Source organism: Psychrobacter sp. H27 (assembly GCF_059072655.1).
On the sequence record NZ_JCACRX010000001.1, the window covers coordinates 1326441 to 1441783 of the forward strand.

At 43.6% G+C, this 115343-nt stretch carries 97 protein-coding genes, 1 tRNA gene and 1 pseudogene (1 of these 99 only partly in view); 41 read left to right on the top strand and 58 right to left on the bottom strand.

Annotated elements, in window-relative coordinates:
* The 6 genes from AC5JPY_RS05275 to AC5JPY_RS05300 form a co-directional block, all read left to right on the top strand.
* Window positions 1-2029, top strand: partial view of a RelA/SpoT family protein gene (locus tag AC5JPY_RS05275; protein WP_443525776.1) — the 3' portion only. Its footprint begins 170 nt before the window's first position; the window shows 2029 of its 2199 coding nt (coding positions 171-2199); its start codon lies off the left edge, out of view; it ends in the stop codon at window positions 2027-2029.
* A gap of 151 nt (window positions 2030-2180) precedes the next feature.
* Entirely contained in the window at window positions 2181-2561 is a 381-nt protein-coding gene (locus tag AC5JPY_RS05280) for a RidA family protein (RefSeq protein WP_319051434.1), read from the top strand.
* Window positions 2562-2720: 159 nt separating this feature from the next.
* Window positions 2721-5009 (top strand): primosomal protein N', encoded by a 2289-nt coding sequence (locus AC5JPY_RS05285; RefSeq protein ID WP_443525774.1) that lies wholly within the window; start codon window positions 2721-2723, stop codon window positions 5007-5009.
* 233 nt (window positions 5010-5242) lie between these two features.
* Window positions 5243-6412, top strand: a complete 1170-nt coding sequence (locus tag AC5JPY_RS05290) for a cation diffusion facilitator family transporter (RefSeq protein ID WP_443525772.1) — start codon at window positions 5243-5245, stop codon at window positions 6410-6412.
* A 667-nt stretch (window positions 6413-7079) separates the two neighbouring features.
* A complete protein-coding gene (locus AC5JPY_RS05295; RefSeq protein WP_443525770.1) occupies window positions 7080-7784 on the top strand; it encodes a hypothetical protein in 705 nt (234 codons plus the stop codon).
* Between the two features lie 83 nt (window positions 7785-7867).
* Window positions 7868-9751 carry a monovalent cation:proton antiporter-2 (CPA2) family protein gene (locus tag AC5JPY_RS05300; RefSeq protein ID WP_443525768.1) on the top strand — a complete coding sequence of 628 codons (1884 nt, stop codon included), beginning with the start codon at window positions 7868-7870 and terminating at the stop codon, window positions 9749-9751.
* Window positions 9752-9767: 16 nt separating this feature from the next.
* Here AC5JPY_RS05300 and AC5JPY_RS05305 read toward each other — a convergent pair whose 3' ends face one another.
* Window positions 9768-10697: a DUF2628 domain-containing protein gene (locus tag AC5JPY_RS05305; RefSeq protein ID WP_443525766.1), complete on the bottom strand. Its 930-nt coding sequence runs from the start codon at window positions 10695-10697 to the stop codon at window positions 9768-9770.
* 195 nt (window positions 10698-10892) lie between these two features.
* Here AC5JPY_RS05305 and trmB point away from each other — a divergent pair, with 195 nt between their 5' ends.
* From trmB to AC5JPY_RS05320, 3 genes are all read left to right on the top strand, one after another.
* A complete protein-coding gene (gene trmB, locus AC5JPY_RS05310; RefSeq protein ID WP_443525764.1) occupies window positions 10893-11732 on the top strand; it encodes a tRNA (guanosine(46)-N7)-methyltransferase TrmB in 840 nt (279 codons plus the stop codon).
* Window positions 11733-12774: 1042 nt separating this feature from the next.
* The gene (gene recA / locus AC5JPY_RS05315; protein ID WP_443525762.1) at window positions 12775-13818 is read left to right on the top strand and encodes a recombinase RecA; all 1044 of its coding nucleotides are present in this window, start codon (window positions 12775-12777) and stop codon (window positions 13816-13818) included.
* Window positions 13819-13864: 46 nt separating this feature from the next.
* On the top strand, window positions 13865-14968 hold the full coding sequence (locus AC5JPY_RS05320) for a regulatory protein RecX (RefSeq protein ID WP_443525761.1): 1104 nt from the start codon (window positions 13865-13867) through the stop codon (window positions 14966-14968).
* A 154-nt stretch (window positions 14969-15122) separates the two neighbouring features.
* On the opposite strand, the gene AC5JPY_RS05325 is transcribed toward AC5JPY_RS05320, so the two are convergent.
* The 6 genes from AC5JPY_RS05325 to AC5JPY_RS05350 all read right to left on the bottom strand — a co-directional run bounded on the left by AC5JPY_RS05325 (window position 15123) and on the right by AC5JPY_RS05350 (window position 20975).
* The gene (locus AC5JPY_RS05325; RefSeq protein ID WP_443525759.1) at window positions 15123-15836 is read right to left on the bottom strand and encodes a YidB family protein; all 714 of its coding nucleotides are present in this window, start codon (window positions 15834-15836) and stop codon (window positions 15123-15125) included.
* Between the two features lie 246 nt (window positions 15837-16082).
* On the bottom strand, window positions 16083-16532 hold the full coding sequence (locus AC5JPY_RS05330) for a hypothetical protein (protein WP_443525757.1): 450 nt from the start codon (window positions 16530-16532) through the stop codon (window positions 16083-16085).
* Between the two features lie 52 nt (window positions 16533-16584).
* Entirely contained in the window at window positions 16585-16866 is a 282-nt protein-coding gene (locus AC5JPY_RS05335; protein WP_443525756.1) for an FAD assembly factor SdhE, read from the bottom strand.
* A 133-nt stretch (window positions 16867-16999) separates the two neighbouring features.
* A complete protein-coding gene (gene folP / locus AC5JPY_RS05340) occupies window positions 17000-17893 on the bottom strand; it encodes a dihydropteroate synthase (RefSeq protein ID WP_443525754.1) in 894 nt (297 codons plus the stop codon).
* A 155-nt stretch (window positions 17894-18048) separates the two neighbouring features.
* Window positions 18049-19944: an ATP-dependent zinc metalloprotease FtsH gene (gene ftsH / locus AC5JPY_RS05345; protein WP_443525752.1), complete on the bottom strand. Its 1896-nt coding sequence runs from the start codon at window positions 19942-19944 to the stop codon at window positions 18049-18051.
* A gap of 398 nt (window positions 19945-20342) precedes the next feature.
* Window positions 20343-20975 (bottom strand): RlmE family RNA methyltransferase, encoded by a 633-nt coding sequence (locus tag AC5JPY_RS05350; protein ID WP_319051419.1) that lies wholly within the window; start codon window positions 20973-20975, stop codon window positions 20343-20345.
* A 340-nt stretch (window positions 20976-21315) separates the two neighbouring features.
* Between AC5JPY_RS05350 and AC5JPY_RS05355 the strand changes: the two genes are divergently transcribed.
* Window positions 21316-21627, top strand: coding sequence for a YhbY family RNA-binding protein (locus AC5JPY_RS05355; protein ID WP_319051418.1), 312 nt, complete (start codon window positions 21316-21318; stop codon window positions 21625-21627).
* A 209-nt stretch (window positions 21628-21836) separates the two neighbouring features.
* Window positions 21837-22568, top strand: coding sequence for a DOMON domain-containing protein (locus AC5JPY_RS05360; protein WP_443525750.1), 732 nt, complete (start codon window positions 21837-21839; stop codon window positions 22566-22568).
* 133 nt (window positions 22569-22701) lie between these two features.
* On the opposite strand, the gene AC5JPY_RS05365 is transcribed toward AC5JPY_RS05360, so the two are convergent.
* On the bottom strand, window positions 22702-23430 hold the full coding sequence (locus AC5JPY_RS05365) for a CHAP domain-containing protein (protein ID WP_319051416.1): 729 nt from the start codon (window positions 23428-23430) through the stop codon (window positions 22702-22704).
* A gap of 241 nt (window positions 23431-23671) precedes the next feature.
* On the opposite strand from AC5JPY_RS05365, the gene AC5JPY_RS05370 reads away from it, so the two are divergent.
* Entirely contained in the window at window positions 23672-24187 is a 516-nt protein-coding gene (locus AC5JPY_RS05370; protein WP_443525749.1) for a hypothetical protein, read from the top strand.
* A gap of 298 nt (window positions 24188-24485) precedes the next feature.
* Here the strand turns inward: AC5JPY_RS05370 and lpxC are convergent, their stop codons facing one another.
* The 12 genes from lpxC to AC5JPY_RS05430 all read right to left on the bottom strand — a co-directional run bounded on the left by lpxC (window position 24486) and on the right by AC5JPY_RS05430 (window position 39836).
* Window positions 24486-25403, bottom strand: a complete 918-nt coding sequence (lpxC, locus tag AC5JPY_RS05375) for a UDP-3-O-acyl-N-acetylglucosamine deacetylase (RefSeq protein ID WP_443525747.1) — start codon at window positions 25401-25403, stop codon at window positions 24486-24488.
* A 323-nt stretch (window positions 25404-25726) separates the two neighbouring features.
* Window positions 25727-26926 carry a cell division protein FtsZ gene (ftsZ, locus tag AC5JPY_RS05380; RefSeq protein WP_443525746.1) on the bottom strand — a complete coding sequence of 400 codons (1200 nt, stop codon included), beginning with the start codon at window positions 26924-26926 and terminating at the stop codon, window positions 25727-25729.
* A 283-nt stretch (window positions 26927-27209) separates the two neighbouring features.
* Window positions 27210-28535, bottom strand: coding sequence for a cell division protein FtsA (gene ftsA, locus AC5JPY_RS05385; protein WP_443525745.1), 1326 nt, complete (start codon window positions 28533-28535; stop codon window positions 27210-27212).
* A 136-nt stretch (window positions 28536-28671) separates the two neighbouring features.
* The gene (locus AC5JPY_RS05390) at window positions 28672-29475 is read right to left on the bottom strand and encodes a cell division protein FtsQ/DivIB (protein ID WP_443525744.1); all 804 of its coding nucleotides are present in this window, start codon (window positions 29473-29475) and stop codon (window positions 28672-28674) included.
* A 432-nt stretch (window positions 29476-29907) separates the two neighbouring features.
* Window positions 29908-30981, bottom strand: coding sequence for a D-alanine--D-alanine ligase (locus AC5JPY_RS05395; RefSeq protein ID WP_443525742.1), 1074 nt, complete (start codon window positions 30979-30981; stop codon window positions 29908-29910).
* Window positions 30982-31004: 23 nt separating this feature from the next.
* A complete protein-coding gene (murC, locus tag AC5JPY_RS05400; RefSeq protein ID WP_443525741.1) occupies window positions 31005-32444 on the bottom strand; it encodes a UDP-N-acetylmuramate--L-alanine ligase in 1440 nt (479 codons plus the stop codon).
* Window positions 32445-32529: 85 nt separating this feature from the next.
* Window positions 32530-33615: an undecaprenyldiphospho-muramoylpentapeptide beta-N-acetylglucosaminyltransferase gene (gene murG, locus AC5JPY_RS05405; RefSeq protein ID WP_443525740.1), complete on the bottom strand. Its 1086-nt coding sequence runs from the start codon at window positions 33613-33615 to the stop codon at window positions 32530-32532.
* A gap of 277 nt (window positions 33616-33892) precedes the next feature.
* Window positions 33893-34864, bottom strand: coding sequence for a glutathione synthase (gene gshB / locus AC5JPY_RS05410; RefSeq protein WP_443525738.1), 972 nt, complete (start codon window positions 34862-34864; stop codon window positions 33893-33895).
* A 64-nt stretch (window positions 34865-34928) separates the two neighbouring features.
* Complete coding sequence (gene pyrE, locus AC5JPY_RS05415) at window positions 34929-35633, bottom strand: orotate phosphoribosyltransferase (protein ID WP_443525737.1); 705 nt, start codon at window positions 35631-35633, stop codon at window positions 34929-34931.
* 61 nt (window positions 35634-35694) lie between these two features.
* Complete coding sequence (locus AC5JPY_RS05420; protein WP_443525736.1) at window positions 35695-36705, bottom strand: hypothetical protein; 1011 nt, start codon at window positions 36703-36705, stop codon at window positions 35695-35697.
* A gap of 94 nt (window positions 36706-36799) precedes the next feature.
* Window positions 36800-37639, bottom strand: coding sequence for an SDR family oxidoreductase (locus AC5JPY_RS05425; RefSeq protein ID WP_443525735.1), 840 nt, complete (start codon window positions 37637-37639; stop codon window positions 36800-36802).
* Between the two features lie 94 nt (window positions 37640-37733).
* Window positions 37734-39836 carry an Lnb N-terminal periplasmic domain-containing protein gene (locus AC5JPY_RS05430; RefSeq protein ID WP_443525733.1) on the bottom strand — a complete coding sequence of 701 codons (2103 nt, stop codon included), beginning with the start codon at window positions 39834-39836 and terminating at the stop codon, window positions 37734-37736.
* Window positions 39837-40064: 228 nt separating this feature from the next.
* Here AC5JPY_RS05430 and ampD point away from each other — a divergent pair, with 228 nt between their 5' ends.
* From ampD to AC5JPY_RS05445, 3 genes are all read left to right on the top strand, one after another.
* A complete protein-coding gene (ampD, locus tag AC5JPY_RS05435) occupies window positions 40065-40670 on the top strand; it encodes a 1,6-anhydro-N-acetylmuramyl-L-alanine amidase AmpD (protein WP_443525732.1) in 606 nt (201 codons plus the stop codon).
* Between the two features lie 149 nt (window positions 40671-40819).
* Window positions 40820-42370, top strand: coding sequence for a murein biosynthesis integral membrane protein MurJ (gene murJ / locus AC5JPY_RS05440; protein ID WP_443525730.1), 1551 nt, complete (start codon window positions 40820-40822; stop codon window positions 42368-42370).
* 145 nt (window positions 42371-42515) lie between these two features.
* A complete protein-coding gene (locus tag AC5JPY_RS05445; protein ID WP_443525728.1) occupies window positions 42516-43097 on the top strand; it encodes a hypothetical protein in 582 nt (193 codons plus the stop codon).
* A 15-nt stretch (window positions 43098-43112) separates the two neighbouring features.
* Here AC5JPY_RS05445 and AC5JPY_RS05450 read toward each other — a convergent pair whose 3' ends face one another.
* Window positions 43113-43718, bottom strand: a complete 606-nt coding sequence (locus AC5JPY_RS05450; protein ID WP_443525726.1) for a GNAT family N-acetyltransferase — start codon at window positions 43716-43718, stop codon at window positions 43113-43115.
* Between the two features lie 246 nt (window positions 43719-43964).
* Here AC5JPY_RS05450 and ribF point away from each other — a divergent pair, with 246 nt between their 5' ends.
* Window positions 43965-45047 (top strand): riboflavin biosynthesis protein RibF, encoded by a 1083-nt coding sequence (gene ribF / locus AC5JPY_RS05455; RefSeq protein ID WP_443525724.1) that lies wholly within the window; start codon window positions 43965-43967, stop codon window positions 45045-45047.
* Window positions 45048-45128: 81 nt separating this feature from the next.
* On the opposite strand, the gene AC5JPY_RS05460 is transcribed toward ribF, so the two are convergent.
* From AC5JPY_RS05460 to AC5JPY_RS05475, 4 genes are all read right to left on the bottom strand, one after another.
* A complete protein-coding gene (locus AC5JPY_RS05460) occupies window positions 45129-45368 on the bottom strand; it encodes a DUF2789 family protein (RefSeq protein ID WP_443525723.1) in 240 nt (79 codons plus the stop codon).
* Window positions 45369-45661: 293 nt separating this feature from the next.
* The gene (locus tag AC5JPY_RS05465) at window positions 45662-46651 is read right to left on the bottom strand and encodes a malate dehydrogenase (RefSeq protein WP_443525722.1); all 990 of its coding nucleotides are present in this window, start codon (window positions 46649-46651) and stop codon (window positions 45662-45664) included.
* A gap of 364 nt (window positions 46652-47015) precedes the next feature.
* On the bottom strand, window positions 47016-47657 hold the full coding sequence (locus AC5JPY_RS05470) for a T2 family ribonuclease (RefSeq protein WP_319051396.1): 642 nt from the start codon (window positions 47655-47657) through the stop codon (window positions 47016-47018).
* A gap of 522 nt (window positions 47658-48179) precedes the next feature.
* Window positions 48180-50312, bottom strand: a complete 2133-nt coding sequence (locus tag AC5JPY_RS05475; RefSeq protein WP_443525720.1) for a lytic transglycosylase domain-containing protein — start codon at window positions 50310-50312, stop codon at window positions 48180-48182.
* Window positions 50313-50659: 347 nt separating this feature from the next.
* Between AC5JPY_RS05475 and miaB the strand changes: the two genes are divergently transcribed.
* Window positions 50660-52153, top strand: a complete 1494-nt coding sequence (gene miaB / locus AC5JPY_RS05480) for a tRNA (N6-isopentenyl adenosine(37)-C2)-methylthiotransferase MiaB (protein ID WP_443525719.1) — start codon at window positions 50660-50662, stop codon at window positions 52151-52153.
* Between the two features lie 103 nt (window positions 52154-52256).
* Here miaB and AC5JPY_RS05485 read toward each other — a convergent pair whose 3' ends face one another.
* From AC5JPY_RS05485 to AC5JPY_RS05505, 5 genes are all read right to left on the bottom strand, one after another.
* On the bottom strand, window positions 52257-52493 hold the full coding sequence (locus AC5JPY_RS05485; RefSeq protein WP_443525717.1) for a hypothetical protein: 237 nt from the start codon (window positions 52491-52493) through the stop codon (window positions 52257-52259).
* A 149-nt stretch (window positions 52494-52642) separates the two neighbouring features.
* The gene (locus AC5JPY_RS05490; RefSeq protein WP_443525716.1) at window positions 52643-53857 is read right to left on the bottom strand and encodes an RtcB family protein; all 1215 of its coding nucleotides are present in this window, start codon (window positions 53855-53857) and stop codon (window positions 52643-52645) included.
* 789 nt (window positions 53858-54646) lie between these two features.
* The gene (locus AC5JPY_RS05495; RefSeq protein WP_443525714.1) at window positions 54647-55384 is read right to left on the bottom strand and encodes a LysE family translocator; all 738 of its coding nucleotides are present in this window, start codon (window positions 55382-55384) and stop codon (window positions 54647-54649) included.
* 134 nt (window positions 55385-55518) lie between these two features.
* Window positions 55519-56769: an acetylornithine deacetylase gene (gene argE / locus AC5JPY_RS05500; RefSeq protein WP_443525713.1), complete on the bottom strand. Its 1251-nt coding sequence runs from the start codon at window positions 56767-56769 to the stop codon at window positions 55519-55521.
* Window positions 56770-56860: 91 nt separating this feature from the next.
* Window positions 56861-57514, bottom strand: a complete 654-nt coding sequence (locus tag AC5JPY_RS05505) for a UPF0149 family protein (RefSeq protein ID WP_443525711.1) — start codon at window positions 57512-57514, stop codon at window positions 56861-56863.
* A 212-nt stretch (window positions 57515-57726) separates the two neighbouring features.
* On the opposite strand from AC5JPY_RS05505, the gene AC5JPY_RS05510 reads away from it, so the two are divergent.
* Both AC5JPY_RS05510 and AC5JPY_RS05515 read left to right on the top strand, forming a co-directional pair.
* A complete protein-coding gene (locus AC5JPY_RS05510; protein WP_319051389.1) occupies window positions 57727-58167 on the top strand; it encodes a hypothetical protein in 441 nt (146 codons plus the stop codon).
* A gap of 106 nt (window positions 58168-58273) precedes the next feature.
* Window positions 58274-58735 carry a cell division protein ZapA gene (locus tag AC5JPY_RS05515; protein ID WP_443525709.1) on the top strand — a complete coding sequence of 154 codons (462 nt, stop codon included), beginning with the start codon at window positions 58274-58276 and terminating at the stop codon, window positions 58733-58735.
* Window positions 58736-58821: 86 nt separating this feature from the next.
* Here the strand turns inward: AC5JPY_RS05515 and AC5JPY_RS05520 are convergent, their stop codons facing one another.
* From AC5JPY_RS05520 to AC5JPY_RS05535, 4 genes are all read right to left on the bottom strand, one after another.
* Window positions 58822-59130 (bottom strand): hypothetical protein, encoded by a 309-nt coding sequence (locus AC5JPY_RS05520; protein ID WP_443525707.1) that lies wholly within the window; start codon window positions 59128-59130, stop codon window positions 58822-58824.
* Between the two features lie 276 nt (window positions 59131-59406).
* Complete coding sequence (glyS, locus tag AC5JPY_RS05525) at window positions 59407-61500, bottom strand: glycine--tRNA ligase subunit beta (protein WP_443525705.1); 2094 nt, start codon at window positions 61498-61500, stop codon at window positions 59407-59409.
* Window positions 61501-61509: 9 nt separating this feature from the next.
* On the bottom strand, window positions 61510-62472 hold the full coding sequence (gene glyQ / locus AC5JPY_RS05530) for a glycine--tRNA ligase subunit alpha (RefSeq protein ID WP_443526048.1): 963 nt from the start codon (window positions 62470-62472) through the stop codon (window positions 61510-61512).
* 481 nt (window positions 62473-62953) lie between these two features.
* Window positions 62954-63166, bottom strand: a complete 213-nt coding sequence (locus tag AC5JPY_RS05535; protein WP_443525704.1) for a PspC domain-containing protein — start codon at window positions 63164-63166, stop codon at window positions 62954-62956.
* A 609-nt stretch (window positions 63167-63775) separates the two neighbouring features.
* Between AC5JPY_RS05535 and nadR the strand changes: the two genes are divergently transcribed.
* From nadR to AC5JPY_RS05550, 3 genes are all read left to right on the top strand, one after another.
* Complete coding sequence (gene nadR / locus AC5JPY_RS05540; protein WP_443525703.1) at window positions 63776-64840, top strand: multifunctional transcriptional regulator/nicotinamide-nucleotide adenylyltransferase/ribosylnicotinamide kinase NadR; 1065 nt, start codon at window positions 63776-63778, stop codon at window positions 64838-64840.
* A 109-nt stretch (window positions 64841-64949) separates the two neighbouring features.
* Window positions 64950-65681, top strand: coding sequence for a nicotinamide riboside transporter PnuC (gene pnuC, locus AC5JPY_RS05545; RefSeq protein ID WP_443525701.1), 732 nt, complete (start codon window positions 64950-64952; stop codon window positions 65679-65681).
* A 243-nt stretch (window positions 65682-65924) separates the two neighbouring features.
* Window positions 65925-66362, top strand: coding sequence for an Mpo1 family 2-hydroxy fatty acid dioxygenase (locus AC5JPY_RS05550; RefSeq protein WP_443525699.1), 438 nt, complete (start codon window positions 65925-65927; stop codon window positions 66360-66362).
* A 177-nt stretch (window positions 66363-66539) separates the two neighbouring features.
* On the opposite strand, the gene AC5JPY_RS05555 is transcribed toward AC5JPY_RS05550, so the two are convergent.
* The 3 genes from AC5JPY_RS05555 to AC5JPY_RS05565 form a co-directional block, all read right to left on the bottom strand.
* Entirely contained in the window at window positions 66540-67151 is a 612-nt protein-coding gene (locus AC5JPY_RS05555) for a nitroreductase family protein (RefSeq protein ID WP_443525698.1), read from the bottom strand.
* A gap of 148 nt (window positions 67152-67299) precedes the next feature.
* A complete protein-coding gene (locus AC5JPY_RS05560) occupies window positions 67300-68250 on the bottom strand; it encodes a pirin family protein (protein WP_443525697.1) in 951 nt (316 codons plus the stop codon).
* Between the two features lie 89 nt (window positions 68251-68339).
* Window positions 68340-69053, bottom strand: a complete 714-nt coding sequence (locus AC5JPY_RS05565) for a pirin family protein (RefSeq protein WP_443525695.1) — start codon at window positions 69051-69053, stop codon at window positions 68340-68342.
* A gap of 159 nt (window positions 69054-69212) precedes the next feature.
* On the opposite strand from AC5JPY_RS05565, the gene AC5JPY_RS05570 reads away from it, so the two are divergent.
* A complete protein-coding gene (locus tag AC5JPY_RS05570; RefSeq protein ID WP_443525693.1) occupies window positions 69213-70118 on the top strand; it encodes a LysR family transcriptional regulator in 906 nt (301 codons plus the stop codon).
* A 27-nt stretch (window positions 70119-70145) separates the two neighbouring features.
* Here AC5JPY_RS05570 and AC5JPY_RS05575 read toward each other — a convergent pair whose 3' ends face one another.
* Both AC5JPY_RS05575 and AC5JPY_RS05580 read right to left on the bottom strand, forming a co-directional pair.
* Window positions 70146-71549: a Na+/H+ antiporter NhaC family protein gene (locus tag AC5JPY_RS05575; RefSeq protein WP_443525692.1), complete on the bottom strand. Its 1404-nt coding sequence runs from the start codon at window positions 71547-71549 to the stop codon at window positions 70146-70148.
* A 223-nt stretch (window positions 71550-71772) separates the two neighbouring features.
* Window positions 71773-71847 (bottom strand) — tRNA-Gly (locus AC5JPY_RS05580).
* Window positions 71848-72410: 563 nt separating this feature from the next.
* Between AC5JPY_RS05580 and AC5JPY_RS05585 the strand changes: the two genes are divergently transcribed.
* From AC5JPY_RS05585 to AC5JPY_RS05600, 4 genes are all read left to right on the top strand, one after another.
* Window positions 72411-73223 (top strand): M48 family metallopeptidase, encoded by an 813-nt coding sequence (locus AC5JPY_RS05585; RefSeq protein ID WP_443525690.1) that lies wholly within the window; start codon window positions 72411-72413, stop codon window positions 73221-73223.
* A gap of 266 nt (window positions 73224-73489) precedes the next feature.
* Window positions 73490-73810 carry a BolA family protein gene (locus tag AC5JPY_RS05590; protein ID WP_443525689.1) on the top strand — a complete coding sequence of 107 codons (321 nt, stop codon included), beginning with the start codon at window positions 73490-73492 and terminating at the stop codon, window positions 73808-73810.
* Between the two features lie 74 nt (window positions 73811-73884).
* Window positions 73885-74244 carry a SirB2 family protein gene (locus tag AC5JPY_RS05595; protein WP_443525688.1) on the top strand — a complete coding sequence of 120 codons (360 nt, stop codon included), beginning with the start codon at window positions 73885-73887 and terminating at the stop codon, window positions 74242-74244.
* A 109-nt stretch (window positions 74245-74353) separates the two neighbouring features.
* Window positions 74354-74755 (top strand): hypothetical protein, encoded by a 402-nt coding sequence (locus tag AC5JPY_RS05600; RefSeq protein WP_443525687.1) that lies wholly within the window; start codon window positions 74354-74356, stop codon window positions 74753-74755.
* Between the two features lie 140 nt (window positions 74756-74895).
* On the opposite strand, the gene trxA is transcribed toward AC5JPY_RS05600, so the two are convergent.
* The 3 genes from trxA to AC5JPY_RS05615 form a co-directional block, all read right to left on the bottom strand.
* A complete protein-coding gene (gene trxA, locus AC5JPY_RS05605) occupies window positions 74896-75333 on the bottom strand; it encodes a thioredoxin (protein ID WP_443525686.1) in 438 nt (145 codons plus the stop codon).
* Between the two features lie 130 nt (window positions 75334-75463).
* Window positions 75464-76084 carry a class I SAM-dependent methyltransferase gene (locus tag AC5JPY_RS05610; RefSeq protein WP_443525685.1) on the bottom strand — a complete coding sequence of 207 codons (621 nt, stop codon included), beginning with the start codon at window positions 76082-76084 and terminating at the stop codon, window positions 75464-75466.
* A 117-nt stretch (window positions 76085-76201) separates the two neighbouring features.
* Window positions 76202-77074, bottom strand: coding sequence for an MBL fold metallo-hydrolase (locus tag AC5JPY_RS05615; protein WP_443525684.1), 873 nt, complete (start codon window positions 77072-77074; stop codon window positions 76202-76204).
* A gap of 186 nt (window positions 77075-77260) precedes the next feature.
* On the opposite strand from AC5JPY_RS05615, the gene AC5JPY_RS05620 reads away from it, so the two are divergent.
* From AC5JPY_RS05620 to AC5JPY_RS05645, 6 genes are all read left to right on the top strand, one after another.
* Complete coding sequence (locus tag AC5JPY_RS05620) at window positions 77261-77734, top strand: ArsR/SmtB family transcription factor (RefSeq protein ID WP_493852310.1); 474 nt, start codon at window positions 77261-77263, stop codon at window positions 77732-77734.
* A 54-nt stretch (window positions 77735-77788) separates the two neighbouring features.
* Complete coding sequence (locus AC5JPY_RS05625) at window positions 77789-79498, top strand: SulP family inorganic anion transporter (RefSeq protein ID WP_443525682.1); 1710 nt, start codon at window positions 77789-77791, stop codon at window positions 79496-79498.
* Between the two features lie 258 nt (window positions 79499-79756).
* Window positions 79757-80083 (top strand): protein tyrosine phosphatase family protein, encoded by a 327-nt coding sequence (locus AC5JPY_RS05630; RefSeq protein WP_319050883.1) that lies wholly within the window; start codon window positions 79757-79759, stop codon window positions 80081-80083.
* Window positions 80084-80150: 67 nt separating this feature from the next.
* Window positions 80151-80483, top strand: coding sequence for a protein tyrosine phosphatase family protein (locus tag AC5JPY_RS05635; protein ID WP_443525681.1), 333 nt, complete (start codon window positions 80151-80153; stop codon window positions 80481-80483).
* Between the two features lie 398 nt (window positions 80484-80881).
* Window positions 80882-81739, top strand: coding sequence for a bile acid:sodium symporter family protein (locus AC5JPY_RS05640; protein WP_443525679.1), 858 nt, complete (start codon window positions 80882-80884; stop codon window positions 81737-81739).
* A gap of 175 nt (window positions 81740-81914) precedes the next feature.
* Window positions 81915-82679: a glutathione S-transferase family protein gene (locus AC5JPY_RS05645; protein ID WP_493852311.1), complete on the top strand. Its 765-nt coding sequence runs from the start codon at window positions 81915-81917 to the stop codon at window positions 82677-82679.
* Window positions 82680-82786: 107 nt separating this feature from the next.
* On the opposite strand, the gene AC5JPY_RS05650 is transcribed toward AC5JPY_RS05645, so the two are convergent.
* Together AC5JPY_RS05650 and ahpF are read right to left on the bottom strand one after the other, a co-directional pair.
* Window positions 82787-84235: an alanine/glycine:cation symporter family protein gene (locus AC5JPY_RS05650; RefSeq protein WP_443525676.1), complete on the bottom strand. Its 1449-nt coding sequence runs from the start codon at window positions 84233-84235 to the stop codon at window positions 82787-82789.
* Between the two features lie 293 nt (window positions 84236-84528).
* A complete protein-coding gene (gene ahpF, locus AC5JPY_RS05655) occupies window positions 84529-86103 on the bottom strand; it encodes an alkyl hydroperoxide reductase subunit F (protein ID WP_443525674.1) in 1575 nt (524 codons plus the stop codon).
* Between the two features lie 360 nt (window positions 86104-86463).
* Here ahpF and AC5JPY_RS05660 point away from each other — a divergent pair, with 360 nt between their 5' ends.
* A complete protein-coding gene (locus AC5JPY_RS05660) occupies window positions 86464-86712 on the top strand; it encodes an HP1242/YdcH family protein (RefSeq protein ID WP_443525672.1) in 249 nt (82 codons plus the stop codon).
* A gap of 187 nt (window positions 86713-86899) precedes the next feature.
* Here AC5JPY_RS05660 and ahpC read toward each other — a convergent pair whose 3' ends face one another.
* Window positions 86900-87466 carry an alkyl hydroperoxide reductase subunit C gene (ahpC, locus tag AC5JPY_RS05665; protein ID WP_319050890.1) on the bottom strand — a complete coding sequence of 189 codons (567 nt, stop codon included), beginning with the start codon at window positions 87464-87466 and terminating at the stop codon, window positions 86900-86902.
* 267 nt (window positions 87467-87733) lie between these two features.
* Between ahpC and AC5JPY_RS05670 the strand changes: the two genes are divergently transcribed.
* Together AC5JPY_RS05670 and AC5JPY_RS05675 are read left to right on the top strand one after the other, a co-directional pair.
* Entirely contained in the window at window positions 87734-88648 is a 915-nt protein-coding gene (locus AC5JPY_RS05670; protein WP_443525670.1) for a hydrogen peroxide-inducible genes activator, read from the top strand.
* A 39-nt stretch (window positions 88649-88687) separates the two neighbouring features.
* Complete coding sequence (locus AC5JPY_RS05675) at window positions 88688-89359, top strand: HD domain-containing protein (protein WP_443525669.1); 672 nt, start codon at window positions 88688-88690, stop codon at window positions 89357-89359.
* Here the strand turns inward: AC5JPY_RS05675 and AC5JPY_RS05680 are convergent.
* The 7 genes from AC5JPY_RS05680 to AC5JPY_RS05710 form a co-directional block, all read right to left on the bottom strand.
* A complete protein-coding gene (locus AC5JPY_RS05680) occupies window positions 89337-89939 on the bottom strand; it encodes a methyltransferase domain-containing protein (protein ID WP_443525668.1) in 603 nt (200 codons plus the stop codon). The genes AC5JPY_RS05675 and AC5JPY_RS05680 overlap by 23 nt on opposite strands.
* 206 nt (window positions 89940-90145) lie before the next feature.
* Window positions 90146-90772 (bottom strand): M48 family metallopeptidase, encoded by a 627-nt coding sequence (locus AC5JPY_RS05685; RefSeq protein WP_443525666.1) that lies wholly within the window; start codon window positions 90770-90772, stop codon window positions 90146-90148.
* A gap of 173 nt (window positions 90773-90945) precedes the next feature.
* Window positions 90946-92502 (bottom strand): DUF1513 domain-containing protein, encoded by a 1557-nt coding sequence (locus AC5JPY_RS05690; RefSeq protein ID WP_443525664.1) that lies wholly within the window; start codon window positions 92500-92502, stop codon window positions 90946-90948.
* 3 nt (window positions 92503-92505) lie between these two features.
* Window positions 92506-93657 (bottom strand): imelysin family protein, encoded by a 1152-nt coding sequence (locus tag AC5JPY_RS05695; protein ID WP_443525663.1) that lies wholly within the window; start codon window positions 93655-93657, stop codon window positions 92506-92508.
* 93 nt (window positions 93658-93750) lie between these two features.
* A complete protein-coding gene (locus AC5JPY_RS05700; protein WP_443525662.1) occupies window positions 93751-95376 on the bottom strand; it encodes a di-heme oxidoreductase family protein in 1626 nt (541 codons plus the stop codon).
* Window positions 95377-95734: 358 nt separating this feature from the next.
* Window positions 95735-97192, bottom strand: a complete 1458-nt coding sequence (locus AC5JPY_RS05705) for an imelysin family protein (protein WP_443525660.1) — start codon at window positions 97190-97192, stop codon at window positions 95735-95737.
* Between the two features lie 401 nt (window positions 97193-97593).
* Complete coding sequence (locus AC5JPY_RS05710) at window positions 97594-98250, bottom strand: YiaD family glycine zipper/OmpA-like lipoprotein (RefSeq protein WP_319050898.1); 657 nt, start codon at window positions 98248-98250, stop codon at window positions 97594-97596.
* 523 nt (window positions 98251-98773) lie between these two features.
* Here AC5JPY_RS05710 and yihG point away from each other — a divergent pair.
* The 5 genes from yihG to minE all read left to right on the top strand — a co-directional run bounded on the left by yihG (window position 98774) and on the right by minE (window position 103625).
* Window positions 98774-99739: a 1-acylglycerol-3-phosphate O-acyltransferase, YihG family gene (yihG, locus tag AC5JPY_RS05715; protein WP_443525657.1), complete on the top strand. Its 966-nt coding sequence runs from the start codon at window positions 98774-98776 to the stop codon at window positions 99737-99739.
* Window positions 99740-100113: 374 nt separating this feature from the next.
* Window positions 100114-101199 carry a hypothetical protein gene (locus tag AC5JPY_RS05720; RefSeq protein ID WP_443525655.1) on the top strand — a complete coding sequence of 362 codons (1086 nt, stop codon included), beginning with the start codon at window positions 100114-100116 and terminating at the stop codon, window positions 101197-101199.
* 80 nt (window positions 101200-101279) lie between these two features.
* Window positions 101280-102113 carry a septum site-determining protein MinC gene (minC, locus tag AC5JPY_RS05725; protein ID WP_443525654.1) on the top strand — a complete coding sequence of 278 codons (834 nt, stop codon included), beginning with the start codon at window positions 101280-101282 and terminating at the stop codon, window positions 102111-102113.
* Between the two features lie 406 nt (window positions 102114-102519).
* On the top strand, window positions 102520-103332 hold the full coding sequence (gene minD / locus AC5JPY_RS05730) for a septum site-determining protein MinD (protein WP_319050904.1): 813 nt from the start codon (window positions 102520-102522) through the stop codon (window positions 103330-103332).
* Window positions 103333-103334: 2 nt separating this feature from the next.
* Window positions 103335-103625, top strand: coding sequence for a cell division topological specificity factor MinE (gene minE / locus AC5JPY_RS05735; RefSeq protein WP_319050905.1), 291 nt, complete (start codon window positions 103335-103337; stop codon window positions 103623-103625).
* A gap of 190 nt (window positions 103626-103815) precedes the next feature.
* Here the strand turns inward: minE and AC5JPY_RS05740 are convergent, their stop codons facing one another.
* From AC5JPY_RS05740 to AC5JPY_RS05765, 6 genes and pseudogenes are all read right to left on the bottom strand, one after another.
* Window positions 103816-104337 carry a cytochrome b gene (locus AC5JPY_RS05740; RefSeq protein WP_443525653.1) on the bottom strand — a complete coding sequence of 174 codons (522 nt, stop codon included), beginning with the start codon at window positions 104335-104337 and terminating at the stop codon, window positions 103816-103818.
* 145 nt (window positions 104338-104482) lie between these two features.
* Entirely contained in the window at window positions 104483-104980 is a 498-nt protein-coding gene (locus AC5JPY_RS05745; protein WP_443525652.1) for a hypothetical protein, read from the bottom strand.
* A 13-nt stretch (window positions 104981-104993) separates the two neighbouring features.
* Complete coding sequence (locus AC5JPY_RS05750) at window positions 104994-105998, bottom strand: chemotaxis protein CheB (RefSeq protein ID WP_443525651.1); 1005 nt, start codon at window positions 105996-105998, stop codon at window positions 104994-104996.
* Entirely contained in the window at window positions 105988-112935 is a 6948-nt protein-coding gene (locus AC5JPY_RS05755) for an Hpt domain-containing protein (protein ID WP_493852312.1), read from the bottom strand. Before AC5JPY_RS05755 ends, AC5JPY_RS05750 begins: the two co-directional genes overlap by 11 nt.
* A gap of 30 nt (window positions 112936-112965) precedes the next feature.
* Window positions 112966-113904 (bottom strand): CheR family methyltransferase, encoded by a 939-nt coding sequence (locus AC5JPY_RS05760; RefSeq protein WP_443525649.1) that lies wholly within the window; start codon window positions 113902-113904, stop codon window positions 112966-112968.
* Window positions 113905-114020: 116 nt separating this feature from the next.
* A pseudogene (locus AC5JPY_RS05765) lies at window positions 114021-115082 on the bottom strand (methyl-accepting chemotaxis protein); the annotation flags it as partial.
* Window positions 115083-115343: the final 261 nt, after the last annotated feature.

Sequence of the window (115343 nt, forward strand, 5' to 3'; positions counted from 1 at the left end):
TATCACTCACCCCATCGCAGTGGCTGAGATATTGGCAGGCTTTCGCTTAGATAGAGACACCATCATCGCCGCGATCTTGCATGACACGGTCGAAGATACTGACGTGAGTGACGAACAAATCGAGCAGCGCTACGGCAAGATAGTAGCGAGACTGGTCGATGGCGTGACCAAGCTCAAATCGTCCTCTCACAACAAGCAACAAAATAAAGCGGCCACTTTTCACAAAATCTTGACCGCGACGCTTGCTGACCCACGTGTACTGATTATCAAGCTTGCTGATCGCTTACATAATATGTCTACACTTGATGCGGTACGCCCTGAAAAGCAGCGCACAACCGCACAAGAAACCTTGGACTTTTATGTCCCATTTGCACGATTGATGGGTCTTAATGATATTGCCGACTATATCGAGGTGCTGTGCTACCGTAACCTTGATTCTGGTATGTATAACAAACTGTCTGATAAGCTCTTACAGCATGGACTTGGACGCAATTTTCAAAGAGAAGCCATTCACCGCTATTTAAGTATCGTCCTCAACAACTTAGACCTTAACGGGCTGGTCAAAGTTTTGGACAATCGTGTGGTGATATATCGTCAGTTTTTCCGCAACCGCGGTGAGATCAATACCCTACTGCGTCACTATGCGTTTGAGATTGTCCTCGACAATATCGAAGCCTGTGACAAGCTGGCTTATTATTTGATTAAAAAGTATCAAATCGATGATACGCACATTGCTGATAATATTCGTAGGCCGCTACCGGGTGGTAATCAATCGCTTACGCTTATCTATGAGCGCGATAACGATGTCGTCAAAGTCACTATCTTGACCAAGCAAATGCAAAGCGCAGCAAGGCTTGGTGTTATTGGTGCAGAGCACGCCTCCGACGTCAGCCAGTCAGTTATCCAAGCTTCTTTACGTAATATGAAAGACTTGGTCGATGAAGACAGCTTGAACGAAAACAGTCCCAATTTCTCAGCAGCAGTCTCCACTATCAATGACTTAATGGACTATCTACATTCTAGTAAGATCATTTGTTATAGTCCAAAAGGCCGAGCTTACGAGCTATCACAAGGTGCAACCGCACTTGATTTTGCTTATGCCGTCGGGCCTATGATCGGTAACGTCGCTGTTGGTGCAAACATCGACGGTAAACCTGCAAAACTCGGTACGGTGGTAAAAAACGGACAAGCGGTTGAAATCGAAGTCAACAGCCATTCTGAACCAAAAGCAGAGTGGCTAGGGTTTGTGGTCACCAATAAAGCACGCGAAGAGATTTTACGTTGGTTCAAGGACTTGTCTGCCGCTGACAAACAGCACCACGGTCGTCAAGCGTTAGATCGTGCCCTCAAGACCTATCAAAAAACACTCGATGATTTGACAGACAATGACTGGAAAGATTTGACGGAATGGCGCGGACTAGCCGAAAAGAACGCTCTATTTGAACAAATCAGCTCTGGCACACTACTGCCGCAACTGGTCGTTACTCGTCTGTTTAGCGACGAAGTGAGCAGCCTGCAAGCTCAAGCGCACAACGATGATATGACTCAGCCACAGCAGTTGATTGCCAATGCATCTGGGGTTGAACTTGATTTTGCTAACTGCTGCCATCCGATTTATGGTGACCCGATCGTTGGGCATTTATCACGCCACGGTTTGGTGGTTCATAGACACAAGTGCTTTTCACTTGATGACATTCGTAAAGACAACCCCTATCAGGTTATCCAGCTACGGTGGCGCAATGACACCACTATAACGCAGGGTGATACGGATGATAACGATATACAAAATAGCGGCAAAATCCGTTTTCCTGCTTACCTAAAACTCTCTATCGCGCTTAGTGATGAGCAAATCAGTGAAGTCATTTATCATTTACGTCAATTGAATATGGGTGTTGAAACCGTTGACGTACGTAATAGCGATACCATTGTCCATATCATTGTACGCAGTCGCAACCACTTGGCTCAAGGCATTCGCGAGTTGCGCTCATTGCTCGGCTTCCCTAACATCATGCGCCTATATCAATTATAATAGTCATGTCTATCTATCGATACCATTTATTAGATACTCTTTAGATAGATGTAAAAACCTAACATTGAGACTTTAGCATTTTCTAAAATAATCATACGTAATGCTACTGAGCTTTTAGCAGCGAACCCATAAAATATTCAAAGGACATCATATGACTCGTCAAACCATCCAAACAGACAACGCACCTGCAGCGGTAGGTACTTATTCACAAGCGGTCAAAGTCGGTAACACCGTTTATATCTCAGGTCAGCTTGGTTTTGACCCTGAAACTATGGAATTGAGAGAAGGCTTTAAGGCACAGGCGGAGCAAGTATTTGAGAACATCAAAGCGATCTGTGAAGCGGCTGGCGGTAGTTTAAATGACGTGGTTAAATTCAACGTCTCTTTGACTGACTTAAGTGATTTTGCGGTTTTGAATGACGTATTTGTTGCCAACTTAAGCGAGCCTTACCCTGCCCGCGCTGCTGTACAGGTCGCTGCCCTACCAAAAGGTGGTGTGGTCGAAATCGAGTCTATCCTATATATTGACTAATACTGGATATCAAACAGTACTCAATATTAAACAGTGCTGATATAGACTCTATTTAATTAGCACGCTATAAATCGCTCCATAATAAGCTTAGCATCATGCTAAGCTTATTAGTCTCTGCCTTTTATCCCCCATTAACCTGACGATATTGCGAAGCCATTTATGTTGGTCCAAGTTGCTCTACCCGTACCCCTTTATCGGGTGTTTGACTACAGCCTACCAGCAGATATGCTTGCGTCACCAGACGGTTTGATACCGCAAATCGGTAGCCGCGTTGAAGTATCATTTGGTCGTCAGACCTTGATTGGCATCGTCATTGCCCATGTCTCTGAGGACAAAAGCAGTGTACCGGTTAGCAAAATCAAGGCTATCAATAAGTGTTTGGATACGGAGTCTATTTTAGATCCTAGTATGCTCAAGCTGGCCTATTGGCTTGCACGCTACTATCACTATCCGCTTGGTGACGTCTTAGCCGTCATTTTGCCAAGTCTCGTGCGTCAAGGTAAGCCGCTAGATTTGCTGATTACCCATTGGCGAATTTTGCCGCATATCACTAATGATGATTTCCATGCCAATGCAAAAAAACAAAAACAGCAGTTTGATATGCTCAAGCTACATGGTCAGCATGGGGCAAGTGAAGACGTATTGCTATTGGAAGGTATGCAGCGGGCATTTTTAAAGACGCTAGAAGACAAGGGACTTATCGAGCGCTATATTCAACCAAAAAAGCCCCCCTCTCCTGTCAAGTTAGCCAAGATGCCACTTGATCTCAATGACGAGCAAAAACTTGCCGTCGATGCCATTACTGTGGCCCATAAGTCTGAGACTTATACTGGGTTTTTGTTGAACGGTATTACCGGTAGCGGCAAAACTGAAGTCTACCTACAAGCGATGCAAGCGGTATTAGAAGCAGGGAAGCAAGTACTTATTTTGGTGCCTGAGATTGGACTCACACCGCAGACACGTGCACGGTTTGCCAGTCGCTTTGCCGCTCATATTGTTTTATTACATTCAGGTATGACCAATACGCATCGTCTCCAAGGTTGGCAAGATTGCCGCACAGGTCATGCACAAATCATTATCGGTACGCGATCAGCGGTGCTATATCCATTTGCAGCGCTGGGGCTTATTGTTGTTGATGAAGCACATGATGGCTCGTACAAGCAGCAAGACACTTTACGCTATCATGCTGCTGATGTTGCCCTCTATCGCGGCCTACAAAACAGAATTCCAGTCATACTCGGTACAGCGACGCCCTCTCTTGAGCATCTGAAATTAGTTGATGATGGTAAGCTGACAGAGTATCAATTACTCACTCGTCCTGGTAGTGCCAAGCCTGCAACCATGCAACTGATCGATGCACGCCTACAAAGCACGCATCAGCAAGCCCAAGATGATGGTGCGCGCTATGATACAGGACTGACAGACGCCATGATTGGTGCTATCAAGCAAACGCTAGAAGCGGGCGATCAGGTACTGATATTTTTGAATCGCCGCGGCTATGCTCCTGTGTTGTTATGTGAGGCTTGTGGTTGGCAGGCAGACTGCCCTCGCTGCGATGCGCACCTAACCGTCCATTATAATAGTCAGTCTCAGCACAGTAGCTATGCAGCTAGCTCTTATCTAAAGTGCCACCACTGTGATTGGCAAGCTTATATTCCAACGACATGCCCTGATTGCGGCAGTCAAAACCTAGATGCTAAAGGTATGGGTACGACAAGGCTGAGCGAAAACCTACATGCCATCTTTGCCAATCCTCAAACCAGTAAAGAGCTCTATCCGATTATCCAAATCGACCGTGATACCACAAGGCGCAAAGACAGCTGGGAGAATATCTACGAGCAAATAAACCAAGGTAACCCTGCTATATTGGTAGGGACACAAATGGTCGCCAAAGGTCATCATTTTCCCAATGTCACCCTAGTTTGCTTACCGAATGCTGATCGCGGATTTCTATCAGCAGACTTTCGCTCGCCTGAGCATACCGCACAGCTCATGATACAAGTGGCAGGGCGTGCTGGTCGTGGTGACAAAGCTGGTCGCGTCTTGATTCAGACCTTGCAACCTGACAATGAGCTTTTGTTAAAGCTGGTAAAAGATGGTTATCTATCATTCGCTCGTGAGCTATTGCAAGAGCGCAGAATGATGGGGCTACCTCCTCACAGTCATGCCGCACTGATACGCTGTGAAGGCAAAACTCTGGCAGCTACTACTCAAGCCCTCAAAGATGCCATTGCGCATCTGCCCAGTGCACATAATCTTGTTGTTCTTGGTCCCATTGATGCGCCAATGAGTAAAAAAAACAGTCGCTATCATGCACAGCTATTGCTCTTGGCCAAGGACCGACAGCAGCTGCATCACGTATTGAACCAGTGGTGGCAGCCTGTACTGACGCTACCGAGTGTGAAATACCTTAAATTAACGTTGGATATCGATCCTGTCGGCTGGTAATCCCAAGTATTAGGATGTTGTCGGTCTATCAGGCAGCATCGTGGAGCCTCCCTCTATCTACATTGTTTTTCTGCCTTTTCCACTGTGTTTACGTCGTCGTAACAGATTCCAATACATAGCTATGTTAAATTTATGATAGTTATTAGACGGTCTGCGATAGAAACCCCACACCTGCTTGATCTACAGTTGATACTGTTCATTTAACCTAAATACTAGTTAATTTGAGTGTTGCTATGAGTCAGAATAGTCCTGAAGTGCATAATCACAATGACGATGAAAATCACGACAATAATGACAACCATCAACACCGTCACGACCATGATGCCCGCTTAGAGCAAAAACCAACACCGCGAGATACCAAGGGCTATCAACGCACCTTACTGTTTAGCTTTGTTATCATTACTGGCTATATGTTCATCGAAGCTATTGGTGGCTGGCTCACTGGGAGCTTGGCGCTACTATCTGATGCAGGTCATATGCTGAGTGACGCGATAGCACTTGGCGCGACTCTTATAGCATTCAAAATCGGTGAAAAAGCAGCCACCCATCAAAAAACTTTTGGCTATAAACGTTTTGAGATATTGGTCGCTACCTTTAATGGCGCCACCCTAGTTGTTATTGCCTTGATGATTTTTTACGAGGCAATCAAACGCTTTAACTCACCGCCAGAAATTGCAACCCAAGGCATGCTGATCATAGCTACCATAGGGATGTTGATTAATATTTTAGTTGCATGGCTGATGCATCGCGGTAGCCATGGTGAAGCGTCACATGGGCACAGCCACAAGAGCAATGATGCCAATATTACAGATGCCACAGATACCAAAATTACAGATACCAAGGCAAAACCAGCTGATCATAAAAAACCAGTCAATCTCAATATGCAAAGTGCGTATCTGCATGTATTGAGCGATTTATTAGGTTCTGTCGCTGCCATTATTGCAGCGCTACTAATGATGGGTTTTGGATGGGTGTGGGCAGATGCCGCAGCATCCATAATCGTCGCTCTCCTTATATTAGTTAGTGGTTACCGCGTCGTACGTGACTCTGTACATATATTGATGGAGGGCACTCCTGCCAATATCTCACTAGTCGATGTCGAACAAAAACTACTCGCACATCCTCAAGTACAAAAAGTACATGATCTACACGTCTGGAGCATTACTAGTGGCTTAAATGCTTTATCTTGCCATGTCGTGGTCGATGGAGAAATGAGCATTCACGAGTCGAGCATCTTGATTGCTAGTCTTGAGACAAGCTTGTCGACACTTGGTATTCATCATGCGACCATTCAAGTAGAGAGCTCGTCACATCCACAAAACAGCTCACATAGTGAAGCACTCGTCTGCGATATATCGGGACGATCACCTACTGGTAACAGTCATATTGGTCATAATCACTAACAGCATAACTTATTCACTTTCATTCAGATCTAATTCACTAAGTTAGGTCTGGTCTCTAATCTACTAGTCTCTATGCTACTGGTTTCGTCTGATCCAGCGACAACAAAAGCGTTGCAGGTGTAAAGTCAACCAAGTCCCTGATACTGCCACTGTCACTAGCCAAAGACTGATACCCACTATTAGCAACGTCATCCTAATCCAAATATCTAGACAACCATTACAGATATTGGGTAGATAACCTGACCCCATATTTGACATCATCAGCAACCAAAACCTAACTGAAAGTATTAATCCCATGCAAAAGATGCTGATGGATATTTTGCTAATAGTATGTAATGGATTACGCCGCTTAGGAGACATATCCGAGCCTGCTAGGTACTTACGCATAAACATCAGTCGCGATAATTTGCTTGATTAGGTAGTAATATTTATCGTTTTGTAAGATATTAAAAATAAAAACATATGAAGCAATAAAAATTATATCTCACTTAAATTTCCAACCAGCCTACGCTTCTATTAAGCTGGTGTTTCTATAAAATTTGACTCTATGATTGTAATGGCATGTTAAAAGCGATGAAAAACTCTGTCTTGCAACCATATTTTTGATATAAATTCTGTATACTTAAGACTGAAAACCTTATTCACGATCAATTGATGATACAACACTATGTCTAGACGCTCAGCACCCTTTGTCGCCCCAGACTATATCGATGATCCCACGTCAAAAGACGGCAAAAAACACGCCAAAGTTTTGTTATCGACGCTGCAAGAAGACATTGCCAACTTTCGTCATGAGCAGTTTCCGCCTGATATTTTGCGGCAGATTCGTGACATGCCTATCTATGAAGGTAATTTAGCCGAGGTACAGGCTTATCAGCAGCGCTGGCAAAACCTACTTGAACGCGCCCAGGATTTTTATCCCGCAGCCAATATGCCACCTGATTATCTACCGCTACCAGCCAGCCTTGAGATACCGCAGTTTATTTATCATGTTCAGCGCCTTCATTTAACCAAAACGCGTGCCAAAGAGTCCAAAAGCTTTGGCTCAGTCGGTGCACTTACAGATAAGTGTGGATCCTATACTGATGATGAAGTTGCCCGCATGACAGCGGTGCTAGATAACGACGATGAAGCACGTTTAGTCGCTCATCGTGAATTTATCGATCTGCGTGCTTATGTTTTTTGCCGCGACAGTAAAGGTGAGATGTTAGAGCCTGAACGCGTACGTTTTTATCGTACTGGTCTTATCGTCCATGCTCTGCCTGATTTTAAGATTGTCGATAGTAGGCAAACACCGCGTAAACGTCGCAATGATGCTTATAACAACCCGCTTGCAGACAATGGTGTGTGGAAAATTTACCGTAAAAAATAATAGTGTCGATAGTGTTTCTCGACTTATTGCCAACTACGCCCGTTTTAAATTGCTTATTTTGTCCTAATTTCTGAGGATTCCAGATGTTCGCTGCCGCCGCCGGCTCACCAAACTTAATGTTACAAGCCACTATCTTCCTAGGAGCAGCGCTGCTCTTTGTCCCCCTTGGTAAACGCTTTGGTATAGCAACGGTCTTAGGTTACCTCATCACAGGACTCATATTGGGTCCCAGTGGATTGGATGTAGCGGGTGATGCTGAGAGCTTGTTGCATTTTTCAGAGTTTGGCGTGGTCATGCTGTTGTTCATTATCGGACTCGAGCTGCAACCTTCACGGCTTTGGGCACTACGCCGCTCTATATTTGTCCTTGGTGGTCTACAGGTTGGACTGACTGGTACGTTGTTGATGGGACTGTTGCATCACTTTTTCTCATTACAGCTAGATACTGCCTTTATCGTTGGTTTTGGTTTGGCGCTCTCTTCTACTGCATTTGTACTGCAAATATTGACCGAAAAACAGCAGCTATCAAGCACGCATGGTCGAGAAGCCTTTACTATTCTATTGTTCCAAGATATCGCCGTTATCCCATTATTGGCAGTGATTCCATTTTTATCAGGGGTGCGTGAGCAGAGCTACGATTTACTTTATTTTGGCAAAGTATTTGCGGTGTTTGCGGGTCTTATTTTTGCCAGTCGCTATGTCGTTCGACCTTTCTTTAAATTTGTAGCGTCAAGTGGTGCAACAGAATTACTCACCGCGGTCGCATTATTTATTGTCATGGGTGTGTCTATCTTGATGGGGCAGATTGGTCTATCAATGGCATTAGGTGCATTTTTGACAGGTGTATTGCTGGCTGACTCTGAATATCGTCACGAGTTAGAAGCCAGTATCGAGCCTTTCAAAGGTCTACTATTGGGTCTATTTTTCATGTCGGTCGGTATGTTGACTGACGTCAAACTTATTTTGGCCAAGCCCATATTTATCATTGGCTGTGCGCTTGCCTTGATGTTTATCAAATTTGCCGTAATTGCAGCTATCGCAAAAATATCAGGCAACCGCTGGCCCACCAGTATCAGACTGGGTGTGACTCTCGCCCAAGGCGGTGAATTTGCTTTTGTGCTATTCAGCGTTGCCACGGCCCAAAATGTCTTGCGTCCTGAGCTGGCCAATACCTTAAATCTTGTAGTAACCATCTCGATGGCACTCACTCCATTGGCGTTTTTATTATTAGAAAAAATAGGTGAGCCATTATTTGCTAAAAGTAAACCTAGCCGCGAATACGACACCATCCCTGATCATGAGCATCAGGTGATTATTGCAGGCTTTGGCCGAGTCGGTCAGATCATTGGTCGCGTACTTCGTATGCACAATATTGAGTTTACCGCCATTGAACGCTCTGCAAACCGAGTCGATTTTGTACGAAAATTCGGTAACCAGGTCTATTATGGTGATCCAAAAAACCCTGAGATTTTACGAGCCGCAGGTATTCAAAAAGCGCGTGTGTTTATTTTGGCGATTGATGATCTGGAGCGCTCTATCACCACCGCTCAATATTTACGCAAGAACTACCCTGAGTTGATTATATTGGCAAGAGCGCGCGATCGTCAGCACTACTACCGCTTACGCGAAGTGGGTGTGCGTCACATTTGGCGTGAGACTTATCTGTCATCTCTTGACATGTCACGTGAATCACTGCAGCTGCTCGGCATCTCTCCCGAAAAAGCACGAGAAACTGTAAGAACGTTCCGTGATTATGATGATGACTTGATTGAGCGTCAGCAAGCGATCTATGATGACGAAGCCAGTATGATTGAGTCAGCACAATCGGCGATGGCAGAACTTGAGAGCTTGTTTGATGAAGATATTGGCAAGGCGCGTAAAATGGATCTGACAGATTTTTATGAGGCATTAAAGAGTCAAGCGACACCAGTTGATAAATCAGACGATATCGCAACTGATTCTAAATAGTAAGGATGTTCAATTCCTAGTCAGACATACAGCTTTTGGGGGCTTGTTTCTTGTTCAGTGAACTGGTGCAGCCCCAATTATCGCTGTCTGGGATATGATAAAAGACCAATGTCTGTTCGTTCAGGTAACGTATGGGAAACCTAACGTTTTGAATCGTCGCCGTCACTGCACAGTCGGTATCCAGCACACCAGCAGCCCGATTATCGACACTCATGCGCACTTGTTGATCTTCAGTACTTAGCGGCAAACCTATTGGACATTGCCCTGTCTGCTGATAAATCAGTGCCACGCGGTTTTGAGCAGTTTTGGCAATATCATAAGCATCAAATAGCACCTCGTTCTCTTTTGGTTTGGCAATGATAGGCAAAAACTGTACTTTTATCACCAGCAATGCAAAGGCGAAAAAACCGAACCCCAATGCTAAGCCAAATAAACTAACCCCGCCCTCTTTTTTTAGATGCGCTTTTTGTGCATCGTCGTCTCGCGGATGGTCATTAATCGCATCAGCGATCTCACGCCGTGCCATTCGGTAATAATATGCATCTGTCCAGCGCGCCACCATTGCAGACCAGAACAGCCAGATAACGGCTGCAATGCCAATTCGGGTAACCATTTGATAAGCATCTGGTACATAAGACATCGCTACAAATTCGAATGCGACGAGCACAATAGCCACATTGAGCTGAATGAACGACCACCCTGCCACGCTATAGACAATGGCATCCATATAGCGCTTACGGTATAACAACCAAGGAAAAGTGATAAAGAACGCAGCCCAATGCCATTTTGGTGATAGGTATCCTTGCTGATCGAACTGCTCAAAACGTTTGAGATAATAACGCTGAGTGCGACTACCGATGTACCATTTATCTAGCTGCTTACGTTTAGCAGGTGTCAGTGAATCTTGGTAAAACGGTGGCGGTGAATCCGTCTCAATAAATAGCATAATGATACGCTCTACTTATTCTAAAAAATTATTTATCAACGATAGCTCTATAATAACGCCAAAACCCACGTACAAGATAGAAAAACTGGATAACCAAACAGTGAACGCGCTAAAGTCGCATTGCACATTCACAGTTGTATAGATTTAACTTATAATAAGCAGACACTACCCACCTAATTAAGCCCTAGTAACCCTATGAGTCAACATTCTGATATCAACGACACCATCAATAGTACCGATACTACTGATGAGCACACTCTAAATAGCACCAGCGATTCTATCAATACTGATACAAGTGCTCACCAAGAGGCAGAGCCTACTTCTGACAAACATATCCGTATCGTCAATACATTTATGAAGCGTCGCACGCACATGAATAAAAATGCCGAGCTGGCTCTGACTGCACCAGAATTTTCTAAATATCTGGTCAATAACAGTTTTGGTGATGGCGACCTTACCGGTATTGATGACTTGCGAGCGCTGTTCGCTGATAGCCCAAACGGTACTGACGCACCGCTTACTTTAGAAATTGGTTTTGGCTTGGGTGATTCATTTATTGAAATGGCGGCAGCAGAACCTACTCGCAATTTTGTCGGTATCGAAGTGCATGAGCCTGGTATTGGTAAATGTGCCTACATGGCAGGCACACAAAACTTGAGCAATGTCAAAATCATCAATGGCGATGCTATTCAACTGCTCAAACAACTGCCAGAAAACCATATTGATCGTATTCAGCTTTACTTCCCAGATCCATGGCAAAAGAAACGCCATTACAAACGCCGTTTTGTCAGTCCTGAGCGCATGACTATTCTGACACGCAGTCTAAAGCAAGGCGGTTGGTTCCATACGGCAACTGATTGGGAGCATTATGCCTTTTGGATGGTTGAGGTGCTAGATGGTTTTTCAGGGTTAACCAATAAAGCAGGCGTTGGTAATTTCACCGACCGTCCTGACTTTCGCCCAATGACCAAATTCGAGCGACGTGGTCTCGAGCGCGGTCATGGTGTTTGGGATTTGATCTATATCAAAGACTAATACAAATCGTCTGATCTAGTGATGTCCAAAAAAGCGGCTACGTTATTTAGCCGCTTTTTTATGTCTGTTTATAAGCTTGCCATCATACCTATAAGTATACTTAATAGTTTATTAATCGGCTTTACCGAGTCACACCGCTGACTTTAAAGACCTATAGTATGATAGTACGTGAAAAAAGATAAATTATTATTATGTGAAACATATCACTTAAGACATAGGTTACTACTGAAAAACAGTCTTTGTTGATTCTTAATAGACACGATTGAGCGCTTTTAAAATATTGTCTATTCACGCAAGCATAGATACTATAAGGGCTTGGAGAGTTCTCCCCATAAGCTGTGGATAACCCTGTGTATAAGTCACCACTTGACAAGTTTATAGCCAGATAACTTAAAGGATAAGATAAAATCGTTCACTTTTTGTACAATTTTAAAATTGTTTAAAATCAAAAACTTAAATTAAATATAAAGACATAAAAAATTATTTTGAATATTTTTAAAAAAATTTTAGTTATTTATAATGTTTCACAATTAATAAAAATAAGCGCATTATTTGTTGTGGACAACTCGTTGTTCTATTGACAAGTATGGCTTTTATCAGGTTCAAAATCATTTTACATCAGGAACTGTTTTTATAAACCTGTATCTCTACTCACACGACATATAGTGTCGTATAGCATCGCTCACGCCTCAATATACTGCTTAAATTTTGTTATAATTACTCTATCAAATCAGCAGCACTACAGCGTCCTCTACAATGGCTAATAGCTAAGATACAGCTTAAAAATTACTGTAGCGCTCGTAATTACAAACTTATTTTTACTTCTCTCGTTATTTAATTTTACTGTATAGTAGAGCGATATCTTCGATATTACTACTCATACCATGCGTGTGACAACCTATTTATTTTGCTAGATACCAAAACACTGATGACTGTGTATGCCCATCATTAGTGACATAGAATGCACACTGATTATAGTGCTCAGCTCTATAAGTGTTTTATCTATAGCGTCAAATCAATTATCGAAAACAAGGAATCCAATATGGACGACAATAAAGCCAAAGCCCTCAAAGCGGCATTAGGTCAAATTGAAAAGCAATTTGGTAAAAACACCATCATGCATCTGGGTGATGAATCAGCCATTCTTGATGCTGATGTGGTATCGACAGGTTCTCTTGGTTTAGATATCGCGCTTGGTATAGGTGGATTACCAAAAGGTCGTATCGTTGAAATTTATGGTCCTGAAAGCTCAGGTAAGACCACGATGACCCTACAGGCTATTGCAGAGTGTCAAAAACAAGGTGGCACTTGTGCTTTTATCGATGCTGAGCATGCGCTTGACCCTGTCTATGCACGTAAGCTTGGGGTAAATACTGATGACCTACTATTATCGCAACCTGATAATGGTGAGCAAGCGCTTGAAATCACTGATATGCTGGTACGTTCAGGGGCGATCGATATGATCGTTATTGACTCAGTAGCTGCTTTGACTCCGCGCGCAGAGATTGAAGGCGAGATGGGCGACTCACATATGGGTCTACAAGCGCGTCTGATGAGCCAAGCACTGCGCAAAATTACGGGTAATGCTAAACGCTCTAATTGCATGGTAGTATTTATTAACCAGATTCGTATGAAAATTGGTGTTATGTTTGGTAGTCCAGAAACCACGACTGGTGGTAATGCCCTTAAGTTCTACGCTTCTGTCCGTATGGACATTCGCCGTATTGGTGCGGTCAAAAACGGTGACGAAATTATCGGTAACCAAACCCGTGTCAAAGTTATCAAAAACAAAATGGCACCGCCGTTCCGCCAAGCAGAATTTGAGATTACTTATGGCGAAGGTACTAATCATTTGGCTGAAGTCATTGATTTGGGTGTCGAGATTGGTGCTGTTGGCAAAGCAGGCTCATGGTATAGCTACGGCGATGAAAAAATCGGTCAAGGTAAAGCCAATTCTGTACTGTTCTTGAAAGAAAACCCTGCTATCGCCGAAGAAATCGAAGATAAGATTCGTGATGAAAAACTCGGTAAGAAAAAAGGCAGTGAAGCAAAGGATGCAGAGCCAGCTCCTGAACCGGTACAATAATACTCTAACCATTATCAGTAGCCGCTATAAATAGTTATGATTGATTATGAAAATTAAAACATTGGCTGATATTCTAGCTGAGTCGGACTCCGACTCAGTTGGCTCTACCGAGAGCAAGCGAAAAAAACCAATTAAGTATACTGCCAAAAACTTACCTAAAAAGCCAAGCAAATCTAGCAAGCGCTCTACCTATTCCAAGCGCTCTACCTATTCCAAGATAGACAGCTCATCTCTCGATGACTCTACCATCGACAGCACTTTTTTCGAAGCGCCCTCCTCTAGTACAACCAAAGTCTCTAAATCTAAAAAACGTAAAAAGCGTTTCCATCCAGCAGCTAATTTTACTGCTGAGCCAAGTGATGCCTCCACTTATCAACCGCCTGAAGCGCAAACGATTAAGGAGATGCTAGCAGAAGTTAAACATAGCGTTCATAGTGATGAAACCTGCAACCATTCTGCTATGGATAGTAATGTTGAGCTATCCTCAAACGTTTTAGAGGATAAGAACGAACTATACCCTTCCCACAACAGCGAAACGGACAGTCAAAACGATAATATACCAGCTGCGCTTAAGGCCTATTTACGTACACCTGAACAAAAACAAGCCGAAATCGATGCGATCAAAGCCGAAAGCCGATTGCGTTGGCTAGCATTTTATTATTTGTCGCGCCGTGAATATGGCAAAGCTGAACTCAAGCAAAAACTAATCGATAAGGAGCAAGATCCAGAAAAGGTCGATGTACTCATCGATGAGTTTGAAGAAAAAGGCTATCAGAGTGATTATCGCACCACCCTTATGCTCATACGTGAAAATATCCGCAAAGGTCGAGGGCGCGGACGCATCAAGCAAGAATTCTACCGCAAGAAAATCGCTATGCCAGGTAATATCGATGAGCTGATCGATATGGCAAATGCAGAATCGGATGAGTTTAGCGAGTTTGTAGAGGACAGTGAAGACAATATAGTCGATGGCGTAGATTGGCTCAAACTGGCTGTCATCGCACGTACCAAAAAATACGGTAACAACGTCCCTACTGAGCAAAAGGAAAAAGCAAAACAACTGCGATTTTTGCAATATAGAGGGTTCAATACCGATGTCTGTTTCGCAGCGCTCAACTACACAACGGATACTTTGGCTAACCGCTTTTGATTCGTTCTTTATAATATATCGTCAATTATCATATTAATGATATGCTTTAAACGAGACAAAAAAAGAGCACATCGTGAGATGTGCCCCATAGTCATGATTTAAGAGTGCCACCGCTTTAGAAATTCATAGCGTAGACAACTTTAACTCAAATTGATTATTTTAACGTACCAAGACGGTTAGACAGTTGACCAATGATTTGATCGATTTCTTCATTTGCTTCCGCTTCATTGTCCAGGTTGCCATTAGGGGTTAGCTGGTTCATGACTTCAGGTAATAATTCGGCAAGTCCTTGACGTACTTCTGTTTCATTGGCACCTGTATGAGCGGCCACTTTCTGGATTTCGCTTTCGTCAAACAAGCGATTGATTTCATTTGGGTCTAGATTGTCATTGGCCTCGTTCGTACTCATCCAAGAGCGTGCTTGAGCGCCGTGTCCCATACCAGTGATTTTTGATAGTGCACCGCCGATGCCGCCATTACGCTTGATCCAGCTTAGTACCATCGGCATAAGAACAGCGATAAGCATTCCTTTACCACCAAAACCGCTGCTACTACGTTGACCACCTAATACACTACCCAAGATGTCGCCTAACCCACCAGCGCCTGAGCTCACACTACCACGTTGATTGCCACCTGCCAAACCACCTATAATGTCATCTAAACCAAAACCATTATCTGGCTTGCGGTCATATTGCTGCGGATTATAACCACCAGCCTGGCTACTACCGCCAAGCACACTGCCTAATATATCACCTAAGCCACCTGTACGACGTGGTTCGACACGCTGGTTTACCGGATTACGCTGAGCGTCATCTGGGTTCATCGCGCTACGGGCAACTTGACTCACTAAATTCCCTAATAAACTCATTTTCTATTCCTCTTTATCATATTAATTATAATAAAAAACCACCACCTAAGCCGACAGATACGTGCTTTTCACATGTATAAAATCTGCGACATCGAATGGTTGGTTTATATGCTTTATGCTTGTTTATTAATATAGCAAATCTCTTGGAACAGCAAGATAGGTGTTTTGTTATGACATGTAGGTGTTCGTAAGTTCATGGATATGAGGGTCAAGTTGACATAAAAATTTGATAAAGCCCTATGAAGTTTACTCCATAACGGTATTGGCTAGAACATTGAGCGCCCTCCAGTCCTCACTATTTACTTGGTCACGTAAGACTGTTATCGATAAAGGCTTTTGATAAGGCTCTGTTATTTTAAAATTAATAATAATTACCCATGGGTAACGATGTACAGTGAGTAATTGAGCATGCCACAACTCATCACCTCGACCCGTGCGAACCAACAGCTGCCACTGTTTATCAAGACGTTGCCTTAGCGGCGGCTGGCTGATGCGTAACGGTGTCGGACGGAACATAATGAGATAACTAGCAACGGCTACTGAGACTACCAAAATAAGTACATACTGCCACAATACCAAAGATGCCAGCCATGCCAATACCATCATTAAGACGATTAGGCTGGCATAAAGTAACCACCGTAAACGGCTGGCAGTTTGAATAGCGGTATCAATGCGTAGTGAGGTTACCAGCGTCATATGAGTATGCTATGTAAAACGTCAAATATTGGAGTCATCAGTTGCGCTACTTCTACACCAAATCTTTGGTATGGCGCCAAGTTTTTATTTTATTCACTAACGCCCAGATATCATCCTCTTCTGGTCGATTCTGATTGGTAAAATAATCGAGCAAGTCAGGATCTTCATGCGTGAGCATCTGAGCGAAGGTCTCTTGCTCAGTAGCGTCTGCTGTTAGGTACAGCTCTTTAACATAAGGATCAATATAAAAATCTAATTCTTTTAAACCGCGGCGAGCCTGGTAGATAATACGGCGCTGCTCATTGGTTGGTTCTGGTTGGATAATATTGGTCATACAGATACTCTCATTTTTTAAGTGGTTTTTAATAATCGGTTCAATAGTCAGTAAGAGATAGATTTTAGATATAGCATATAAATATTTCTCACAGTAGCACACCTTATCCATCGTCTCGGCTTATCAAGTGACGCTAGTGAGGATATTCTGATAGTTGACTCCACAATGCCACTGCTTGCTGCATCATTCCTACATTATGCGTACGGATGATACTTGCTCCCTGTTGTAACGCAAATATCCCAGCAGCCGTACCGATTGCATCTCGCTCTATGGCTTGTGTACTTTGCATTGCTTGAGCGCTACTGTTAGTCAACACTTCTGCTAAGAAGCGTTTACGTGAAATGCCAAACATCATGGGTAACTGTAACGCCTGTAGTTTGCTTAATTGACTCAATAATGCACAGTGGTGCTCGTAATTTTTAGCAAAACCAAAGCCTGGGTCTATAATAATTTTATCTTTGTTGACACCAGAGCTTATCACTTCGTGAATGCGAGCAGTCAATTCTGTACTCACCTCACCTATCACATCGTCATACTGTGCCAGATTATTCATCGTGGTTGGCTCACCGCGCATATGCATTAGCATAACAGGTATATCAAGAGTCGCTGCCAACTCTGCTGCACCAGTACGTTTTAGTGCTCTGACGTCATTCCAAATATCAGCACCAGCATCAAAGGCTGCCTGCATGACCTTTGGATTACTGGTATCTATAGATAGCCAGATACTATCACCGCAGTGCTGCCGAATTGCGTGAACCACTGGCACGACTCGCTGTAGCTCCTCAGTAGTCGCGACAGTGTCTGCATGGGGACGAGTAGACTCACCGCCGATATCAATAATAGTCGCGCCCTCTTCTATCATCTGCTGACAATGCGCAACAGCCTTATCTACACCGTTAAATTGCCCACCATCTGAAAATGAGTCTGGTGTGACGTTGAGGATACCCATGATATGAGGCTGCGACAAATTCAGTGTTTTGTCGCGACTGGTGATTTTATAGCTGGGCAAAGGCTGGAATAATGACATGACCGATCTCTAATTAATAATCTTTTTTAGCTGCTTTCGTCTATGCTTATGATACCAGTAAATCTTATGCTGTCCTAAAACCTGTATAAAATGATGACAATAAAAAAGCCCTTTATCATAAAGGGCTTTTTTGTCAAATACAGAGTAGCTTACATTTACATCGCTGGTAGTGGTGGCGGCGTAGTCCCAGTAGTTTTGATATCGTTCTTCGACAAGTTCACTTCGTTATGCTGATACACTCTAGGTGGACGTGGATCTTCACCTGCTAAAATGTCCTGCAGTTGATCACGATCAATAGTTTCCCAGTTCATCAATGCATCAACCATCGCATGCATTTTATCTTGGTTACCTTCAATCAATTCACGAGCAATGTCATATTGCTCTTCTAGCATACGGCGTACTTCGTCATCAACCTTTTGCTGCGTGGCTTCTGAGATCGTACGGCCACCGCCACCAAAGTATCCTTGTGAATTGTCATCATCTTCATAAACCATGATACCAAGTGCGTCAGACATACCGTACTTCGTTACCATTGCACGCGCCATTTTGGTTGCACGTTCAAAGTCATTTGAAGCGCCCGTTGACATCTGGTTGATAAAGACTTCCTCGGCGATACGACCACCAAATAAAATAGCAATGTCACTTAGCATTTTTGATTTATACATGCTGGTTTGGTCATGTTCAGGCAGCTGCCAAGTCACACCAAGGGCAAAACCACGCGGCATAATAGTAACTTTATGCACAGGATCTGTACCTGGCAATAGCTCCGCAACCAAAGCATGACCCGCTTCATGATAAGCCGTGGCACGGCGCTCTTCTTCGCGTATCACCATAGATTTGCGTTCAGGGCCCATGTATAGCTTATCTTTTGCATCTTCAAAGTCATTCATGTCGACGCTGGTCTTGTTACGACGTGCGGCAAACAAGGCCGCCTCGTTTACAAGGTTGGCAAGCTGTGCACCACTGAATCCCGGTGTACCACGAGCAAGAGAACTGGCGTCTACACTGATAGTGTTCGGTAGTTTCTTCAAATGTACTTTTAGGATTTGCTCACGACCTTTGATGTCTGGCAAGCCTACTTGTACCTGACGGTCAAAACGACCTGGACGCAATAACGCTTTATCAAGTACGTCAGCACGGTTAGTTGCAGCAATAACGATAACGCCTTCATTACCTTCAAAACCATCCATCTCAACCAATAGCTGGTTCAATGTCTGCTCACGCTCGTCGTTACCACCGCCCATGCCAGAGCCACGATGACGACCAACTGCATCAATCTCATCGATAAAGATGATACAAGGTGCGCTTTTCTTTGCTTGTTCGAACATGTCACGTACACGTGATGCACCAACACCTACGAACATCTCTACAAAGTCAGACCCTGAGATTGAAAAGAACGGTACTTTAGCTTCACCAGCAATGGCGCGAGCTAGCAATGTCTTACCAGTACCCGGCGGACCTACCATCAAGATACCACGGGGAATCGTCGCACCAAGTTTAGTAAATTTATCTGGATCGCGTAAGAAATCGACCACTTCAACGACTTCTTCTTTGGCCTCTTCACAACCAGCCACGTCTTCGAAGTTCACGTTGATTTGATCTTCAGTCAGCATTTTCGCTTTTGACTTACCAAAGCTCATCGGACCGCCGCCTTTACCACCAGCGCCGCCTTGCATATTACGCATAAAGAATAAGAACAGACCAATAATCAGTAAAATTGGGAAACTGGCTATCAGTAGCTGCATCAGTACGCTTTGGCGCTTTGGTGCCGTTCCTTGAACTTCGACTTGGTTCTCACGTAGCATTGGCATTAGCTGGTCATCTGACACAGCTGGTCTAATGGTCTCAAAAGATGAACCATTTTTCTTTTCGCCGGTGATCTGTTCGCCATCGATCTCAACACTGGCTACTTGGTTTTCTGACACAGCGGTCACAAACTCAGAGTAGTTAAGGTTATCCGGCTCAGAAGACTGATCAAAGCCGCTAAACACCAGTACCAAAACGCCGATTACCACCAGCCACAATAAGGTATTTTTTACCATGTCGCTCACTAGTTATTCCCATCCCTTACTTATTGGTGTGTTTACTAAACACGTGACGTCTATAAACGTGTTACTCATTTTTGATAAATATTTCAATACTAAAAACACTTGCTCAAAATAGCGTGATCCAAAAATAGCAGAAAGGCTTTTTTGGCAAGCAATCAGTATAGAAAAACATAGATATATCGTTAATGAGCTTATAAAACGCTTGTCATCAGACGACTTTGCCTAAAACGTATGCTAAAAACAAAGGTAATATACCATGATATATGGTGCTAACCCGCATAATTCAAGCAGGTTTTGCGATTATTCGTTGAACGATTGTCACAGTTTTAATATTGCGATAGCACTACTTTATGGTGCCTTATTATCTTGCTTACAAGATCTGCAACTTATTGATGTTAAAACTATTTAATCGCTATCCAAAACATCTCTTTTGATCGCGGTCGCGAAGCCCCTGGCTTTATACTACGAATCTTACTAAAATCCTGCTGCATCTGCTTGCGTAATTCTTGGGTACCTTGACCCTGAAACACTTTCATAATAAGTGCGCCACCTTCTGGTAAGGTTGATAAAGCAAAGTCAACTGCCAGCTCGCACAGATACATCATACGTGGCTGATCAATAGCACTGTTCCCAGCCGTATTGGGTGCCATATCAGACAGCACCACATCGACTTGCCTGTCACCTACTTCTGCCATAATGGCATCAAATACTTCAGCTTCACGGAAATCACCCTGAATAAAGGTGACATCAGGTAAAGTATCCATCGGTAAAATGTCAGACGCAATCAAAATGCCATTGTCTCCGACCAGTTGACCAGCTACTTGAGACCAACTACCAGGAGCACTTCCCAAATCTACGACCGTCATGCCTTTTTTAATCAAACTCGTTTTTTCATTAATCTCTAACAACTTATAAGCTGCACGGGCACGGTAGCCATCTTTTTGCGCTTTCTGTACATAATGATCGTCGATATGTTCTTTCATCCAAGCACTGCTGCTCTTTGACAGTTTTTTGTTTTCGATACGCGTGGCCAAAATACCTGCTCCTATGACTTGGCAAACTTAAATATACTCTTTTCAATTACGCTATGACTAGCAATCTAAACTCAATAAGACGTTGATTATTTTAAATGTATCATCGATTAAGCCATTTATTCATGATTGGTCACAAACTGACTAAATTCTATTGGTTAAAACACTGTTTTATAGGGCAGTAGCGTTTATAATATAACAAAACATTCAGTTTAACATTTCCGTCACGTAAAATCGTGCAAAATCCTGCGGATCTCATGCAAGACGGTCTCAGATTATCTATAATGATCAATAACTGTTTCTGACTGTACCCTTTTTATTTTTACCAACACCTAGGAATTCTATGCAACTCGATAACGCTACTATCAAACGCTTAAAAGGCATCGGTCACGAGCTAAAGCCTATCGTTATGATTGGCAACAAAGGTATCACACCGACCATTACTGAAGAGATTGATCGCGCTTTATCAGATCATGAACTTATCAAAGTAAAACTGCCTGCTGGTACCAAAGAAGAACGTGACGTCGTTGGTGCTCAGCTCGCCAAAGCGGCCAATGCGTCTTTGGTTCACTCTATTGGCCGTATGGCACTGCTGCTACGTCAAAACCCAAACGCAAACCCAAAACTGTCTAACCTAGCACGTCATGCGCAATAAGATGATGAGCTGATAACTAGGGTGTGTTCTCATTTTGAAAATATCAAAATACGCTCTAAATAATGACAGCAAATATAAAAGCCGCGATGCATCTTGCTCGCGGCTTTTATATTGCCTGGTAGCTGAAGACTTAATTGGCACCTGATACTAATGCTTAGTAGCCGTCATTTTCATTACTCTTTTATAATTACTATCGAGTTTTATAGACAATGAATCAATCTTTTACTCTCTGTATAGCGACAGAGTCATTAGAGCAAGATGCACAGCTGCTAGGCGTAACTACTGATGATCTGCAGCGTATCGATATCAAAGTAATCGCTGATATTATCAAGCAGCCCGCATTACAATTACGGTTAACCTATCAAATCACCTTACCCAGTCACGTATTAGCAAGTCACGTATTAGCGAGTCAATTGGCGTGGCCAGTTTGGCAGCAATCCCGAGTAAAATTTACTGATTATCTATGGGAAGAGACCTGCCTTGAGTGTTTTATCACTGGCCGCACCATCAGTGGTAAAGAGTCAACGATACGTCAGCAAACAGCGCCTTATATTGAAGTCAATGCCAGTCCTGATGGTCGCTATGCACTCTATAAGTTTAAAGGCTATCGTAACCCTGCTACCTTACCACCAACACCGCTATACGATACTGACGGACTCACACGCGTAGCTATCAACTGGTCTGATAGTGTCAGTCAGCCAGAAACATCTATAAAGAGCGAGCTATCACTAGTAAATTCGTCTTATCAATATGAACGTCGCTTTTCTATTCCTATAACTGAATTACCTAACCATAAATACAGCGTTGCCAATATAACCGTTGAGCAGATACATCCTTGTGTTATTTTGCAGTTTGGTGAGCGCAGTTTATATTTTGCCTCTCAGCACGCCTCTCCACCTGATTTTCATAACCATGACTATTGGTCAACATTTGAGCTTTAACGTGATGCTATGGGTTGTACTCACTCAAATACCCTTATTCTTAATATCTTTGTTTAAAGCACAAAAAAACTCAGCAATGTCATAAAGAGCATTACTGAGTTTGGAGAAAACTTTAGATCTGTTTAACCGATATTTATTTATCAGCCATCGCAAGGTAGATACCACGGTTAGATGCGTCATCGACATACTGCGAATCACGCCATGTCGTGTAGCTATAATTACCGCTGTATGGGCTGATGCTGTTTTGACGGAAATCAGATACCCAGTCGTTACCATCAAAAATCTGAATATGACCATGCGGACGACTTGACGTACGGTTGTAGACAACCACATCGCCAACTTGAGGTGCCATATCATTACTGATTTTGGTAAATCCTGCTTGGGCTAGCGTGCCACGAGAGGCATACTGATATGCTGAAGGATTCGGCGTAAACTCATAGCCTGCTGACTGTAATGCTTTACGTACATAGCGAGCACAATAGCCAGAGCTTCTAGATAGGGCTACTCGTGAAGCATTTGCCGCTGCGATAGCAGGAGCAGAGTTGCGATCAGGAACGCGACTCGCTTGCTGCTGACGCTGCTCGTAAGACAAACGACTCGTCAATGAGGCAAGCTGATATTCTTTCTGTTTAGCATGAGCACTTAGGTTGTCAATGGCTTGACTGATCTCATCGTTGCTATATACATGAGCACCGCTATTAGTGCTATAGATGTTGCGACTAGAACCGTAGTTCGCAGAAGTAGAGATATTTGTGATGGTATGACTCAAGGTATTATTTGGTTGAAAGGTTGTTTCGGCAGCACCACTCGTCTGTGCTATGCCCATTCCCAATACTGACAAAATTAATAAAGCTTGTTTCATAAATTTACTACCTATTGTTAATACAAGTCTGCTCGTCATCCGTGACAAAGCATCGATTAATTTAGAGGATATAATTATCAGATAAACGTGATAAAATCCTGATCACAACAGCTCGTTCTTTTATAGTGACTAATACCAGTACCTTGCTTAGTCAACTGTCTCATAAACCCTATGCTATATACTGCTTCTAGCATGTCTGTTCTGAATATCGAATTTGTCACCTAATAGATGAGTCATTACGATGTCAAAAAAACAGCCTAATCGGCTTGCCCAGCTTATAGATCATCAAGCTTTCGCTGGTAGCGCACTACCTCAAACTCTTGCTGATAACATGCGGCTGTATATAGAGGCGACCAATGAGGTAAAAGAGCTGCTGGTAGACTGTCTACCTGAGGAAATCCTCAATACCTGTTGGGTCGTAGGCTTAACCTCTGAGCAATTAATACTCAGTGTAGGCTCAATGACAGCGGCCAATCATATTCGCTATTTACAAAACGCTTATTTGCAAGTGTTAACAGAGCAGTCAATTACATTTAAACAACTCAAGCAAATCCGCGTTGTAGTAGCTAAAATATCTACTGATAATAGTTCATCTAAACAATCATCAGTGTTATCAGCAACCTTATCAAAACCTTGTAAAGCCAATGAAAATCAGGCTCTTAGCCAAAACACAAGAAGGACTATATCACAGGCTGCGGAGCATGTCACCACTGATAAAAACCTCAAAAAAGCGCTTTTGCGTTTGATAAATGAGTAAAAATATAAATATTGCAATGTAAAGTTATGTAAACAAAAATGCATAATGGCATGGATAACGCTGGGTTTTTGTAATCTATTACACAAAAAAAATCATCTGCCAGTTCCACTTATATCTAAAATGGAACCAACAGATGATTCTTTATTTGCCTACAGCTTTTGTATACAGTGCCTTAGACAGAAAACTAAAAAATTACCTAGACTATATATTCAAAATATGACATATTATATTAATGTAATCATAACGTCACTATGTAATATTACGTAAATGTTTCGATACTTCGTGTATATTCCTGTATTTATCCTTCAACCGCTAAACCATTCAGCGGTAAATACTCTATTGGGCATGTTACATTGTCATCAAAAGTTACAATTTCAAAGTTATCTTCATCAGATAATATCTCACGTACTAGCAAATTGTTTAATGCATGACCAGACTTATAGGCACTAAAACGTCCTATAATCGGATAACCAATCAAATATAAGTCCCCTAATGCATCTAAAATCTTGTGACGAACAAACTCGTCGTTAAAACGTAGACCCTCTTCGTTAAGAATATTCATGTCATCAATGACGATAGCATTGTCCATACTGCCACCTAGAGCCAGATTGTTTTGGCGCATGGCTTCTATATCACGCAAAAATCCAAAAGTACGGGCTTCACTCAATTGCTCAATGAAGTTCTGTGTAGAAAACTGTAGCTGTGCGTGTTGAAAGTTTTTATCGATAGCAGGATGATCAAAGTCAATCTCAAAATTCAATTCAAACCCGTCATAAGGGCGCAGCTCTGCCCACTTATCATCTACTTTTACGCGGACTGGACGGATGATTTTGATAAACTTCTTTGAAGCTTCTTGCTCACAAAACCCTGCATCAAGTAATAAAGCAACAAAAGGCGCTGCACTGCCATCCATGATAGGTATCTCAGAGGCAGAAACACGAACGAGTAAATTATCTACCCCAAGTCCAGCAATCGCGCTAAGCAAGTGCTCGACGGTACCTACTCGCGTCCCACCGAATACTAGATTCGAGGACATCATAGTATCGTGTACCAAAAATGCATTTGCTGGGATAGGCTCGCTACCTACAATATCGGAGCGCTCGAAAACAATACCAGTATCAACCGGCTGTGGATGGAACTCTAAGTCAACAGGCTGACCACTATGTAGACCAGTACCTGTAACGGCTATCGCTGTTTTTATGGTTCTTTGGTTCATGGCTGTTTTCTCACATATTTTGTTACAATTGACATAGTGTACCATTACCTACGCCTAATTCGCTACAAATAAAAAGCGTTAATTTCCTTATCTCCTTGATTGATAACACTTATCGTCCCTATTACTATCCTTGTTGTGGCTCTATTCCTATAACTTTTATGTGCAATTTAAGGATTTAGACAGTAGTTTTTGGACATACTTTTATAGTTTGAAACATTTCATCGTAGTACAACCTTTATTATCGTTCCCTTATATACGAGTCCTGATCTATAGACATAAAAAAGCCAGCATTTAGATGCTGGCTTCTTTGTATGGGGTTAGGGCTATTTGTTTTGTTGGCGCTTCAGATAGTCTTGGATACTATTGGTCTTTGTCTTTGTTTGCTCTTGAGGCGTACTTGGACGCGGAGCAGTGTCCTGATGCATCTGAGCTTGCGAATGCTTCTGGCTGTTCAATGCACTGGTATGCACATTAGGATCGACAGGCTGTGTGCTATTTACAGAAGGTACCGGCTGCTCAACCACTTCTGGCTCTTGACCTGCATTTTCATCCAGAGTCAAACCTGTTGCAATGACTGTGACATGCAAGTCATCACCCATTTTTTCATCAATCACAGAACCATAGAAAATATGAGCGTCATCAATGTCAGTAATTTCTTCAACGATGATACTAATTTTGCTCATCTCATCCAATGATAACGATTCAGAAGAAATGACGTTAACCAGTAGGCCTTTGGCATTTTCTAGACGTAAATCGTCAAGTAATGGTGATCTAATGGCTTTTTCAGTGGCTTGACGGGCACGATCATCACCGCTAGCGCGGCCGATACCCATCATTGCATGACCTTTAGCAGTCATTGCTGTGCGAATGTCGTTAAAGTCAATATTAATCATACCTTCGCTAGCAATCGTCTCTGCAATACCTTGCACAGCATGCAACAACACATCATCTGCTTTTTTGAAGGCATCTTGCATAGAGATGTTACCGTACACACTCATCAACTTATCATTTGGAATGGTGATAATTGAATCAACGAAATTAGTGAGCTGCTCGATACCTGCTTTAGCAGCTTTGATGCGCTTACCGCCTTCAAACTTAAATGGTGTGGTTACGACAGCCACTGTCAACACTTCCATTTCTTTTGCAATACGTGCAACAACGGGCGCTGCACCTGTACCTGTACCGCCGCCCATACCAGCGGTGATGAACACCATATCTGAATGTTCGAGCAATGCGCGGATAGATTCTTCTTCACTTTCGGCAGCTTCACGACCCACTTCTGGATTTGCCCCTGCACCTAGACCACGGTTTGTTTTGGCACCAAGCTGTAGCTTGTGCGGTGCAGTTAGACGATCTAGCGCTTGCTTATCTGTATTAGCACAGACGAACGTTACACCTCTAATTCCTTGTTGTACCATATGTTCAACTGCATTACCGCCGCCGCCGCCAACACCGAATACAGTGAAGCTCGCTTGGCCGTTGTTTTGAAGCTGATTATCATCTGGCATGGTGTATTTTGACATAAAAAAGATTCTCCAGTTGCAGATAGCGTATAGGTCGATACGTATTGACGCACTCATATGGCGCGCTATCGACATACTATATATAAATGTATTTAAATAAAACAGGGCTATAGATCAAATAGTTCAGCATAGACAATAATATGTCATTACCTAAAGGTATTACTTTTCTTGCTTAGCGTATTGTTATCAATATTATTTCAATTTTTCTCAAATTACTCATTAGTGTCTTGTGGGCTGCTTAGACATTAAATAACTCATAAAAACAGGACTGCAAAGCACACTACTATAGTATTTTTTTCAACACGTTAGCGAAGCGTTGCCCTGCGCTTTGAAAGACACCTGTGACTCGATTTTTTTGGATCGTATCAGGCTCGCTTTTTTCACTGCGGCGAAACTGCTCGCTTTGACTATATAGTAGTGTACCAAAAGCCGTTTGATAAGCACGGTCGTTCACCTGACTATTAAGCTGCTTGAATGATTCATCATTATCAAAATGGTTATAGGCACTGATAGCAGGATGAGTATTGGTCAATACGACTGGCATTTTTAGCAGTCTTTTGGCAAAAGGTATCATGCCTTTGATTGTACTACCGCCACCCGTTAGTACGATGCCCTTATCTATATAGCCTATCAAACCCGCTTCATGTAACTGACGGGCCACTTCTGTAAATATCTGCACATAACGTGCTTCGATAATGCGTGCTAGATTATAGATACCGATATTGATTTCATCACTAGACCCTTGCGGCTTAAACAAGAAGAAAGCGCTGGGGTCAACGCTGGTAGCGTCAGCAGTTCCGTGAGATTTTTTCAACCGCTCAGCTTCGATCATCGATATGCCAAAATCAGCTGAGATATCCATCGTTACTTCGTGACTGCCAGTAGCAATACAATGGGTAAAGATTAATTTATTTTCTTTATAAACGCAGATACTGGTCGTGCTGGCACCAATATCCACCAAGCACACGCCTTGCTGACGCTCTTCACTCATCAAACTATATTCGGCACTGGTCACCGCGTCGAACACAATATGATCGATACCGACGTCGCAACTTTGCAATAATTTTTGGATATTTTGGCGGCTAGCGACTGGCATCATCATCATGTGATACATCACAGTAATGTTGTGTGCCATCATCTCAATGACGTCATCGACCATAAAATCTTGATCGTCGACGTAGATACCTTGCTGGCAACAATGCATAAGGTAGTAATCAGATGGTAGATCGCGTGATTTGGCATTAGACAATGCCTGTACCATATCATTGGCTCGCACGACTTCATCTTCTACCCTAACTTCCCCTGCGCTGTTTTTACTAGACAGTTCGGGAGTCGCTAGGGTTAACCACACACTATGCACGCGGCAGTTAGCAGTATCTTCAGCTTCTTGGATAGCTTGCTTGATAGCACCTTGTAGACGTTCACGATGCTTTATTTGCCCTTGATAAAAATCGCTGTTCTTAACTTTCCCCACGCCCAAAATACGAATGTCTTTTGCAGAGACAACATTGCCAATAACGACATATACTGCCGTGGCACTTAAATGGACAACAACCAGATTTTCATTATTTTTCATGGTACCAGACAAATTATCGCTAGACAGGAGCACATACAATGTCCTCCTGTTGAATCGTTAAAAAAAGCGTTATTAACACGCTATGATGTTGTACATATATTATTCGTTTAAGCCAAATAGTTTCAAATCAGGTCATGACCACTCATTGACTATGCTGCTTTGCTTAGTGCTACTGTGGCTGTTCTAATTCCTCAACAGGTGATGCTGACATATCCCAAGCTATGGTAAAGCCGTTTTTATAACGTAAATCTACAGACTGTATCTCATCACGGCGTCCGCTTAACTGATTGCCAAGTAGCTGGCTTAGATTCAGTAACTTCTGCGCCGTGTTTTCATTATCAACAATAACGCGTAAGCCATTATCAAAACGAATCAACCACGTCATTCTTGGTGATAAGATAATATCGGCAACTTGCATATCAAGTGGTGTATACCAATCGTTGACCTGCTGCATTTGTTGCATAATAACTGGTGCTTGAGTCATCTCACCTTGTAAGGTAGCAAAACGTTCCTGAGTCAAATCGTTACTATCAGCGGGAACAAAAACAGCGCCCTTTGCATCGACCAGACGTTCTGTACCAAAGTTGGCGACCGCTTGCTTCGGTAAAGCGGTAACAACAATACCGCGTTGCCAGTCACGAGAGATACTCACTTGATCAACCCAGGCCAAACCCGTCGTGATATCTCGCAACGCTTGTAGATCGGAAGTAAAAAAACTACTGACCTTTTGCTGATCCATCACCGTTTGCAACGAGTTATATTGGGCGCTAGACAATCCTTGGTTACTGACATGAATCTCAGCTGGCGGTGCATCACGCAGTGCTTTGCCACCCATTATCAATATCAGTACTAGCAATCCTATTACCAATATCATAAAAAGATATTTGACCGAATTCGGTATCTGGATTTTAGATACTGGGCGACCGGCTTTATCACTCATCAAGTCAGTTACCTCGTTGACAGTTTGAGCCATAACGACCTTTGTCCCTATATTTGCATAAAACTGATCATGCTCATTATTGATATAAATCTGCATACACTTTGCAGAAGCCTATTCATTCGATATATTATCAAAGTCTGTCAATAAAACGACTCGTACACTGCAATTATTCTTATTTAAACGTAACATTTTTCTTAGGTTATGAATAACTTATGAGTTATCTCTATCACAGAGATAAATATTATTAAACTAAACCCATTCTTGCAATATTAACGTATTTCATAGTCAAACAATAGCCTAACACTCGTTAGCAGCCTTGAATTTACACAAGTTTACATGAAGCTATGATATAGCAGCTTTAGCAACACGTTGAACACGCTAATAACGGTTAGTAGTATGGGATAAAAACACGACTATATAACTACAACTAACTATAGAACCGCAAATGAATTAAACAGCGAATAACTATACTGTCTGCGATAGTATGTGCCAGCACAATGTATCAAAGTCCATGCCGCGTGCTTTGGCTGCCATCGGGACCAAGCTATGGCTAGTCATACCAGGCACTGTGTTAATCTCTAGTAGCCAGAAATTGCCTGCTTCATCTTGCATGGCATCAATACGCCCCCAACCTTTTGCATCCACTGCACGAAATGCAGCAAGACTTAAATCTTGTAGATGCTTTTCGTCGGCAGCAGTCAATCCGCAAGGAATATAGTAGCTGGTATCATTGCGATTGTACTTTGCTTCAAAATCATAGAAGTTGGTAATGTCGGCAGGCTCAAGGCGGATGACAGGATAAGCTTCGTCATCAATAATCACAATCGTAAATTCACGACCTGTAATCCAGCGTTCAGCCATTACAGCATCACCGCACTGTACTGCGGTAGCATAAGCAGCAGGCAACTCATCTAAATGGTTGACCTTTGTCATACCAATACTTGAGCCTTCATGAACGGGTTTGATGATAAGTGGTAGACCCAGCATGTTAACCACTTGCTGCCAATCCGTATCGGCCGTCAATAATGAAAAAGGGGCTGTCGATAAACCGCAACCTTGCCATAGCTGCTTGGTACGGACTTTATCCATGCCCAATGCTGATGCCAAAATACCTGAGCCGGTCTGCGGTATGTCAAACCACTGCAGTACACCTTGTAATAAACCGTCTTCACCGCCGCGACCATGTAAGACGTTGAACACGCGATCGTACTCACGTAATTCTGTGATATCTTGATGCTTTGGATCAAAGTGAGTTGCATCGACGCCTTGATTTTGAAGTGCTTGCAAGACAGCAGCGCCACTATCCAAAGACACACTACGCTCATTGCTACTGCCACCATAAACGACGGCAACCTTTCCGAACTGCTTCGCGTCTTTTACATGACTGGTTATCGTACTGACAGAGGTTACGTTGTCTGTTTTGTTTGACGTAGTATCAACGTTATCTTGTTTTACTTGTGCAGCTGCGGCCATTGCCATCTCTGGATTGGTAATGGCTTGGTTCTGATTGCTTGTATTGTCTTTATTATTAGTCGTCATGAGGACAGCTCCTAAATTTTAGCTTACTTGATATAAAGGTTATTGGCAGCCAAGTCGACAGCAATCTGTCCCACGTTACCTGCACCTTGCGTGATGAGCATATCATTGGCTTTTAATAAACGCTGCATAACAGGAGCTAGATTGTCTTTGTCAATAATCGTTGGCTCAACTTCACCGCGCAGACGAATACTGCGTGCTAATGATTTGGTATCAGCGCCTGTGATCGGACTCTCACCTGCTGAATAAACATCCAATAGTAGTAGCTCGTCTACACTTGATAACACATCAACAAAATCATCGTAGCAATCGCGAGTACGGCTATAACGATGTGGCTGGAACAGCATAACCAAACGACGATCAGGGAAGCTTTGGCGCGCGGCTTTGATAGTGGCGTCGACTTCTTTTGGGTGATGACCATAATCATCAATCAATAAGACATTGCCATCATCGATATCCACAGAAGCATGCTGTTCAAAGCGACGCCCTACCCCTTCAAATTTCTGTAGCGCACGCTCAATCGCTGCATCATCTACCCCTTCATCGGTTGCCATCGTGATAGCAGCAAGCGCGTTGTAGACGTTGTGCGTACCAGGAATATTCAGCGTCAAACGCAGCGGCTCACGGTCACGGCGCAATACAGTAAAATGTGTTTTGGTACCTTCAGTTACCAAATCGATGGCTTGTACGTCGTTAAAGGGCTCAAGTCCAAAGGTCAACACTGGGCGACCAATATCATCGATCATTGCATACAACTCAGGATCATCACCACATACCACTGCTAAGCCATAAAATGGCATGTTCTGCAAAAACTGAATATAGGCGGCTTTTAGTTTATCAAAGCTGTTTTCATAAGTTTCCATATGGTCTTGGTCGATGTTAGTCACGATCGCGGCCATCGGGCGCAATGATAAAAATGACGCATCAGACTCATCTGCTTCTGCTACCAAGAAACGGCTGCTACCTAACGCTGCATTCTTACCAGACGCATTTAACTTACCGCCAATCACATAAGTAGGATCTAACTGCCCTTCTGCCATCATCGTAGTCAATAGACTAGTCGTTGTCGTTTTACCATGAGCGCCTGCAACAGCAATACCATGACGATAACGCATCAGCTCACCAAGCATATCGGCGCGGCGTACTACCGGTAGACGCGCTTCAAGCGCTGCCTTCACTTCAGGGTTACTGCGATCAATTGCTGATGACACGACAATCACATCAGCGTTGGCGATGTTTTTGGAATCATGGCCAATTGATATCTTGATACCAATCTGCTGTAGACGCTTAGTAACTAGACTCTCTGCAATATCAGAACCACTGACTTGATAGCCTTGGTTGTTCATTACCTCAGCGATACCGCACATACCTGAGCCACCAATACCAATAAAATGTAAATGCTGAATACGGCGCATTTCTGGTATTTCAATCAAACGCTTAGGTAAGGCTTTGGCAGAGGTAGACATAAAATTTTCTCTTTATTAAAGGATAATAAAAATTAAAGAACAGTAGAAGGTGGTAAATGAAAAATAACGAGTGGCAAGGCGTAAACTATAGCGCTTGCCAAATAATATCAGCGACTTGCTGACTTGCGCTACGATTGGCTAAGGCATGACCCTTTTTTGCCATTGTTAGGCAGTTGTCGCGATTGAGTACCGCAAGCTCATCATGCAAACGCGCCGCGGTCAGCTCAGACTGCGGTAATAGGATTGCCGCATCGTGTGAGGTCAACGTGCGAGCATTCGCCGTTTGATGGTCATCAACGGCATGCGGCAATGGTACAAAGATAGCGGCAATACCGACATTTTGGATTTCGGTCACTGTCAATGCACCAGCACGGCAAACGATGACATCTGCCCAGTTGTAGGCTGCGGCCATATCATTGATAAAAGGCTGTACAGTAAATTGATGCTTGCTTAAATCTTGTTCGCTATAAGCCGCCTGCGTGGCGGCTTCGTTGTTGCGTCCACATTGATGAAGGACTTCGAAGGGCTTATCTAGTAAAGCCAGCGCTTTTGGTACCGTGTCATTTAATACTTGCGCACCAAGTGAGCCGCCCACAACTAATAGTTTAAGCGGTGCATTATCAGTCACATCGTAGCGTACTACCGGTTCTGCAACCCCAGTGATGGCATTGCGCACAGGGTTACCGACAGTTTCAAGCTTGGTATCCTGCTCACTATTGGCAAAGGTATTCTCAAAGGCTTGCAGTGTCTTTGCAGACAGCTTAGACAGGTAGCGATTGCTCATACCAGCAATAGCGTTTTGTTCATGAATAATCAGCGGTGTATTGGTCAGGCGTGCAGCCAGACCACCCGGCGCACTCACATAACCACCGAACCCAACAACCACGTCGATTTGATTACTGCGAATTATTTTTACAGCAGCCATCGTCGCTGATAGCAGAGTGACAGGTAGCTTTAATAGTCGGCCAACGCCTTTACCGCGTAGTCCCTGCATATTGATGGCATGAAAAGGATAACCTGTCGGTTCAACCAAACCATTCTCCATGCCATTTGGGGTTCCTAACCAATGAATCACCGCGCCGCGACGGGTCAACTCATCACTTACTGCAAGCGCTGGAAAAACATGCCCGCCAGTACCAGCTGCCATCATCAATATCTGCGGTGTTTTCATGAACGCCTGCCTATCTTTGCTTTATTTATATGAAGAGTTTATCTTGCTGCTACGATGCCACTAATCAAAAATAATGACATGGCAAAAGCCCGCATAGTATAGAGGAAATCATTGGCTTGTATACAGTACTTTGTGCAGCAAAAACAACAAAAACCTCAGTCGTGAGCTTGCACGACTGAGTACTATATATTACTGATGAACCATCAAGAAGCAATGACTGATTTCACGCCAAAACATAGATGTTGTATCGTCAGAATACGTCTTGAACTGGGGGCAACTATACCGTAAATTTATTCTCAATCGCCATGATAAAGTCGGTTGCGATATCTGTACCGCATTGGTCGTCGATCTCACGTACACATGTTGGACTAGTGACGTTAATCTCAGTGATGCGCCCACCAATTAAGTCTAAACCAACAAACATCAGACCTTTTTCTTTGACAATCGGTGCCACAACTTCTGCCACTTGGCGCTCGATATCAGTCAATGGCATGGCCACACCGCTACCACCCGCTGCTAGGTTGCCTCGCGTCTCGCCTTTGCTTGGAATACGTGCCAAGCTATAATCGACCACGACCCCATCAACGATTAGCACACGCTTGTCACCGTCTTTGATCTCAGGTAGATAACGCTGCGCCATAATTGGCAACGTCTCAAGCTCCGTTAGCACCTCAATCGTTACGCCAATATTAGGACTATCGGCAGTTAGACGAAAGATACCGGTACCGCCCATACCGTCTAATGGCTTGACGATGACATCCTGCTGTTCAGCGATAAACTGACGAATATGCGCCTGCTTGCTGGTCACAATCGTTGGGCTCATATATTCACTAAACCATGTCGCAAATAACTTCTCATTACAATCACGGATGGCTTGCGGATCATTGACCACGAGCACGCCTGCCGCTTTTGCATGATCAAGCATATAAGTGGCGTAGATAAAGCGCATGTCAAACGGTGGATCTTTGCGCATCAAAATCACATCGTAATCACTGACCAGACCTGTTGCTTTATCGTCCAATGTATAAAAATCTGTAGGATCGCGCTTCACGGTAAGCGGCTGCGTGTCGATCATCAACTGCCCACGGTCCAACCACAAGTCATGAATCTGACAGTAACCAAGTTGATGTCCACGGTCCTGAGCTGCCCACATCATAGCGAGACTGGTGTCTTTTTTATAATTGACCCGCTCGATAGGATCCATAATAACGAGGATCTTTAGCGGTTTCTTTTGGTTTTGTTGGCTCATTGTTTGACTCATAGTAAGGCTCACTTACGTTATATTGTTGATATGAAATAAACTCAGTGCTCAACTATACGCCGTACTGCTCACGATAATGTTGCATTTTAGCTAATTGGGTCGCGTCTTTATGCTGGCTTTTATCACTTGCCAAATAACTGATCAAGTCATCGATATCAACCAATGCACGTACAGGCACTTCTAGTGTCGCCGCAAGCTCTTGGATAGCAGAGTGTTCAGCTTGACCTTTTTCTTTGCGATCAAGCGCAACAATAATACCAGCAACACTCGCTCCTGCCTGCTCCAAGATCTCGACCACTTCACGCATGGCTGTGCCTGCTGTAATGACATCATCGAGTACCCATACCGCTTTGCCAGTCACATCTGCACCCACTAAATTACCACCTTCACCATGGGTTTTGGCTTCTTTGCGGTTGTAACCCCATTTGGCATTGATACCATGGTGTAGCCACAACGCTTGCGCGGTCGCCGCGACAAAAGGAATACCTTTATAAGCCGCACCAAAGATGACCAACTCTTGCTCATCGTTTTTGTCATCTACTGCACGCACTTGCTCTGCTAGCGCGTCTGCGTAACCACGTGCTAGCAGCGACAACATCTCGCCAGTCGCAAGCAGACCTGCATTAAAAAAGTACGGGCTGATGCGACCAGATTTGAGGACAAACTCACCAAACTTTAGCACATGGTTATCTAAAGCCAACTGAATAAATTGATGAGATGAAAACATAGTATCTTGCTGGTATGGTGCGTGAGGCATTATTACATTCCTATCAGTAAAAAGAGGGGCGAAAAACTGGCATTATTGTACGCATTATTGGTCAGCTTGACCAACCGTTGATTTCATAGTCTTGCATATTGGCATAGCGAGTCAATAAACCACTACGCGACGAGAGGTTAAAGTAGCTCTGACCGTCTGCGCGTACTTGTATCTCCCAACCCAAGTGATATGCAGCAGCAATGATGTGTCCTGCAAATAGACGAATCTGGCGATACGCATGTTGCTGCGCAGGCTCACAAACGATTTGACTGAGCAAATAACTACGCACATATTGGCAGATTTGCGCGGCACTATAACTATGATTGATACTTTTACGAGTAGTACATTGCTTGAGCACATGGACAGCGACGCTACATGCCATAATATCCGTGACCAAGCTGCCCTCACCTGTCTCAAACTGCTGCGGCTGCAAAATCACTTGCCAGTCATCTGCATACATACTATTCAACAGCTCATCAGGGTTGTAACGCTTTACTAGTGCTCGTAGAGAGGCTGAAGGCTCATTAGCGTTGCTACTATTATCTGGATCGGTCGTTGCGGCATTATCAGCAGATGCAAACCCATAGCGGTTCAGTTTTGGATAGGCACGAATGGCCTGCTGAATATCGGACATATCTAATAATGTCATGCCTGATAAGGGTGATACTAATGGCTGCTCACTGTGATTCTGATAAAAACTATCAGGTAGCTCGATGAGCTGTGCTGCATTGAGTAGTGACAAGTGCTCGGCCAATGCTTCTGATGCTATCAGCGTCCACTTCGATAAGCTGGACTCAGTCGGCTGATAAAAACGCGTCGAGTTGCCATAAAGTCGACGCAACTGACCATCTAGGCGGCGCGCAGGCTCGGGAATATCACTTAGGGGGCGAGCAGGATCAAGGGGCGATCGTTTGGGATCAAAGTTAGGATGGACAATCGCAGGCTGCTGCGAGTCAGCTAGCAGAGACGATTGCTCAGCCTTTTTTTGGACGTGACCTTCTGCAAGCTTACCGCCTTCTGCTGCACTATTAGCATTAGATAAGCGGTTATCAGAAGTAGAAGGCTGGGTCATGAAATCTCCATAGACTATAAAATATAAAACAAGTAAGAGCGAGTGAACAAAACGGCTATATTACATTTGAAAGCATTCAAATGTCCTTAAGAACTTACTGTTGATGATCCAAAATATCACGATACCCTATCTGCCAGTCAGCGTACTCAAGCCAAGCTAACGGAATATTGCTGTGCAAGCGTTTTCCTGTCACTGATGACTTTTTATCATCAATAGCAGGTGCTGTTTTGCCGATTTGCTCACTCAGCCAAACGCCAAGCTCAAAGGTAGTCACAGGCCGATAGTCTGTCGCAATATAAAGCGGCTTTGGCGCGTCTATCTTCAATACATTGGAGATAATAGTGACCAAATCACGGTCCATAATACGGTTACTCCAGTGCGCGGCGGCTACTGGCTCTTTTTGTGGTTCGCGAGCTTTGCGTAGACGCATAAGTCGCGCGCGCCCATAGATACCACTTGGACGGATAATAATCGCCTTATTATCAAAGCCCTGCTGCAGTGCTTGCTCTGCTTGCAATATAACCTTTGATGCATCGCGCGCAGGCGTGATGGGTACAGTATGCTCATCAATCCACTCACCACCATCCTGTCCATAGACACCAGTAGAGGAAATAAATACCACACGCTCAAGGTTGACTAGTTTTGAGGCAAAGGTTGCCAGATGCTGGTTAATCGCCAAATAGCTATCGTGATAGCCGCTAGCTGAGTACTCATCGGGGGTGACAATAATAGCAATGTGGGTAAATGGGTCTAACTGCTCCGCGGTTAAAGTCAATGCATCCGCTTGCAAAAAATTAGCGCTATCCACCAAATCATAATGCTGACGCTCACTGCGCGCAAGTCCCGTCACAGACAAACCTTCTCGTGCAAGGGCATTAGTGACTGGTAGGCCGATATCACCCTGTCCAATAATTAGTAAATTGTGCGTGCTCATGCAGCGTTTTCCTTTTAGTGTAACCCTTACCAATATAACCACTACAGCGCTTAGCATCGACTTTTTTTATATCAATACTTAACTAACCCAAGGTTTAAAAGTACCGTCTGTACGACAGTTGTATATCATCATTAGCATCGACGCGCTCCTGCCAGTCGTAGTTGGCATTGATACGTAAGGCTTGTTTTTTATCGATATCGTATTGTAGCCCAAGGCTTGATATCGGCTGCCAGTAATGACCTCGAACGTCAGACTCAGCGCTGTTGCCATGATACCAATATGGTAATTGTAATTCAGCTTGTGCACGTAACTGATTGTTAATCTGATAACGACAGCCTGCATTGACACCAGCCCCTACGCGAAAGCCTTTATTGAGACCTCGCCCTGCTTGCGCGGTACCCGCCAAAAACGTATAGCATAGCTGTGGCGGCATCTCACCCGTACCTGTGCTAGGTGAGCCAAACGCCCAAGACCAACCTGTCTCATAACCCACGCTACCAATCAAATGATCCGTGCCCGCATCTTGCGACCCATCATTCACTCGTGTCGCCTCGATACTTGCGCCCCAAGTTTTGCCTTTTTTGGCAGAATTGACAGGATTAAAAGAGCGTCCTCGAATCAAAGTGGCGTTTTGTAGAACCACACGCTCTGGTTGATTGGGCTTGTTATCATCGGTGTCATATAGACGCACTGTCGCCGCCAAACCTTCTAAATTAAAAAACTGCGGATACCCTGAAGCATGATCAAGCGTATCATGAAACCCAGCCCTAAACCCAATATCAACATAGTCGTCATCACCGCGTTGCCCTATACCGATAGTGCCAAGCTGTAGTGGATGCCTGTCTACTGGATTGTTATCTGACGGCTCAATTTGACGCTTGAGTAATGCCTGATTGTCGTCTGACATACTCGATATAGCATTGAGCTCTGCAGACTTTATTTGGTCAAGTGTTTGCTTGGTACTATCTTGATAGCCTAATTGCCTAGGGCTTGAGTTTTTCTCGTTGATCTGCGCTTGTCGCAAGGTATTATCGGCAGGTGTGTACATGGTACTTGCCAAAAGGTTCTGTTTACCTAACAGTTGAACCACATCGGAGGGAACGACAACATAAGCCATTTCATTCAACAGACTCTGCTGCGGGCGAACCACGTCGATAAGTCGTAAAATCTCAGAGGAACAGTTGTCCGTAGTAAAGTAATACGGCATTTTTAGCTCTTTGGTTTCCCACACATGGCGCATGATCTGTTGTACTTCACTAGGCGTGAGATTCAATTGATACGTCCACGTATCACGCTCATCGTCTTGTAGATACTTTGCCAGCTTTTCTGGATAAGGATCAATCTCTATAACACTGTCATAACGACCTATCATAGACTTGGTCGCATAAACTGGAAAGCTATCATCTGGATCACCATCAACCGTATAGTTGAGTGCATACGCCTGACTGATCTGATTGGGGTCTGCTACGCTCGACTTTGAATCAATACGCAGTAGCGTATGACCAAAAGCAGAGAGTGGGTTGTCCAAATACTCTTCAGCAAATACAATAGATAGCTGCTCAGGTGCCAGTGTAGACATCCAGTCATCCAGTTCTGGACACTCAGCCGATAGACGCACATCATCAATAGCTAACGCTTCTTTTAGCCATGCCACTCGCGCTGGAAAACGGCACAGGACTGAATTGTTACTCGCTTGATTGGGAGTTTCAGTATCTGCTTGGTTGCTATTGATGGAAGATGTCGTTTCTTTTGCAAGAGCTACGAGCGTAGCATCTAGCTCTGCCGCTGCATCTTGCTGACCGCGCATGCTCAAAAAAAATCTTGGATCATCAACCATACTCTTCGTTTGCTTTTTTGCAAAAATACGGTTTTGGTCATCATAGAAGTACAACATACGTCGCCATGTTGTATGCTGTGCTAAATTGTCAGTTTTTACCTGCTTACGCCATGTTGAAAGTAGCTGCTCTGTCGTTATACTGGAACCAGAATCAATATCATTTTGCGTACCCTGCACAGCCTCATCCGGATATGCCATCTGGATAGGTACAGTAGCATTTGAGTCAGTAGTGGGTAATTCAGATGACTGTAGATCTTCCTCTATGACAGATAAAGGCGTTGGCAAAAATGCCTGTGCGGGTGCAGAGAGTAGTAACGCTGCTACTGCCAAGGATAATGGTGCTCGCAAGTTAAGTCTCATCAGATTACAATCTCCAAACACGAACGTTAGTTTCATGGATATGAGGTAAACCCTCACACGTTATTAGCGTGCCTAAGATTTACTGGCTCAGGTACGCCGATAACATATACAGCCGACTATCATTGAAGCCAAGTTAATAAAAAGATATCTAACGGCTACTTTGATAGGTCATCTATCACACTACTATCTATTACACTACTATAAGTACTATTACAAAAAGAGAGCGTCATGCCCACTGTATCAAACGCCACATTGTCTACGCCGCCAATGACCATTACAGACGGTTTATTATCCGCAGCGACGTGGCTGACTTCACCGAACTACAATAATCGACCAAAAGATGTCAGTGTCGATGCGATTATCATTCACAACATCAGCTTACCACCGAACGAATTTGGGGGTTGTGACTCTAATGACTTACATTATGTAAAAGCGTTGTTCACCAATCAACTAGACTGGGATGCGCATCCTTACTTTCAGACGATTAAAGGAGCAGAAGTATCAGCACATCTGTTTATCGAGCGTGATGGCGCTATCACCCAGTTTGTCAATTTTAACGAACGTGCGTGGCATGCTGGACGGTCGAGTTACTTGGGTCGACCTGAATGTAATGATTATAGCATTGGCATCGAGCTTGAAGGGTCAGATTTTGTGCCCTTCACTTCTACTCAATATGAGACGCTTGCAATGGTAGTCGCGGCTATCTATAACGCCTACCCCAAAACACAGCGACATTTGACAGGTCATAGTGATATTGCGCCGGGACGCAAAACGGATCCTGGTGATTATTTTGAATGGGTAAGGTTGCGGCAGCTGGTTGCCGAATCACCTTAAAGCAGTGTCCCCCTGTGATAAGAATGATTTCCATACCCAATCCATTTATCTCAGTGATGAAAGTGCTATAATTCGTCAGTTTTTGCAGTAGCAAATCAGTATACAACCTCGTACACAACCCTATAAACACATTGGCAAGATAGGTTCTCATGGCAAAAAGTCGGTTATTTCGTTCAACCATGGTGGTCAGTAGCATGACCATGTTGTCTCGTATTTTGGGTTTGGTACGCGATATTGTATTGTTAGGCGTTTTTGGGGCTGGTGGGTTGATGGATGCCTTTTTGGTCGCCTTCAAAATCCCAAACTTTTTGCGACGACTGTTTGCCGAGGGGGCTTTTAGCCAAGCGTTTGTCCCTGTACTGTCTGAGTACAAAGAAAAATACAGCTTACAACAGGTACAGATTTTAGTCAGTCGCACTTCAGGCGCACTACTGATGGTGTTGTCGATGCTGACAGTGGTGGTCATCTTGATCGCGCCTTGGGTGGTCACATTGTTTGCCCCTGGATTTGCGGATCAGCCTGACAAGTTTGCTATCACCGCTGAATTACTCCGCCTCACCTTTCCCTATTTGCTATTCATCTCTATGACGGCTTTTGCGAGTGGTATTTTGCAGAGCTACGGCCGTTTCGCGGCTCCTGCCTTTGCCCCTGTGCTGTTGAACTTATGTATGATCGGTGCTGCGCTCATTTTTGCGCCCATGTTTGATACCCCCATTATGGCGCTTGGTTATGCCGTGGCAATCGCAGGTTTACTACAATTCTTGATACAACTGCCGCAGCTCTGGCAACAAAAACTACTGGTCGCGCCCAAGATTGACTTTCAGCACGAAGGGGTTCGCCGTATTTTGAAATTGATGCTTCCTGCCATCTTTGGTGTGTCGGTCACCCAAATTAACTTATTGTTAAATACGGTTTTTGCATCATTGATGATTGGAGGTTCGGTCTCTTGGCTTTACGCCGCTGAGCGTATGAGCGAGCTACCACTGGGATTGATTGGCGTAGCAATTGGTACGGTTATATTACCGAGTCTATCCAAAAGCGAAGCCCAAAAAGACGATGTCAATTTTAAAAAGACCATCGACTGGGCAGCTCGCCTAATCATCTTGGTGGGTATCCCAGCTTCGGCTGCACTATTTGTACTCGCAGACGTATTGATGCAGGCGTTATTCTTACGCGGTGAGTTTACCTTACGTGATGCGCAGATGAGCTCGCTCGCCCTACGTAGCATGGCAGGCGGTATTTTAGGATTCATGTTAATCAAAATCTTTGCGCCCGCTTTCTTTGCACGTCAAGACACCAAAACCCCCGTAAAAATCGGCATCATCTCTGTCGTTGCCAATATGGTCTTTAGTGTAATATTTATCGGGATATTTTACTTTTTAGAGATACCATTACATGGTGGCTTAGCGCTAGCTACGACTGGTGCTGCGTTCGTAAACGCTGGTTTGTTGTATTATTTCTTACACAAACGCAATATTTTCCGTTTTGGACCTCATTGGAAAAAACTGTTTACACAGTTTGCCATTGCGACTGCCTCTATGATTGGCGTCCTTTATCTCATGCTGCCCTACTTCCCCACCAATGATGCTCAGTGGCAACGTATCATTGCCCTCATAATTATGTGTGTCGTGGGAGCGCTCGTCTATGGCGTGGTATTGTTGGCAACAGGCTTCCGCCCTCGCCAGCTAAAACATGGATAGGTCAACGTGCATATAAACCAAACTCCAGAGAAGTTGATAATTGGCTTACCAAACCAAAACAAGCTTCTCATGAGAAATGACAATGCGTGCGACGGTTAGTTGTCATAATTGGTTATGAATGAATAAACGAAACTTGAGGTTTAATATGACAACAAAACGGCCTATTCAGCGCTTACCACTTTTATTGGCCACTGGCATGCTGAGCGCTGGACTACTGCTGAGCGGTTGTAGTAATAATGACTCTGCCGACGTAGATACTTCAGTTACTTCAGACGAGACCATGTCTGAACAAGAAGATACAGTGGGTAGTGCTAGCGATACGGCAGTAGTATCAGATGATGCTAAAAACGAAACAGCGATCGATAATGACAATATCAATCCAGTTACTGCTTCAACCACACAAAAAAGCCTAGTAACCAATCCGACTCAAGCGGGCACGCCAGAGGACACGGTCAAAAAAGCATTGAACAGTTTGTATTATGGTGAGGTAAAAGACGCCGTATCATACTACCAAGTCGATATGGCAAATTTTGAAGAAGAGCTTGCCAATACTCAATCAGCATTTCAACAAACTGTTGAAGGCGTTACTATCACGGACACTCAATATAGTGACGACAAAACTCGTGCTACTATCACAGGTGAGCTAATGCTAAAAGGACAGAGCGAACCTGCGCCATTGACCTACCAGCTACAAAAGATAGAAGGCCAATGGAAAATTTTGGGTTAAGGTGATTCAGGCTTTTTACGCATTGTCATCTAAGGTTACTTTTTTGCCAAGCATCACAACATCAGCGATAAACCCATCCATATCGCACACTTCTGGCATATACCCCCATTGCTCAAAGTCAAGTTTACGGAACAGTCCTAAACTTGGCTTATTATGAGCGAAGACAAGCGCAACGATATTGCTAATCCCCAAACTTGGCGCTTGCGTCAACATCCAGTGCGTCAATAGACTACCCAACCCTTTGCCCTGGTAGTCTTTATTCAGATAAATACTGATTTCAGTGCTGATATGATACGCAGTACGCGCATACAAATCACTAAAGCTACCCCATGCAACTATGAGTGGTTTTGTACTCTCTTCCTGATGATTTTGTTCAGGCAATGCCCTTACTACATAAATCGGTCTTGTCCAACTCTGTAAATGCTCATCAAACCAGGCTGTACGCTCATTGACCGTTACTAATGCTAAGTTTGCCGTGGCCTGTTTATCAGGGATACTTTGATTATAGATTGCTAAGACTTCTCCTAGATCTTCTCTACTCGCACGCTGCACAACAAACTGATCGGTTAGCTGATGTATTGATAAATCAGTTGTGGTAGCGTTCAAGGCAACATCAGACATAAGATCTCCATATTTATTTATATTTTTTGGCATTACTCATCACAGTCACACGGGTAACACAAAAAGGTGCAGTCCTTTAGACTCATAGAAAACAGGCGTTTTAGGTAGGCCATACTTGCATTATCCATAGACTATAGGATGTTAGTGCGGCTATTTTACTTTATAATGGCTAGTTTTAGACACATCGATTTTGAGTATAGATGTGTTTTTTCGTTTTTTATCTGGCCTTATCATAGCTGAAAACTTATGAAAACCTATTTTCTTGAGCAACTGATTGCCTCATCAAGCGCCGCATCTACTGGCGATAGCTCAGTAGAGTTGCCGCCTTGTGTACTCAGTATCGGTAATTTTGATGGCGTCCACCTTGGTCATCAAGCGATGCTGGCACAAACGCGTGATATCGCAAGCACCAAAAATCTTACCGCAGCAGTCATGATATTTGAGCCGCAACCGCGTGAGTTTTTTGCGCCGGCCAAAGCCCCTGCACGTCTGACCAATCTAGCAGAGAAGCAGGCACTACTAGCAGAGTATGGGGTTGAGACCTTAATTGTGGCAGGGTTTGACACCGATTTTCGCTCACTCTCAGCGCAGGCATTTGCAGATATACTGGCCAAGCGTTTGAACGTCAAAGCATTGGTGCTGGGTGATGACTTTCGTTTTGGACATGATCGTACTGGTGATAGTCAGTTTCTGCGCGGTTATGGTTTGGATGTGACTAACTTGCATACTGTCACTGATAGCAGTACTGACCATGGCAGCACTAGTAGCAACGATATTGATAGTACGAGCAACGATGATGTACGGATCAGCTCTACGCGTGTTCGTGATTTATTATTAGCAGGCGATATTCATACTGCCAACAGACTGCTTGGGCGTGATTACGCTATCACGGGGTTGATTGTTCGTGGTGACCAAATCGGTCGAACGATAGACTTCCCTACAGCAAATATCGATTTGCAGCGACTAAAACCTGCGCTGCATGGTATTTTTGCAGTGGATGTCGTGAGCTTGGATGACAATGGTGGCGTCATACCTGATGGTCTCACTACTCTTGCTACTGACGGTAATACGGGTATTGCAGGGTTACGTCCACATAGCTTATTTGGCACGGCCAATATAGGCAAAAGGCCTTCGGTTGATAAAGGCGATGACTGGCGACTAGAAGTACATTTTCCACAGTTGCAGGCTGATCTATACGGACTGCGTGTAGAAGTGCGCTTTTTGCACTTTTTGCATGGTGAGCGTCGCTACGATGGCTTGGAAGCATTGAAAAATGGTATTAACCAAGATGTCGCTGACCTACTTGAATGGCGTAACCATCAAACATAGTATTTGATGATACTTTAGCTACGAAAAAACCCCACAATACTATCCGTATCGTGGGGTTCTTTATATTGGTTCTATGCGTTATTAAGCATCAGGGTGCAGACGAACATTTAATTCATCAATTGTCTCTACCCATACCGCATCTTTGCTCCATTCTTCTTGCAAAAACATGCGTTGGTTGTCATTCCAAATATCAGATTCTGTTAATTTTTCTTCTTTTGCTAATTGATTATCTTCGATAAACTTATCAACTGCTTCATCAGAGCTCTCTAAACCTAACTGAGCAAATAGCTCATTCATATTATATTCTGGTTCACCTAACATACTTTTCTCCTTAAATGGTACGTGTAAAATCATAGTTATTATTCAAATTAACACGTTTATTGTAGCAAGCTTTGTTCTAATAGCTGTTAATCCACGTTTATCTAACGTTATCAATTGTATTAACGGTAATCAGCACATGGCCATTTGAAATTGTAGACGAGGTTGCCCACACTTATCCTATTGCCATTTGGCTTAATATTACAAGCACAAAAAAAGCCCTCATATCTAAGAGGGCTTTTTTATGTTTTTTCTACTTATCACCTAGCTTGAGCTAGCAATATAAAGGCTACATCTTATGGTAGTAGATGTGCTACTGCATCACGCTCTTCGCTAAGCTCTTGCTCAGTGGCAGCCATTTTCTCTTTAGAGAAATCTGATGATACATCAACACCGTCTACGATAGACCAATCGCCGTTAGTACAAGTACAAGGGAATGAGTAGATAAGGCCTTCAGCGATACCATATTCGCCATTTGAGTAAACACCCATAGATACCCAATCGTTCTCATCAGTGCCTAGTGCCCATGTACGCATGTGTGCGATAGCAGCATTGGCAGCAGAGGCCGCAGATGATGCACCGCGAGCTTTAATGATTGCTGCACCGCGCTGCTGTACTTCTGGGATATAAGTACCTTCGTACCAGTCACGATCAACAAGATCTAGCGCAGGCTTACCATTTACAGTACAAGCCGTTAGATCTGGATACTGAGTTGATGAGTGGTTACCCCAGATGATCATTTTTTTCACGTCATTAACCGTGCTGTCAGTCTTACCAGCCAACTGTGCCATAGCACGGTTGTGATCTAGACGAGTCATTGCCGTAAAGTTACGTGGATCAAGATCTGGTGCATTGCGCTGAGCGATAAGTGCGTTAGTGTTGGCAGGGTTACCTACTACCAATACTTTTACGTCACGGCTAGCAACTTCGTTCAATGCTTTACCTTGTGCTGAGAAGATCGCAGCGTTGGCTTCTAGCAAATCTTTACGCTCCATACCTGGACCACGAGGACGTGCGCCAACTAACAAAGCATAATCGATATCTTTGAATGCAACATTCGCATCATCAGTCTGAACAATACCCGCCAATAGTGGGAATGCGCAATCTTCTAGCTCCATAACCACACCTTTTAGGGCGTCTAGCGCTGGCGTGATTTCAAGTAATTGCAAAATAACTGGCTGATCTTTACCTAGCATCTCGCCAGATGCAATACGAAATAGCATCGCGTAGCTGATGTTACCAGCGGCACCAGTGACGGCAACACGTAAAGGCTGTTTCATTGACATTGAATACTCCCTAATTAATGATTATGTAGCTTATGATTCTAATTGATGATTATCGTTTTAGATATCGACTTGTTCGCTGTAGAACAGCATGTATAAACCGAGAGCTAGTGTAGCACTTCAGCCTATTAACCGTCTAGATACAGTAATAGACCCGCCAGGGACTATATTGTTACATTTTATACAGAAGGAATCTGATATAGGCTGAGCGCTTATATATAAAGGGTTGTAGCCATAAAAGGCGTATTTTATTATTACTCAATGAGATAACATGACGACAAAAACAGACATTTAATATTGCCAAACATGATCGAGCAGCAATGGGAATGAGACTAAAAAATGCATCTCAGAAATGGACAAAAAAAGCCTATCTGCCCCCTGAAATGATAAATTGGCTGCCGCAATTATCTACAACATTTTGACAAGAGTCAAAACGGCTGCCTTCATAACAGACATGTATATCAGTCAAAATTGACTGACGCCGACTGCCTTCTTGGCAGATAAGATCAACGCTACTCGATGACATGCCACTGTTCAGACGTGTCATTTGACTGATAAACCGTGATTTAGAAACCGTATAGCTGTTACCCGTATTTAGCTCATTAGGTAGCTTTAGCCCGCCTGCATAGTTGGTGATTTGGCGAAAGTAACTGCTAGCACTGAGTGGACTACACGCGCCGTAACGCTGCCACGTTTGGCTTCTTACTGTCGTATCGGGCATGATACGGTTGACGACTTTTAATTGTAGAGGCGTTAATCGCGGTTCACTACCGCGGCCACAACGCTCACCGTATCCCATGTCTAAACCTGACACTGTCAATGAGTACCCTTCTAGACACTGGCGCATGCGAGCTCTGGTCGGCTGCATACTACATAATGCAGGTGTCATCTCGATCATCAATACGCGCTGACCTGTTTTATTCGTGCTAGCAGCATGTGCCGGCATCAGCATAAGGCCTTGTATAAGTAATAAGGCACCGAAGCTCGCAGTCGTATTAATGTTATTCATGTGTTGCCTGCCTATCAAATTCGTACGAAACTGCTCTAAGGAACTGGATGTTTTAACTTTTGCGTTTGGTTGTGTTCTCATATGTAATAACGGCTGCGCTTGAGTCGGTAATGAATAGTTAGCTCTCGATGATACGGACAGTTTGAAAAAATCTTTGATCATAAGACTGAAGGTAATTAGCAGTGGTAAAACATAGAATACTACTCGAATCACCGTGTCCAAAACATCAAACATAGCACAACTTCAGAGTAAGGCTGAAAAAATATGGACACTAACTAAAGTAATGTTAACAAAACGTCTTTTTTAATCTATAGCAAAAACGTAAACGTTGTCGCCTTCGTCAAGAATTGCGTACTGATCAGACAGGTATTTATCAGATGATTATGTATGAAACAACTGATAAACGACTACATATAAAATAACGGTCTATAAAGTCATTCATCACTGGTCAAACAATATAGTGTACAAAAATAAACCACTAACAAAAAATTATTAGTGGTTTATTGTTTATAACATCACTGGCTAAAATGAAGCAGGCACTGTACCCATACGCTGACTGATTGGCTGACTACGACCTAAAAGGCTACTATAGATAGTGGCGTTTTCCATCACGTGTTTGACGTAGTTGCGCGTTTCAGGAAATGCAATCGACTCAACGTACTGATCTGCAGCGATAGAGCCATAGAGTGGCTGCCAGCGTTTAGCATTGTTGGGACCGGCATTGTAACCTGCCGTTGCCAATACTGGCTGATAGTTGAGCTTGCCTAAAATATCACCCATGTACCACGTACCATAACGGATATTGGTGTCACCGCTATTGGCACGGCTCGCACTATAAGTCTCGCCCAGATTACGAGCGATGTATTTTGCGGTATCAGGCATAACCTGCATCAAGCCACTAGCGCCAACGTTTGAGCGCGCAGAGGTCACAAAACGACTCTCTTGGCGCATGATGCCATAAGCCCACGCTGGATCAATGCCCGCTGACTCGCTATAACGTACCACTGCACTCTGATGCGGCATTGGATGCGAAAGCGCTAAGCTATCGACTCTATCGGTATTATCCACCGCATAGATCGCTCGATCGAGCCAGCCCATATCATAGGCCTGACGGGCAGCAGCAATGATTAAGTTGTCATCACGCTTATCACGTGCTTGTTTTACTGCCCAGTTCCATTCGCGGTTGGCATACCCTCGGCTAGCATCAGAATTGTACAAGGCAAAAGCTCGAGCAAAGTTGCCATCTTGCATGACACGAGCGCGGTCAGCGGTACTGACATTAGGCAGGTTACTACCACCGAGACGGCTAGCATCGAAACGTTGACCGATTCTATCTTTTGCCATTAGGCCATAGTAATCATTACTTTTTGCGATATTTTGATACATTTTTTTGGCAGTATTGCGCTTGCTACTATCGCTTGATTGCTCATAAGCACGAGCCAACCAATACTGCCATTGGCTTTCTTTCTGAGTCTCTCCATCCATTTTTGAGATGGCTTCTACGACGTCATCCCAGCGACCGAAACGAATTGCCGCCATGGCATAGTCTTCTGCTTCTTCAAAGTTAAAATCATTGTCTAAGCTATTGCGAAACCACTCCACTGCTTCAGCATTAAAGCCATCATCTGTATTGTGGTTCATGCGCTTGACGCCAAGCGTACGATACGCATAGCGGCGGGTTTCGTCGTTTAATAGTCTGACTGAGCGCTGATTGTCTTGTCTAATATCAAACTCTAACTGGATCGCCGCCTCGCGATAAGATTTGTCAGCGACTCGGCCGATTGCGTATAAATACAGATATTGATTGGTCTGGCTGGCAGGTTCACGACCAAATCGACTAAAAAACGATGATGGATTGAGCTGAATTTCGCTCAGCGCCGAATAAGCAATCGGAGTACCTAAGCGTGAGGACAATGCCATGATATCGCCTGTTTTGCCAGTGCGTAGCATACGCTTGAGACGAGAGGCGCGATCCTGATTGCTAATCAGCGCATTATTATTCATCTCCATCGCTAACTGATCGCACAATGCAGGCTGCTTTTTGGTAGTCAGCCAAACATCAGACTTGGCTGCCATAGCGCGCATGGTATCACCGCCATTGTTGAACCCAAGCGCAACCGCACAGCGCTCGCTTGCGTCTGCATTGGTAATAAGATTTGCAACTTGTCTGACCGAGGCATAATCATTAGAACCAGCCTTAGTTTCAGCATAGTCAGCCACTAGTTTTTCCGCCATCACCGTGTCTGGATACTGACGCACAAACTGTGAAACGGCCGCTGAGCTTTGTGAGTTCAGGTCTAGATTCATACGCCAATAAGTAGGATACATGGCAAACAAACCACCGCTCATGACTTGCTCATAGTTATAGAGCTCACTCACGTCACCACGGTCTGCAGCAATTGCAGCACCCATAAATGAATCAATACTGGTGTCTTGCTGATAATTTTGCTGGTAGTTACTTTCTTGTTGGTAACTCTCGTTATCACCCCACGTCAGCTCCGCGCAGGCAACTTGCGATACACCAAGCGCGCTCACTGCGGTCGCCACGCTGAGTGCACTCATGCGCAACGTCCCCACTGTAAGTCGTTTTGACATCTGTTTTTGACTGGTAGATTCTTCATCCTTGATGCTATGAGCAACACGCAACTTTGTCATACTGACTCTCTTTATTGTCTCTCTACGAGTATTTGAATAACGGTTCGCTAAGTACCGCCAAGGGTATAGCAGTCATCATACTATACTCATTGTGCTTTCAACTATCTCCTTTACCTTTTGTTAATAAATAGGACAGCACGGTGTAACATAGAAGTGATAAAGAGTATTGATTTCGGTAAACACCCCCATTCATAGTAGTAAATAATTGATACTACTGTGAATTATTTGTCTTATTGACGGCTGATAGGCGATGCTAATTTTTCACATTGGTACCAGGTTGTGATAAAATACGCCACCTGTTAATCGGCTACTCCGCTATATTTTTGGTCAATCATGGACTTATCCTTATGAGTGTTACTGTATTCAATCCCCGCATCGATGACGATGCTGTTGCTGAGACGACTGTCACTGCACGTGCTGTCACCGCACTCAAAGAGCAAAGTTCAGCCCAAGCACCCGTCGAAAAATCAACGACCAAAAAAGTCTTCGTCACTACCCAAGGCTGCCAGATGAATGTCTATGACTCTGGCAAAATGCTAGACGTGCTAGGCGACTCACATGGTATGGAAGTCACTCATGATATCGATGAGGCCGACGTGCTACTGATGAATACCTGCTCTATCCGCGAAAAAGCGCAAGAAAAAGTCTTTTCAGAATTGGGTCGCTGGCGCAAGCTAAAAGAAAAACGTCCTGACCTTGTCATTGGCGTCGGTGGCTGCGTAGCCTCACAAGAAGGCGATAACATTCAAAAACGTGCGCCTTACGTCGATATGGTATTTGGCCCGCAGACCTTGCATCGCCTGCCAGAGCTATATGATCAATCACATGAGCAACGTGAGATTTCACCAAAGAACCGTATTGGCACGATTGATGTGTCATTCCCTAGTATTGAAAAGTTCGATTTTTTGCCTGAGCCAAGAGTAGAAGGCTACAAAGCCTTTGTCTCTATTATGGAAGGCTGCTCAAAATATTGCTCGTTTTGCGTGGTGCCTTATACGCGCGGTGAAGAATTATCACGTCCACTCGATGACGTATTGGCTGAGATTGACAGCCTTGCGGCGCAAGGTATCCGTGAAATCAACCTATTGGGTCAAAACGTCAACGGCTATCGCGGCGAAAAAGACGATGGCAGTATTTGCCGTTTCGCTGAGCTGTTGCATTATGTCTCGCATGTCGATGGCGTCGAGCGTATTCGCTATACGACCAGCCATCCGCTAGAGTTCACTGATGACATCATTGATGCCTATGCACAGTTGCCAGAGCTGGTATCACACTTACATCTACCGGTTCAAAGTGGCTCAAACGCTATCTTGGCAGCGATGAAGCGTAACCATACCATTGATGTGTATATCAATCAGATTAATAAGCTCAAAGCCATTCGTCCAGACATCCACTTGTCGAGCGACTTTATCATTGGCTTCCCTGGTGAAACCGAACAAGACTTCCAAGATACCTTGAACTTGGCGAAAGAGTTGAACTTCGATCACTCTTACAGCTTTATCTACTCTAAACGTCCAGGCACGCCAGCCGCTGAGTTGCAAGATGATGTCAGCTTTACGACTAAAAAGGCACGCTTGGCTGAATTCCAGAAAGTCATTATTGATTCAACACTTGCCAAAACTCAAGAAATGGTCGGTACTACGACACGTGTCTTGGTTGAACAAGTTGCTAACCGTCATCCTGATTGCTTAATCGGTACTGCAGATAATACCCGTACGGTCATGTTCCCTCATGATGTTGAGAAAATGGATGAGCTGTTGGGTAAACTTGTGAGCGTACGTATTACCGATTTTGTCAGCCCGCACATGGTTAAAGGTGAGCTAATCGAAGTATTGGCGTAGTGGTTAAGGTAACAATGGTTAAGTTATAAGCTTGAGTAAGAATAAAAAAAGCCGTTCACTACTAATAGCGAACGGCTTTTTTGTGCGTGAATGTTAACCATCACTATTCTGATAACCAATCTGTCTGCCGTAGCTGCTGTTTGGTCTCACGGCGGCGTTTTTTGCGGACAAGATCGATGTCTTCTTTTTCGTGAATACCACCTTTTCTTAATAATGGATCAAGCGCTAGATAATTACGCGGCTTGACTGTGCCTAGCGAGTGTTGCACACCTGTCACAGCCTGCTGCTCTAATCGCCTCTCAATTTGTTTGGCCTTTTTTAAGGTTTGTTTTAAGCTCATATTGTTACCTATGTTTTAATAACTCTAAATCTATTTTATACATTCGAGTGACCCCATAGTGAAACCACGGCTAGGAAATCGAGCGCAAATAGTATACTTGGTACATTTAGCTCGATTGACACCGTCGTGACTCGCTATGGTTTTACTTGTTAGCCTTTAATACACATGACCTGTTTAAGCGTATGCACCACTTCGACCAAGTCAGCTTGATTGGCCATCACTTCATCGATGTCTTTATAAGCGCCGGGTATCTCATCGATGACGCCTTTATCTTTGCGACACTCGACTCCATCCGTCTGCGCCTTTAGCTCATCGATAGTGAACGCTCGTATGGCTTTACCACGGCTCATCTGTCGTCCTGCTCCATGTGAACATGAGCAAAAAGATTCTGCCTCGCCTAGACCACGTACGATAAAAGACTTTGCGCCCATAGAGCCTGGAATAATACCAAGCTCACCTGCATAAGCACTGATCGCGCCTTTACGGGTCACATAGACTTGCTCACCAAAATGCACTTCTTCATTGACATAGTTATGATGACAATTAATGGCTTCTTTGGTCAGCTTAAATCGTGGCAATCCTGCTTGTGGCGACTGTAATGACTTAATGACGAGACGCATCATCTCGCGGCGGTTTTCAAGCGCGTAGTCCTGCGCCCAGCCTACCGCTTCAACATAATCAGCAAAGCTATCAGACCCTTCGGCAAAGTAAGACAAATCTCGATCTGGCACATGACCAAAGCGCGATTGACGCTCTTTTTTTGCAAGATTAATAAAGTACTGACCGATACAATTACCGATGCCGCGGCTGCCAGAATGCAGCATCACCCAGACATCATTGTTCTCATCCAAGCACAGCTCAATGAAATGATTGCCACCGCCGAGTGTTCCCAGCTGCTTCGCCCAAGTACGCTCAAAACCTTTAAGCATTTTAAGCAAACCTGGGTGTTTATCAGTAATCGGTTTTAGGCGTTTACCCAATGGATCAAGCGTTGAGTTTTTGGCTTGGATTTGCTTGTGCATATTGAAGCCGACTGGCACTTGTTGCTCAACGATCGATCGCAATGACCTTAAGTTATCAGGCAGATCACTTGCCGTCAGGGACAAACGTACTGCGTTCATACCGCAGCCAATGTCTACCCCAACTGCGGCAGGAATGATGGCTGACTTGGTCGGAATCACGCTACCGACTGTCGCACCTTTGCCAACGTGCACATCGGGCATCACTGCAATGTGTGAATGCACAAACTCTAGCTGGGCTAAATTGCGTAACTGCTGCATGGCACCTTGCTCAACATCGGTGGTGTAAATCTTGACTGGTACGCCGTGTTTCCGATTTTCGTTTAATACTAATTGAATGCTCATAATTTGTTATTTCCATTTTATTATTTTAATAACCATACATTTTTTATCATTACCAGTTTTTATAATTTTTAGAAATTACTTATCTATCTCAATTAAACAAAAAGTTTAATGATAAATAAAATTAATAAATTATAAAATTTAGGCAATAAAAAACCGTGTTCTTATTAATTAAAAAATCAATAAAAATTCATGGTTAATTTATTATAGACATTTTAAAGAAAGATAATATAGATCAGAACCGTCGGCCACAGCGTAAATATTATACGCATAGAAAAGCTTTAGCTAAATCATAGCCTGAGTCGCTTTATTAGCAATAACGGTAAAGAAAAATGTTAGGCAAACAGATAACAGCAAGCGCAATATGGCTTAGCACAATCGCAGAGCAAATTTGGCACAGTAGACTTAGAAAAGAGATAGCGCAAGTAGATACAGAAAGCTATTCGTTGATATCGATAGATGGAATATCACTCAATAGCTTATATAAAAATTTAGCCAAACCTTTTCGAGGGTGTCATTGCTGTCATGTAGTTTACACATTCAATCTTTAAAAACGTCTTGGTAGTTATATAGGACACGATGATTCCTCCATAGGTTGTGGCTAATGTCATGGCGACAATAGCAGGTTAATTGAAACGATTTATCGCTTATGAAAGATAAGCAGTATAAATCAATGAGCTAATAATAACGATTTAAAAATTAAAGTCAATAATTAATTTGGCTTGTATAGAAAATAACTTAATGAATGTGTGTTTGATTAATCACTTTAATTTAAAATCTTACCAGTATTTTTTAAGCTATAAAACTATTTATCACTTCAGCTAATAAAGCAGCTGCAATAATGATAAATATTACTCCGCAACCACGATTGAGCCATGCTAAACGATTACCCACATCGAGCCAACTTGCCAGCTTTTTGCCGCCTAACGTATATACGATCTGCCAAATCGTTTCGCTTAAAAACAAGCCGATGGTCAATAGGACATATTGCGGCCATAGTGGTACGCTGAAATTGATAAACTTAGGGAAAAATGCCGCAAAGAATAAGATAGCTTTTGGGTTAGATAAAGATACCCAGACACCAGTACGAAACAAGGTTGTGTTACTTGGTGCGATTTTAGTAGCTGCACTAGAGAGCGAACGCGGCTTTGGCACATCAACTCTATCTTCTGAGGTAGCATAGTCCGCATAGTCGGCCTCTACCTCCGCACTCAACTCTTTGGCATCGCTCATCAAACTGCCATAGCCTGCATCACGCCATGAGCTGATACCCAAGTAGATTAGGTATATTGCACCCACGGCTTTGATAATGGTCAGTAGCCACGGTGACTGACGACTGATCACATCCAGTCCCAGCAGCGTTGATAGCAATAATATAAACAAACCAAGGCTCAGCCCTGCCAACGTCCATAGCGTCCGCTTCACGCCATAGTTCATGCCATACTGGAATGCCAGTAACATATTGGGACCTGGCGTTGCGGAAATCAAAAACGTACTTGCGAAAAATACTGCAAACAGATGCCAAGACATCAACCCACCTCTACTGTTCATATATCAGCGGCTCTGATGCGATCCGCTACACTGCCAAAAAATAAATACCGCCATTTAGGCGGTATTATTTGTACTTGCTCATATTATATACATATGTTTAGTATTTTAATACATTATTTACTTGTGCAGCTCGTTAGTAGTTTTTGCAAAAAAGCATCACAGCGTTCGATTTCGATGAGTTCGACATATTCATCCGCTTTGTGCGCTTGCTCAATACTACCAGGACCACAGATGATCGTTGGAATACCTGCATTGGTAAACTGACCGCCTTCTGTGGCATAAGCGACTTTATGACGCTCGTTATCCCCTGTCAGCGCAGCGATTAACGATTGTAATTCAGCGCTATCGCTATCGGTCATGGCAGGGACGCTTTCTTCTTGCATCAGCTCAATGCCCGTCTCAGGCGCACGTGCTTGCATTTGGGCATTTAGCTCAGCGACTTTTGCTTGAATCGGTACCAATATATCGTCTTGCGTCATGTGCGGTAGATTACGATAGTCAAAGGTGAACTCGCACAGATTGGGCACGATATTGGTGGCTGTGCCGCCGTGTATCGTTCCTACTGATAAGGTAGAATAAGGCACCGTAAACAATGCATCCCCGTCTTCTAAAGTGTCGTCACGAGCGCTCAGTTCTTCGGCTAGCGTATCGACATAGCCCACCAGCTTACTGGCATAGCTGATTGCATTGACCCCTTGAGCGATCAAAGACGAATGCGCTGATTTGCCATGGACACGGCAACGATAAACCGCAATACCTTTATGTGCGACCACCATCGCCATATTGGTGGGTTCACCGACGATACAGTAATCAGGCGTGATGCCACGCGCTTTTAAGTCTGCCAAAATCAATGGTGCGCCCAAGCAGCCTACCTCTTCATCGAACGACAGTGCCAAATGCAATGGACGTCGCAACTGACCGCTATTCGATAACTGCACGGCTTGTGGCAATATCGTCAGCGCACAAGCGATAAAGCCTTTCATATCACACGCACCGCGTCCGTATAGCTTGTCACCACGTATCGTCGCGGTAAATGGCTCTGATGTCCAGTCTTGACCATCGACTGGCACCACATCAGTGTGACCAGACAGCACAAGACCATTGTTTACTTGGTTAGCATTTTCGCCAGCGGGTACGGTCACAAACAAGTTAGCCTTGGTTTTTGCCTCGTTAAAGGTCAAATCCACCGCCAAACCCAACTGCTCACAGTACGCTTGCACGTCTTCAATCAATGCTAAGTTGGAATGTCGACTGACCGTGTCAAAGGCGATCAAGCGCGTTAGCCAATCAAGGCTATTACTCGGGTGCGTAGCATGGCTTAACTGTTCGTCATTGCTAGCATTGTCATTAGTATCTTGGATCATAAAATATCCTTATTACGATTTTTAAGAGCTATTTCTCACAAACTACTTCTTAAAAACTAATTCTCACAAACTATGATTGATCAGATTCGTCTTATGATGGATTATTCTGATTCATCACGTCAAGCACTGGTGGCATCGGTTTTGGTAACTTGCCTTCTGCTTGTAGCTCTTTGGTGGTTTTAGCATCGATAGACAGTCCAGCAATCAACGCAATGTCTTTCACATGCTTGCGTTTACGCGTCGCAAAACTCACTGGCACCATACGGGCAAACTCGTAAATATAAAGATAAGACTCTTCCCCACCTTCGAAGTCTTCGTCTTCCTCTAAACGAATCGCCCCAATCTTAGCCAAATCTGAGAGCATCTCGTTCTCTTCACTGGTCAAACCGCAATCGGTAATACCAAAACCGGTCATAAACCCGTTCGACCACTGTTTCAATGCCATCACGCGCTCGTACAAATCATGTTCATCATCAGGGATAAGCGGCATGTACGCATAGGCATCATCTTTGTCTTTTAACTGAAACACGGTGTCCTCTGCTTCTTCTGCCAACAAGGTCAATGCAGCCTCTGGTAGTGGTGCAAAGCTCAGCTCTTCGAACACCTTTGCCCATGTCGATTCGTCAGGTGCATTACAAGCGGTCATAAGCCCTGTCATCAAGCCATGCACTTCGCTGATGGACACATCAGTCCAGTCATCAAAAGCAGTCAGCCAAGTATTCCAGCCAGAAATATTATCGTTCATAACAGATGTCCTAGTAATTGAGTATGACTCATAAAATAAAAAGAAACTCGATAAAATGTCGGGGACAGATTACCGGTAAATAAAAGTAAAAAGACCAAATCTCGTGCTTGTAATTACTTTGTTGATATAGATATTATGCGGTCACCTATGGCATTATTAAATGCAGCGAACAAAATTCATTCACGCTTACTTGTTAAGGATAAAAACTGACTATGTATGATCAACTTAGAATATTAGAAAAAATGGTACTAGACATCAAAAAACAGTATCAGCTTGTCAGTGCTGAACTTAGCAGCCTAAAACAAAACCCTGTTACTGATGCAAAAGAAGTCACCGCCCTAAAGACTCAGCTTGATAGTAGCCATAGCGAACGTGATGGAGCCAAAAAACAACTGAATGATCTCGACAAACGCTATCAAAGTCTCGCTGAAGCGCATCATATGATCGGTGAAGAACAAGACAAGCTGCAAAAACAAATCAGCCAACTACAACAACAAAACAGCGAGCTGCAAAAACATAATAATGAACTAAAGCAGCAGTACAGCGATATCAAACATCAAAACAGTGAGCTACAAAAGAAAAATCAGCTGGCAGCTGAGCGCACGCAAGTGGTATTACAACGCCTAACTCGTATCGATCAGGCAGAGGGCTAATTCACCCTCTAGTAGAGGTAGCATGCAAAGAGATACTGTTTGTCAAACTGCCACTTGTTATATCTCACATCACTCATTTCACTGACCAGACATTGTAGGATTTATCATGACCGATGACCAAAGCAAATCAATAGAAAAGCAGCCAAAAAACAACCCAACACCGCACTCTCAAGCACCAAGCAAAGGATTGCCAGCCCAAAAATCAGCTCAAGCAGGGACCGCCGCCTCAAGTACAGTAGCGAAAGCCAATACCAAGACAACGAATACACCTGAACCACAAATCAAAAAAGTAGATATTGCGATTGCAGGGGTTACCTACCCTATTTTTTGTCCTGTACATGAGCAAGAAGAGCTACTATCAGCGGTTTCTTATATAAACAACTATGCACTTGACCTAAAAAGAGAAGCGCCAAGCTTGAGTCAAGAAAGCATACTAGTACTGTGCTGCTTGAACTTATACGAAAAAATCCATGCCAATCAGAGAAGCGATGAAGATCGCCTGCAACACGAGAAACAATCACAAGCATTGCTAAATAAAATCATGAAAGATGCACACTCGATTTTATAAACTGATAGATAATGTATAGTAGCGCTTAGGACATGACGACTAAGCGCTTTTTTATGCGACCAAGCATTGCTCTGTCATGACCCTAATTATGAGTAAGGCTGATAGGTTTTGCCCGCATGGAAATCCGCCTGATGCTCATAATTGCAAAAAAACAACTCCTGACTGCCTGCAATATCAGCTGCTGTATCACCATCGCTAGTTGTTCCTAAGCTAGGCTTAGTTTCAAGTACGCCGCGATATTCAGCCAAACTATGACCGCAAAAATTGCACTGTCGCGGTGTGGTGATATCTCCTTCTTGTGGCATCATGCTTTTGGGTGCTCGTGGGTACATAAACTTATAAAAAGCCCACATTGACGCCCAAATAATGAGAATGACAATAATAACGGCAAACACGGCTGTGCTCCTTTGATTACGGATAAGCGTGATGGCTATCAAAAGCAACCAAGCTAATAGCTGTACAAAAACTGGCTACGCTAATGACTGTTTCATACGCTTTGGTAACGTAAATTTTACCGTCAATAATGGTAATGGCACAATGCCTTTACCGTTTAATTACCATTGACCGTAGGTAACAACCCATGACAATAGAAAATGACGCTGGTCTATAACCACAAAAAACTGGCCACATTGAGCCAGTTTTTATCAAAATCTACGATTAAAGATTAACCGCTACAGCTGTAACTCACTGATATCAGCTACAGTCAAGAACAGCGCGCGAACCTGCTTTAATAGTGCCAAGCGGTTATTCTTCAATGTTGCATCGTCGCTATTGACCATGACATTATCAAAGAACTGTGTCAGTGGCTCATCTAAGCTCGCTAATGTCTGCAATACTTGGGTGTAGTCTGCTTGCTCAAGCAACGGTTGTACCCTCGTCTGTGCTTGCTTCACATTTGCATATAGATTTTGCTCAGCAGGCTCAGACAATAGCGCTTCATCAACCGTGTCAGCAACCTCGGTTTCTGACTTGGCCAATATGTTGGCTACCCGCTTATTAGAGTCAGCCAACATCGACGCTTGTGACATCTCGCTAAATGCTTGTACGGCACGGATACGCTGATCAAAATCGAGCGGCATATGCGGATTAATCGCTTGCACTGCCTGAATCGTATCAACGCTGACGCCTTGCTCTGTATACATCGCACGATAGCGCGAGTTTAAGAACGCCATGACCTGAGTAAAGGTATCGCCCATCTTAGCAATCTTGCTGCCTTCGGCATTGCTATAGGCTTTGATCGCCTGCTCAACGAGCGCTACCAAATTAATCGGCAACTGCTTTTCAATCAAAATACGCAAAATACCAATGGCAGAACGACGTAAGCTAAACGGATCTTTTGAGCCCGTTGGTGCTTGGTCAATGGCAAAAATACCAACCAATGTATCTAAGCGATCAGCCAATGCTAAGCAAATACCAATTGGTGTTTGCGGCAGCACATCACCACTGAACTTGGGCAGGTATTGCTCTTCTAAGCTTGCCGCAACTGCTTCAGGCTCCTCATTCAAACGCGCATAATACGTGCCCGCGATACCTTGCAATTCAGGATACTCACCAACGAGCGAGCTGGCCAAATCTGCTTTTGACAAAATACCAGCGCGTACGGTGTCATCAACATTGATGTCGTGACCTTGCTGCTGCATCAAAGTAGCAATAAATGCTGCAAGCTTAGCAATACGCTCAGACTTCTCCCAAATCGTACCCAATTTGTCTTGGAATACGCGCGTTTTTAGGCTTTCTGTGAGCGCAAACAATGGCTGCTTTTGATCTTGTAAGAAGAAAAACTCAGCATCAGCCAAACGTGGACGCACAACTTTTTCGTTGCCTTCAATGATCTGGTTAGGATCTTTTGATTCAATGTTAGTGATAAAGATGAAATACGGCTGCAGCTTACCTGCTTTGTCGGTCAAGCAAAAATACTTTTGATCGGCTTGCATAGTCGAGATAAGCGCTTCTTGCGGCACTTGTAAAAAACGCGCTTCAAAGCTCGCTCTTAGTGCAATGGGAAAATCAACCAACGCGGTCACTTCGTCCAGCAAGTCCTGCGGTACGATAGCGTCCGCATTGACCTCACCTGCCAATGCTTTGACTTGGTTATTGATCAGCATTTGGCGTTTATCAAAATCTACCACGACCTTTAGACTGTCTAGCAATTGCTCATATTCATTGGCATGAGCGATGTTATGATAGTCAGGGCTGTGGAAACGGTGGCCACGAGTTTGCGAGCCTGTTTGGTGCCCTTGAATAGTCGCATCAATAACAGCAGCATCCTGCATCAATACTGCCCATTGTACGGGACGGACAAACTCATTGCGGCTGCTACCTGAGCGCATACGCTTGGCTATCGGTAGGCTATCTAATGCTGTCTGAAAAATAGCTGGCAGTAGCTCCGTAGTTGCTTGACCAGTGATTGTTTGCTCAAAGCCGACATAGTCACCTTTATCGGTATTAATCGTCGTAAGCTCGCTGGCGTCAATACCTAGACCTTTGGCAAAACCCATGGCTGCACGGGTTGGATTACCCTCTGCATCAAAAGCGGCTTTGATTGCTGGTCCGCGTTTTTGCTCAGTACGATCAGGCTGCTTGTCGCTAATGCCCTCGATTTGAATCGCTAAACGGCGCGGCGCGGCAAAGGCTTTGATGCTGTCAAAGCTGATATCAGCGTCAGTCAGTTGCTGGGTGACACTGGCTTGTAAGGCATCACGTAATGGCTTTAGGCTTTTTGGAGGTAGCTCTTCACACCCCAGTTCAAATAGAATAGTACTCATGGGATGCTCCTATTTTTTATTAGTAGATTGATTGTTGTCAGTGTCTGCTGCTTCTTTTGGCAGATACTTCTCAAGTGCCTCGGCACGGTGTGCTTCATCTGCCAATGGGAAACCCAATTTGGCACGAGCTTCGACATAACCGATGGCAACTTTGCGCGCAAGCGTACGCACACGTAAGATAAAGCGCTGACGCTCTGTGACCGAGATTGCACCGCGGGCATCAAGCAAGTTAAACGCATGAGAGGCTTTTAATACCATCTCGTAAGCAGGCAATGGCAAGCCAGCTTCGACTAACTTGTCGGCTTGCTGTTCATAAAAGTCAAACATCTCGCCCATCATTGGCACATCAGCGTGCTCAAAGTTATAGGTCGACTGCTCAACTTCGTTTTGATGGAACACATCGCCATAAGTAACACGGCCAAACTCACCATCTGCCCATACCAAATCATAAACGCTATCAACGCCTTGCACATACATAGCCAAACGCTCAAGACCATAGGTAATCTCACCTGTCACTGGGAAGCATTCAATACCGCCGACTTGCTGGAAGTACGTGAACTGCGTCACTTCCATACCGTTTAGCCAAATCTCCCAGCCCAAGCCCCAAGCGCCTAGCGTCGGTGATTCCCAGTTGTCTTCCACAAAACGCACATCGTGCACCAACGGGTCAATACCAATGGCACGTAGTGAGTCTAAATATAGCTCTTGAATGTTAGGTGGATTTGGCTTTAGCACCACCTGAAACTGATAGTAATGCTGCAAGCGGTTTGGGTTGTCACCATAGCGCCCATCGGTAGGACGACGTGATGGCTGTACATAAGCTGCGTTCCAACGCTCAGGACCTAACGAGCGCAAAAAAGTTGCCGTATGAAAAGTGCCTGCGCCGACTTCCATATCATAAGGCTGCAATATAACGCAGCCTTTATCAGCCCAATAATTCTGCAGGGTTAGGATTAAGTCTTGAAAGGTCATCGGTTGAGAGTTTTTATCTTGTGTCATTGGGGTTGTCGCTTCGGATGTCATAGTTTGGGTATTCATAGTAAAGCCACTGTGAAATGAGTATTATTAACTAAATCTCTGATAGCACTCGCCACGCATTTTGGCAACGACTCTATTTGCCTGCTCACCTTACTAAAAATTGACTATTTTATCCATATTTACGTCAACTAAATTTGCATTGTGAACACAAACACGTCGCTATATGACTGTTTTTTGGTCGAATAATCACGAAAGGCAAATTATCATTAAAAGATGTGGTTAGAGATATGGTTAAGATAGACAAAAAAATACCCAAATGCGTGAGCATTCGGGCAGGAGGAAAGTTGTATCTTGGGCATCCTGATTATTCAGGCTTTTTATTTTTAAGGTACTGCTGTTCTTTTAACTGCATTTACAACTTAACGTTTTAACTTAGCGCTTTTAAATTCTAATTTCAAAACCTGCCAAAACACACTTACTGGTAAGACCCACTGCTGGCTTTTGGCATGATTATCCACAGTATGAGGTAAATCAAGATACCAGGTACTGCTGCACTCAACGATGAGATAATCACAAAAAGCAATCTAACCCACGTTGGCGACCAACCAACATACTCTGCGATCCCGCCCATTACGCCCGCTATCATACGATTGTTTTGTGAGCGATGTAATTTTGCTAACTTAGCCAAACTAAATACCTCTCTAACGTTTGTTTTTATATGTTTATTCTTTTTTTGCTTTTTTCTATATGTCAAAAAAACTTTGTGTTGCTAACTTATGAATAAGTATATCAACTCTTTAGTATTTATCTGTTGACGCTGTAGACGTACTTTGTGAGTTTATGATACCTAAGCTTACCCTAATCTGTCATAACTGCGCGCAAACCCCTGATTTTAAATAGTTATTTCAAAATGTTTCAAAATCACCTTTGTTGCTTAATCCTTACAACAACACCTTCCAATTCTTATTATTTTTTAATTTAATCAAAGAGATAAACAGTAATTTAATAACGAAAATAACCATCAATAGCTATCAAAAAATCTTCATCTGCCCAACCAGTTACCAGTAAATTACCAGCAAGCCACGCCCAACTTGCCATTGATAGATTCAATAAACTGTCCATTCAAAATAGCAAGTTGAAGATAGAATAATATGCAAAAAAGTCAGATATAGGTCAGGGTTACAATAACCTACCTGCAAATCCACCCAAACCTTTATACCATGCTGATAAACAACTCAGACTTTAGAAAACTCATCACAAAACTGAGACAGACTATAAAGATAAAACAAAAATAAGGATGACTATGTACGATACGGGATTGATGATTGGACATTTTGAGCCGCTACATTTGGGGCAAATGCGTAGCATATTAGAAGCAGCAGGACAGGCAAAAACCTTACACATTGTCATTATGGCGCATCCTTCCCCGCATCCAGATTTTGCTATTACGTTACAAGATAAGGCACGCTGGCTACAGATGGCCTGTGCAGACCTGCCATTTATTCATATTCATACGACTAATGAGCTCGAGTTGCCTCTTCATGAGCATCTTTATGATAGTAGTGAGGATATCCGTATTGATGTGGCTGCTAGCAACGCTAAATTGCAGCGTTTGATAGACGCACTAACACTACCTGCAGAGACCGTATTGTTCATAGCTGAAAACCACCCCCTTACGCAGAGCGATATACAGGATCAATTACTGTTTCCAGTTATCACCACTACGCTACAACCTGAGTTTGACTCTTATGCGATTGCTCGTGATCCAGTCGCCCACTGGTCAGCGATTCATCCAGAAGCCCGCGCTAACTATACCAAGACCGTTGCTATCGTTGGTGGGGAAAGCTCAGGTAAGACGACACTGGTACATAAGCTGGCTAATTATTACGGTGCTAGCTTTGCACTGGAGATGGGTCGTTTGTATGTCGGCACAGACTTGGGTGGTAGCGAAGTTGGCTTACAGTATAGTGACTATGGGCCGATTTCGCTTGATCATGCCCAGGCGATACGAGAAGCCAAAGTCCATGCAACTGCGCCTGTCACCATCGTTGATACTGACTTTGTGACCACGCAGGCATTTTGTGAAGAGTACGAGGGTCGCACCCATCCTTTTGTGGCTGCCTGTATTGATGAGTTTCGTGTAGACCACACCATTATGCTGGATAACAATACGCCGTGGATCGATGATGGCATGCGCTCTTTGGGTACGCCTGAGGCACGTGGACGGTTTGAACAGCGTCTGGTAGATATTTTTGCCCGTCACGATATCATACCGCATATGATAGACCAGCCTGATTATGATGCTCGTTATCAACAAGCGTTATTGTTTATCGATCAACATGTCTATGGCAAAAAGCCATAAAAAATTCAGAGTATATTTATAATAATTTATTTACGAGCGCATGTTATTCAGCTAGCGCATGAAAGTTAGCAACATATTGATATTAGTATTTATTTTAGAGGAAAAAATTATGCGTATTCAACTATTGGACAACATTACCGGAAAATGGGCAATGCAATGGATTATCATCTGGTTTATTTGCGGGGTCATTGCCTTGTCCGCAGGGTTTTGGCTCACCACCGACCATACCACGCTTGATTGGTTTTATTTGGCTGTCTCATTTATTGGCTTGGTTTGTGTGGTCTCGCTATCATTTCGCAAAAACGTCATGGGCAATGGTTTTGGGATGGGGGCAACCGCAGGTGAGGTTATCGTACAGGCAACGTCTGGCGCAGTGGGCTTAATGCTGGCACCACTTTTTAACTTTTTTACACACGTCTACGGTATTTTCTATTGGTCCAAGCACACGGATCCTGATGGCGATATGATCCCCAAGTCAGCGAGCAAAGCGGTTTGGTTGATCACTGCAACATTTATCATCATTGGTCTTGCGCTATTCCCTACTATCAACGATCTGCTAACGAGCTATGGCTATGCGGTCGTAGAAGATGACAACAGTAAATTTTTAGGGTTTATCTCCTTTTTTTGGATCAACGTCATTGCATTTGTGTTATCTATTACTGCACAGGCTGCCATGATTTTGCGTTACTCGTTTAACTGGTGGCTATGGATCATCGTGAACTTTGTCTGGCTCATTGTGAATCTCATGTCTGGTAACTATATTTTTGCTATTCAAACCATGGTTTATCAGGTCAATGCATTCGTCGGTCTGTACGAGTGGCATCGTAGCGAACGCGGTTAATAACATCAGTTACAAAAAACTGTATTAGACTTTAAGACACATAAGATTTGAAAATACATAAAATATTGAGTCAAATGTTGCCAACATGACATTAGCAACCTGTCCAAATTTGACTGTACCGTCTATGAGATAAAATGGTAGATACACGCGATTAATGCTACAACTGATATCAAACATCATATTGATATTTGAGTGAGTAACAAATATCAGCCCTCTATTTTAATCACTAACAGGGAGGTTAGTATGTCACGTCATCAACCCAAAATGTCTAAGCGTACGCTTGAGCAATGGCTTAGTGAGTACTCTGTCAGTCATCAGAACTTGGTCAATAAGAAAATCCATTGGCTATGTGTACCAACGATTTTTGTCAGCCTGTTAGGTATGGGCATGTCACTGTCTGTTTGGTTTACCTTAGTGCTCAGCGCCTTAGTGCTACTGTTCTATATGCGCTTATCGACGCCGCTGTTTTTGGCGATGGGTATGTTTATTCTTATCTGTTTGTCAGTAATGGCAGCTATGCCTTGGGGATTTAAGGCATGGGCAGCTGTCTTTATCGTCGCTTGGATTGGGCAGTTCATCGGTCATAAAATCGAAGGCAAAAAACCTTCATTCTTTAAAGATCTACAGTTCTTGATGATCGGTCCAGCATGGGTAGCCGACAGTTTAATGCAGCGCAAATAGCTATTATTCTGGCTGATGAATTTCGTAAATACCAAATTTTGCAAACATTCAGTATCGCTGCGCCGTCTTTAACCTTTATCATCAATAAAAAAAGCGCCACCTAACAATCAGGTGGCGCTTTTTTATATGTACTTAATCTAGGACGTTTTTTAAGTAAAAACAATAACGCCCTATATTTTAAGCACCAAAAACTTTTAGACGCTCGTCAACTGGCTTGAACGCTTTATCGCCTGCTGGCTGCTCGATTTTACCAAATACCAACTGGGCTTTGAGCTCCCAGTCTGCATCGATGTTCCAAGTGCTTGCAACTTTTTGATCAATCACTGGATTGTAGTGCTGTAAGTTTGCGCCAACCTCAATACTTGCAAGCGCCGTCCAAATAACGTACTGGTGCATTGCATTGGTCTGGGTTGACCAAATCGGAAAATTATCAGCATATAAAGGTGCCGCTTCTTGCATGCCTCTGACGACAGCCTGATCTTCAAAGAACAACACCGTACCAGCACCCGCTCTAAAACCAGCAATTTTATCTTTGGTAGATTTGAATGCTTCCTCGTCACCGACGATTACGCGCAATGCATCTTCAGTCATGTCCCACAATTTATGATGGTCATCACCGAATAACACCACAATGCGTGTTGACTGTGAGTTGAACGATGATGGTGTATGCAAGATAGCATGCTCCACTACTTTTACAACTTCATCATTAGATACTGGTAGCTGGTCGCTAAGGGCATAGATTGAACGGCGTTTTTCTGCTAACTGCTGTAATGTTTTTAGGTCTGACATAGTGTTGCTCCACGTTGTTAATATTAATAGTTGTTGGTATAAGTTATCGTTTTTTCTTTATTATAGGCTTAATGGTATTAAACCCATATGTCGTTTTTATCAAAAAAAATTATGAGTGTTCGTTGGATGGAAACTATCATTCGTGACGTTATCCTTTGAACCCTTCAGGCAATTCTGGCGCCACAAGACGGTTCATATCAGAATCGATCTCACCAAAGCGTTCATGACCATTGTTCCAATCGCTAATCGATTGCTTGAGCGCTTCTTTATTGTCAGCGACAAAATTCCACCACAGCAGTACCTTGTTATTCAAAGGCTCACCGCCAATAAACATCAGACGTGTGCCTTTTTTTGCTACCAATCTTATGCTGGTACTATTGGCGACATCTGTACGATGAAAACGTAACAGCTGGTTTTTTTGATAGACCTTACCTTCGGACTCCAGCTCACCAATAATAACCAAAACACCGTACTCGAAGCTGGCTTCTAAATCCAGTGTCACATCCCCATCTTCTAGGAAGTGCACATCGACACCGACCATCTTAGAGTACTGCAATGTTGGCGCTTGATAGTGCTCGCCTGAGGCAGCTGTATAGTCACCTGTGGTCAGAGTCAGCTCAACATTGTTTTCAGTCCATGTTGGCAGCTCTGGATAATGATTGAAACTGCGTTCAATCTGTTGGTCAGTAGGTAGGGCTATCCACAGCTGTACCATGTTCATATTGCGTATAGCTGTGCTTGAGTCAGTATCGCCTACATCATCACGTAAAAAGACGCTTTGTTCTGTGTGACTGATGCCTTGATTCAGTCCAGTACCTGCCGTCATGACATTAACTTGGTGTTTGGTGATGACTTGCTCACTACCTAAGCTATCTTTGTGTAATATCTCACCCTCTATCATCCAACTAAAGGTCTGTAGATTGGTGTGCGGATGACGTCCAACTTGCACCCCTGAATCATCTGACGCGAATTCGACCGGACCTGCATGATCCAAAAAGCACCAAGCACCGATGGGTTGTTTGCCTTTGTTCGGTAGCAATCGAGCGATAGGAACGCCGCCAACATCTGTCAATCGTGGCTCTAAAGTGCTAATAGTCATGACCCACCTCTTGGTATCTATAACATCAATACGGTTATTAATAATGAGTTGTTGATCGCTATCGTTTCTCTATAAAAAAGCAGTACTTCTTATAAAAAAAGCGGTACTTCCATCACCAATACTGTTGCAGCTGCTGGCACATCCATCGTAAAACTCTCAGTATCCCAAATACCCAAACCATCTCGACTGGCCAGAACATTATTATCTATCACGACTTGACCACTGATAACAAAAACATAGACACCGTTGCTAGGGTTTTTTAGTTGATAACTGCTCATCACCCCTTTATCAAATTCCCCTATGCTAAACCAAGCATCTTGATGAATCCAAACGCCTGCATCGTCAGCATTAGGCGACAGCACTTGATTGAACGCATTGGGTTGCATGATATCGCCCATAGGTATTTGCTGATATCGAGGGGCCACACTCATTTTATTTGGTATTACCCAAATTTGTAGAAACGCCATGTCCTCTTCATTATTACCATTCATTTCACTATGAGTAATGCCCGTACCTGCTGACATGACTTGGATCTCACCAGTCTCGATCATGCCTTCATTGCCGATATTGTCTTTGTGTGCAAGCTTGCCAGATAAAGGAATACTGATGATTTCCATATCACGGTGCGAATGCCTACCAAACCCATGACCACCAATGACAAAGTCATCATTGAGGACACGTAGAGCACCAAACCCCATACGCTCCCGGTTATGATAGTTAGCAAAGCTAAAGCTATGACGGCTTTTGAGCCAGCCATGATTGGCATCACCACGTGAGTCTGCTGCATGATAGATCGTTTTCATAATTTATCCTTAGCTATCAACACGTTTATCAGCTATGTATTTATTATTAATTAACGTCATTGAACAATAGATTCATTATAATTGTTGACTACAAAGAGATAAACAAGGATAAATGCAATTAACTATTCTCACTTTTAGAACAATCATAAGGTACCGATAATGGGACAACTAGAAGATATGGCGATGTTTGTACGCATTGTCGAAGCAGGTAGCATTACCAAAGCGGCTGAGCAGTTAAATATCGCAAAGTCAGCCGTGAGTCGCCGCCTCAAAGAATTAGAAACACGCCTAGGCAGCCAATTGATCAGCCGTACCACTCGCCACTCTAAATTAACTCAAGCAGGTGAGCAGTATTATCAGCAGGTAAATCATATCTTGCGCGCAGTCGATGCGGTCAACGAGCGTACCAGCGATGCACCTATGCGTGTCGAAGGCACGCTCAAAATGACAGCACCATTATCGTTTGGAGTCAGGCATCTAAATGATGTGATTGATGAGTATGCTAATCAGCACCCCAACCTAAGATTTGATTTAGATTTTTCTGATCGGCGTATCGACTTGATTGAAGAAGGCTATGAGTTGGCAATTCGCATCGGCGATCTGCGCGACTCTAGCTATCAGGCAAAACAGTTGGCGTTGATACGCTGTGTGATTTGTGCCAGTCCTGACTATCTGGCAAGGATGGGTGTACCCGAAACACTAGATGATTTGGACAATCATGAGCTGTTGCAATATAGTCTTGGTCAGACGAACAGTATAGAGCTAGTGGATGCTGAGGGCAAAAAACATTACCGTACTATCGATGCCAAAATAAAAGCCACTAATGGCGAGTTCTTAGTTGATTTGGCGGTAAAGGGACACGGCATTACCTTTGTGCCCACGTTTATTGCCTACAATGAACTGGCACGAGGTGAACTCGTACCTGTCTTCCAGCAGTACCAGTTGCCTGTGTTAAAAGCATATGCCGTTTATCCAAGAAACCGATTCTTATCGCAGCGTTGTCGTTATTTGATTGACTTTATTGCAGAGCGATTCGGCGATCATCCCTATTGGGATGAGTATTGATAGCACTATTAAATAGAACTGTAAGGGTTACGCTTCAATGCTCTTACCCTCTTTCATCCGACTAATCGTCAGCCCCGTAAAGCCAAACAGCAGCGTCAGTAACAGTGACAAATAACAGAAGAACGCATAAGGTAGATACTCTAATACTGGCACCCCTAGTGCCTGACTGATAAACACCCCGCACACACTCCAAGGCACCAGTGGATTAATCACCGTTCCTGCATCCTCAATCGTCCGCGACAAATTCTTCGGATGCAATTGCAGGCGCTCAAACGTCGACCGAAAGGCCGTACCTGATAATAGAATACTCAAATACTGCTCACCGATTAATACATTGATACTGAGCGCCGACATCGCCGCCGCAAAGATCGCTCGTCCTGAAGTGGTCAGTGTCTCTTTAATACCTGACAGCAGTGCTGGCAGAATCCCTAATGCCGTTAGTAACCCACCTAAACTTAGTGCCAGTATCACAATCGCCTGGGTAAAGAACATACTCTGTACACCGCCGCGCGACAGCATACCACCGACCTCCCCTAGCTCTAATGACTCAGCGGGTGCATATCCTGCAAACAGATACCCACCCAACTGACCAAAGCTTGGCGAGCTGTGTACATAAGTGATGATTAGTGCTGCTGCTATGGTACAAATAATCGTATAAATCGCATTAACCCGAAACAGTGCCAATCCTACCAATATCACAAAGGGTAGTACCGAATACCCATGTACCAAACCACTGTCTATCAGCTGTCCTTGTAATATAGTCACTTGACTCAGATCAGCGCTGGTCGTCTGCCCTGAGAACATCCAAAACAAGATGACTGTCAGTATCCATGCCGGTACAGTGGTATACATCATATTACGAATGTGCTCAAACAAATCAATACCCACCACTGAGGACGCAATGGTACAGGTGTCAGACAAGGGCGACATCTTATCACCGAAGAACGCGCCTGATACTACTGCCCCCGCCGCTATAGCCACATTGGCATCAAAGGCGTTACTCATCCCAATAAAGGCCACACCCAATGTGGCAGCAGTCGTCAAACTACTGCCTAGAGCAATACCGATAATAGAGGTTAAGACAAAGGCAGAGATATAGTAGTACTCAGGCGATATCAGCTGAAAGCCCACATACATAAGCGTGGGAATGGCCCCTGACATCATGAGAGCCGCCACCATAAGACCAATAAAGAAGAATAGGTAGATGGCACCGATACCGCGCATGACACCTGAGGCCATTTGCGCTTGCATGTCATCAAAGCTGAGTCCTTTAACCATACCGATAGCTAGCAATACACAGATGGCAAGGATAAGAGACAGGTGCGGTACCCAGCCAAAGCCAATCATGGTGATGCCCATAATAGCGATGACGATGGCGGATATAATAAAGGCGAGCTTGGCGCTGATCTCGGTGAGGGGTTTTGGTGGCATGAGGTGCCCTTATGTTGCCTACAGGTTTAAACTACGTATATGTCTAGGTTTATACGCCTGATCTGTCGCGATCATGACGGCTACTCTCTTTTGCTCTGTAGAAATTCCATTTTGACTTGCTATGTCTCTACTAGCTGCTTAGCTTATTTTTCAAGACAAATTTTAAGCATAAAAAAAAGCCTCACTATGAAGTGAGGCTTTTTGCGCTTTTTCAAGCCATATTTGGAGCGGGAAAAGAGATTCGAACTCTCGACCCCAACCTTGGCAAGGTTATGCTCTACCACTGAGCTATTCCCGCTTATTATCAGATCGTCGTGTTGTTAACAACTACTTCGTCTCGATAGGCTGGCTATTCTAGCAAATATTCTGTATGTGTCAACACCTTTTTTAAAATTTATATCTAATATTATCAACTAAGCCCCCTATAGTTTAGGTAAATAGACACAAACAATTGATTTAACAAAATAATTTATTTTTAAAAAATATAAATTATTTTGCATTAAATATCACAAACTACAGTCTCGCCCTGATGCTTCCTGCTATTACAACTTTCTATTCATCTAGTACTTTTCTTTCATATGGACTAATACAACTCTTATAAAAAAGAAGCAAAATCAGACCTTACTCACAGCAACATCTTGCTCACTTACAATCATAGGCTCTATTGTTACTTTTTCTACCTTGGTTTTAGTCAGTTAACATTATTATACTTATCTACAATAAGAGTTCAGGTAGACTTTCACTATCTATATGGATGAACAAACGTCAATAAAAGAGCAATAACAAACAGCGTTGTCATCTATTTTACTGTTATTTATTTTGTATGATTTTAATTTTACCGCTTATCGAGAGGATATTTTTATGAAAAAATTATTGACCACCACAGTGATGGCGGCTTCGTTGTCGGCACTGACATTAACCGGTTGTACGAGTACCACCAATACGGGTGCCGTTGGTGTTGATCGCCAGCAGTTATTATTGGTCTCTAGCGAGCAGGTGCTACAGCTATCAGCACAGAGCTACGCGCAGACATTACAAGAAGCAAGATCAAAAGGCGTGTTAGATACCAACACGGCTCAGCTCAATCGCCTAAAGAACATCGCGAATCGTTTGGTTGGTCAAGTAGGTGTTTATCGTACAGATGCGGCAAAATGGCAGTGGGAAGTCCACACAATCAAATCTGATCAGCTAAACGCCTTTGTAATGCCAGGCGGTAAGGTTATGTTTTATTCAGGTATTATCGATCGTCTAAACCTGACCGATGACGAGATTGCCGCTATTATGGGTCACGAAATCTCTCATGCATTGCGCGAGCACTCACGTGAACGTATCTCACGCGAGTATGCCACTCAGACAGGTATCGGTGTGGCAGCTAGCATCTTTGGTCTATCACAAGGTCAAGCTCAGATCGCAAGCGTAGCTGGTGATCTAGGGTTGAGCCGTCCGCACAGTCGTACTCAAGAAAGCGAAGCTGACCAAATCGGACTTGAGTTAATGGCGCGTGCAGGCTATAACCCGCAAGCTGCTATTACGCTATGGCAAAAAATGCAGCGTGCCAGCCAAGGCGAGCCACCTCAATTTTTGAGCACTCACCCAACGAGCAGCAGCCGTATCTCTGAGCTACAGTCGTTGATGCCAAAGGTTACGCCACTGTACCAACGATCGCGTCGTTAATACCTGATCGATTAATTACTCTGATGCATACTTAAGAGGCAAAGCTCAAGAGATGAAGCTCAAGAAGCTAAACTTAAGAAGCTAAGTGTATATAGTCTATAAAAGCAAAGTACAGCCAGTGCGCCGTGCTTTGCTTTTTTACTTGGCGCTAGGCATTGTATGCTTTTTAATCGTACGCTATACCGACTGCTGTCTCTGCTATAATGCCAGTAGATATCATTTGCAGATTGCCAATAGACTTGGGCAATATATATTGAAGGATTGTTATGAGTACCACACCTACCGCCGATGCACTTCATACTGAACTACAAGCGCTAGAGCCGCAGTATATCGAGCTAATCAATGAGTCGATGTCCCATGCTGGCTACTTTGAAGGCAAAGAGAGCCACTTCAAACTGACTATCGTCAGTGATGCTTTTGAAAGTAAGCGACTGGTCGGGCGTCACCAACTAATATATGGGTTAGTCAATTCCCTATTAACCTCACAAGGCGGTCAGGTACATGCGCTAGCCATTCACGCCTATACGCCAACAGAGTGGCAAGGTCAAAGCCCAGACAGTCCATTATGTGCGGGTCAAAACAAATAGCATGATGCACGTTTATAAAAATCAAACAGTTTAAATATGCCCGCATATCATAATGCAAAAGGGAGCAAGATTCGATGAAACATCTACACATGTTAATGGCAGCGCTGACCGTTATATTATTTCTATACCAAAGTTATTTAGTACTGAGCGCTGACAGGCGTGCACCGCGTGTGGTCAAAATAGCCACTCATATTATCTACGCTGTGCTCATCTTGTCAGGTGCCATAATGCTGATGCAGTTAATGAGTGCTAATGCCCCTGTACAGTGGGTGTTTGCTAAGATTATTTTGCTTGTTGCTGCTATTAGCTCTAGCATCAAAGCCTTTAATGCTAACGCAACCCCTGTTCAGAGAAAAACAGGCATTCTTATTGCTGCAGTTGCCTATCTTGGCATCGTGATACTTGCCTTTGCCAAACCAGCAAATTTATTCTGATTGTCTCTACCCTTTTAGTGAGTATTCGATATTTTTTAATATCTTAATGATGCGGTATTTGTTATCTTAAATAGACATAAATACAATCACTTAGCCTAATGGAGCCCTCATGAAAACGTTTACGACAGCGACCCTACTGGCAGCAGCTGGCATCTTTGCGCTCTCAGGCTGTGCTTCTACTGGTAATGTCACACCGCAATATGTCCCGCCAAGCACTTATCAAAATTATAATTGCCAAGCACTCAGTCAAGAGTACGCGCGCGTCAACCGTTATGTTGAAGCCGCTCGCAGTGAGCAATCTACCTTGTCAACTTCAGGCGTGGGTGTGGGCATTTCTGCAGGACGTTGGGGTATCTCTCCCAATATCAGCTTTGGTGTTGGCAAAAGCAACAACACCAAAGCACGCGATGCAAAACTCTCGCGTCTCTATGGTGAGCGTGATGCGATTGTCCAATCTGCTCGTATTCAGCGCTGTAGCTTTGCCAATGGCATCAAAATTTATGGTGAATAAAATCAAGCAAAAGCTCTCTACATAATTGAGACAGTGCGATAACAAGAAAAAAGCCAATACGCGATCCGCATATTGGCTTTTTTCTTGTTATCGCTTTTATGAGCACTGTCCTAATTTGACGCATACTGCTTTACTAAGCGCTACGCCTGCAAGCTTTGCACCCACTGCACTATTTGATGGCTTGGCAGTGCGCCTGATTGACGCGCAATCTCCTTGCCATGCCTAAAGGCCACCATCGTTGGCAGGCTGCGAATATTATAAGGAGCAGCAGCTTGCTCGTATTTATCCGTTTGCACTTTGGCAAAGACCACTTGCGGCAATTGACCAGCAGCCGCTTTGAATTCTGGTGCCATCATAATACATGGCTGGCACCAGCTCGCCCAAAAGTCTACGATGGTTAATACATCATTTTTTTGAATGACTTTACTGGTCGTTTGCGCGTTCAGCTCATGTGGACTGGCAGTCAATAATAGCTGGCTACATTTACCACATTTTGGTGCAGCACTTAGCCGTGCGGCAGGTACACGGTTGGTTGCTTGACACTGCAGGCATACTAAATGGAAACTTTGTTCGCTCATCATCTGATTCCTATTTTAATTATTCTAATCACTTTACTTTTTATAAGTTCGATATTGGTATTTATAACCCAAGCTCAACGTATAATCTACGCAGACAAATAATTTTAGCACAGTTCACTATTTTCCTTCTCTATGCTATTTGCTGTGCCACACCGCTATAGACATAGCTCATCGGTCGTGGACCAGGCAAATACGCTTCGCTCAATTTATCAATAGCAAACCCACCCGCTCTGATCAATGCTGGAATATCACGGTCTAAGTGACAACCGCCTGCTATTGGTTTCCAAAAAGGTGTCAAACGATGCTGCCAACGCTCAACAGTCAAGTCTGGTGCTAGCCCGTGCTCACAAAATAACAAGCGTCCATTAGGTTTTAGCACACGTGCCATTTCTTGAAGTGCAGCTACTGGATCGTCGATACTGCATAGGGTAAAAGTCATCACAATGGTATCGAATTGATCAGTTTTGGCATGAATACCTTGTACATCGACGGCTATTACCTCAACTGGAATATCAATGTTAGCCGCTCGCTCATGTGCAAGTGACTGCATTTGAGCTGCTGGATCGACACCGACAATGGCAGAGACTTTTTTGGTATCGTAAAATTGTAGATTCAGACCGCTACCAATGCCAATCTCCAACACCTCGCCGAACGCTTGCGGAACAATTTTGGAACGCGCTTTCATCACATTGCCTGTACTACAAGCGACATCTATCATTTTTGGTAGTACATAGCGCTCATATAGGTTCATTACTCTCTCCCTTTATCAACACCCTGAGCGCTTATAAGCATCTATACCAAACATACTGTATTGTGGAAAGAAGCGAGTCCCTCTTGTTGCTAACGGTCACTCATGACCCTGTCTGACTTACTCACCAAGCACATTAATCGGTACTTTCAGATAACGCGTACCGTTGTCTTCTGGCTCTGGCAAATGCCCTGCATCTATATTTACTTGTACTGCAGGAATAATCAGGCGCGGCATATCCAAAGTCGCATCACGGCGCTCACGCATATCTACAAACTCCGCTTCGTTGATGCTGTCTTTGACATGAATATTTTCTAGTTTTTGTGCCGCAACAGTAGTCGTTGGACAATGCTGACGCCCCTTGCTTGGATAATCATGACACAAATACATCACCGTATCTTCGGGAAGTGCCAATAGCTTTTGAATAGAGTGATAAAGCGTTTTGGCATCACCGCCTGGAAAGTCACAACGGGCAGTACCCACGTCAGGCGCGAACAAAGTATCACCAACAAAAATCACTGTTTTTTCTTCATCAGTAGCCATATATGCCATATCGGCACGGGTATGACCGGGTACATACAGCGCAGTAATAGTAATACTCCCCAGCGCTAGCGTCTGACCATCATCTGTCAAAATATCAAACTGACCAGCATCAGTACGGAACCTGCTGTCAAAATTAAATATTTGCTTAAATATTTTTTGTACTTCGGTAATATGCTGACCGATAACCAGCTCACCGCCAAGACTTTCTTTGACATGAATGGCAGCAGATAGGTGATCGGCATGGGCATGGGTCTCAATGATATATTTGAGTGTCCAGCCATGCTCACGGACAAATTCAATGACTTCATCAGCGCTACTGGTATTGGTTCTGCCCGACTTTGCATCAAAGTTTAGGACTGGATCGACAATGGCGCACAGTTGCTGCTCGACATCAGCGAGCACATGAGTATAGGTTTCTGTATCACTGTCTAAGAAAGAATGAACTTGCATGGTTACCTCTTTACTTATCTATGGAGTGTTTTCGTTATAGGGCGTTTATTATCTTTAATTAACCCTTAAGTATGATATTGAGTCGTATATAATGCTTGTTTGAACTTATAACTTATCTGTTATCACCAATATAACAACTGCAATACACTTTATCAATTTATATAATGTAAATAATGATATCTTGATATGCGGCGTGATATCATTGATAATCAAACATATATTATTGAAAATAATACGGTAGTCACTACCCTATTATATAAGGAGCTCACTCTGGCTACTTCACCTGCAGCAGCGGATATGTCTGCTCATAGCGCTAATGATGATATGTCATCTGATAACGCAGATTTTGCCTCTATTGATCTTGCCAAACAAATGCAACAAGCATCCATGCAAGCGAGTCAGTTGTTAAAATCACTCTCACACCCTGATCGACTGTTACTACTTTGTCAGTTGACCCAAGGCGAGTACTGTGTCGGTGAGCTTGAAGGCTTGGTCGGTGTTGGACAGCCAAGCTTGTCGCAGCAACTGGGTATCTTGCGTAAAGACCAGCTGGTAGCGACACGGCGCGAGGGCAAGCAGATTTACTATAGCATCGCAAGTGACGATGCCTTGGCTGTATTAGAGCTGCTTTATCAAAGATTTTGTGCCAAAGCGGAATAATGCCGTACTCGCCTAGCTGTCTTATGATGATTTTTATTTTGGTGATGTATTGATATGTCTTCTATCACTGGCCGTCTTATTCCTACTTGGCTGCGCCAATACCAGCTAACCGCATTGCCGACTGACCTTGTCGCAGGACTCGTGGTAGGCGTATTGGTGATACCGCAGAGCTTAGGCTACGCGGTACTTGCAGGGCTGCCACCTGTGTATGGTCTGTATGCAGCGATCGTACCTGTAATCGTCTATGCATGGCTTGGCTCTAGCAACGTACAGGCTGTCGGACCTGTCGCTATTACCGCTATTATGACGGCGAGCGGTCTGCTACCCTACGCTGAGCAAGGCTCAGAGCAGTACGCACTGATGGCAAGCCTACTGGCATTGATGGTAGGCGCACTACTATGGATTGCTGGACGGCTGAAGCTTGGCTGGATCATGCAGTTTATTAGTCGCGGCGTTTCAGCAGGATTTGTGAGCGGAGCTGCAGTACTGATCTTTGTCAGCCAACTCAAGTACCTGATGGCAATTCCCATCACTGGTAACAGCTTGGTCGGTTATTTATCTACCATGCAGCGCTATGCCAGTCAGTTACATCCTTTGACTTTGGTTATTGGTGTCATTGCTTTTGCGCTCTTGGTGGCTAATCGCTACGCCAGTGAGTGGGTATGGCGAACGTGGCTATCGGCATCGTATGCCAAATGGGCAGAGCGTCTATTTCCACTCGTCTTACTTGGCTTTGCCATCGTTCTGAGCATCGTAATGCACTGGAGCGCACTGGGTGTTGCCACTATTGGTCGTATTCCGCAAGGATTACCGAGCTTTACGCTGCCGCATGTGACAGACTTACAAGAAGCGCTCAAGCTCTTGCCAACAGCAGGCTTGATGGCGCTGATCGTATTTGTATCTAGTAGCTCAGTGGCCAGTACCTATGCACGCTTACGGGGAGAGCGGTTTGATGCCAATCATGAGCTGACTGGCCTTGGTCTGGCCAACCTATCTGGCGGACTGTTTCAGAGCTTTGCTATTGCAGGCGGTTTCTCACGTACGGCTATCAACGCAGATTCAGGAGCCAAAACGCCGCTTGCCAGCCTAGTGACGGTACTGGTGATGATTGCGGCCTTGATAGCCTTTAGCAATGCGCTTGCCCCTCTGCCTTACGCCCTACTGGGTGCCACTATTATGGCATCCATCATTGGGCTGATAGATATCACGACTCTGAAGTCTGCTTGGCAGCGTGATCGCTTAGATGGCGCCAGTTTTTTGGCCGCGTTCATTGGTGTGCTGATATTTGGACTCAATACAGGTCTGGTCATTGGGCTGATGGTGTCGTTTGCGAGCCTTATATGGCAATCAAGCAAGCCGCATGTGGCTATCGTTGGACAGTTGGGTGGTAGCGGACATTTTCGTAATATCAATCGTCATGATGTGGTGACTTTTGATAATTTACTGATGCTACGTATCGATGAGAGTCTATTCTTTGGTAATAGTGAGTCCGTACATCGTCGTATTCTAAATGCTATGCAGCAGTATCCAGCAGCACACGAGGTCGTATTGATTATGGCGGCGGTCAATCATATCGACCTGACCGCGCAAGAAATGCTCAGTACTCTAAACCAAGAGCTTGCACTACAAAATAAGCGTCTGCATTTTAGCTTTATCAAAGGGCCTGTCATGGATGTTATCGGTCAAACGCCACTGATTAGTGAGTTATCAGGGCAGGTCTATCTGAGTACCTTAGATGCCGTCGATGCTTTGAAAAACATTTGACGATGACATGATGTGCATCTTCTTTAGAATGTGTGTGTCTTTTAGAGCATAACTGGCCATAGCATCCATCGCACAATATCGCTACGATAGAGCCTGTGTTATGCTATACCGACTATACAGAGCTCACAGTACACAGCTAACCATACACAGACAGCTACTGGCTCACAGCTTTAGTCTCAACGAGACTGACCTGTCTTTTGATTGTCATGACCTACCCTTTAATACTATAACTATTCACAACAATAATTGACGCGACTTATGACCGACGACTTAACGATTTACAAGCAGATATATCCAAGCCAATGTATCAAAATTGCCGAGCTTGGCTACCGCTCAGTGCTCAATATACGTCCAGATGCTGAGATTGAGACACAACCTGATAGCTGTGATTTGGCAACTGCGACCAAGGAAGCAAACCTAACTTATCATCATCTCCCATTTGATGATGAGCGCCTAAGTATGCTGACCGTAGAACAGTTTGCTGACTTTTATCACGCAATGCCGAAGCCTATATTGATGTTTTGTGGCACTGGGGCGCGTGCCAAACTACTGTACCAAAGCGCATTGATGCAAGGTCTACTATAACCAACTCTATTGCCCAACCGATTAATCTAATTATAATACCAACCAAACCCATAAAAAAGGAGCTCCTATGAGCCATGAAGTTAGCTTTGCCGGACAGATCACCCCTGACCAAATGCCTATGATTGCCGAGAACGGTTTTAAAACCATTATCAATAATCGTCCAGATGGTGAAGAGCCGGGTCAGCCTACCAGTGCAGAGATTGAAGCCGCGGCTAAAGAAGCGGGGCTCGCGTATAAAGAAGTATCATTCGCTGGTAGCGAGCTCAATCAAAACCATGTCGAAGAATTCGCTGATTTCTTTAACCAAGCTGAGCAGCCAATGCTCATCTTTTGCCGTACTGGCAATCGCTCAACGGGTATCTATGAAGCTGCGAAACGTATGGATTTGTTAGATGACTAGAGCCATAAGAATCTTAGGTGATTAAAATATTTAGCCCACAAAACCTTGTGGGCTTTTTATTATGCTTAAAAACGCATTACACGCAGACAGCGCAAAAGGCTCTTAATACTACTTAAGAACCATCATAGTCACAACAAGTGGGTTACTAAGTAAGTGTAATAGAGCTATTATCATTCAGAGCACTTAATCTCTTTGAGTGATTAAGACAACTAAGTATGTCATTAGCATTAGAATCAGCTCTTTTATACTTAAATATCTATGTCACTCAATATCTGGACAATCAGTTGTTTAAAAACATGGAATGTGAGTAGCTGCATAGGGGGACAATGCCCTCCCGCTACTATTGATTCTCAACGAGCCATCTTTATATGGCACTTTAGTTTTACAAGGAATGTTTAATGAATAATACTGCGCTAGCATTACTCCCACTAGCACTTGCCTATATTATGTTTACCCTAGGAGCAGGGTTAAAACTTAGTGATTTTAAAGTCATTGCTAAATATCCAAAAGCGTTCTTTGTCGGCTTGATTAATCAAGTTGTGCTGGTACCTTTGGTTGCATTAGCAGTCGTATTAGTGATGACGCCGCCGCCCGCCATTGCTTTTGGGATTATGCTTATTAGTTTTTGTCCAGGCGGCGTCACCAGCAATATGCTGACCTATTATGCCAAAGGCAATGTCGCACTCTCTATCGCATTGACAGGAGTGGTCAGCATATTGTCTGTGATTACGCTCCCTATTTTAATCACGTTGGCTTTCGATCATTTTATGCAAGATCAAGCGAACTCTATTAGCGCCATCAAGATTGGTCTAGTCATGTTCTTATTAACCACATTACCAGTGACGCTTGGTATGCTCGCTCGCTATAAATTTACTGATTTTATGGTACGTCGCAGCAGCCTTCTTAATGGTTTAGCTAGTGTATTTTTTGTATTGATTGTCTTTGCTGCTATTGCCTCTAACTGGCAATTACTACAGTCACAGTTCACCCAAATTGGGTTAGAGCTGGTCTTTATGATTGCTATTTTATTTGCTATTAGTATCCTAATCTCTAGAGTCCTAAAGCTCAGCTGGTTTGATACAAAAACCATCTCGATAGAGACCAGTATTCAGAACAGTACAACCGCCATTACTTTAGCGCCTATTATTATGGGTGTAAGTACTCTGCCAGTGATTGCACTGCCCGCTGCCTTATATGGTGTGCTGATGTATGTGGTTGCGCTTCCCATCATTGCTTTGATCAAAAATAAAAACTGATGATAACGTACATAGAAAACACAGAGCGCTCACCTTGGTATTGGATGGGCATCTTTTATCATCGTATAACTTAAATAATCTAAGTAATGATATGAATATTACTCAGATTATAGACTGGTCAACCCTTGATATTGAGCACATAATGACACTCTCTACTATGACCTAATGGGACGATATGATGCAAAAACCAATACTGATTATCGGCAATAAAAACTACTCGTCTTGGTCACTACGGGCCTGGCTACTCTTAAAGGCATTTAACATCGATTTTGAGGAGCAGCTAATCGAGCTGTTTGATTCATCAGCACGTCCAGTATTGGAGGCGCACTCACCAACGGGAAAAGTTCCTATATTGGTCTATGGTGAGGGGGACAAACAAGTAACTGTCTGGGATACGCTGGCCATTGCGATACAGGTTAATGAGTATTTTACGGATATTGATATTTGGACGGGTGTCAATAAATCTAGCGCTAACACATACGATACTCAAAATAGAATAAACAGTGCTTATTGCCAGAGCATCATTGCTGAGATGCATTCAGGGTTGTCAGGTATACGTAATGAGATGCCGATGAATATCAGAGCAATCGCTAAGATACAACCGAGTGTTGCTTGCCTAGCCGATATTGCTCGTATTGAGGGTATTTTTGCAGATTGTTTACAAGGACGTTCAGAGGACAGCTATTTGTTCGGACACTTTACAGCAGCTGATGTGTTTTTTGCCCCGGTAGTGCTGCGATTACAGACCTATGCCGACGCGTCCAATATTGTCTTGCAGCCGCTTACTAAGCAGTACTGTCACACGATGATGAATCACCCAGATATAGAGACTTGGGTTCAGGCAGCCCTACAAGAGACGCGAATCGTTGAAGAAGATGAAGCGGGTGAGATTGTCTCGTTATCAGGTATTTTGGCGAATAGCGAGCATATGAGCGAATAACCGTCATTTCGGGCATAATTTGAGCATGGACAGTATCTTGCACAAAAAAACCACTTCAGCTCAGCTAAAGTGGTTTTTGCTTTCATAAGACATTAAGCGTATACGTACTACTGTTTTTGATCTAACGCTTCTTTTACCGCTTTTTTACCCCATGCACTCATATCGAGATCTAACTTTTCATACTCTTGTGCATCGAATAACGGTTCTTTAACCCCTGATTTTAATTGTCTTGCAAAATCGTCAAGTAGACGTTTGGCTCGCGGAAATAGCATAATCAAGGCCAATAAGTTGGCTAGTGCTAGCACACCCATTAATGGATCAGCGAAGAAGAATACCGCGGTTGCCGTAGGGGCTACTGCGCCCAAGAACAATATCGCAATCACGACAATTCGTAAAATCAAAGTCGCTTTTTTAATGTTCTTTTTAACCAAAAAGTTAATCGCGTTTTCGCCCATATAATAGTTATACATGATAGAACTAAGTGCAAATAGCAGCAGCGATATGGTCAGAATATACTGTGCCCAGTCTCCAAGCTGAGTCGTTAGCGCCTGCTGAGCAAGTACGATACCATCGACCTCGGCACCTGGTTGATAGACCCCGCTTAACAAAATCATAAATGCTGTGGCACTACACACAACTAACGTATCGATGAACACAGATAGTGATTGTGAGATACCTTGACTCACAGGGTGCGTGGCGTAAGCGGTAGCTGCAATATTAGGAGCAGAACCCAAACCGGCCTCATTAGAGAACAACCCGCGCTTCATACCCTGCTCAATCGCTACACCGATACCACCGCCCACGACAGATTCAATACCAAACGCATTTTTGACAATCATTACCATCAATGCAGGTATCTCTGTGAAGTTGAGTGCGATAATAATAAGCGCCATCCCAAGATAGATCAGTGCCATTACTGGAATGACAACGTCGGCTACTTTTGCAATGCGCTGGATACCGCCAAAGACAATGAACCCACCTGCAATGACCAGTACTACCCCTGACATCCAGCGTTCAATCCCAAAGCTCTCAAGCGCAGAACCTGCCACCGTGTTGCCTTGGAATGCCACAAAACCAATAGAGAAAGACAGTAGTAGAGAAACAGCATAAATAACAGCAAGCCAGCGGTAGTCTTTACCTAAACCATGTAGGATATAGGTTGCAGGGCCGCCACGAAAGTTACCATCATTGTCTCTACGCTTGTAAAGCTGAGCCAAACTACACTCAACAATACTGGTCATCATGCCAATGAGTGCGACAACCCACATCCAGAAGACCGCACCGGGGCCACCTAACGAGATTGCAACCGCAACACCAGCAATGTTACCACCGCCCACACGTCCACCGATAGAAACGAGCAACGCCTGACGGGCAGAAATCCCATCTTCTCCTACTTCATCCGTTTTAAACACACGGAACATACGTTTGAAATATCTAAACTGGGCGAATCTGCCCACGATGGTGAATAATAAACCAAAAATAACCAACATAGGCACGAGTGCCCAGCCCCATGTTAAATCCCCGATTAGGGCAAAAAAAGCTTCAATATATTCCATGCCTACTTTCCTTATAGTTCATGATGCTTTGAAAGGTTCTATTGAGCTCATTATTGCATCAACAACGCGAATTTGTAATGCGAATGACAAATTTGTAACGTAAATGTTGATATTTTCTAGGAATGACTACTTTATTAGCTCATTTAAACGGCTATTTTCTATTTATTAAACTCTCCTTTGTAGAGAACGGTTTATACAACGTCATAAAAAAAGCCACCTCAAACAAGGTGGCTTTTTATTTTTAATTGACAATTTAATGATCTACTACATGACCCGCTTACTGCATAACCCGCTTATTGCATGACTAAGTATTCAAACGCTGACAACGCAGCTTTACTACCTTCGCCCATCGCGATATTGATCTGCTTGAACGGTACGGTCGTGACGTCACCACAAGCAAAGATACCTTTACGATCTGTATGGCAGCGCTCATCAATTTCAATCTCGCCAAAACGGTTTAAATCAACAAAACCTTTGATGAACCCAGTATTTGGTACTAGACCAATCTGTACAAACACCCCTGACAAGTCACGCTCGTGAGTCTCACCTGTACTGCGGTCTTGGTACACGATAGAGGATACTTTGCCATCAGTTGCTTTGATTTCTTGAGTCGCGGCACCTGTGATGAATTCAATATTGGCTTTTTCTTTAGCTTTGTTAATCAATACTTGGTCAGCTTTTAATTCATCAGCGAATTCCAGTACAGTCACGTGTTTGACGATACCTGCCAAATCTAGTGCTGCTTCAACGCCTGAGTTACCACCACCAATGACTGAGATGTCCTTACCCTTGAAGAATGGGCCATCACAATGAGCACAGAACGCCACGCCTTTACCGATGTTTTCTTCCTCACCTGGTACGCCAAGTTTGCGCCACTGGGCACCTGTTGCCAAGATAATACTACGCGTCTCAAAGGTCTCACCAGTGTTTAGATTGATACTATAGTTCTCTTCTTCGGTCTCGCCGATGTCTTTTACGCTGACATGCTCTTTTAGCGTGATATTGTACTCGGCCAAGTGTTTGACGAAATTACCAGACAGGTCGGTACCATTGGTCAAGGGTACAGAGATTAGGTTTTCGATATCTTGCGTGTCTTTGACCTGACCACCGATACGATCAGCAACCATCGTCACTTTTAGACCTTTACGAGCAGTATAAATGGCAGCCGCTACACCTGCAGGACCCGCACCGATGATAGTGACGTCTTGCTGCTCTAGTTGCTCAGCATCTTCTACTTCTGACAACAAGTCAGGGAACTGCTCTTGTAACTTACCGATTAGTTTTGCAGTATCTATTAGACCATTAGCAAATGGCTTACCGTTCAAGAATACTGCTGGTACGCCTTGGATCTTGTTTGCGTCTACTTGTTCTTGAAACAGTGCACCATCGATCATCTCATTGCTGATACCGTCATTCAATAGCGCAAACTGGTTCAATGCCTGAACGACTTCTGGACAGCTATGGCATGACAACGACACATAGGTCTGGAACTGTAATGGCTTGTTGAAGCGCTTAACCAGCTTTTGAATACCTTCGTCCAGTTTTAGCGTATGACCACCCGCTTGCAATATTGCAAGGATCAGTGAGGTAAACTCATGACCGCCTGGAATACCGCTAAATACAATACCAGTATCTTCTGACGCACCATCTACATGACTAACTACCTTGAAGCTGATTGCGCTTGGCAAGCTGTCATCAGTTGATTCTGCACTGAAGTTGATTTTGTCAGTGGTACCAGCAATTTTAGTCAAAAAATCGATCAGTTCTGCGCGCTTACTGTGCTCACCATTACCCAATACAAAGGTAATCGGACGTGTCATATTTTCACTATAGCTCTTAACGGCATCTAATAAATTTTGGTCTATCATGTTTGTTCCTCATTATGACTGAATATGTAACGGCAACGGTCATGCTGCACGTCTAAATATAAGATTCTAAAATTAATAGTTTTATATAAAATGTTGTATCTATCGAGTTATTGCCCTTGAATGTCCCTATTATCATGCGTTTGAGCAAATTCAGCAAGCTGAGAAACTCAAATATCAAGTTTTATAAAACCAATCATAAATAGTTTTATTGTATTAAATATAAATACACTGGTAGATAATAGTCATGGTGTCTGTATGTTTTTTTCGCTACAATCGAGAATAGTTCTTAAGTTAAGCCGTTTTTTAAAACAATTCGCGACTATGTGTAGCAAGGTTGCGTTTAATGACAAGGATGAACACATGAGAAAAACAGACACGCTCCACGACAACAGAGAGATCATCGCCGAGCTCAAACTCAAAGACAGTCATTTTGCGAGTATTTTTGAGGAGCATACTCAGCTTGATCAAAAAATCAACTACCTCGAAAAAGACCTAGTAAAGCATGCTAGCCGCGAAGAAGAAATAGAAAAAATGAAGCGCCATAAACTACATCTTAAAGATGAGATTTATAAGATTATCGATAAGAATAAAGAAGACTCTCCTATTTAGTAGTATGTTTACTGTCAATCTATACAGATTCTGTAGACTAGTGGAAATGTCATCAATAAATTAAGCTTTAACTCATATAAAAAAAGACCCCATCAACATACGCTAATGGGGTCTTTATATATAGCACTGATTCAAACTAACAGCGTAAGATTCAGTGCTACTGTTATCTAAGTGATGAAATAACTACTTAGATTTTACCAACTAGGTCAAGACTTGGCTTCAATGTATCGCCACCTTGTTCCCAAGCTGCTGGGCATACTTCACCGTCGTTTTCACGAACGTACTGTGCTGCTTTTACTTTGCGTAGCATATCTTTTGCACTACGGCCGATACCACCTGCATGGATTTCAGCAACTTGAATCAAACCATCAGGATCTACTAAGAACGTACCACGTTCAGCAAGACCAGCTTCTTCAATCATAACGTTAAAGCCGCGAGTGATCTTACCAGTAGGATCGCCGATCATTGGGTATTGTACTTTGCCGATAGCATCTGAAGAATCATGCCATGCTTTGTGCGTGAAATGCGTGTCAGTTGATACTGAATATACTTCAACACCAAGACCTTTTAGCTCTTCGTAATGACCTGCCATGTCTTCAAGTTCAGTTGGGCAAACAAACGTGAAATCAGCTGGGTAGAATAAGAAAATTGCCCAGTTGCCTTTTACGTCTTCTGAAGTAACAGTTTTGAACTCACCGTTTACATATGCATCTGCTGAAAATTCTGGGATTTCTTGATTGATGATAGACGCCATGGTTGGCTCCTCTATAATTAATTAAATTAAAAGTTATTTGTATGGTTTTTCGACTAACCCTTTATCTTTCTGGGCTACCCGACAAACTATACGCGAATTCTATGGTTAATCTAGTTAAAAGTTTTTAATGTGATGTTTTGTTTTATTAAACTTGTTAAACTATTATCTCTAGAGCTTATCATTGGTTCAAAATTGGTAATTTGCCACCCCATAAAGGTTGACGACACATAATAAACTGCATGAAAAACCCACTAAAAGAGAGGTTTTATGATTACTTTACGACAACTTGAGTTTGCTTTGGCTGTAGCCAAACATCGCCACTTCAAACGTGCTGCTGAAGACTGCAATATTTCACAGTCTGCGCTGAGCTTAGGTATTGCAGAATTAGAAAAACAGCTGGATACTCAGATTTTTGAGCGTAACAACAAACAAGTGCTGATCACGCCTATCGGGCAAGATATCCTTACGCGCGCACAACGCGTGTTTTCTGAAGTGAGTGACTTGACCACGCGTGCGCAAAGTCACCAGACGCCACTTGCCTATCCTATGACGGTCGGTATCATCCCAACGATTGCGCCTTATTTGCTACCAAAGGTATTGCCTGCGCTACGTGCTCAATATCCAGAGTTTCGTATGACGATCGTTGAGCAACAGACTGAGCGCCTGCTTGAACAAGTCCGTTATGGTCATATTGATACCGCTATTATTGCACTACCTTATGCGGTCGATGGTCTGCACAGTTTTGAGTTCTGGAGTGAAGACTTCTTTGCTGTATTCCCAAAAGATGACGTACATGCCAAACTCGAAACCATTAACGCTGATGAGCTGGCCACTGCCAACCTTATGCTACTTGGTGAAGGGCACTGTTTGACCGATCAGACACTATCGGTCTGTCATTTCGACCGCTCGCAAATGAAATCGAGCTTTTCGGATGCCAGTTTAAACACGCTAATTCAAATGGCGCTTGCCAATATGGGCACGACGCTAGTGCCTGAAATGGCATTGGATCAGCTGCACCTGCAAAATCAAAACGCGGTTGCAGTACCATTGGCTGAAGACGGACCACACCGCCGTATTGCTTTTGTTACCCGTTTGAACTATGCGCGTGTCGATGATGTGAGCTTACTTGGGGACGTCTTTAACAAAGCATTTAAAGATGCCGTGGCTAACGACGAAGACTAGTTGCACCATATTTAGCATAGCAACAGTGAAAAGTGATAGATGACTGACTTTTTATATAGACATGATAATCTTGGCAAATGCTTTGCACAGCACTTATCGTCTATGAGTAACGATATCTTGCCACAGCAGATAGAGTTGCTGTGGCAAGATATCGCAGTACGCTATACTGAGCCACAGCGCGCTTATCATACGTTTGATCATATCGAGCAATTAATGATGCAGCTTAAAAACATCAAACCCTCTCTATCTAAGCCAAATACGATAGCGCTGGCACTGTATTATCATGACATCGTGTATGACCCAACACGTTCAGACAATGAGCAAAAAAGTGCTGAATATGCGGTAGAGGCGTTGAGCCCATACCTGAATTCGACGCGATGCCAAGATATCTACGCACTTATTATAATGACTGCTGATCATCAGATAGATGCACTGATAGACGAAGATAACCGTAACGATGCCGCCTATCTATTAGACATGGATTTGAGTGTTTTAGGTGCGCCTTGGTCTACATATCAGCAATATACACAAGCAGTACGTCAAGAGTATGTTCATGTGACAGACGTGGATTATCGTCATGGTCGCACTGCGATATTACAAGGATTACTAGCGCATCCAAGACTGTATTTGACTGACTACTATTACGAGCGACTAGAAGCACAAGCTCGGGACAATATCGAACGTGAGATTATTTTGCTCGCAGCTTTATAAACAGCTCGCTACCCTGCCGTGCAGGATATGAATTGTAGCTAGGCGCCATGGTCTCGATACCAAAATGGATTTGAAAACGCTGCTGGTACTCTTCCTTAGTACCACCAAATGGTGGCTCTTCTCGTCCAAAGTCTGTATTAAATAACAAACCCACCAGTTTGCCTTGAGGCTTTAGTAGTCTCGCCATCTGCTGCACGTACTCATCACGGCGCGCGGGATTGATCGCACAAAAAAACGTCTGCTCCAATATCCAATCAAATTGATACTGCTGCTCTGACAAACTAAAAAAGTCTGCGCAGATCAAATGCTCAGAGGGAAAATCAGGATAACGCGCTGCAAACGCTTCAATCGGTGCTGGCACAAAATCAACCAACGTGACATTGGTAAATCCTTGCTCATATAGATAGCCTACTTCATAGGCATTACCTGCACCTGCTACCAACACTGCTTGATTTTTGGCGTTGTCAGGTAGCTGGTCAATATAAGCTTTGAGTGGTGGCGATACCTGTCCCATATCCCAGCCGATGCTATTTTTTTCATAGCGCTGCTGCCAAAATTCTGCCTGATTGACATTTTCCATGTGACATCCCTGTATAGTTCTATTTAAACGACACGTTTTGTACCGTTATGTCTTATCATATCAGGCTTATGAAGGCGTGTCCTTATGTCAATCATGCCAGTAAAACTCAGTCCGAGTTATCTATCTTTGATACAAAAGAAAGATGCGTAGGCAAAAACTGCTATGAAGGCACTGATTTAGATAGCTAAAATCGCAGGCTGTTGAACTCAATCCAACTGACCCGTCTTGCCTGCCAGCAGATTGTGCCACTGCTGATAATCCGGCATTGCCGCCTCAACGGTTTGCCAAAACGCGCGACTATGATTGGCATGATGTAAATGACAGAGCTCATGAACGATAACATACTCGGTGCATTCGATAGGATAAGCAGGAAGATAGACCGAGAGCCAGATGCGGCGGGCGCGAGTATTACAGCTACCCCAGCGCGTGTGCATTTTCTTTAATCGTACCTCATTGGCATAAGCGCCGACGATAGGCTGCCACTTCTCAAATAGCGAAGGCATGATATTGGAGAGCTGCTGTCGATAGTAAGCCATTGTTTCATCATGGCTCAACGTCAATGCTTGTACTTTGCCCCATAGATAGATGGGCTGATCAGCATCTGAGGAATCTACCGGAGCGCTGGGTTTACGATGGTATTGCGCCAGTACTTGCGGGTGATGAGCAATCGCCCAAGACACTCGTCTGGCTACAGCATACAGTGTTTGCGAGGCAGTGATACGCAGTGGTACAGAAACCATCAATAAATAAGGCTTTAAGCGAAAGTTGATATTTTTGACACGTTTTTTACTGATGCACAGCTCGATACCTGCCTGTGCGAGCTGCTGTCTCACAGTATCTAAACTGATATCTGAGCTGATGCACTGTCTCCTTTTTATATGGTCATAGCAGCTATAAGCTGCATCGCTGAAGTCACGGACGCAAAAGTTATGAATGTGAAAGGTATGGACATAACCGTGTGAATCATTGCTCCTGACTACTGATGCGCTTATAACATTTACAAAATCTACAACGCTTGCAAATGGTTGTCAAAGGACATCATGTGCAATTTACTGTCCTTTATAATACGCTCACGGTGCTCAGTAACTTTCGTCTCTGACTTTGTTTCTGGCACAGGCGTGACTCTCAATGCCGTTAATTGTCCTTGACCGTCACTGACGATAAATCCTGAATCCATAGGATCACTGGCTCTGTGAGTTGGTATATTGGAGTCAGCTAGCATTGATGCCCCTGCACAGTCTGGTAGGTTTACATCATCAATCAACTCTCGAGTATGTAAATCATAAATCGCTGCACAGCCACCAATTGGTGTGGTCACACAAAGCAAATTGCGATCGCTATCGACGGCTACGCTCGCAATATATTGATGAAAACGTTGCCATTGATTGTTTGGCATAGTCAATGGTGTGAAATGGCTATCACCGCGCTTGTGGGTCAATACCAATGGTACATTGATGTGCTTTTCACCTTGGAACTGAATACCGATCATCACTGAGCCATCCTTGTGCATCGCTAAATGACGCACGCTCATCTGGTTATGTTCAGGAGTCACTTGCTCAATTAATGACCCGTCATGACGGTTTAGATAAGTTAGCGAGGGTCGCATGCTATCTAGATTTAACTCTTCACGTGAGGCTTGCTCGGTCTTGATACCACCATTTGCGATCACTAATGTATCACCATCTGGATGCATAATCAGCTCGTGCGGGCCGATACCATGCGAGTCAAACTCTACTACTTTGTTATAAGCATTATTGGCATCGTAGATACCGATTTTACCCGCTAGGCTGACAGTGTCATTTTCAGTCACATAGAGCAAACTGCCATCTAGGCTATAACAGGCATGACCATAAAAATGGCGATTTATATCAGCTTTGATTGCATGCTGGACCTGTCCATTTGCTGTACTCAGCACCCAGAATTTTTCGCTAGGGCGACGACCCATTACAATAACGTGCCGACCTTGGTGGTCACTGCTATGCTGAGCTTGCTCTTCAGGTACATTGACGGATACAGGTTGAACGACGATGTCATGAACACGTTCAGGCATAGTGGTCTGCCACACCATTTGCCTATCAGCATCGATACCCACCACACCAAAATCATGCTCGTTTTGGTTCAGTGATGTGTGGTTTTTTGGCATGGATGCAACACCGCTAACCCAGCTAACTGGTCGTGCTAGCAACGTCGTCGTATGCATATCAGTAAAACTGGAGGCATCATACTGATCAGCATTATCTATAGTATGATGATAAGCCTGCCGCCATGTCGCCGCCCCTTGCTGACAAGCATAGCGCAAGCGCGTGAGCATTGGTGTTGTCTCATCAGCCGATTGCGATACCCGTAACTGCGTGCGGAGACCTGTCATATAATCTTGCAGGCTAGCATTGGGGTTCTGCTGCTTGCGGTAACGATGGTGTAGCCCAACAAGTGCTGTCGTGCCAATTATAGACAGCACGGACGTCGTCAGTAGCTCATGGCTTGCTGATCTTGCTCCTGACTTATATGCTTGATCGCGCGCTTTGGGCATTAACGCTATTGTGTTCCTATTAATAGTAGACATTGTCTAATCGCCATCAGTGCTATTGAATCCCACACGGATACCGAGTGCTGGGATTAACTCGCGTTTGATTAGGCGAGTGATGGTGGTCAGATGATCATAGAGCGCCTGCTGGTCATCTTTATCTGCGGCTGATATATCTTCTGGCATCTGTGCTAGTAGTGTCGTCGCTTCGGCAAGCGCAGTCGATAGGTTATCAGCAACTGTATTTTCATCATTACTACCAAGAATCGCTGTCAATACGGGGTCAGTCATGGCTTTATTAATCGCATCTAGTTTTGCATTGATAATAGCGCGGCTTTGACCCGCGGTAGCAGCTGGCAGGTGACCTTTTGCTTTGCCCGTCAGACCCAGTGGCTGATCGATCGCATTGGACTTCATCGTTTCAATCAATGACAGTAAAGAGTTAAACCATTGGTTTAAACCTTGGTCGCTCTCCCCTGTCTTATCTATTGCCAATAAGTTAGTCGCGTTCTGCTGCCAGTTGTCCTCGATGGCTTTTAGACGTGTGCTCAGAGCACTACTGGCACTGATTACATAAGCACATTGACCAGCATCCAAGCTCTCATTGGCAAACAGCGCTTCTTCTAATCCTGGTACACCCTGCACAATCGCACTCTCACCGGCGAGCTGCTCTGGCGTTAGTTTTGGATTAGCAGCGATTAGGTCGGCGACACCGCTATGCACCAGACCGCGCTCGTCGGGATAGTAATTGATATATAAGTTACTCATACTGGCAGTAGCGGGACCAAAGTTGACCATTTCAGCACTTGACCATGCTTGTGCTAGTACCAGCCACTGCTCGCGCAATGCTTGCAACTCATCACCGCTTACTGGTGATTGTTGACAATATTTCTGCGCCAATTCATTGAGCAGATCGCTTTGTTGTGCTGCATCGGCATACGCTGGAATCACGATATCCTCTGCCACATGTGTCAAATATGTCTTTTGGGTCTCAGGACTGATGTTTACAGCAACGATCTGCTCAGCAGCTTCATTACTGCTTTCTGCTGAGCCATTAGCAGCGCTATTCTCTTGCACTACTTCTTGGCTGTCCACTTCTGCAGTTTTATTTTCGTCGGCAGGTTTGACACAGCTGATTAGCAGTCCAGCACTTAATGCAGATAGTGCCATTGCCAAAGCGTGGTTCATTTTCATAGGGTTCTCGGTAATTTTATAGGTAGTAATTTATATCGTTGTTGCATGACTGCTCAAAACAGGTGGCGCACGATAGTACGCAGTAAAATCACGCTATAGTGACCTTAAGAATGCATTGAGCTCTGTACGACCTTGCTTGTCTAGTTTCAATACCTTTTGTTGCTGCTTTTTGGCTTCTCCGCCATGCCATAGTACGGCTTCCATCAGCGTGCGCGCGCGACCATCATGCAAGAACGTCGCTTGCGGATCAACCGTTTGAGCAAGCCCGACACCCCATAAGGGCGGTGTGCGCCACTCATAAGAGTTGGCTAAAAATTCAACTTGAGCATCTTTTGATGGTAGCTTACCGGAAACTGTACGATCAGCAAGCTCATCACCCATATCATGTAGCAGCAAATCTGTGTAAGGGTAAATCACTTGACCGTGTTGCTCAAGACGATCATCGTCGGTTTTTGGCAACTGATATCTTGGGGTATGACAGCTTTGACACCCCATGTCATAGAAATGCTTTTTGCCAGCCAGCACCAACTCACTATCCGCGTCACGGCGATGTGGCACCGCCAAATTACGGGTATAAAACTCTACGAATTTTGCCACGTCATCGTTCACTTCGACAGGAGGCTTGCCATTCCCTTGCTCATCAGCGCCAGTAGTCGCATTTAGGCAGGCAGTCTGCGTGGGCATGCAAGACTCATGTGGACGGATATTTGACGTCAAACCCATGTCTTCATTAAACGCACTTTGGTTCTGGGTCAGCAGCCTCGTTTGACCTGCTTTCCACCCAAAACGTCCAAGCGCACGCTTACCGGTTTGTGGATCCATAACCCAATTGAACTTACCACTGATATCACTATTGTTCTTGGCTTGTTTTTTAATATCATCGTCAGGGATTTGTTCTAGCAATCCAAGTCCAATCATCGGCGGTGCCACTCGCGGCGATACCATCATCGCCTCATCAAGAGCACCGTATCCAGGGGTGGTCAAGTTAAATGTGGGTGCGCGCAGCGTCTCAATATGTCCGTCAGCAAAAGTGACTGGTTTATCAGTCCACTGTACTGCTATTCTCGCTTCAGCAGGGACGCCCTGAATACCTCGATCTTGCAGTTGCCCACCATACATCGGGTGAACGACTTTTTCAATGAGCGAGTCCTGCAACTGCTTACGCTGCTCATCGGTCGTCGCTGGCATAGACAGACGTACCAGCAAGCTGTCCGCATCATCATCGGCATCCATCGGTGCATGACCACGTCCATCTTTGATGTGGCAAGACTGACAAGCCGCAACGTTAAACAGCGCACCCAGTCCATCACGGCTATCTGTACTAGCAGGAGCTACAACCCAAGGCTGACGAAAGAACGCATTACCAATAAAAAACATGCCTTTGCGTGAAGCCGCCAAGTTTGATGACGGCTTTGAATAGCTCTCAGCACTCGTGATGCTGATCCCGGTGTCACCGCCCTGTTTAATCTCTTGTGGATCAAAGCTGACAAGCTGTTGCATGGGCATGCCAGCAAGTGCCTCAATATTTTGAGCACGCTCAGAGGTTATTGGTTGGGAGCTATCACTAGTAGCGGTCGCCCTTTGACTCTCCGAAGTATTACTTGGCGTACTATCGGTTGGTTGACACGCACTTAGTGCGACCGTACTCATTATGATGAGCGGCAAACTGCGCATGAATATAGAAGACAAACGAAAAGATGGGATATCAATGGCTTTCATAAAAATTGTGTGCCTTGGTTTTAGAGTAGAACCACTGTAATCGATACCTATAATATGATAGGTATCCATATACGGATTCAGAAGACCGATGTATCTGGTCTATTTTAGTACTTACAAACTTGATATTTACAGGCTTAGTGATTACAAACTTAGTGATTACAAACTTAGTGATTACAAACTTAGTGATTACAAACTTAGTGATTACAAACTTAGTTCTTACAAAAATACGTTGCCGACTGTGATCGACAACGTACGTATAAAATCCAATCTGCATTTTTATAGCAGTAGGTTTACTCACTTACCACTATGATATGGATACCATCAATAGAATAAAAGACCTTAATCGCTAAAACTGAAATTAAAACTGCGATCCTGCATCCGCATCTAAGTTATCGATACCGACTGCTTTTGCCGCATTTTCGATACCAGCAGTCAATTCTTGCAAGCTGTTGATACCAGCCTCAACCCAACCGCGACGAATATTTTGCTCTTCAGCAGAGATACCTTCTTGACTGGCTTGACCAACAGTGGCAATCATTTGGTCAATCTTAATCCCTTCTTTCTCGCCTTTGTTAGCGATAACGTTGAACGCACCTTCAACTTTACTGAATTCAGCGGCCAGTTTTTCGGCTTCTTCTACATGCCCATTATCAATGAGATACTCTTTGATGCCGTAGCCGCCGACAGTCTTTCCAGTGACAGTCTGATAGCTACCATTAAAGACATTTTGGATACCGCGTGCATTATTGGCATAGCTCAAATGCGTCAAATCACTAAAGCATTCGTGCTCATCTTCAGTAGATCCTGTGACAAAAGCGACCTGCATACGCTCAGAAGCCAACTCGCCTAACGCTAAGCTGCCCATTTGGTACATAATCTGACGTAGACCATTATCGTATTTGCGCGCTAGCAAATCACTACGTAAAGTATTATCTGTTTCAGGTTGCCACTGGGCTTCCATCGCTGTCAGGTCATCAACCAATAACTGGGTCGCAGCTTTTAAGAATTCACCGCGGCGCTCACAAATGTTAGCATCTTCATTGACCGCATCACCACTAGTACATTGACCAGCTTCCGTGACGTAATCTGTCACTGGGCGATTGCCCGCGCCTTCTTTTACCCCATTGGTATCCTGACCCCATAGCATAAACTCAATCGCATGATAACCAGTCGTTACGTTGGCTTCGCTACCACCGATCTCGTTCATTTCTGCAAGTAGCTCAGGCGTGATCGTACTGGTGTCTTGATTAATACTACCGACTGTCACGCTGTCACTGTTGATGATGTTTTCTTGGCTGTTGTACTCGCCCTCATAATCATCACTGACATAGTCAATTAGCGCCTCATCTAATGGCCAAGCATTGATCTGACCTTCCCAGCTATCTATGCTGTTGATCGCGCGCTTGTCATTTGCTGTCACAAACCCTTCATCAAAACGGAAAATCTCGGTTTGTGAATACGGCTGGCGCGCTGCTTTGTAGGCAGCTTTTGCCGCATCAAGGTTAGCTTGTGTTGGCGTCGCAACGTATGTATCTACCGCTGTCTGTAGTACTTTGGCGGTATCCAACGAGTCTTTGTAAGCGGCGTGAGCCATATTGGCATAGCTGATAGCCAGTCTGTCAATATGTGCTTTTTCGGCAGCTGACATCTCAGTACTATCGCCCGCTTCTGCACTAACAACCTCTGTCTGCGCTTCAGCAGTAGCCGTATCTTCATCGGTTTTTTTGGTACAGCCCGACACCATTAACAATCCTGCAAGGGCAACAGCTAACGTAGTTGGTAGAATCTTACGGTTTGTTACTGTGGTAATCGTCATACATATCCTCAAAAATATAGCAAAAAGTTTGTTTGGTTAGGTAGCATTCTTACATCGATAAGCAAGCCATATATAGCAAGCTGGTATGGTCGTACACTTTTATCGTTTATCCCACACAATGATGCACACGACCTTATAGCGATAAAAATATTGATAAATTATAGTGTTATTGATAATCATTATCAATGATTAATTTTATATTAATAATAATTAATCTGTGGTTGATATTTATGATGTCATAAAAGTTTCGCCTTACATCGCTGTGCTGTAATGACCAACCTGCATTCCCATCTTTAACTTTTTCCTACCAAATACAACACAAAAAAAGAGCCAGCATATTGCTGGCTCTTTTTGAAAACACATTTGAGAATGTGTATGCGATAACTAAATCAAATTACTGATTAGTTTACGCTTTGCGGTGCATTAACCGTTAGTTCAACACGGCGGTTTTGCTGACGACCATAATCAGTATTGTTATCTGCAACTGGGCGTGACTCGCCATAAGCAACAACATTGATACGGTTAGACGCAACACCGCGAGCGGTCAAGTAGTTAGCAACTGAGTAAGCACGGTCACGTGATAGACCCATGTTATAAGAGGCAGTACCTTTGCTATCAGTATGACCAGCGATGGTGATCGTGTTTTGATTGTACTGGTTCATCGTTGAAGCAAGCTTGTCTAGTGTTGGCTTGAATGAAGAGCTAAGTGTTGCATCATCAAACGAGAAAGTGATGCTACCTGGCATTACAAGATCAATGTTACCAGTTGTTGGATTTTGCTCAACCGTTACGCCTGTACCAGCCATTTGCTGTTCAAGCTGACGAGCTTGACGCTCCATGTAGTAACCAACGCCTGCACCTAATGCTGCGCCAATTGCTGCATCACGACCAGTTTTGTCGCCACCAGTTGCTTTTGAGATAGTTGCGCCGCCTGCTGCACCGACCAAACCACCTAAAGCGGCTTTGTTCAAACGTTGCTGTCCAGTGTTTGGATCAGTAGTACAACCGCTCAATGCTAGACCTGATGCTACTGCTGCAATCATTAATGTATTACGCATAATATTTCCTCTTAAATTCAAAAATGTTATAAATCGTGCTTTTTATAAAGATTGTCCATTAATCTTTCATAAGTACTTATTTACTTTCGTCATTATTATGGCAATTCCAATCTAACTGTGTGTAATATTTTGTCACACCTATGTATGAGAAGTGCAGGTTGTCTTGCAACCAGCTGTAGGAGCTTTGGCTGTCTCATAGTAATCACTTGCTATCGCTAGTCACGTTTACAGTCGTACACTACCAATTGTTTCTGCTAAAATTATCTAAGCGAATTTATCATGGCTAAACGGCTCATACATCAGGTGTCGACTGTCTGTATGCATCTAACAATAGTTATCGAGTTGTAGACATCAAATTGTAGACATCGAATGACCGTTTACATAACGTTAGCTTTTGTCTGACTACTATTTAGTTGACTGCTATCAGTCGTCAATCATGAAGATAGATTCGGTAGACCCCAAATACATTGACACCCACAATGTAAGACTCATTTATTAATTAGATTGAACAAGAGGATCAAGCATGCGCCTGACATCTACCATTCGAAAAATGCACAAACGTACTCCTAAGCTGGGTAAGGCTGTGTCATTAGCCACGGCTACGGGCGTCATTGCTGCTAATAGCTTTGGTGGTAGTATTCCCTTATGGTTAATGGGTGTTGGCAAGGTCATTACTGGTGCTCCCATCGCGGACAAAGCCGTTATCAAGATTGCTACCTACTGGATCAGCAGCAATAGCGCTTTGATTGATGACATGTTACCTCGTAAGGACTGGCGCATTAGCCTACCTGATGATATCCATACTGAGGGCAAATACCTCTTGGTTAGCAATCATCAATCATGGGTCGACACCAGCATCGTGCAGTATATAGGCGAAAAGCGCCTGCCACTCACGCGTTTCTTTACCAAGTTTGAGCTGATTTATATTCCTATCGTTGGACAGGCTTTCTACTTTTTAGACTTCCCTATGATGCGTCGGCACTCCAAAGAAGCCATCGCCAAAAACCCTGCACTAAAAGGTAAAGATATTGAAGAGGCCAAACGTGCCTGTGCGCTATTAAAGGACAAGCCTTTTACTTTGCTCAACTACTTGGAAGGAACACGCTTTACCAAAGCCAAGCACGCAAAGCAGCACTCTCCATATACTCATTTGCTAAAACCACGTGCAGGTGGCTTATCATTGGCAATCAGTGCGTTAGGAGAAGACATTGACGGCATATTGGATGTGACTATTGTCTATCCAGACGGTGTACCAAGCTATGGTGATCTATGGAAAGGTAACATCAAGCGTTTGGGGGTAGATCTAAGATATATCGATATACCGGATACTTTGTTCGATGGTATCAAAAAAGGTGGTTACGAAAATGATGATGATATAAAAGCGCAGATGTTCGATTGGGTTGAAAAAATCTGGCGCCAAAAAGATCAGCGTATCACCGACATGTTGGCTGATTTTGAAACCAATCCTGAGCCTCAAAACGCTAAATAAACCATCACTTGGCAACGTGATAGGCATTTTCTATGGGGGTGTCATTTCCTATAAGGGTATTACCTCTATAAAAATACTGTAACTTAGAGTGATATAGATAATTAAAATCAGCCATCTAGTAATACGCTATCCACAGCGGTTGCAGACCATTCCAATGTGATGAAGTACGTTTTTTATTGATGAGGCATATTTATTTCCTATAATTGTATAAAACATCTTTAACTAGGATACGTAAATTTTACTCATAGATGGGTTGTTTTTTGGTCTTATTCATTGATAATGTGACTATTCGTGAACTGATAAATTTTCGATAATTGTTTTTAGTCATTATCGAAAATCTGCTCACTCTTTGTGTCATTTATCACTTATAAGGTATGACTGTGCCCGCCTCTCCTACTAGCCCGCCTCTTGCAGCACCGGTTTCGCCTCACCTAACACCTAGTGAGCCGCCAAGGCCAAATCGTCCAAAGCCAAGCCGCTTGAAGCTTACCTACGACATCGTGATGCTCATCGTAATCAGTATTGATCTATTACTGATCAGTATTGATGCGGTGTTGATGAGCGATTTTAGTAATAACGCTGCACAGTGGCTGTCTGTGAATGACGGACTAAACTGGTATCAAACCACTTTGCATGAGCCATTGCGTACTGCTGGTGGGTTTTTTACTATATTTTTGATTGCCGAGCTGTTATTACGCTGGGCTATCGCCATCAAAAACAAAGTCTACTACCGCTGGTTCTTTTTTCCTTTTGTCCACTGGTATGAAGTATTAGGTTGTTTTCCGCAATTACGTGCATTACGGTTGTTCCGAGCAGTCATTATCGGACGCCGACTCTATCAGCTTGGCTATCAAGTGCTACCACAGCTCTGGATCAATCGTATTAAGTTCTATATCGATTTACTGCTAGAGGAGCTATCTGATCGTGTCATCTTAACGACCATCCAAAACTTTAGACAGCAACTGACCGATCCCAAAGCACATAAATCATTTATCGAATCGGCTATCACGCGCAACCGTGCTGAAATCGAAGCCGCCGTGCTGTCCATGCTACGCTCGGAGCTTGCCCCAAAATTACAAGAGCTCACCGCTTCATCAGGTGGTGGTAGTATATTAGCCGATGAGATGGGCAATGCTATTGAAGAAGGGTTGGCCAATACCCCTGAGCTACGACGCTATTTGCGTATGATCCCTATCGCTGGCAGCTTAATTGAATCACAATTGCAGAGTATCGGGCACAACGTCGGCACCAATGTCGTTTACGCATTAAATCAGCGTCTGCTTGACCCTGAGCGCCTCGACTCATTGATGGTTGCTATTGCTAGCGGTATTGCGCAAATAGATACCAATAATACTGCGCTCGATACTCTGATTTCGAGTATCATTGATGACAGTTTGACTGAATTTGAAGCGCAAGTAAAAGTACAGCAATGGAAGCATCAAGATATGCTAAATCTGTAGTATATCTATCGACTCGCATGACGCAATTATAAAAATGACGCTGTGGATACAGCGATAGAATTATTCTTAAGGGTTTATATATGACAGTTTCAGATAATAAAAACCAAACAACAAACACAGCCCCTGCCTTAGCCTTATACGGCAAAATGTTGACTTTTTCGCGTTTACAGTTCAGTACAGATGACCTAAGTGCTATTGAAGCCCAGCTGGCTGACACGCTAAGCAACAAGTCGAGTAATATCCCCATCCTTATTGATAGCGACGTTGAGCAAGATTTATCTGCATTGGTAGAGTTGCTATGGTCATGGGGACTACAACCTATCGGTGTGGTCACAGGTGTACTCGATGACCAAGCTCGCGAACAGCGCTTGGCTATATTTCCAGCAGATGGCAAACGCATTGAGCGTATCATACCTAGTAAGAAAGCACTTGCGACGCCCAATAAGCCAGCAGAAGACAGCAACAAAGACTCAGCTAGCGACGATAATGTAAAAGACGTTACAGCGACCAATGAACGAGAGACCAAAACGACTATATCTGAGATGCCAGCTGATACCCTTACTAGCGCTCAGCATATTACCAGTTTGATCTATGACCAGATGCTACGCTCAGGGCAGAGCTTAAACCATGTCGGTGGTGACTTGATTTTGACAAACAGTGTCAATAGCGGTGCTGAAGCGATTACTGATAACAGCTTGCACGTATATGGCCGCGCTCAAGGTCGCTTGGTGGCAGGCGCAACAGGTGACAAAGACGCGCGTATTTTTTGTCAGGTTTTTAATCCTTCGCTGGTTTCTGTAGCAGGCACTTATTGCTTGCGGGACAACCTACCTGAGCACGTGATTGACAAGCCTGTACAAGTAAAGTTTATAGAAGGTGAAGGCTTGGTATTTACTGTGATGGATGAGGCTTAGAATTTAATACTGTTAAAAACAATACACGATTAAGTGATGGTTTAGAAAAGTAAACTGAGTAAGGTAGGTGTGCTTGATTAAGCTATAGTATAAGACGCGCGAGGTACATAGAATCAATTATTATAGTTGGTCTATTATCAGCTGCTATTTTTGCTATTATTTTTAGTGCCATTATAGATTTATGAAGCGAATAGAAATGATCATTATTAGCAGTGTGTTTTTTTAAGTAGAAACTCTCTATAGCTCATATATCAGTTGTTTTCCTGCTTTAGTATAGACTTGCTATAAATATTTGTTTATTTATGCTAGGCTAGCTTCGCAGATAGTACATATATAGTAGATAAATACCATGCAATTGTGCTATTTATATAACAGATATCCCATTGATTCATAGGAGTGTGCCATTGTGGCGAAGATAGTTGTAATCACTTCAGGTAAAGGCGGTGTGGGAAAAACCACGACAAGTGCCTCTTTTGCCGCTGGTTTAGCATTGCGTGGCTATAAGACGGTAGTGATCGATTTTGATGTAGGTCTACGTAATCTAGACTTGATCATGGGTTGTGAAAACCGAATTGTTTATGATTTTGTCGATGTCATTACTGGTAGCGCACGTTTGTCACAAGCACTTGTCAAAGACAAGCAGCTTGAGAACTTGTATATCCTTCCTGCTAGCCAAACGCGTGATAAAGACGCGCTAACAGACGAAGGCGTATCAGAGGTTATGGCTGAGCTGTCTAAACAGTTTGACTATATCATCTGCGACTCACCTGCTGGTATCGAGCGCGGTGCGCAGCTGGCTATGTATCACGCTGATGAAGCCATTATCGTCACTAACCCTGAAATCTCTTCAGTACGTGACTCAGATCGCATCATTGGTATCTTGCAGAGCCAGACCAAAAAAGTCGAAGAGAACCAAGGCTCTGTACGTGAGCACCTGGTGATCACTCGTTACAATGCGGAGCGCGCCGCTGCAAACGAGATGATGGACATCGATACCATCTCAAATGATATCTTAAAAGTACCACTGCTCGGCGTTGTGCCTGAGAGCCATTCAGTGCTCGAAGCGTCTAACCATGGCGAGCCTGTCATTCATTATAGCGACTCTGTGGCTGGTCAGTGTTATGATGATATCGTCGCTCGCTTTTTGGGTGAAGAGCGTCCGTTACGTCATATCGATGTGAAAAAGAAAAGTTTACTGCAGCGCTGGTTTGGGGGTTAATGATGACTAAGAAAAAAGGATTTTGGAGTAGCCTATTTGGTACTGACGACAGCAGTAACGCTGGTAGTGCTAATTTGGCAACTGAGCGCCTCAAGGTTATCGTAGCTAGCGAAAACCGTCTGAATAACCGACTGACAGTTGATCGTATCGAAAAAATGAAACGTGAAATACTAGAAGTGGTTAATAAGTACGTCAACGGTGTACAGATTGATGATGTGAACATTAACCATCGTTCAGAAGACAGCCTAGATGTATTAGAGATGAATATTAATTTACCTGAACACAAAAAGTAAGTTTATGTATTCAGACCATTAACGTCTCAATTTATGTCTGATATAGAAAAGCCCTAAGTCATATACTTAGGGCTTTTTTTGGCTGTATTTTCTTTATATAGATTGCTTTATATGAGCTTCTTTGTATAAGTTTATCAATATATTTTTTCATATCTATGTGCATATTAGAAAAATGAGTAACGATAATGGCTTATTTCATACGCGCTATTAGATTGTCTTTTTTGATAAATTGATGATATAGGGCTGCACCAATATGAAGTGCCGTAAAACCAATAATCATAGGCCAGATGATATCAGTATGTATATCATTATAAAAACGTGCCAAACTTCTATCAGGAGTCACAAAAACAGGTATCTGAAATAGCCCAAAGATGTCGACAGGGCGTCCACCGTATACAGACATGAGTAGACCAGCAAGCGGCATAGCGATCAAAATGGCATAGAGGGCAAAGTGGGAAAACTTAGAGACCAGTGACTGCCACTTTGGCATTGGTACTGATGGTGGTGCTTTAACAAACAGGCGATTGATGACTCGTGCAATCATCCAAAATAATAAACTTATCCCGAACGATTTGTGAAGTCCGATGTATAAGCTGCCATCGAGATTCTCGTATAGCAACATCATAATCCACGTGACCAACAGCAAAAGCGCACTGATCCAATGAAATATGCGACTACTAAGAGACCATTTTGATACGTTAGAATTATTCATGAGCGGCTCTATTGTCTTTATCTTTATTATAAGTTATTACTACTCAATATTATAAATAGGATGGCTACCCCTCACAAGATAAAAAACAACCGATATGTCAAGCTGTAGCGATAAAATGATAAACACCTTAACGCTAAACGAGCATTTAACTGTCTAAATTAGCCAAGTTATGCGCGATTTTATCTAAATCTGGTACTAGGTACGTCTTATCACCAATCATGACCGTTTGATATAAATAAGAGAGCACGATGTCTTCATTAGACTGCCCCTCCAAGACGTCAGTACTGCTATTCAACATCTGCTTAGGAATATCAACATCTTTAACATCAGAGATACGAGCTTGTAACTGCTGCAGCTCACCTGCTGTTTGTAGAGCAAAACGATGTTCAGCTGTATTGCCTTCTAACACAATAATTCGCTCTGGCACCTCATCTTTCGACAACAAATGAAACACAGGCAGCGCTTGCTGTTGCCAGTCATATATAGTGGTGCGTTCTTGATGATCCTCTACGCTCAAAATTAGAGCGCTTGGAATAATCCAGTCAGGCTGGTTAGATGCTGGCACGATAGTGACTTCAAGCATACCATTGTTCGTGGTCAGTAGACTTACCGCTTCAAACGAATGTTTTAAAATTTGTTTCATACGTCGCTCACAATCAGTTAGCGTGAATGGCTTGCTGCCTTTCACCAATATAATCAGACAGTTTTTGTGCCAACTCTTTGGGGCTGCCAATAAAGCTACAGTATCCTGAGTCGATAATGGCTTGGGGTTGGCTTGGACACGCACTTAGAGCAGGATCTTGTGCCCATAGTTGGCTATTATTATCTTGAATTAGGTCGAGATACTGAGAACCATCGTTACCCATACCTGAAAAGACAATATTTATCAGCTCGTTACCGTAAGCATCGCTAGCATTTTTGATAAGCTGACCAATGGCAGGTTTATATTCACCGCTCCACCCCTGCTCTAGTAGTATCACCCGACCTGTCGAGTCGCAGACAATCTGCTTATCAATAGGGGCTATAAGGCACTGCCCTGCTCTCAAACGTTGTGAGGAAGCAACTACCTCACAGCCCCAATCATTATGGCGATTGAGTATGCGGGGTAATGTACCAATCATCGTCTGATTAAAGTGATGCGCCAATAAGATACAAACTGGTAGGGTGGCTGGTACATTATCCAAAAACTCTTTTACCGCGCTAGGTCCACCCATAGAGGCTCCTAGAAACACGACATACTCCCAGTCCATTTCGGTGACGTCACTTTTACGGACTGGCGTATCTAATAGCGCCGGTAATGCCAGTAGTTGTGCAAACTTACGTTTTAGTTTTCGTTGCCATTTGGCATATTGCTGTGCCTCATTGAGATAAGGGGCTTGACTAAAGCCCACCAGCACAGCTGCTGGTTTAGATACTAACGTTGCTGTTGCGACACTGTCATCGTAGTCACTATCTATCAGCCAAATATCAACAGGTATATTAGACAGCTCACTTTTTTCTTGCCACTGCACTCGTGACACACATCCTATAAGCGTGAAACCGCAACTACGCACGGTATCCGAAAAAGCCACACGCTGGCGATGATCTTCTGCCACCACCAGCACTTTGATATCACTTTTGTTTTTCTCTCGCAGTGCTAAAACACGTGCATTATCCTTCATTAGTCAGGCTTGCCTCTTTACCTAGCAATTTCTGTATTTTTTCAAGCAGCTCTTTTTCTTGGAATGGCTTACCCATATAGTCATTCACACCAATCTCTAATGCACGCTCACGATGCTTCTCACCCGTACGTGATGTGATCATTATAATTGGAATATGCTGCAATCGACCATTGTGTCTGACTTGGGTTGCAACCTCAAAACCATCCATACGCGGCATTTCAATATCTAGCAAGATCATATCTGGCGTCGTGTCTTGTAGTATCTCAAGCGCATCAATACCATCTTTTGCGACTGCCACATTGAAGCCTTGACGCTCTAAGAAGCGTGAGGTCACTTTGCGTACGGTAACAGAGTCATCGACTACTAGAACAGTCGATTTGGACTCTATGCGTCCTCGTTTAGCATTCGCGGACTTTAAGGTGTTTTTGCCCAATTGTGCATTACGCATTAAAGCAATCAAATCTAAGATAAGCATCACTGAGCCATCGCCCATAATTGTAGCGGCCGAGATACCTGGTATATTCGATAACTGCTGTCCCAAAGGCTTCACAACCACTTCAATACGTGACCCTGCAATCTGATCGACCTGTAGAGCAATATTCTGCCCTGTACGGTTTTTGATGATGATCAGCGGTAGGCTGGTATTGGTATTCACCACCAGCTCATTTAGCTTATTGCCTGATAAAATCTCATTTAAATAACGTACTCGGTAATCAGTATCTTCAAAGTTTAGCGTCGCATCATTTGATTGATAGTAATCATAGAGCTTTTCTGGGTTGACACGTACCACACGCTCGATCTGTACCAATGGTATGGCATAGTAACGATCTGCTGCACGTACCACCAATGCATCAGATACTGCCACCGTCAATGGTAAGCGCATTGTAAAGCTAGAACCTTTACCAAGCTCCGATACCACTGAAACCGAACCGCCCAGTTGGCGAATTTCACTGATTACAACATCCATGCCAACACCGCGACCAGAGATCTGTGTCACTTGCTTACTAGTACTTAAGCCTGCATTAAAGATGTATTGCATGATATCTAGATCAGAGAGACTGTCATCGTCTGCATCGATAAGACCTTGAGAGATTGCTTTATTGCGGACTGCCTCTACATCGATGCCGCGACCATCATCCGATAGCTGAATAACGATCTCGCCACCTTCTCGGTGTACCTCGAGAGTAATACGTCCACTACGCTCCTTGCCTGCTTTCAATCGCGTCGACGTCGTTTCAATACCATGATCGACCGCATTTCGTAGCATGTGCTCAAGTGGCGAGGTAATACGCTCTAGAATGGTTCTGTCCATCTCGTCATCAGCGTTGATGATTGTTAGATCGACGGATTTGTTCAACTCATTGGCTGTCTGACGTACAATACGCTCAAGACGAGGTGTCAAACGCGTAAATGGAACCATACGCGAATTCATCAATCCATCTTGTAATTCGGTCTGTGTTCGTGAAAGCTGTAGCAACAGACCTTCACTATCACGGGTCTTTTCTAATAGCGTATGGTTAATGTCCACCAAATCCGAAGCCGACTCTGTCAAAGATTTAGACAGCTGGTTCAATGATGAGTACTGATCCATTTCTAGAGGATCAAAGTCTTCATTGTTAATCAACTCCTCATCTATCTGGGACAAAATTTGAGCTTCAAGCTCGATCTCCATACGGCGTAACTGATCTGCCAGTCGCTGTACTGTGGTACCCATCTCTTCGATACTATTGGTTAAGCTACTGATGCCCATATCAATACGCGCACGGTTAATCGCTGACTCACCAGATAAGTTAATCATGTGCTCGATCAGCCCGCCTGAGATACGAATCATCTCATTGTCATTGGCGTTTTCATCTTCGTCGTTAGTACTTCTAAGCATAGAAGGCATTTCGCCGATATCTTTGGCAAGATACTGAGAGTCTTGGTTTTCTTTAGCAATCAAAATTGCTTCGCGCTGAGACTGTAGCGACTCTTTAGGTATTTGTTTGAGACTATCAGGGTTTTTACCGAACTGCTCTAATGCCCCAATCAGCAATGTAGGCGTTGGTGGATTGACCTGTTGTTGAAGAATAAATACGGCATCAGCGAGCCAGTCATGACTGGCTACTAAGAGCTCTAGAACTTTTTTGGTCGCTGGACGGCGATTACTGACAAAGTCTGTATACACTGATTCCATCTCGTGAGCTAAATCTGCGATACCAGAGGCTGTCACCATTCGCGCACCGCCCTTGATGGTATGCAAATCACGCTGGAGTGCTTGTAACGCTATAGTATTGCCTGTATCTTTTAAGAACAAATGCAGATACTTATTTCGATTGGTTAGCTCTTCAGCTTCTTCCAAGAATACTGCTAGTATATCTGGATCAGGTAGCCCATTAGCCCATGACTGCTTAATCATCGTCTCTAGACTTACGGTCTCTAACACTTCGGTACCAGTATCAACATCAACCACTGGAGCGGCAACAGCTGGCTCAAAATGATTATTTGGAACTGGTATGATTAGCTCCACTGTTTCTGGTAAGCTTGGTGCTTTTTCAAATGCTCTTAATTGCTCAATGAGCTCTGAGGTAAAGAAAGATTTTTTGTGACTGACGATATGCATGACCTGCAATGACATCGTGTCTTGCACCATTTGCATAATCTCAAGCCACTGTGCAGTCGGCGCTCGTCTGTTTTCTACAAAAGACTCATACACACTTTCTGCTTCGTGGGTAAGATCGCCAATACTGCGGATACCCGCCATACGTGCCCCACCTTTGATGGTGTGCAAGTGACGCTGCAAGACTTTGAGTGCGTTGATATTGGTGATATCGTCACGCCACTTATTAAAGCTTTCATCTAGCGCATTATCAAGCTCCTGCGCCTCTTCTAAGAATATCTCTAATAGCTCAATGTCGGTATCAATTGTCTCAAACTGTAGCTCAGGCGCTGCAGTAGTACGAACTGTAAAGCTACTATCTGCATCTTCGAGACTATTATCACTTTGATAGATACTCTGTAGCTCGTCGATGACCTGCTGGTCGATCTTCAATGAAGTACTACCGGCCAAGGCATCAAATAGCCCTACTAGCTGAGCATGACCAGCGTGCAGCGTCGCCTGAATATCTTTGTCACCTGCTCTATCGATATTGTCATTTAGATAGCTATATACATTACCTAGCTCATTTAGAACCGTCACAAACTTCGGAAATGCCTGCGCCTTATTAGAGAGAGCGTCTATCTGTAAGATTTGCTGAGCTATATAATCTTGAGTATGCGCGACTTCTGTATGATTCAAGGCATCATCTAATTCCCATTCAGCATCCAATAGCGTGTCAATATTACTATCCAGCAACTCTTCTATCGTCGGTTTATCATCAGAGATCACTGCCGTATCACTGATAATGTATTGCTCACCAAGCATGGCTTGCAATGATGCTATGTCTTGCTGACTTTGCGAGTCTTCTACGGCCACGCTATGCTGTTCTAGGTTCTGTTTGTAACTATTTAAGTACCCATCTATCAATGTAGAAGATTGGGCCAAAGCTTCTAGATGCTGAGTATTCATAGGAATATCTTGCTGTTGTAACAGCTCTAGACTATGCTCTATCGTTGCACCCACTTCACTGATGGCCGCTAAAGCACTTGAGCCAGAAGCACCGCGTAGGGTATGGAATGCACGTACGATATCATCTGTTATCTCAATACGGTACTGATCTTGATTGTCGCTGACAAACTGATCGATATGATGAAGTAGCTCTTCTGCTTCATCAATAAATATCTTACAAAATGCTCTTTCCTCTTCACTTTGAGGCGTTAGAACGACAGCGGCTTCTGCCATTTTTTCGTTGACAGAATTGATCGTCTGTAGCGTGGTATCCATCGCGCCATCATTATCATCAACATTATAGTGAACAGTAGTTTCATCTGAGTCCGATACCAGTATCGGCTCTTGAATGGCTTCAGTTTTCAGACTCTCACTTGCTTGTTCAGGGCTCGTAGTTATTTGCTCATACAAGTTAGAATAGCTGAATTCATCGCCATGCTGCTTACTATAGGCATTAGCACAAGCAATCCACAACGGTGTTACGGCTGGATAATTTTGGCTATTATCTTCAAAGGCGGTTAGCATCTTAGGATACGTACTCAACACATCTGAAATCAGCTGACGCATCTCACCTGAGGCGACAACACTATGATCCAGTACGCGATTGAGCATATTTTCTATTGCCCACGCCAGCTCGGCAGTATAGTTTGCCCCTACCATGCGACCAGACCCTTTTAGCGTATGGAAGCCGCGGCGGATATCTTTTAAACCATCTAAATCAGATAACGATAGCTGCCACTGTTCGTATAGTGGAACGATTTCCTCTAATACCTCATTGGCTTCTTCTAAGAATATTTCTTTAATATCAGGATCTGCATCATTTGCATCAGCTGGTAGCTGCGTCGCCTCTTGCATGAATGGGATAAGTACGGGCGGAATCTCTAAATCAGATAATGATGTCAGCATATTATTACTTTCAGAGCTCGATAGTTCGTCATTACCGCCTATTGAGAGTAACGTATCCAGCTCTATGTCATCCATCATAGCAGAGTTGTTTATATCAGATTCAGCTTCTGTTTCAGTGCTTTCTATCTTGGCACTCTCTATCTCAGTAGCTTCTGTTTTAACTTCTGCCTCAAACACAGTAAGACCTGCATTGATAGGCTGCTGCGTCATCAAATTACTACTTTGTAGAATCGTAATCGCAGGATCGTAACTTGGCGGTTGTTGATCTTCAAAATCGGTTACTAAAGCTGGTAGACGTTTTGCAGTATCAATGACTAAATTGACGACCTCATCTGTTACAGGCAAGGTCTTATCTAACAGACGATTGAGTAGATTTTCGATTGACCATGCCATCTCACTAATACTAAAGGCGCCAACCATACGACCAGACCCTTTTAGCGTATGGAAACCGCGACGCACTTCAGTTAATGGTGTTAAGTCTTGTGAGTCTTGCTGCCAGATAGGAAGGAAGTCTTCTAGATCGGCAATTACCTCTGTGACTTCTTCAATAAAAATATCACGAATATCTGCATCGATATCAAAGTTATCAGGCTTGACCTGCTCACGAGCATGTATCAATGCATCACTACTCTCTGTATCAGCAGTGGCATTTGCACTGGTATCCACTATAGCCTGTGCTAACACTGGCTCATCATTTTCATCAGCAGGCGCAATCTCACCACTATCATCATAACGAACAACATCCATTGCTACTGATGCTTGCATTGGCCACGTCTCACTGACTGTGTCTGGTGCTTCTATGTGAGCATTCAAAAGCTGAGTAGCTCTCATCGTATACTCATTAGCTTGTGTCAGCAGCTTTTGATCAAAGACTTGCTGCGCTAGGTAATCTAGTAAGAGCTCAATAGAAGTCAAACCCTCAGCCAATGCTTGAGTCAAGTCCCAGCTAAGTACTGTGACATCGCCGGTGCGTAATTGCGCAAATATATGACCTATATCATTAATAGTCTGTCTAACGTCTGACAACCCCATATTCTCGAAAGCTTGAGCTATATTGTCAAACTCAGCAATCTCTGGCAATAACTGAACCGTTTGACGTTGTAGGTACTCATTGAATTTTTGTTTGATATTTTCAACGGCAATACGTAGCTCACGTAATTCACTATCGGTAGAGACCGATTTAGGTTCGCCCTCTAACTGCTTTTCGGTACTATAAGAAGCTTCAGGTATTGTAGCAAAAGAAGCAGCGTCACCGATTTTGAGCGATATAGTCTGTTCAATATCATAGATATCGTTATACAACTCTTGTAGCTTACGCTCAATTTGTAATTGTTCTTGCGCAGCATCTGTCTCTGAAAAGATAACTTGTTCTAAATCGGCAATGATTGATTCAGCTTGCGAGACATACTGTGTCCAACCTCGACTCTCAAGCTGGTTCTTCATATATTTTAGAGGGTTTATTAGAGTAACTGGCTGGTCCAAATCAAAAATGAGCGTCTCAAGCTCACTGAGCATTTGCGGTAAGAAACGTGATATCGGCGGTATGCTCTGTGATACATTATCAAGAACAGACTGAGTGCGATCGCTACTCGTTACTAAGTAGCTGAGCTCAATGTAGACAGTCGTAATTAAGCTTTTGACAAAGCTTGAGGATAAAGTCACTGATTGACCATAAGACTCTATAACATGATCCAACTGACTGAGAAGTTGTGCATAACTTTCAGGTAATGGCGTGTCGTTGTGCGCAAGATCATTTAGCCACAATTGAGTCAAGTACCAAAGACGTTGTAGCTCTCTATCTTGAGTCGTCTGCCAGAGATATTGAACTACTTTTTCTAGAACGCTCAGTACTGATGGCTGATTCACATTAGCAGTCAATAACTTCTGTACTTGCTGTCGCCATACTAATAACAGTTGCTGATATTGCTGATCAACTAAACGGGTTGTAACTTCAGTAATGGGTACTGTCACTTCAATACTTTTGATAATACTGTCGTCAATATCACCATTACCTAAATATTCATGCTGAGCATCAGTATCATCGACAATGAGCTCTGTTGCTATACCTCTTTGAGACAGTACCTGCGTCAGCTCATAAGCAGCTTTGTCTATTACAGCAACGTGATAATTGCCTGTACGCGTATAGTAATTCAACTCACGCTGCAGCAGCTTATGAGAAAATTGTCCTATCCGGCAGTCTTTACTAGAGAAGCTGTCATCGTCTCCTAAGCTCGCAAGCAAACCCAGCTTATTAGCAAGACCTGCTAATAGAGGAAGACGAACCATAATCAATGCACCACTTATCTGATGATAGTACGATATCATCTGCTCATAGCTAGCGATATCAGCCTCTAATTGCCAGCCATCAGATATCTGTGATAACTGCTGATCAAACAGTGGCAACAACCACTCAAGCGTCACTATGTCATTGGGCTGGTTTTTCATAGGTTTATCCTAACTCGTCTAGGCACTAATTTAGGCACTGATTTTTTGCCACACATTAACCTGTGGGTGCGCAATACGGCGCATATTTGAAGGACGCCAAAACAACGCCTCACCTGGAGCCAATATAATATAACCCGCTAACGCACACTGCTCTGAGAGCCGTGCCAAAATATCACGCTGATCAAACTTACGAAAATATAGCAGCATATTTTGACAGATGATCACATTTTGAAGATGCGAAGTGGGAGATTGTTGTTCAATGATGTTATGCACAGCAAAATTAACATACGGTTTTAAGACTGATGCTATCTGCCAGCTGGACTGGGTACTATTTGACATGTTTGACTGATCAGCTATGCCACCTGTGTTCAGCCTACGACTTATACTCTTAGTAGTTATAGGCTGAACGAACTGCTGACACCGCTCAGGTATTAAAGACTGCTGCCGTTTGTCATATTGTGCTAAACGTGCGTCTATAATCGCCTGTTCACTCACGTCGGTTCCCAATATACAGTAGTTTGACAACTGTTCTGCTGACAGACTCATAGCTAAAGACCATGCTTCTTGTCCACTTGCACAGCCAACGCTCCAAATACGAAATGGGCTATCTACTTCATTTGCATTTTGATGCTGTAATGCATATTTTGTGACAAAATCTATGGAAGGCTTGTGCCGAAAAAATCGACTTTCGTGAATCAAAACTTTGTCTAAAAATTGCTGACGCAGTTCACTATTTTTTGGCAGCTGAATCCATAGCTGCTCGAGGGTCAGTCCATTTGATATTGCCGTACATTCAATTGCATTGATCAACCACTGCAGCTGCATGTCTGGGAGTACAAAGCCAATCTCGTGCTCTATGTACTTTTGCCATTGACCCGCATCAAAACGACCTGATTGCCTCAGAGCTTCGCTCAATGCAAATTCAGCGTTATTGACTGGAGCTCTGTCTGGTTGAGTACGATTGTTCACGTCACCTGCTATGATTGCTGCTGTACATCATCATAGCCTGTACAGCATTTTAGTTAATAGTCTCATCGAGGGAGCGCTATATGAAGCAGCGACGCTCTAATGCTAACAACAAATGATTAAACAGTTTCTGATAATACTTCTTCAGAATTCATCATGTCATCATCTAACAATGCATCATCATCTGATACTTTAAAACCAGTAACCGATTCCTGTAGGGCTGCAGCCATTTCACTCAACTCACCAATAGAACGTGCGGTTGCCATCGTACCAGACGATGTTTGTGAGGTGATGTCCTGAATAATATTCATGGTGTGAGAGATGTGTCCAGCAGACTCAGCCTGCTGTAATGCAGCGTTTGAGATACTTTGAATCAAGTCAGCCAACGTATTAGAAACGCTCTGTACTTCTTCTAGTGCCTCACCTGCATCTTTTGCAAGACGTGCACCGCGTACTACTTCAGAAGTTGTTGATTCCATCGACATAACAGCTTCGTTAGTATCTGCCTGAATGGTTTTTACCAATGTTTCAATCTGTTTGGTCGCGTTTGCTGAACGCTCAGCCAGACGCTGAACCTCATCAGCAACAACAGCGAAACCTCGTCCCGCTTCCCCTGCCATCGATGCCTGAATGGCAGCATTCAATGCCAAAACGTTGGTCTGATCTGCAATATCGTTGATTAGACCAACGATATCACCAATCTCTTGCGAAGACTCACCCAAACGTTTGATACGTTTTGATGTTTCTTGAATCTGATCACGAATAACGTTCATACCTTCAATCGAACGCTGTACAACCGCAGCTCCATTATGCGAGATAGCAACTGAACGCTGAGCAACGGTTGCAGACTCTGCAGCGTTGTTCGAAACTTGGTCAATTGATACGGTCATCTCGTTAATCGCAGCTGATACACCTGCAATCTCTTGCGCTTGATGCTCAGAGGCTTCGGCCAACTCAACCGCATTCATCTGGGTTTGATCTGAGGACTGTGATACACGATCAGCGGTACTGTTAATAACCAAGACCAATTGGCGTAGTTGGTCAATTGCAAAGTTTACCGAATCAGCAATGGCGCCAGTAAAATCTTCTGATACCGTAGCATTGACGGTCAAATCACCCTCTGCCAAGTCACCCAATTCATCAAGTAGACGTAGAATAGCGATCTGGTTACGTTCGTTTTCTTCTTGAATCTGACGAGCGCGTTCAGACTCTGCTTCTGCTTCTTGACGACGACGTAACGTCTCTTTTTCAATAAGCAAACGCTCTGAACCACCGCGCTGCTTAAGCAACTGATACGAGGCAAACATAATACCTAGGGCACCAACCGCAAATATCACGGCTGGTAAGATAACAGACTGATTGAAGCTGCCAAAATACTGACTCACTGATGATAGCGAATTGATCAGCCAGATCAGGCAGGCTATGCTCAATAAAACGAAAAA

Coding starts and splice junctions, on each gene's coding strand:
- AC5JPY_RS05280 (WP_319051434.1), top strand. CDS start 2,181: ATGACTCGTCAAACCATCCAAACAGACAACGCACCTGCAGCGGTAGGT.
- AC5JPY_RS05285 (WP_443525774.1), top strand. CDS start 2,721: ATGTTGGTCCAAGTTGCTCTACCCGTACCCCTTTATCGGGTGTTTGAC.
- AC5JPY_RS05290 (WP_443525772.1), top strand. CDS start 5,243: ATGAGTCAGAATAGTCCTGAAGTGCATAATCACAATGACGATGAAAAT.
- AC5JPY_RS05295 (WP_443525770.1), top strand. CDS start 7,080: ATGTCTAGACGCTCAGCACCCTTTGTCGCCCCAGACTATATCGATGAT.
- AC5JPY_RS05300 (WP_443525768.1), top strand. CDS start 7,868: ATGTTCGCTGCCGCCGCCGGCTCACCAAACTTAATGTTACAAGCCACT.
- AC5JPY_RS05305 (WP_443525766.1), bottom strand. CDS start 10,697: ATGCTATTTATTGAGACGGATTCACCGCCACCGTTTTACCAAGATTCA.
- trmB (WP_443525764.1), top strand. CDS start 10,893: ATGAGTCAACATTCTGATATCAACGACACCATCAATAGTACCGATACT.
- recA (WP_443525762.1), top strand. CDS start 12,775: ATGGACGACAATAAAGCCAAAGCCCTCAAAGCGGCATTAGGTCAAATT.
- AC5JPY_RS05320 (WP_443525761.1), top strand. CDS start 13,865: ATGAAAATTAAAACATTGGCTGATATTCTAGCTGAGTCGGACTCCGAC.
- AC5JPY_RS05325 (WP_443525759.1), bottom strand. CDS start 15,836: ATGAGTTTATTAGGGAATTTAGTGAGTCAAGTTGCCCGTAGCGCGATG.
- AC5JPY_RS05330 (WP_443525757.1), bottom strand. CDS start 16,532: ATGACGCTGGTAACCTCACTACGCATTGATACCGCTATTCAAACTGCC.
- AC5JPY_RS05335 (WP_443525756.1), bottom strand. CDS start 16,866: ATGACCAATATTATCCAACCAGAACCAACCAATGAGCAGCGCCGTATT.
- folP (WP_443525754.1), bottom strand. CDS start 17,893: ATGTCATTATTCCAGCCTTTGCCCAGCTATAAAATCACCAGTCGCGAC.
- AC5JPY_RS05355 (WP_319051418.1), top strand. CDS start 21,316: ATGCAACTCGATAACGCTACTATCAAACGCTTAAAAGGCATCGGTCAC.
- AC5JPY_RS05360 (WP_443525750.1), top strand. CDS start 21,837: ATGAATCAATCTTTTACTCTCTGTATAGCGACAGAGTCATTAGAGCAA.
- AC5JPY_RS05365 (WP_319051416.1), bottom strand. CDS start 23,430: ATGAAACAAGCTTTATTAATTTTGTCAGTATTGGGAATGGGCATAGCA.
- AC5JPY_RS05370 (WP_443525749.1), top strand. CDS start 23,672: ATGTCAAAAAAACAGCCTAATCGGCTTGCCCAGCTTATAGATCATCAA.
- lpxC (WP_443525747.1), bottom strand. CDS start 25,403: ATGAACCAAAGAACCATAAAAACAGCGATAGCCGTTACAGGTACTGGT.
- ftsZ (WP_443525746.1), bottom strand. CDS start 26,926: ATGTCAAAATACACCATGCCAGATGATAATCAGCTTCAAAACAACGGC.
- AC5JPY_RS05390 (WP_443525744.1), bottom strand. CDS start 29,475: ATGGCTCAAACTGTCAACGAGGTAACTGACTTGATGAGTGATAAAGCC.
- AC5JPY_RS05395 (WP_443525742.1), bottom strand. CDS start 30,981: ATGACGACTAATAATAAAGACAATACAAGCAATCAGAACCAAGCCATT.
- murC (WP_443525741.1), bottom strand. CDS start 32,444: ATGTCTACCTCTGCCAAAGCCTTACCTAAGCGTTTGATTGAAATACCA.
- murG (WP_443525740.1), bottom strand. CDS start 33,615: ATGAAAACACCGCAGATATTGATGATGGCAGCTGGTACTGGCGGGCAT.
- gshB (WP_443525738.1), bottom strand. CDS start 34,864: ATGAGCCAACAAAACCAAAAGAAACCGCTAAAGATCCTCGTTATTATG.
- pyrE (WP_443525737.1), bottom strand. CDS start 35,633: ATGCCTCACGCACCATACCAGCAAGATACTATGTTTTCATCTCATCAA.
- AC5JPY_RS05420 (WP_443525736.1), bottom strand. CDS start 36,705: ATGACCCAGCCTTCTACTTCTGATAACCGCTTATCTAATGCTAATAGT.
- AC5JPY_RS05425 (WP_443525735.1), bottom strand. CDS start 37,639: ATGAGCACGCACAATTTACTAATTATTGGACAGGGTGATATCGGCCTA.
- AC5JPY_RS05430 (WP_443525733.1), bottom strand. CDS start 39,836: ATGAGACTTAACTTGCGAGCACCATTATCCTTGGCAGTAGCAGCGTTA.
- ampD (WP_443525732.1), top strand. CDS start 40,065: ATGCCCACTGTATCAAACGCCACATTGTCTACGCCGCCAATGACCATT.
- murJ (WP_443525730.1), top strand. CDS start 40,820: ATGGCAAAAAGTCGGTTATTTCGTTCAACCATGGTGGTCAGTAGCATG.
- AC5JPY_RS05445 (WP_443525728.1), top strand. CDS start 42,516: ATGACAACAAAACGGCCTATTCAGCGCTTACCACTTTTATTGGCCACT.
- AC5JPY_RS05450 (WP_443525726.1), bottom strand. CDS start 43,718: ATGTCTGATGTTGCCTTGAACGCTACCACAACTGATTTATCAATACAT.
- ribF (WP_443525724.1), top strand. CDS start 43,965: ATGAAAACCTATTTTCTTGAGCAACTGATTGCCTCATCAAGCGCCGCA.
- AC5JPY_RS05460 (WP_443525723.1), bottom strand. CDS start 45,368: ATGTTAGGTGAACCAGAATATAATATGAATGAGCTATTTGCTCAGTTA.
- AC5JPY_RS05465 (WP_443525722.1), bottom strand. CDS start 46,651: ATGTCAATGAAACAGCCTTTACGTGTTGCCGTCACTGGTGCCGCTGGT.
- AC5JPY_RS05470 (WP_319051396.1), bottom strand. CDS start 47,657: ATGAATAACATTAATACGACTGCGAGCTTCGGTGCCTTATTACTTATA.
- AC5JPY_RS05475 (WP_443525720.1), bottom strand. CDS start 50,312: ATGACAAAGTTGCGTGTTGCTCATAGCATCAAGGATGAAGAATCTACC.
- miaB (WP_443525719.1), top strand. CDS start 50,660: ATGAGTGTTACTGTATTCAATCCCCGCATCGATGACGATGCTGTTGCT.
- AC5JPY_RS05485 (WP_443525717.1), bottom strand. CDS start 52,493: ATGAGCTTAAAACAAACCTTAAAAAAGGCCAAACAAATTGAGAGGCGA.
- AC5JPY_RS05490 (WP_443525716.1), bottom strand. CDS start 53,857: ATGAGCATTCAATTAGTATTAAACGAAAATCGGAAACACGGCGTACCA.
- AC5JPY_RS05495 (WP_443525714.1), bottom strand. CDS start 55,384: ATGTCTTGGCATCTGTTTGCAGTATTTTTCGCAAGTACGTTTTTGATT.
- argE (WP_443525713.1), bottom strand. CDS start 56,769: ATGATCCAAGATACTAATGACAATGCTAGCAATGACGAACAGTTAAGC.
- AC5JPY_RS05505 (WP_443525711.1), bottom strand. CDS start 57,514: ATGAACGATAATATTTCTGGCTGGAATACTTGGCTGACTGCTTTTGAT.
- AC5JPY_RS05510 (WP_319051389.1), top strand. CDS start 57,727: ATGTATGATCAACTTAGAATATTAGAAAAAATGGTACTAGACATCAAA.
- AC5JPY_RS05515 (WP_443525709.1), top strand. CDS start 58,274: ATGACCGATGACCAAAGCAAATCAATAGAAAAGCAGCCAAAAAACAAC.
- glyS (WP_443525705.1), bottom strand. CDS start 61,500: ATGAGTACTATTCTATTTGAACTGGGGTGTGAAGAGCTACCTCCAAAA.
- glyQ (WP_443526048.1), bottom strand. CDS start 62,472: ATGACCTTTCAAGACTTAATCCTAACCCTGCAGAATTATTGGGCTGAT.
- nadR (WP_443525703.1), top strand. CDS start 63,776: ATGACTATGTACGATACGGGATTGATGATTGGACATTTTGAGCCGCTA.
- pnuC (WP_443525701.1), top strand. CDS start 64,950: ATGCGTATTCAACTATTGGACAACATTACCGGAAAATGGGCAATGCAA.
- AC5JPY_RS05550 (WP_443525699.1), top strand. CDS start 65,925: ATGTCACGTCATCAACCCAAAATGTCTAAGCGTACGCTTGAGCAATGG.
- AC5JPY_RS05555 (WP_443525698.1), bottom strand. CDS start 67,151: ATGTCAGACCTAAAAACATTACAGCAGTTAGCAGAAAAACGCCGTTCA.
- AC5JPY_RS05560 (WP_443525697.1), bottom strand. CDS start 68,250: ATGACTATTAGCACTTTAGAGCCACGATTGACAGATGTTGGCGGCGTT.
- AC5JPY_RS05565 (WP_443525695.1), bottom strand. CDS start 69,053: ATGAAAACGATCTATCATGCAGCAGACTCACGTGGTGATGCCAATCAT.
- AC5JPY_RS05570 (WP_443525693.1), top strand. CDS start 69,213: ATGGGACAACTAGAAGATATGGCGATGTTTGTACGCATTGTCGAAGCA.
- AC5JPY_RS05575 (WP_443525692.1), bottom strand. CDS start 71,549: ATGCCACCAAAACCCCTCACCGAGATCAGCGCCAAGCTCGCCTTTATT.
- AC5JPY_RS05585 (WP_443525690.1), top strand. CDS start 72,411: ATGAAAAAATTATTGACCACCACAGTGATGGCGGCTTCGTTGTCGGCA.
- AC5JPY_RS05590 (WP_443525689.1), top strand. CDS start 73,490: ATGAGTACCACACCTACCGCCGATGCACTTCATACTGAACTACAAGCG.
- AC5JPY_RS05595 (WP_443525688.1), top strand. CDS start 73,885: ATGAAACATCTACACATGTTAATGGCAGCGCTGACCGTTATATTATTT.
- AC5JPY_RS05600 (WP_443525687.1), top strand. CDS start 74,354: ATGAAAACGTTTACGACAGCGACCCTACTGGCAGCAGCTGGCATCTTT.
- trxA (WP_443525686.1), bottom strand. CDS start 75,333: ATGAGCGAACAAAGTTTCCATTTAGTATGCCTGCAGTGTCAAGCAACC.
- AC5JPY_RS05610 (WP_443525685.1), bottom strand. CDS start 76,084: ATGAACCTATATGAGCGCTATGTACTACCAAAAATGATAGATGTCGCT.
- AC5JPY_RS05615 (WP_443525684.1), bottom strand. CDS start 77,074: ATGCAAGTTCATTCTTTCTTAGACAGTGATACAGAAACCTATACTCAT.
- AC5JPY_RS05620 (WP_493852310.1), top strand. CDS start 77,261: ATGCGGCGTGATATCATTGATAATCAAACATATATTATTGAAAATAAT.
- AC5JPY_RS05625 (WP_443525682.1), top strand. CDS start 77,789: ATGTCTTCTATCACTGGCCGTCTTATTCCTACTTGGCTGCGCCAATAC.
- AC5JPY_RS05630 (WP_319050883.1), top strand. CDS start 79,757: ATGACCGACGACTTAACGATTTACAAGCAGATATATCCAAGCCAATGT.
- AC5JPY_RS05635 (WP_443525681.1), top strand. CDS start 80,151: ATGAGCCATGAAGTTAGCTTTGCCGGACAGATCACCCCTGACCAAATG.
- AC5JPY_RS05640 (WP_443525679.1), top strand. CDS start 80,882: ATGAATAATACTGCGCTAGCATTACTCCCACTAGCACTTGCCTATATT.
- AC5JPY_RS05645 (WP_493852311.1), top strand. CDS start 81,915: ATGATGCAAAAACCAATACTGATTATCGGCAATAAAAACTACTCGTCT.
- AC5JPY_RS05650 (WP_443525676.1), bottom strand. CDS start 84,235: ATGGAATATATTGAAGCTTTTTTTGCCCTAATCGGGGATTTAACATGG.
- ahpF (WP_443525674.1), bottom strand. CDS start 86,103: ATGATAGACCAAAATTTATTAGATGCCGTTAAGAGCTATAGTGAAAAT.
- AC5JPY_RS05660 (WP_443525672.1), top strand. CDS start 86,464: ATGAGAAAAACAGACACGCTCCACGACAACAGAGAGATCATCGCCGAG.
- ahpC (WP_319050890.1), bottom strand. CDS start 87,466: ATGGCGTCTATCATCAATCAAGAAATCCCAGAATTTTCAGCAGATGCA.
- AC5JPY_RS05670 (WP_443525670.1), top strand. CDS start 87,734: ATGATTACTTTACGACAACTTGAGTTTGCTTTGGCTGTAGCCAAACAT.
- AC5JPY_RS05675 (WP_443525669.1), top strand. CDS start 88,688: ATGACTGACTTTTTATATAGACATGATAATCTTGGCAAATGCTTTGCA.
- AC5JPY_RS05680 (WP_443525668.1), bottom strand. CDS start 89,939: ATGGAAAATGTCAATCAGGCAGAATTTTGGCAGCAGCGCTATGAAAAA.
- AC5JPY_RS05690 (WP_443525664.1), bottom strand. CDS start 92,502: ATGTCTACTATTAATAGGAACACAATAGCGTTAATGCCCAAAGCGCGC.
- AC5JPY_RS05695 (WP_443525663.1), bottom strand. CDS start 93,657: ATGAAAATGAACCACGCTTTGGCAATGGCACTATCTGCATTAAGTGCT.
- AC5JPY_RS05700 (WP_443525662.1), bottom strand. CDS start 95,376: ATGAAAGCCATTGATATCCCATCTTTTCGTTTGTCTTCTATATTCATG.
- AC5JPY_RS05705 (WP_443525660.1), bottom strand. CDS start 97,192: ATGACGATTACCACAGTAACAAACCGTAAGATTCTACCAACTACGTTA.
- AC5JPY_RS05710 (WP_319050898.1), bottom strand. CDS start 98,250: ATGCGTAATACATTAATGATTGCAGCAGTAGCATCAGGTCTAGCATTG.
- yihG (WP_443525657.1), top strand. CDS start 98,774: ATGCGCCTGACATCTACCATTCGAAAAATGCACAAACGTACTCCTAAG.
- AC5JPY_RS05720 (WP_443525655.1), top strand. CDS start 100,114: ATGACTGTGCCCGCCTCTCCTACTAGCCCGCCTCTTGCAGCACCGGTT.
- minC (WP_443525654.1), top strand. CDS start 101,280: ATGACAGTTTCAGATAATAAAAACCAAACAACAAACACAGCCCCTGCC.
- minE (WP_319050905.1), top strand. CDS start 103,335: ATGACTAAGAAAAAAGGATTTTGGAGTAGCCTATTTGGTACTGACGAC.
- AC5JPY_RS05740 (WP_443525653.1), bottom strand. CDS start 104,337: ATGAATAATTCTAACGTATCAAAATGGTCTCTTAGTAGTCGCATATTT.
- AC5JPY_RS05745 (WP_443525652.1), bottom strand. CDS start 104,980: ATGAAACAAATTTTAAAACATTCGTTTGAAGCGGTAAGTCTACTGACC.
- AC5JPY_RS05750 (WP_443525651.1), bottom strand. CDS start 105,998: ATGAAGGATAATGCACGTGTTTTAGCACTGCGAGAGAAAAACAAAAGT.
- AC5JPY_RS05755 (WP_493852312.1), bottom strand. CDS start 112,935: ATGAAAAACCAGCCCAATGACATAGTGACGCTTGAGTGGTTGTTGCCA.